Source organism: Variovorax sp. LjRoot130 (assembly GCF_964253755.1).
In the GTDB taxonomy this organism is placed as follows: domain Bacteria; phylum Pseudomonadota; class Gammaproteobacteria; order Burkholderiales; family Burkholderiaceae_C; genus Variovorax.
In genome coordinates this window covers 558625-669937 of sequence record NZ_CAXURM020000002.1, presented here as the reverse complement: position 1 = coordinate 669937, position 111313 = coordinate 558625, and the positions used below count along the sequence as shown (strand labels likewise).

The 111313-nt window shown below is 65.4% G+C and carries 113 protein-coding genes and 5 pseudogenes (2 of these 118 running past the window's edge); 74 read left to right on the top strand and 44 right to left on the bottom strand.

All coding sequences use genetic code 11. From position 1 onward, the window contains the following. From ACSQ86_RS32965 to ACSQ86_RS32910, 12 genes and pseudogenes are all read left to right on the top strand, one after another. Positions 1-991, top strand: partial view of a type II toxin-antitoxin system HipA family toxin gene (locus tag ACSQ86_RS32965; RefSeq protein WP_436306991.1) — the 3' portion only. Its footprint begins 299 nt before the window's first position; only the last 991 of its 1290 coding nucleotides appear in the window; the start codon falls outside the window, past its left edge; its stop codon occupies positions 989-991. Between the two features lie 66 nt (positions 992-1057). Further along, a pseudogene (locus tag ACSQ86_RS32960) lies at positions 1058-1989 on the top strand (site-specific integrase). Between the two features lie 94 nt (positions 1990-2083). After that, positions 2084-2296, top strand: coding sequence for a type II toxin-antitoxin system VapB family antitoxin (locus ACSQ86_RS32955; protein WP_436306992.1), 213 nt, complete (start codon positions 2084-2086; stop codon positions 2294-2296). After that, positions 2296-2679 (top strand): type II toxin-antitoxin system VapC family toxin, encoded by a 384-nt coding sequence (locus ACSQ86_RS32950; protein WP_436306993.1) that lies wholly within the window; start codon positions 2296-2298, stop codon positions 2677-2679. Before ACSQ86_RS32955 ends, ACSQ86_RS32950 begins: the two co-directional genes overlap by 1 nt. A gap of 433 nt (positions 2680-3112) precedes the next feature. Beyond that, positions 3113-3459: pseudogene (locus ACSQ86_RS32945) on the top strand (integrase); the annotation flags it as partial. A gap of 386 nt (positions 3460-3845) precedes the next feature. Then, entirely contained in the window at positions 3846-4100 is a 255-nt protein-coding gene (locus ACSQ86_RS32940) for an AbrB/MazE/SpoVT family DNA-binding domain-containing protein (RefSeq protein ID WP_093110424.1), read from the top strand. Then, positions 4094-4414: a type II toxin-antitoxin system PemK/MazF family toxin gene (locus ACSQ86_RS32935; RefSeq protein ID WP_093110425.1), complete on the top strand. Its 321-nt coding sequence runs from the start codon at positions 4094-4096 to the stop codon at positions 4412-4414. Before ACSQ86_RS32940 ends, ACSQ86_RS32935 begins: the two co-directional genes overlap by 7 nt. 191 nt (positions 4415-4605) lie before the next feature. Further along, positions 4606-5171, top strand: a pseudogene (locus tag ACSQ86_RS32930) (autotransporter domain-containing protein). A gap of 514 nt (positions 5172-5685) precedes the next feature. Next, positions 5686-6147 carry an IS66-like element accessory protein TnpA gene (tnpA, locus tag ACSQ86_RS32925; RefSeq protein ID WP_436306995.1) on the top strand — a complete coding sequence of 154 codons (462 nt, stop codon included), beginning with the start codon at positions 5686-5688 and terminating at the stop codon, positions 6145-6147. Next, a complete protein-coding gene (gene tnpB, locus ACSQ86_RS32920; RefSeq protein WP_436306996.1) occupies positions 6144-6485 on the top strand; it encodes an IS66 family insertion sequence element accessory protein TnpB in 342 nt (113 codons plus the stop codon). The genes tnpA and tnpB overlap by 4 nt, the downstream gene beginning before the upstream one ends. Continuing rightward, on the top strand, positions 6443-6925 hold the full coding sequence (locus tag ACSQ86_RS32915) for an IS66 family transposase (protein WP_436306997.1): 483 nt from the start codon (positions 6443-6445) through the stop codon (positions 6923-6925). Before tnpB ends, ACSQ86_RS32915 begins: the two co-directional genes overlap by 43 nt. Beyond that, positions 6922-7149, top strand: coding sequence for a hypothetical protein (locus tag ACSQ86_RS32910; protein ID WP_436306998.1), 228 nt, complete (start codon positions 6922-6924; stop codon positions 7147-7149). The genes ACSQ86_RS32915 and ACSQ86_RS32910 overlap by 4 nt, the downstream gene beginning before the upstream one ends. Positions 7150-7571: 422 nt before the next feature. On the opposite strand, the gene ACSQ86_RS32905 is transcribed toward ACSQ86_RS32910, so the two are convergent. After that, positions 7572-8729, bottom strand: coding sequence for an ABC transporter substrate-binding protein (locus ACSQ86_RS32905; RefSeq protein ID WP_436310522.1), 1158 nt, complete (start codon positions 8727-8729; stop codon positions 7572-7574). 176 nt (positions 8730-8905) lie between these two features. Here ACSQ86_RS32905 and ACSQ86_RS32900 point away from each other — a divergent pair, with 176 nt between their 5' ends. Beyond that, complete coding sequence (locus ACSQ86_RS32900) at positions 8906-9091, top strand: type II toxin-antitoxin system VapB family antitoxin (protein WP_436307000.1); 186 nt, start codon at positions 8906-8908, stop codon at positions 9089-9091. A 919-nt stretch (positions 9092-10010) separates the two neighbouring features. Here ACSQ86_RS32900 and ACSQ86_RS32895 read toward each other — a convergent pair. The 5 genes and pseudogenes from ACSQ86_RS32895 to ACSQ86_RS32875 form a co-directional block, all read right to left on the bottom strand. Continuing rightward, the gene (locus ACSQ86_RS32895; protein WP_436307001.1) at positions 10011-10322 is read right to left on the bottom strand and encodes a type II toxin-antitoxin system RelE/ParE family toxin; all 312 of its coding nucleotides are present in this window, start codon (positions 10320-10322) and stop codon (positions 10011-10013) included. Beyond that, positions 10319-10603: a CopG family ribbon-helix-helix protein gene (locus ACSQ86_RS32890; protein WP_436307002.1), complete on the bottom strand. Its 285-nt coding sequence runs from the start codon at positions 10601-10603 to the stop codon at positions 10319-10321. The genes ACSQ86_RS32895 and ACSQ86_RS32890 overlap by 4 nt, the downstream gene beginning before the upstream one ends. A gap of 882 nt (positions 10604-11485) precedes the next feature. Beyond that, positions 11486-11752: pseudogene (locus ACSQ86_RS32885) on the bottom strand (IS30 family transposase); the annotation flags it as partial. A 423-nt stretch (positions 11753-12175) separates the two neighbouring features. Continuing rightward, positions 12176-12514 carry an endoribonuclease MazF gene (gene mazF, locus ACSQ86_RS32880; RefSeq protein ID WP_436307003.1) on the bottom strand — a complete coding sequence of 113 codons (339 nt, stop codon included), beginning with the start codon at positions 12512-12514 and terminating at the stop codon, positions 12176-12178. Beyond that, positions 12514-12756: an AbrB/MazE/SpoVT family DNA-binding domain-containing protein gene (locus ACSQ86_RS32875; protein ID WP_436307004.1), complete on the bottom strand. Its 243-nt coding sequence runs from the start codon at positions 12754-12756 to the stop codon at positions 12514-12516. The genes mazF and ACSQ86_RS32875 overlap by 1 nt, the downstream gene beginning before the upstream one ends. Positions 12757-13231: 475 nt before the next feature. Here ACSQ86_RS32875 and ACSQ86_RS32870 point away from each other — a divergent pair, with 475 nt between their 5' ends. Then, on the top strand, positions 13232-13648 hold the full coding sequence (locus tag ACSQ86_RS32870; RefSeq protein ID WP_436307005.1) for a hypothetical protein: 417 nt from the start codon (positions 13232-13234) through the stop codon (positions 13646-13648). A gap of 327 nt (positions 13649-13975) precedes the next feature. On the opposite strand, the gene ACSQ86_RS32865 is transcribed toward ACSQ86_RS32870, so the two are convergent. Beyond that, complete coding sequence (locus tag ACSQ86_RS32865) at positions 13976-14317, bottom strand: hypothetical protein (RefSeq protein WP_436307006.1); 342 nt, start codon at positions 14315-14317, stop codon at positions 13976-13978. A 69-nt stretch (positions 14318-14386) separates the two neighbouring features. On the opposite strand from ACSQ86_RS32865, the gene ACSQ86_RS32860 reads away from it, so the two are divergent. Further along, the gene (locus ACSQ86_RS32860) at positions 14387-17263 is read left to right on the top strand and encodes an AMP-binding protein (RefSeq protein WP_436310890.1); all 2877 of its coding nucleotides are present in this window, start codon (positions 14387-14389) and stop codon (positions 17261-17263) included. A 510-nt stretch (positions 17264-17773) separates the two neighbouring features. Then, positions 17774-17995, top strand: a complete 222-nt coding sequence (locus ACSQ86_RS32855; protein ID WP_436307008.1) for a hypothetical protein — start codon at positions 17774-17776, stop codon at positions 17993-17995. Positions 17996-18569: 574 nt separating this feature from the next. Here the strand turns inward: ACSQ86_RS32855 and ACSQ86_RS32850 are convergent. Further along, positions 18570-20213: a Fic family protein gene (locus tag ACSQ86_RS32850; RefSeq protein ID WP_436307009.1), complete on the bottom strand. Its 1644-nt coding sequence runs from the start codon at positions 20211-20213 to the stop codon at positions 18570-18572. A 234-nt stretch (positions 20214-20447) separates the two neighbouring features. Here ACSQ86_RS32850 and ACSQ86_RS32845 point away from each other — a divergent pair, with 234 nt between their 5' ends. Then, positions 20448-20828 (top strand): hypothetical protein, encoded by a 381-nt coding sequence (locus ACSQ86_RS32845; protein WP_436307010.1) that lies wholly within the window; start codon positions 20448-20450, stop codon positions 20826-20828. A gap of 31 nt (positions 20829-20859) precedes the next feature. Here the strand turns inward: ACSQ86_RS32845 and ACSQ86_RS32840 are convergent, their stop codons facing one another. The 4 genes from ACSQ86_RS32840 to ACSQ86_RS32825 all read right to left on the bottom strand — a co-directional run bounded on the left by ACSQ86_RS32840 (position 20860) and on the right by ACSQ86_RS32825 (position 23930). Further along, entirely contained in the window at positions 20860-21294 is a 435-nt protein-coding gene (locus tag ACSQ86_RS32840) for a hypothetical protein (RefSeq protein WP_436310521.1), read from the bottom strand. 67 nt (positions 21295-21361) lie between these two features. Then, positions 21362-21574, bottom strand: coding sequence for a hypothetical protein (locus ACSQ86_RS32835; RefSeq protein ID WP_436310520.1), 213 nt, complete (start codon positions 21572-21574; stop codon positions 21362-21364). A 1529-nt stretch (positions 21575-23103) separates the two neighbouring features. After that, positions 23104-23367, bottom strand: coding sequence for a hypothetical protein (locus ACSQ86_RS32830; protein WP_436307013.1), 264 nt, complete (start codon positions 23365-23367; stop codon positions 23104-23106). Next, positions 23364-23930 carry an IS66 family transposase gene (locus tag ACSQ86_RS32825; RefSeq protein ID WP_436307014.1) on the bottom strand — a complete coding sequence of 189 codons (567 nt, stop codon included), beginning with the start codon at positions 23928-23930 and terminating at the stop codon, positions 23364-23366. The genes ACSQ86_RS32830 and ACSQ86_RS32825 overlap by 4 nt, the downstream gene beginning before the upstream one ends. A 26-nt stretch (positions 23931-23956) precedes the next feature. Between ACSQ86_RS32825 and ACSQ86_RS32820 the strand changes: the two genes are divergently transcribed. The 33 genes and pseudogenes from ACSQ86_RS32820 (at position 23957) to acs (ending at position 56149) form a co-directional block, all read left to right on the top strand. Continuing rightward, complete coding sequence (locus ACSQ86_RS32820; RefSeq protein ID WP_436310519.1) at positions 23957-24328, top strand: hypothetical protein; 372 nt, start codon at positions 23957-23959, stop codon at positions 24326-24328. A 20-nt stretch (positions 24329-24348) separates the two neighbouring features. After that, on the top strand, positions 24349-25425 hold the full coding sequence (locus ACSQ86_RS32815) for a hypothetical protein (protein WP_436310518.1): 1077 nt from the start codon (positions 24349-24351) through the stop codon (positions 25423-25425). Positions 25426-25532: 107 nt separating this feature from the next. Next, on the top strand, positions 25533-26663 hold the full coding sequence (locus tag ACSQ86_RS32810; RefSeq protein WP_436305038.1) for an IS110 family transposase: 1131 nt from the start codon (positions 25533-25535) through the stop codon (positions 26661-26663). A gap of 444 nt (positions 26664-27107) precedes the next feature. After that, a complete protein-coding gene (locus ACSQ86_RS32805) occupies positions 27108-29555 on the top strand; it encodes a TOTE conflict system archaeo-eukaryotic primase domain-containing protein (RefSeq protein ID WP_436310517.1) in 2448 nt (815 codons plus the stop codon). Further along, positions 29552-29848, top strand: coding sequence for a hypothetical protein (locus ACSQ86_RS32800; protein ID WP_436307018.1), 297 nt, complete (start codon positions 29552-29554; stop codon positions 29846-29848). Before ACSQ86_RS32805 ends, ACSQ86_RS32800 begins: the two co-directional genes overlap by 4 nt. Positions 29849-29883: 35 nt before the next feature. Further along, complete coding sequence (locus tag ACSQ86_RS32795) at positions 29884-30114, top strand: antitoxin (protein ID WP_436307019.1); 231 nt, start codon at positions 29884-29886, stop codon at positions 30112-30114. Continuing rightward, complete coding sequence (gene vapC / locus ACSQ86_RS32790; RefSeq protein ID WP_436307020.1) at positions 30115-30519, top strand: type II toxin-antitoxin system tRNA(fMet)-specific endonuclease VapC; 405 nt, start codon at positions 30115-30117, stop codon at positions 30517-30519. A gap of 161 nt (positions 30520-30680) precedes the next feature. After that, positions 30681-31172: a helix-turn-helix domain-containing protein gene (locus tag ACSQ86_RS32785; protein ID WP_436307021.1), complete on the top strand. Its 492-nt coding sequence runs from the start codon at positions 30681-30683 to the stop codon at positions 31170-31172. Then, positions 31172-31409, top strand: a pseudogene (locus ACSQ86_RS32780) (nucleotidyl transferase AbiEii/AbiGii toxin family protein); the annotation flags it as partial. The gene ACSQ86_RS32785 and the pseudogene ACSQ86_RS32780, both read left to right, overlap by 1 nt. Before the next feature lie 145 nt (positions 31410-31554). Next, on the top strand, positions 31555-33291 hold the full coding sequence (locus ACSQ86_RS32775; protein ID WP_436310516.1) for an IS1634 family transposase: 1737 nt from the start codon (positions 31555-31557) through the stop codon (positions 33289-33291). 114 nt (positions 33292-33405) lie between these two features. Continuing rightward, positions 33406-33795, top strand: coding sequence for a nucleotidyl transferase AbiEii/AbiGii toxin family protein (locus tag ACSQ86_RS32770; protein WP_436310515.1), 390 nt, complete (start codon positions 33406-33408; stop codon positions 33793-33795). A gap of 557 nt (positions 33796-34352) precedes the next feature. Continuing rightward, positions 34353-34595 (top strand): CopG family ribbon-helix-helix protein, encoded by a 243-nt coding sequence (locus ACSQ86_RS32765; protein WP_436307023.1) that lies wholly within the window; start codon positions 34353-34355, stop codon positions 34593-34595. After that, a complete protein-coding gene (locus ACSQ86_RS32760; RefSeq protein WP_436307024.1) occupies positions 34585-34869 on the top strand; it encodes a type II toxin-antitoxin system RelE/ParE family toxin in 285 nt (94 codons plus the stop codon). The genes ACSQ86_RS32765 and ACSQ86_RS32760 overlap by 11 nt, the downstream gene beginning before the upstream one ends. A gap of 428 nt (positions 34870-35297) precedes the next feature. Further along, on the top strand, positions 35298-36209 hold the full coding sequence (locus ACSQ86_RS32755) for a LysR family transcriptional regulator (protein ID WP_436307025.1): 912 nt from the start codon (positions 35298-35300) through the stop codon (positions 36207-36209). 129 nt (positions 36210-36338) lie between these two features. Then, the gene (locus ACSQ86_RS32750) at positions 36339-37349 is read left to right on the top strand and encodes a Bug family tripartite tricarboxylate transporter substrate binding protein (protein ID WP_093110439.1); all 1011 of its coding nucleotides are present in this window, start codon (positions 36339-36341) and stop codon (positions 37347-37349) included. 27 nt (positions 37350-37376) lie between these two features. Then, entirely contained in the window at positions 37377-38264 is an 888-nt protein-coding gene (locus ACSQ86_RS32745; protein ID WP_436307027.1) for an amidohydrolase family protein, read from the top strand. An 18-nt stretch (positions 38265-38282) separates the two neighbouring features. Beyond that, complete coding sequence (locus ACSQ86_RS32740; RefSeq protein ID WP_436310514.1) at positions 38283-39269, top strand: Bug family tripartite tricarboxylate transporter substrate binding protein; 987 nt, start codon at positions 38283-38285, stop codon at positions 39267-39269. Between the two features lie 38 nt (positions 39270-39307). After that, a complete protein-coding gene (locus tag ACSQ86_RS32735) occupies positions 39308-39997 on the top strand; it encodes an RraA family protein (protein ID WP_436307029.1) in 690 nt (229 codons plus the stop codon). After that, on the top strand, positions 39994-40920 hold the full coding sequence (locus ACSQ86_RS32730; RefSeq protein ID WP_436310513.1) for an NAD(P)-dependent oxidoreductase: 927 nt from the start codon (positions 39994-39996) through the stop codon (positions 40918-40920). Before ACSQ86_RS32735 ends, ACSQ86_RS32730 begins: the two co-directional genes overlap by 4 nt. Before the next feature lie 64 nt (positions 40921-40984). Further along, a complete protein-coding gene (locus ACSQ86_RS32725; RefSeq protein ID WP_436307747.1) occupies positions 40985-41932 on the top strand; it encodes a Bug family tripartite tricarboxylate transporter substrate binding protein in 948 nt (315 codons plus the stop codon). Between the two features lie 50 nt (positions 41933-41982). After that, the gene (locus ACSQ86_RS32720) at positions 41983-42939 is read left to right on the top strand and encodes a Bug family tripartite tricarboxylate transporter substrate binding protein (RefSeq protein WP_093110445.1); all 957 of its coding nucleotides are present in this window, start codon (positions 41983-41985) and stop codon (positions 42937-42939) included. 7 nt (positions 42940-42946) lie between these two features. After that, positions 42947-43834, top strand: a complete 888-nt coding sequence (locus tag ACSQ86_RS32715; protein ID WP_436310512.1) for an amidohydrolase family protein — start codon at positions 42947-42949, stop codon at positions 43832-43834. A 62-nt stretch (positions 43835-43896) separates the two neighbouring features. Then, the gene (locus ACSQ86_RS32710) at positions 43897-44832 is read left to right on the top strand and encodes an SMP-30/gluconolactonase/LRE family protein (RefSeq protein ID WP_436310511.1); all 936 of its coding nucleotides are present in this window, start codon (positions 43897-43899) and stop codon (positions 44830-44832) included. Positions 44833-45544: 712 nt separating this feature from the next. Next, entirely contained in the window at positions 45545-46459 is a 915-nt protein-coding gene (locus tag ACSQ86_RS32705; RefSeq protein ID WP_436310889.1) for a LysR family transcriptional regulator, read from the top strand. 161 nt (positions 46460-46620) lie between these two features. Further along, the gene (locus ACSQ86_RS32700) at positions 46621-47994 is read left to right on the top strand and encodes an SLC13 family permease (RefSeq protein WP_436310510.1); all 1374 of its coding nucleotides are present in this window, start codon (positions 46621-46623) and stop codon (positions 47992-47994) included. A gap of 51 nt (positions 47995-48045) precedes the next feature. After that, positions 48046-49728, top strand: a complete 1683-nt coding sequence (gene mdcA / locus ACSQ86_RS32695; RefSeq protein ID WP_436310509.1) for a malonate decarboxylase subunit alpha — start codon at positions 48046-48048, stop codon at positions 49726-49728. A gap of 14 nt (positions 49729-49742) precedes the next feature. Further along, a complete protein-coding gene (gene mdcC, locus ACSQ86_RS32690) occupies positions 49743-50075 on the top strand; it encodes a malonate decarboxylase acyl carrier protein (protein WP_436310508.1) in 333 nt (110 codons plus the stop codon). Then, positions 50072-50950, top strand: a complete 879-nt coding sequence (locus ACSQ86_RS32685) for a biotin-independent malonate decarboxylase subunit beta (protein ID WP_436310507.1) — start codon at positions 50072-50074, stop codon at positions 50948-50950. The genes mdcC and ACSQ86_RS32685 overlap by 4 nt, the downstream gene beginning before the upstream one ends. A 14-nt stretch (positions 50951-50964) precedes the next feature. Further along, complete coding sequence (gene mdcE, locus ACSQ86_RS32680) at positions 50965-51666, top strand: biotin-independent malonate decarboxylase subunit gamma (RefSeq protein ID WP_436310506.1); 702 nt, start codon at positions 50965-50967, stop codon at positions 51664-51666. 14 nt (positions 51667-51680) lie between these two features. Further along, complete coding sequence (gene mdcG, locus ACSQ86_RS32675; protein WP_436307035.1) at positions 51681-52364, top strand: malonate decarboxylase holo-[acyl-carrier-protein] synthase; 684 nt, start codon at positions 51681-51683, stop codon at positions 52362-52364. Continuing rightward, positions 52361-53224, top strand: coding sequence for a triphosphoribosyl-dephospho-CoA synthase MdcB (gene mdcB / locus ACSQ86_RS32670; protein ID WP_436307036.1), 864 nt, complete (start codon positions 52361-52363; stop codon positions 53222-53224). The genes mdcG and mdcB overlap by 4 nt, the downstream gene beginning before the upstream one ends. Further along, complete coding sequence (locus ACSQ86_RS32665; protein WP_436307037.1) at positions 53221-54129, top strand: acyltransferase domain-containing protein; 909 nt, start codon at positions 53221-53223, stop codon at positions 54127-54129. Before mdcB ends, ACSQ86_RS32665 begins: the two co-directional genes overlap by 4 nt. Positions 54130-54226: 97 nt before the next feature. Next, positions 54227-56149: an acetate--CoA ligase gene (gene acs, locus ACSQ86_RS32660; protein WP_436310505.1), complete on the top strand. Its 1923-nt coding sequence runs from the start codon at positions 54227-54229 to the stop codon at positions 56147-56149. A gap of 96 nt (positions 56150-56245) precedes the next feature. Here the strand turns inward: acs and ACSQ86_RS32655 are convergent, their stop codons facing one another. From ACSQ86_RS32655 to ACSQ86_RS32620, 8 genes are all read right to left on the bottom strand, one after another. Then, a complete protein-coding gene (locus tag ACSQ86_RS32655; protein WP_436307038.1) occupies positions 56246-57073 on the bottom strand; it encodes an enoyl-CoA hydratase in 828 nt (275 codons plus the stop codon). 1 nt (position 57074) lies between these two features. Further along, entirely contained in the window at positions 57075-57869 is a 795-nt protein-coding gene (locus ACSQ86_RS32650) for an enoyl-CoA hydratase/isomerase family protein (RefSeq protein ID WP_436307039.1), read from the bottom strand. Positions 57870-57894: 25 nt separating this feature from the next. Then, positions 57895-58398, bottom strand: coding sequence for a hypothetical protein (locus ACSQ86_RS32645; protein WP_436307040.1), 504 nt, complete (start codon positions 58396-58398; stop codon positions 57895-57897). Beyond that, complete coding sequence (locus ACSQ86_RS32640) at positions 58395-59429, bottom strand: phosphotransferase family protein (RefSeq protein WP_436307041.1); 1035 nt, start codon at positions 59427-59429, stop codon at positions 58395-58397. Before ACSQ86_RS32640 ends, ACSQ86_RS32645 begins: the two co-directional genes overlap by 4 nt. Continuing rightward, complete coding sequence (locus ACSQ86_RS32635) at positions 59426-60307, bottom strand: SDR family oxidoreductase (protein WP_436310504.1); 882 nt, start codon at positions 60305-60307, stop codon at positions 59426-59428. Before ACSQ86_RS32635 ends, ACSQ86_RS32640 begins: the two co-directional genes overlap by 4 nt. Before the next feature lie 14 nt (positions 60308-60321). Then, positions 60322-61470 (bottom strand): acyl-CoA dehydrogenase family protein, encoded by a 1149-nt coding sequence (locus ACSQ86_RS32630; RefSeq protein WP_436310503.1) that lies wholly within the window; start codon positions 61468-61470, stop codon positions 60322-60324. Between the two features lie 19 nt (positions 61471-61489). Then, positions 61490-63088, bottom strand: a complete 1599-nt coding sequence (locus ACSQ86_RS32625) for an AMP-binding protein (RefSeq protein ID WP_436307044.1) — start codon at positions 63086-63088, stop codon at positions 61490-61492. A gap of 130 nt (positions 63089-63218) precedes the next feature. Next, positions 63219-64124, bottom strand: a complete 906-nt coding sequence (locus tag ACSQ86_RS32620; RefSeq protein WP_436307750.1) for an SDR family NAD(P)-dependent oxidoreductase — start codon at positions 64122-64124, stop codon at positions 63219-63221. 182 nt (positions 64125-64306) lie between these two features. Between ACSQ86_RS32620 and ACSQ86_RS32615 the strand changes: the two genes are divergently transcribed. From ACSQ86_RS32615 to ACSQ86_RS32575, 9 genes are read left to right on the top strand one after another with little or no spacing between them, the layout of a single operon-like run. Then, positions 64307-65770, top strand: a complete 1464-nt coding sequence (locus ACSQ86_RS32615; protein WP_436310502.1) for a 3-oxoacyl-[acyl-carrier-protein] synthase III C-terminal domain-containing protein — start codon at positions 64307-64309, stop codon at positions 65768-65770. After that, positions 65763-66968: an acetyl-CoA acetyltransferase gene (locus ACSQ86_RS32610; RefSeq protein WP_436307046.1), complete on the top strand. Its 1206-nt coding sequence runs from the start codon at positions 65763-65765 to the stop codon at positions 66966-66968. The genes ACSQ86_RS32615 and ACSQ86_RS32610 overlap by 8 nt, the downstream gene beginning before the upstream one ends. Before the next feature lie 48 nt (positions 66969-67016). Beyond that, positions 67017-67787: an SDR family oxidoreductase gene (locus ACSQ86_RS32605; protein ID WP_436307047.1), complete on the top strand. Its 771-nt coding sequence runs from the start codon at positions 67017-67019 to the stop codon at positions 67785-67787. A 12-nt stretch (positions 67788-67799) separates the two neighbouring features. Continuing rightward, positions 67800-68597, top strand: a complete 798-nt coding sequence (locus ACSQ86_RS32600; RefSeq protein ID WP_436307048.1) for an enoyl-CoA hydratase-related protein — start codon at positions 67800-67802, stop codon at positions 68595-68597. Positions 68598-68616: 19 nt separating this feature from the next. Next, the gene (locus ACSQ86_RS32595; RefSeq protein ID WP_436307049.1) at positions 68617-70173 is read left to right on the top strand and encodes an enoyl-CoA hydratase/isomerase family protein; all 1557 of its coding nucleotides are present in this window, start codon (positions 68617-68619) and stop codon (positions 70171-70173) included. Then, the gene (locus ACSQ86_RS32590) at positions 70170-70634 is read left to right on the top strand and encodes an FAS1-like dehydratase domain-containing protein (RefSeq protein WP_436307050.1); all 465 of its coding nucleotides are present in this window, start codon (positions 70170-70172) and stop codon (positions 70632-70634) included. The genes ACSQ86_RS32595 and ACSQ86_RS32590 overlap by 4 nt, the downstream gene beginning before the upstream one ends. Beyond that, entirely contained in the window at positions 70631-71029 is a 399-nt protein-coding gene (locus ACSQ86_RS32585; RefSeq protein ID WP_436307051.1) for a MaoC family dehydratase, read from the top strand. The genes ACSQ86_RS32590 and ACSQ86_RS32585 overlap by 4 nt, the downstream gene beginning before the upstream one ends. Further along, positions 71026-72267: an acetyl-CoA hydrolase/transferase family protein gene (locus ACSQ86_RS32580; protein ID WP_436310501.1), complete on the top strand. Its 1242-nt coding sequence runs from the start codon at positions 71026-71028 to the stop codon at positions 72265-72267. Before ACSQ86_RS32585 ends, ACSQ86_RS32580 begins: the two co-directional genes overlap by 4 nt. Positions 72268-72275: 8 nt before the next feature. Then, complete coding sequence (locus ACSQ86_RS32575) at positions 72276-72752, top strand: PaaI family thioesterase (RefSeq protein ID WP_436307053.1); 477 nt, start codon at positions 72276-72278, stop codon at positions 72750-72752. Here ACSQ86_RS32575 and ACSQ86_RS32570 read toward each other — a convergent pair. From ACSQ86_RS32570 to ACSQ86_RS32540, 7 genes are read right to left on the bottom strand one after another with little or no spacing between them, the layout of a single operon-like run. Beyond that, the gene (locus tag ACSQ86_RS32570; RefSeq protein ID WP_436310500.1) at positions 72733-74274 is read right to left on the bottom strand and encodes an AMP-binding protein; all 1542 of its coding nucleotides are present in this window, start codon (positions 74272-74274) and stop codon (positions 72733-72735) included. The two genes, ACSQ86_RS32575 and ACSQ86_RS32570, sit on opposite strands and share 20 nt — an antisense overlap. 6 nt (positions 74275-74280) lie before the next feature. Further along, entirely contained in the window at positions 74281-75246 is a 966-nt protein-coding gene (locus tag ACSQ86_RS32565; RefSeq protein WP_436307055.1) for a Bug family tripartite tricarboxylate transporter substrate binding protein, read from the bottom strand. Then, positions 75243-76175, bottom strand: a complete 933-nt coding sequence (locus ACSQ86_RS32560; RefSeq protein WP_436307056.1) for an SDR family oxidoreductase — start codon at positions 76173-76175, stop codon at positions 75243-75245. Before ACSQ86_RS32560 ends, ACSQ86_RS32565 begins: the two co-directional genes overlap by 4 nt. Positions 76176-76183: 8 nt before the next feature. Then, positions 76184-77380, bottom strand: coding sequence for an acyl-CoA dehydrogenase family protein (locus ACSQ86_RS32555; RefSeq protein WP_436307057.1), 1197 nt, complete (start codon positions 77378-77380; stop codon positions 76184-76186). Positions 77381-77402: 22 nt separating this feature from the next. Next, positions 77403-78569 (bottom strand): acyl-CoA dehydrogenase family protein, encoded by a 1167-nt coding sequence (locus tag ACSQ86_RS32550; protein WP_436307058.1) that lies wholly within the window; start codon positions 78567-78569, stop codon positions 77403-77405. A gap of 20 nt (positions 78570-78589) precedes the next feature. Continuing rightward, positions 78590-79459 (bottom strand): HpcH/HpaI aldolase/citrate lyase family protein, encoded by an 870-nt coding sequence (locus ACSQ86_RS32545; protein ID WP_436310499.1) that lies wholly within the window; start codon positions 79457-79459, stop codon positions 78590-78592. Next, positions 79456-79911 carry a MaoC family dehydratase gene (locus ACSQ86_RS32540; RefSeq protein WP_436307060.1) on the bottom strand — a complete coding sequence of 152 codons (456 nt, stop codon included), beginning with the start codon at positions 79909-79911 and terminating at the stop codon, positions 79456-79458. Before ACSQ86_RS32540 ends, ACSQ86_RS32545 begins: the two co-directional genes overlap by 4 nt. A gap of 118 nt (positions 79912-80029) precedes the next feature. Here ACSQ86_RS32540 and ACSQ86_RS32535 point away from each other — a divergent pair, with 118 nt between their 5' ends. The 9 genes from ACSQ86_RS32535 (at position 80030) to ACSQ86_RS32495 (ending at position 89137) form a co-directional block, all read left to right on the top strand. Further along, positions 80030-81049, top strand: coding sequence for an NADP-dependent oxidoreductase (locus ACSQ86_RS32535; RefSeq protein WP_436307061.1), 1020 nt, complete (start codon positions 80030-80032; stop codon positions 81047-81049). Between the two features lie 66 nt (positions 81050-81115). Beyond that, positions 81116-81586 (top strand): MarR family winged helix-turn-helix transcriptional regulator, encoded by a 471-nt coding sequence (locus tag ACSQ86_RS32530; protein WP_436307062.1) that lies wholly within the window; start codon positions 81116-81118, stop codon positions 81584-81586. 106 nt (positions 81587-81692) lie between these two features. After that, a complete protein-coding gene (locus tag ACSQ86_RS32525; RefSeq protein ID WP_436307063.1) occupies positions 81693-82529 on the top strand; it encodes an ABC transporter ATP-binding protein in 837 nt (278 codons plus the stop codon). Further along, positions 82526-83413 carry a branched-chain amino acid ABC transporter permease gene (locus ACSQ86_RS32520; protein ID WP_436310498.1) on the top strand — a complete coding sequence of 296 codons (888 nt, stop codon included), beginning with the start codon at positions 82526-82528 and terminating at the stop codon, positions 83411-83413. The genes ACSQ86_RS32525 and ACSQ86_RS32520 overlap by 4 nt, the downstream gene beginning before the upstream one ends. A 2-nt stretch (positions 83414-83415) precedes the next feature. Next, a complete protein-coding gene (locus ACSQ86_RS32515) occupies positions 83416-84453 on the top strand; it encodes a branched-chain amino acid ABC transporter permease (RefSeq protein WP_436307065.1) in 1038 nt (345 codons plus the stop codon). Positions 84454-84492: 39 nt separating this feature from the next. After that, complete coding sequence (locus ACSQ86_RS32510) at positions 84493-85698, top strand: ABC transporter substrate-binding protein (protein ID WP_436307066.1); 1206 nt, start codon at positions 84493-84495, stop codon at positions 85696-85698. Then, on the top strand, positions 85683-86513 hold the full coding sequence (locus tag ACSQ86_RS32505; RefSeq protein WP_436307067.1) for an ABC transporter ATP-binding protein: 831 nt from the start codon (positions 85683-85685) through the stop codon (positions 86511-86513). Before ACSQ86_RS32510 ends, ACSQ86_RS32505 begins: the two co-directional genes overlap by 16 nt. A gap of 10 nt (positions 86514-86523) precedes the next feature. Continuing rightward, entirely contained in the window at positions 86524-88350 is a 1827-nt protein-coding gene (locus ACSQ86_RS32500; RefSeq protein ID WP_436310497.1) for an AMP-dependent synthetase/ligase, read from the top strand. Continuing rightward, the gene (locus tag ACSQ86_RS32495; protein WP_436307069.1) at positions 88343-89137 is read left to right on the top strand and encodes an enoyl-CoA hydratase/isomerase family protein; all 795 of its coding nucleotides are present in this window, start codon (positions 88343-88345) and stop codon (positions 89135-89137) included. Before ACSQ86_RS32500 ends, ACSQ86_RS32495 begins: the two co-directional genes overlap by 8 nt. Here ACSQ86_RS32495 and ACSQ86_RS32490 read toward each other — a convergent pair. Further along, positions 89134-90249 (bottom strand): hypothetical protein, encoded by a 1116-nt coding sequence (locus ACSQ86_RS32490; protein ID WP_436307070.1) that lies wholly within the window; start codon positions 90247-90249, stop codon positions 89134-89136. The genes ACSQ86_RS32495 and ACSQ86_RS32490 overlap by 4 nt on opposite strands. 83 nt (positions 90250-90332) lie before the next feature. Between ACSQ86_RS32490 and ACSQ86_RS32485 the strand changes: the two genes are divergently transcribed. The 4 genes from ACSQ86_RS32485 (at position 90333) to ACSQ86_RS32470 (ending at position 93484) form a co-directional block, all read left to right on the top strand. Beyond that, on the top strand, positions 90333-91265 hold the full coding sequence (locus ACSQ86_RS32485) for a 3-keto-5-aminohexanoate cleavage protein (RefSeq protein WP_436307071.1): 933 nt from the start codon (positions 90333-90335) through the stop codon (positions 91263-91265). 508 nt (positions 91266-91773) lie between these two features. Further along, complete coding sequence (locus tag ACSQ86_RS32480; RefSeq protein ID WP_436310496.1) at positions 91774-92385, top strand: helix-turn-helix domain-containing protein; 612 nt, start codon at positions 91774-91776, stop codon at positions 92383-92385. A gap of 1 nt (position 92386) precedes the next feature. Continuing rightward, complete coding sequence (locus ACSQ86_RS32475) at positions 92387-92920, top strand: DUF6036 family nucleotidyltransferase (protein ID WP_436307073.1); 534 nt, start codon at positions 92387-92389, stop codon at positions 92918-92920. A 168-nt stretch (positions 92921-93088) separates the two neighbouring features. Continuing rightward, the gene (locus tag ACSQ86_RS32470; protein WP_436307074.1) at positions 93089-93484 is read left to right on the top strand and encodes an avidin/streptavidin family protein; all 396 of its coding nucleotides are present in this window, start codon (positions 93089-93091) and stop codon (positions 93482-93484) included. 4 nt (positions 93485-93488) lie between these two features. Here the strand turns inward: ACSQ86_RS32470 and ACSQ86_RS32465 are convergent, their stop codons facing one another. Continuing rightward, the gene (locus ACSQ86_RS32465; protein WP_436307075.1) at positions 93489-94292 is read right to left on the bottom strand and encodes a BPL-N domain-containing protein; all 804 of its coding nucleotides are present in this window, start codon (positions 94290-94292) and stop codon (positions 93489-93491) included. 246 nt (positions 94293-94538) lie between these two features. Next, positions 94539-96170, bottom strand: coding sequence for a long-chain fatty acid--CoA ligase (locus ACSQ86_RS32460; RefSeq protein ID WP_436307076.1), 1632 nt, complete (start codon positions 96168-96170; stop codon positions 94539-94541). Positions 96171-96324: 154 nt separating this feature from the next. Between ACSQ86_RS32460 and ACSQ86_RS32455 the strand changes: the two genes are divergently transcribed. Continuing rightward, positions 96325-97149, top strand: coding sequence for an SDR family oxidoreductase (locus ACSQ86_RS32455; protein WP_436307077.1), 825 nt, complete (start codon positions 96325-96327; stop codon positions 97147-97149). Continuing rightward, positions 97149-98663, top strand: coding sequence for an AMP-binding protein (locus tag ACSQ86_RS32450; protein ID WP_436307078.1), 1515 nt, complete (start codon positions 97149-97151; stop codon positions 98661-98663). The genes ACSQ86_RS32455 and ACSQ86_RS32450 overlap by 1 nt, the downstream gene beginning before the upstream one ends. 41 nt (positions 98664-98704) lie before the next feature. Here ACSQ86_RS32450 and ACSQ86_RS32445 read toward each other — a convergent pair whose 3' ends face one another. The 14 genes in view from ACSQ86_RS32445 to ACSQ86_RS32380 are tightly spaced (at most 59 nt apart) and all read right to left on the bottom strand, a layout consistent with a single transcriptional unit that may run on beyond the window. Further along, positions 98705-99484: an enoyl-CoA hydratase/isomerase family protein gene (locus ACSQ86_RS32445; RefSeq protein ID WP_436307079.1), complete on the bottom strand. Its 780-nt coding sequence runs from the start codon at positions 99482-99484 to the stop codon at positions 98705-98707. A gap of 31 nt (positions 99485-99515) precedes the next feature. Further along, entirely contained in the window at positions 99516-100370 is an 855-nt protein-coding gene (locus ACSQ86_RS32440; RefSeq protein WP_436307751.1) for an ABC transporter ATP-binding protein, read from the bottom strand. A gap of 5 nt (positions 100371-100375) precedes the next feature. Then, positions 100376-101611 (bottom strand): ABC transporter substrate-binding protein, encoded by a 1236-nt coding sequence (locus ACSQ86_RS32435; protein ID WP_436307080.1) that lies wholly within the window; start codon positions 101609-101611, stop codon positions 100376-100378. A gap of 59 nt (positions 101612-101670) precedes the next feature. After that, positions 101671-102723, bottom strand: coding sequence for a branched-chain amino acid ABC transporter permease (locus tag ACSQ86_RS32430; protein WP_436307081.1), 1053 nt, complete (start codon positions 102721-102723; stop codon positions 101671-101673). A 1-nt stretch (position 102724) separates the two neighbouring features. Continuing rightward, complete coding sequence (locus ACSQ86_RS32425) at positions 102725-103609, bottom strand: branched-chain amino acid ABC transporter permease (RefSeq protein WP_436310495.1); 885 nt, start codon at positions 103607-103609, stop codon at positions 102725-102727. Further along, a complete protein-coding gene (locus ACSQ86_RS32420) occupies positions 103606-105594 on the bottom strand; it encodes an AMP-dependent synthetase/ligase (protein ID WP_436310494.1) in 1989 nt (662 codons plus the stop codon). Before ACSQ86_RS32420 ends, ACSQ86_RS32425 begins: the two co-directional genes overlap by 4 nt. Continuing rightward, a complete protein-coding gene (locus ACSQ86_RS32415; RefSeq protein WP_436307084.1) occupies positions 105591-106379 on the bottom strand; it encodes an ABC transporter ATP-binding protein in 789 nt (262 codons plus the stop codon). Before ACSQ86_RS32415 ends, ACSQ86_RS32420 begins: the two co-directional genes overlap by 4 nt. Positions 106380-106389: 10 nt before the next feature. Next, on the bottom strand, positions 106390-107226 hold the full coding sequence (locus ACSQ86_RS32410) for an SDR family NAD(P)-dependent oxidoreductase (protein ID WP_436307085.1): 837 nt from the start codon (positions 107224-107226) through the stop codon (positions 106390-106392). Next, positions 107223-107654, bottom strand: coding sequence for a MaoC/PaaZ C-terminal domain-containing protein (locus ACSQ86_RS32405; protein ID WP_436307086.1), 432 nt, complete (start codon positions 107652-107654; stop codon positions 107223-107225). Before ACSQ86_RS32405 ends, ACSQ86_RS32410 begins: the two co-directional genes overlap by 4 nt. Before the next feature lies 1 nt (position 107655). Further along, the gene (locus ACSQ86_RS32400; protein WP_436307087.1) at positions 107656-108105 is read right to left on the bottom strand and encodes a MaoC family dehydratase N-terminal domain-containing protein; all 450 of its coding nucleotides are present in this window, start codon (positions 108103-108105) and stop codon (positions 107656-107658) included. 9 nt (positions 108106-108114) lie between these two features. After that, the gene (locus ACSQ86_RS32395; RefSeq protein ID WP_436307088.1) at positions 108115-109296 is read right to left on the bottom strand and encodes a lipid-transfer protein; all 1182 of its coding nucleotides are present in this window, start codon (positions 109294-109296) and stop codon (positions 108115-108117) included. Between the two features lie 8 nt (positions 109297-109304). Continuing rightward, positions 109305-110234, bottom strand: coding sequence for a 3-keto-5-aminohexanoate cleavage protein (locus ACSQ86_RS32390; RefSeq protein ID WP_436307089.1), 930 nt, complete (start codon positions 110232-110234; stop codon positions 109305-109307). Further along, positions 110227-111141, bottom strand: a complete 915-nt coding sequence (locus ACSQ86_RS32385) for an SDR family oxidoreductase (RefSeq protein WP_436307090.1) — start codon at positions 111139-111141, stop codon at positions 110227-110229. The genes ACSQ86_RS32390 and ACSQ86_RS32385 overlap by 8 nt, the downstream gene beginning before the upstream one ends. A 5-nt stretch (positions 111142-111146) precedes the next feature. Further along, positions 111147-111313, bottom strand: partial view of an acyl-CoA dehydrogenase family protein gene (locus ACSQ86_RS32380; RefSeq protein WP_436307091.1) — the 3' portion only. It continues 1045 nt past the right edge of the window; 167 of the gene's 1212 nt are visible here — the last part of the coding sequence; its start codon lies off the right edge, out of view — the gene reads right to left on this strand; the stop codon is at positions 111147-111149.

The following is a 111313-nucleotide window of genomic DNA, read 5'->3' as shown; positions in this document are numbered from 1 at the left end:
GCTTACGGGCGCCAACACGATCGGCCGCCAGCAGATCGTCCCTTCGGGCTTCGCACGCGACTGGAACAAGCCACTTCGAGTAGACGTCAGGGCGATGATGGCCGACAGCCAGGCAGGGGTCCTCTTTGCGGAGCTATTGGACGAGTTCATTGGCTTTGGTGTCTCCGGTGCGCTTCCGAAGGTGCTGGTGCAGGAGCGCGCAACGATTCACGATACCCAGTGGATCCTGAAGGTCGGAGACAACTCACTTCCTTCGCTCGCCGTCAACGAGTACTTCACGATGCGCGCGGCTTCACTCGCCGGCCTCCATACACCGGAGTTCACGCTCTCCGAGGAGGGCACTGTGTTCGGCGTCAAGCGCTTCGACTATGACACCAGCGGCAACTCACTCGGGTTCGAGGACTTTTGTGCACTGCTCGCACTTCCGCCAGAGAGAAAGTACAGCGGCACGATGGAGCGGGTCTTCAAGGCCATTGACGCCTTCACGGTTGGACCCGAGCGCTTGAAGGCGAAGGAGGGAATGATCGCCGCGCAGCTATTCTCGATGGCGGCGCGAAACACCGACGCGCACCTGAAGAACTTCGGACTCCTGTATTCCAGCATCGCGGATGTCCGCTTGGCGCCGATGTTTGATATGGTGACGACGAAGGTCTATCCGCAGTACAGGAACGACATCCCCTCGATCTCGATCGCCGGCAAGAAGCTCGATGTGGCCGACAAGACCTTCGTGCGGTTCGCCCAGGAACGAGGTGGCATGACCACGCCCGGCCTTCGCGATATCGCCATCCGGATCGCCAGCGGCCTGGAAGAGGCGGCAGCTGAGCTGACCGTCTACGGCCGAGCCTATCCGGCCCATCAGGCGGTCTGCGACGGCATTGTCGAGCAATGGAAGTCCGGCGTGCAGATGCTCGACCAGTTGGTTCAAGGCATGGGCGCTCGCCGAAGGAGCGAGTCGGAAGACTTCGAGCTGGCTCCGCAACCAAAGGGTTGAGTAACCGGTCCCGCTTATCCGTCGTCACATCAAGTGCGGAAGATCCACATTTGCTTTTTTCTACGTATGGCCAGGCGCTGCGAATGCCAGTTGCGGGTGCCGGTCGCCATCCAGTTCATCGTCGATCACGCCGCGCGCAAGGCGGATGCGGCTTCCAAGGCCGGCCTGGTGAGCGAGCTGCCGCCGGACATCGACCAGGCGCTGGTGGCCAACGGCTACAAGGCGCGGCTCGGCGCGCCCGCGCTCAACACGCTCGTGCACCGCATCGCGGTGCTGTCCAAGGCGCACCAGCTGGCCAAGGCGGCGAATCCTTGCGCCGACCCGCTCGTGCGCGAGCTCCTGGCCCAGACGCGCCGCGCCTACGCCAAGCGCGGCGCGCGCCCGCGCAAGCAGCGCGCGCTCACCAAGGATCCGCTGCAAGCGGTGCTGGCAACCTGCGACGACACCCTGCACGGAAGACGCGATCGCGCCCTCCTCCTGTTCGCATGGGCCACCGGCGGGCGACGGCGCTCCGAGGTCGCCTCGGCCACGCTCGAGAACCTTCAGCGCGTTGGCGGGGATGGCGCCCGCTCCTATCTCCACACGCTCGCGCACTCCAAGACCAACCAGGCCGGCGCCGAGCGCCCGGAGGATGTCAAGCCCCTGGGGGGCAGTGCAGCGCAGGCCATGCAGGAGTGGCTCGCCGTGCTAACGGAAAGAGGCATCCAGCAAGGCCCCCTCTTTCGCCGCATTCGCAAGGGGGGCATCTAGGCGAGCCACTCGCGCCGGCGGCGGTGCGCGACATCGTCAAGGAGCGATGTGCGATGGCGGGGGTTGAAGGGAAGTTCTCTGCGCACTCGCTCAGGGCCGGGTTCGTGACGGAAGCCGGCCGGCAGAACATGTCGCTGCCCGAGACGATGGCCATGACCGGTCATCACAGCGTCGCGACCGTGATGGGCTACTTCCGCGCCGAAAGCGCGCTCGGCAGCAAGGTCAGCCGGATGCTGGATGAACCGTGAAGACGTTCTACCGCATTCTGTAGCCGAGAAGCTCCGGTAGCCTACCCACTCGCATCCAGATTGATGCACAATTGCATCATTTCAGGCGGCTGACATGCGAACGACTGTGACAATCGACGATGCGCTGTACGCAAAAGCCCTGGATGTGGCAGATCCCGGGATGGATAAAGCCGAGCTGTTTCGCGAGGCCATAGAAACCTTTGTTCGCGTCCGGGCTGCTAAGCGCCTCGCCGCGCTGGGTTCGGCTGCACCTGACATGCGAAGTGTTCCTCGCCGGCGCCCTCGCCGCCCAGCAACGCACTCCTGATGGGGCCCGTTCTTGTCGACACCTCCGTGTGGGTGAGTCACTTTCGCCACCGGAACAACGCTCTGATCGCGCTATTGCAGGCAGATCTGGTTCTGACGCATCCGATGATCGTTGCAGAGCTAGCATGCGGGACCCCGCCGGAACCGCGACTGCGAACGTTGGGCGATCTGGACCTTATGGAGAAAGTTCAGCAGGCGACTCTCACCGAGGTCAGGGATTTGATCGAACGAGAACGTCTCTATGGGCTCGGTTGTGGTCTGGTGGATCTCTCATTGCTCGCATCCACGATGCTCATGCGGCCCGCCAAACTCTGGACGCTCGACAAAAGCCTTGGCGCCCTTGCCATGCGTTTTGGCGTCATGCATCGGCCAGCACTGCACTGAGCTCGCGCGATCCGCCGTAGTTTCGACTAGGTACGACTGGCGGCCACGGGTTCGAAGCCCAGGACTGCCTTCGTCTCGAAATGCGCCGCCAGTGTCATAGTGCTCGACGAGCGGCGCAGCGCGGGCGGCCAGATCTACCCCTCCGTCACCGACGCGTTGTCACGCTGGTCGACGAGCGCGGGCCGGACTACGCCGACGGCCGCCAGCTCGCCGAGGCCTTCGCCGCGAGCGGCGGTAGCCGATGAACTGCGGTGAGACGCGCGCGATGACATTGCTCGCTAACCGTCGACGCAGTGATTGCCATGTGGCTCCCAGTGCAAGCACACCCTTCTCGCCGTCGCCCTGTGGGAGCAGGTCTTGCGCCGAGCACCGGCGCGCCCGACGATCTCACCCCGCACTCGCGAGGTCGCTGCGTGAACATGCCGTCGTCACGACGGGGAATGCTGAGCTACGTCTCGCCGAGAGCGGCATCAAGGAAGGCGCCCTCCTCCGCCGCATTCGCAAGGGGGCGCATCTAGGGGAGCTACTCGCGCCAGCGGCCCTGCGCGACATCGTGAAGGAGCGATATGCCATGGCCGGGTGGCCGGGTGGCGGGGTGGCGGGAAGTTTTAGCGCGCACTCGCTGAGGGCCGGGTTCGTGACGGAAGCCGGCCCACAGAACATGTCGCTGCCGAGACGATGGCCATGACCGGGCATCACAGCGTCGCGACCGTGATGGGCTATTTCCGCTCTGAAAGCTCACTCAACAGCAGGACCAGCCGGATGCTCGATGAGGAGTGAGGCGTTCCTGGTATCCGCGCTCGGCTTCATCGACGCCGCAAGCCATGGCCGTGCCGATCGACGGAGTTCACGTGCCGCCGCGGTCGCTCAGGGCGTCGCAGGCCGACAAGCCTCAGACTCTGGGAATCCCGTCGCTGCCGCTGCCGCACAGCACAAGTGGTGATCTTCGGCTGCGTCTGCGCCAGCAAGAGCCGCAGATGTCCGCTCGCGCGGGTCTTGCCGATGCGCGACAGTGCGCCAGAGCTTCGCGATCGAGCCTCTGCGCAAGACGCGCATGACCACCGAGGACAGCGGAGGCACAGGACAAGGCGTTACCACAAAATAATAACAACCCGCTTGACGGGTAGCGATGCACGGAATAACATTGTTGTCACTGGAGTAAGCCAATGCAAGTCACCATTCGACCATTCGGAAACAGCAAGGGCGTTGTCCTTCCCAAGCCACTTCTGGCGCAGGCGGGACTGGGCGATGAGGAAGCTGCTGAGATGACCGTCGAGAAGGGGGCCATCGTCTTGCGCAAAGCGGCGCGTCCGGCGCGAGCCGGCTGGGCCGAGGCCGCTATGGCGCTGGCCGCCAACGGCGGCGACGAGTTGGTCATGGGTGAATTCAGCAACGAAGCCGATGCGGAGTTGGCTTGGTGAGGCGTGGGGAGATCTGGCTTGTGAACCTGGACCCCACGGTCGGTAGCGAGATCAAGAAATCCCGCCCTTGCGTGGTAGTGTCCCCGGCTGAGCTGAACGACCATCTGCGCACCGTGATTGTGGCGCCGATGACCTCCAAGGGGTTCGCAGCGCCGTTTCGGGTAGCGCTGACGCACGGCGGCACCAAGGGTTTGATCCTGCTGGATCAGGTGCGCACGGTCGACAAAGCTCGCTTGGCCAAAAAACTTGGCGCGGTATCAGCGAAGACACTGGCGGCGACATTGGCGACGCTGCAAGAAGTCTTTGCAGCCTGAACAAGGGCCGCGGGGACCATCGACACGGGCGAGGGAGTGGCCAAATTCAGGGGGCGCTTCCAGTAACTGACCTCAACAGCTGGATCCGGCGCGCCTGACGGCGGGGGTGGAGGGAAAGTTTTCCGCGCACTCGCTCAGGGCGGGGTTCGTGACGGAAGCGGGCCGGCTACCTCGGCGGCTACGCCACCTGGATGGACGCGAGCGGCCTGTACGCCGATGCCGTGCTGCAGGCCGGTCGCCACCGCACCACCGTGCGCCCCGACGGCAACCCGAACGCCTCGGGCAAGGCCGAGAGCCTCACGGCCTCGATCGAAGCCGGCAAGTCCTTCCCCTTGGCCGCAACTGGCGCATCGAACCGCAGGCGCAGCTGATCTACCAGCGCAGCCGCTTCGACGATGTGCTGATCAGCGGCGCGAACGTGCGGCAGGACGCCGACGGCGGCTGGATCGGCCGCCTGGGCGTGCGCATCCAGGGCGACATCGCCACCGGCGCCGGGCGGCTGCAGCCCTATGCGCGCGCGAACCTGTACCGCGCGAGCGGCGGCGCGGACGTGGCCGAGTTCATCGGCCCGGCGGCCACGACGCGCATCGCCAGCGGCGTCGGCTACAGCTCGGGCGAAGTGGCGGGCGGCTTCACGCTGGCCGTGACACCGGCCAGCAGCCTCTACGGCGAGGTGGGGCGCGTCTTCGCCATCGGCGGCGAGGCCCGGGTGAAGTCCTCGGTGCAAGGCTCGGTGGGCATGAAGGTGCACTGGTAGTCCAGACTCGGCGCCAACTTGCAGCACTGAACGAAGGTCACATACAGGCATCGCACCACGCTCTCGACAGTTGCCGAAAGTCATGTCTTGCCCACACCTTTGTTGCTCGGAAACCAACTGAGTGGTCTGTCGCGCCAGACGCTTGTCGGGCTGGAGAATGGGACGTTGAGCGACCTGGGCTTCCAGCGAGTCGCCCAAGTGCTTTCGGTATTGGGCTGGACGTATCCGGGCCGACAACAGCTGCGAGTGAGAAGAAGCGCGGCCTTTGGATGGCGGCCGAAACGGCCAGCGTCAGCTATTCCAGCGAACTGGCGCCTGAAACTCTAGGCACGCACTGGCGAGCGGCGATGTTGCCGAACCCTTCATGGCACACCTGACTCACCTGTTGGATGAAGCGCCATTGCCGATCATCGTGATGGCAGTCGAAGAAGCGTGAGCGTCTGGCGATCCCATCTTGCTGCTCGGTGACGGGGCCGTGAGGATGGTGCCCACCTATTGATTTGGTGGGCACCTTATGAATCCCAATTCACGGAAGCTTCGGCGCCGGCATGACCCGGAGTTCAAGGCGACGGTCATGGCCGAGTGCCAGCAGCCCGGTGCCTCGGTCGCGGCGGTGTCGCTCGCGCACGGGCTCAACGTCAACCTGGTTCGCAAGTGGCTCGTCGGCAAGGGGCTGAAGCGCACGGGCTTGTCGGCGCCACGCACGGTCACGCCGCGACCGCATGTCGAGCCGACGACACCCGCCACTTCGACATCGCCGCCAGCGCTGCACTTCGTGCCGGTGGAGCTGGCCTCAGCCGGCGCAGAGGTCGCTCATGCGGTTGATCGCTCTGACGCCGACCGCGCGCCCGTCGAGGCCGACATCCACATAGAACTGCAATGCGGCGAGACTCGCTTGACGGTGCAATGGCCCGGCTCGCAGGCGGCGCACTGCGCGGCCTGGCTGGGCGAGGTGGCTGCGGCGGCGCTGAAGTGATCCGCATCGACAAGGTATGGCTGTGCGCGCAGCCGTTGGACATGCGCGCGGGCGCCGAGCGGCTGCTGGCCGCGGTCGTCTCGACACTTGGTGCCGCGCATGCCCATCACGGCTACCTCTTCGCCAACGCGCGCGCCACGCGCATCAAGCTCATCGTGCACGACGGCTTCGGCGTGTGGTGCGCTGCGCGGCGATTGAACGCCGGGCGCTTCGTATGGCTGTCGGCGACCGCGGCTGCGCCAGTGTCGCTGGAACTCACAAGGGCGCAGTTCGACGCCCTGGTGCTGGGCCTGCCATGGCAACGATTGCCCGAGATGAACGTCATAACCCGTATGTGACTGGCTCGGCGGCGCGCTCGCGCCGGTTGACAGCGCTTGCGCCAATGGTGCGAGGCAGAACGCTCTGGCACCATGCTGCGCATGCTTGGCACGCAAGGTCCTCTCCCCATAGACCCGACTACAGCCTCAACCACTGGGCACAGCTCACCCGTCATCTCGACGACGGCAACGTCCCGCTGGACAACAACTTCCTGGAGCGGCAGATCAAGCCTTGGCAGATGGGCCGCAAAAACTGGCTGTTTGCCGGAAGCGCACTCGCCGGCCAGCGCGCGGCCGTGGTGATGAGCCTGGTTCAGTCGGCCAAGCTCCACGGGCACGACCCTTGGCAATACTTGCGCGACGTCCTCGCGAGGCTGCCGACCCACCTGAACAGCCGGATCGAGGAGTTGCTGCCGCACCGCTGGCGCGTCCGCGCACTCAGCGAGCCGACGTCCACATGAAGAACCTCGAGGAACTGATCAACGATGGCGGCGAGATCACGGTCGGTGCGATCGGATCGATCGAGTGCGCCGCCACTGCCGCCGATGGCCACAACGCGCTGGCCATGCTCGTGAGGCGCAAAGGTGAGACTCTCAACGCGCTGCTCAAGCGGCTGGACAAGGCCATCGCCAAGTTCTACGAAGATGGCGTGGTCATCGACGAGATCAACGGTCCCGAAGATTGACCCGCGCTGCCGTCAAGGTGGGACGGCAAGACGCTCACGAAGAAGCGGCTTCTCATGAACACGTACTGCCGCGACAAGTCTGGCGCAACGTGGCGAAGCTCGCGAAGTCGCTGGCGGTGCACCGCAAAGGGCTGCCGGGGTGATGATGAAGAGCCTTCCTCGAGGTCCATGGAAAGCACTGTTCCCATGGGGTTGGCGCTCATTGAAAACATTCAAAAGCATTAGTCCAAATGTTCCGATACGAGCATCGTCTCAGCAAGGACATCAACATTTTCGTTCCCGCGCCCAGAATCGCCGACAGCCTGCATGTTCGTCTGCGGGAGCAAGAGCGAATGGCCGCAGCGTTGGGCTCGCTGGCTGCAGGCAGCGTGCTGCCGGCCGGCCGGAGGCTGAATGAGCGTCAGCTCTCCAACCGAAAAGGCTCAGCGAAGGTAACGCCCGTCAGCCTTGAGCATCGACAGTTCGGAGAATGTCAGGCCGCGGTGCTCGCCCGGCCGGTACGACACCGCAATGCCGCCGATGTCGAGCGTCTTGAACGACTCGAGGCCCTTTTGCAGCGACTCCGCCGTTGGTTTCGGTCCGGCCCGCTTCAGCCCCTCGACCATGACCTTGGCCGCTACATAGCCCTCGAGGCTGGCATAGCTGAACTCGATCGCGCCGATCTTCTTCATGGCCGCCTGGTACTCGGCAATCACCGGCATCGCGCTGTTCCATGGGGAAGGCACGACCTGGGAGATGACCACGCCGGCCACGTCCTTCTGGATGTCCTGATACAGCTTCTGCCCGTTCAGGAACGAGAACGAATAGAAGGCCGTCTGGCCGCCAGCCGCGCGGTAGGCCGTGATGAACTTCGCCGCCACTTCGTTGGTCGCCGCCAGCACCACCGCCTTGGGCTTGAGCTTGGCCAACTCCACCGCGCGCTCGGCGGCGTCGGAGCCATCGTTCTTGATTGCCACGCTGCCGGCCATTTTCTCGCCACGCTCGGCAATGAACTTTTCCGTACTGTCCCGCGCCGAGCGGGCGCCCGGGTTGTCGTTGTGCGCGAAGGCGATGCTTGAGATGCCGATCGTGAACAGGTGGTTCACGATGCGGCTGTATTCCTCGTCGAAGCTGATGCGCACCGGGAAACCGTATTCGGAGAACTTCGCGACCGGGCCCGCGCCGGTGTAAGGGCCGATGACGGGAACCCTAAGTTCGTTGGCCGCCTTCAGGGCGCCGACCGTCGACGATGTGCCAATGGGCATGAGGATGCCGACGGCGCCATCTCTGACCAAGGTCTTGACGTTCTGGGAGCCCTTGGCGGGGTCGTAGGCGTCGTCGAGCTGGCGCAGCTCGACCGGCCGGCCGTTGATGCCGCCATTCGCATTCAGCGTCGTGAACATGGCACGGATGCCGACCAGGGGCTCGGTCGACAAAGACGCCAGGGGGCCGGTCTGCACGTAGGTTTGCCCGATCACGAGCGGCTGGGTCTGTGCCTGTGCCTGTGCCTGTGCCTGTGCCTGTGCCTGTGCCGCCGGCGAAAATCCCACTACGAAGGCGGCCAGGGCCAAAGCCAGCAGATGAATCTTTTTGTGTCTCATGGTAACAACCTGTTTGTCACTTCATCTTAAAGCGCGAGCCCTCCAGGTAAGGGGAGCAACTGTGAAGAAATGCACGTATCCTGCATTTGGCTTCTTTCCTCGGCGCCTTCCGCGCTGTAGGCCGTTTCGTCTGACACCCCCGTGAACTCCGCTGAGCCGACGCACAGAGCGTCGTCATGACGGAACTGCTGCAAAGTGCGAAAGCCGCCAAGCTGACCGGTGCCCTGGACCGTACGGCGATGGTGCGCGAAGGGTTGAAGGCCCTCATCGAACGTGAGAGTGCCAGGCGTCTTGCGCGGCTGGGCGGAACGCAGCCCAACTTGAAGGCGGCACCGCGTAGGCGCGACGAGACCGCAGCTTGATACTGGTTGACACCTCCGTTTGGGTCGACCACTTTCGCAAGCCGGGGCGCCGCCGCTCGGAGGTGGCCGATGCGATCGCCTTGCGCTGAATCAGGCGCGACGGCAGTCGCCGCTCAAAAGGCCAGCGAGTGGAACTGGCGGGCCGCAGACGTGGTTCGTCCAACATCGCGCCCGACAAGGGCGCGGTCTTCCGCGAAGCCACACGCCTGCTGAGGCCGGGCGGCCGGCTGACGCTGCGAACTAGGCAGAATGGCTTGAGCCGTTGAGGTGGCCGTCTCCGGGACTACCGTGGGTTGCGCACCGGGGGTTCGCCGAGCCACAACGCTGCACCCCGAGGGGCGGACAGCGTGCAACGAGCAAGGCGCCGGAATCGAACCGGCGCACCTTTCGGTGGGGATTTTGAATCCGCTGGCTGATCCAGTGTGACCTCAACCTTCGGCGGTCACTCTTGCGCCCGTTGCGGCGCGAAGCCGAGCACTCATGGCAAGTGCGGGGTTGGCGCGGCCAAAATTGCTGGTGCCTTAGTCATCTTGGACTGCGTTGCGAAACGCGCCCCTCGCGACCTCCGCAGGGTCGCGCTCGTTCTGTACAGGCCACAGCCCTAAACCCCAGTCCAACATGTCGTTGTACATTGCGCGCCCTTCCGTAAGACGCAGCATCTCAGCAGCAAATTTCTCAGCCCACTCAACCATCGCTCCCTCCCCAATTCAGCGAAATGATGCCCGAGCGCGCCTTGCGCTGCGCGCGCGAGGTTATTCAGGTTATTGGGGTTATTCACGCCCTGCCGTCTTTGCAAGTGGGCGTCGCTGGTGTCTCTATGGCCGCCATCAAGAGGATGAGGAGCAGGCCAACAACCCACACTGCGGGATTGCATCGCCATCCGACGGCGCAGAACATCCGACCGGCGTGGACACAGACTTCAGCGCCGGCGTTTGAAACCCCGCTCGCGCTGGCAACGTATGGCCAGAATGAAGACGATGTCGAGATCTGCCAGAAAGCGGTATAGCGCGACGTACCCGCGCGATCCGTGCCCGATGACCAATTCGCGCTTGCCACCTTTCACAGGCCGGCCAATAAGAGGGCTGAGAGTCAAGATTTGCAGGGACTGAACGATCTGCTCAATCCGCCCTGGCCCATCGGTTCCCTCGAACTTGGCCATGTGATCAAAGAACCGATCAAAGTCGTCAAAGACCTCCGGCGCAAGCTCAAGCCGAACTCCTCGACCGCTCACCGAACGAGCCTGCGGGCTGCCGGCCTCCTCGGCCGCTCTCCCTTCAAGCGAGCCTCAAGGTATGCCTTGGCATCATCCCAGGGAACGGTCTTGCCAGTCGAAAGCACTTTGGCCCAGCGCGCGTCGGCGACGCGATGAAGCTCCTCCTCTATCTCGACTTGTTCGACAGTCTGAGCGATCGCGTCGACGATGAAGGCGTGAGCAGTTTTCCCGGCTCGCTCCGCAGCTGCGGCGACCCGCGCCTTCAAGTCATCCTCAATGCGAATGGTGGTCGTGGACATCGGTGATTCCTGTCCCACCTATTGTAGCACACTAGTGCTACTTTACCGCCATTGGAGCCACCTACCCGCGGTAGAGGAGAATCTTTGAAGGGTCACAAGCCACAGAAAGCTAGCTTTAGCAGCCCTCCTGAAGCGCTCACGATGGCTTGTTCCAGCAAAGGCCGGGCACCGCATGGGGTGGACGGTCACTACGCGATGCGCGTCCAACACGTCAGACGTCTCTGTCGGTGGGTTCCAACATGGCCTTGTTGCTCAAACCACCTTGTGCGTTCGAAAGTGAATTCCTGCGGCTCCTGCTGCAGCGGCGAGCGTTCGCGCACGCGAAGTGAGTCTAGCGCCGTTGCCTGCCTATGCCCATGAGGAGTTCGTGGTTTGCGCGCGGGTTTACGCGTTTAAAGCCACCACCTCGTAGCATCGAAAGAACCTCTGATCACGCCTTCACGACAGAACATCGCAGCGTCACGAAAGCGTTCGATCACGGCGACGGTTGCGGCCATTGGCACGGCCCTGACTGACAGCTCTGTGCGAGTACCTACCAAGTCGAGGTCGCCATGCGTGAAAAACCGGTCTCGTACGAGGTTGCCAGACGTCACCTCCTCGATGCGTTGAGTGGGGCGCCCAGAAAGCCCGCCAAGCGCGCCACACGGTCTTCGACGAGTGTGGCTAAGCCCTCAGGCGCAGCGAAATCAATCATCAAGCGCGCAGCCACAGCGCCGACACGCAGGGTTGCGAGATAGCCGTGAGTTCGAGTTCGCCCGCCGAACGTCGCAGTCGCGAACGTTGAGTCCATAGAGAGGTCGGCCAAGTTGGTCCAAGCCGATGGGCGCCACCGCCCTCTCCTTTCAGTTGGCGGTTTCAAGTCTGAAGTGCAACAGGGTTGAGTCAGTGGATTGACGCTGGCGGTTGATGGGACGATGCGAGTGTTCGTGCGAACACCTCCAGAGGCGTGTGCCACGCGTGCGTGGCGCGAGGCCGGTTGTTCATGCTGTCGGCGATCCCATCGAGCTCGTCCTGGCTGAACAAGCTCAGGTCCGTACCCTTGGGCATGTACTGACGAAGCAGGCCGTTTGTGTTCTCGCAAGTGCCGCGCTGCCAAGGGCTGTGCGGGTCGCAGAAGTACACCTTCACGCCGGTCTGTGCCGTCAGATCAAGCCCGAGTGAGAGTGAACTTCGGCGCGGGCGAGCACAGTGGCCGACGGGGCCGCCCGCGTCGACCGGCTGGCCGGGTGCGGCTCGCGAGAGCGGCTTCGGCAGGCACCAGATGGACGAGGTGGGGATGTGCTGGCCGTACAGCACGGTCTTCGCCACCAGATGTTTCTTGTTCGTCCAACCCTGCCGAAAACAGCGAAAACATTCGGCGACAGCTGCCGGACGATTCACGACTCCCGTTCCACCGAGCTACGGGGGCCTTCAGGTTTCGAGCGGCGTCGCGCTTGCCGCCGAGGCACTGCCGGCACGCATCCAGGGCAGCGTCGCCAAGCTCATCATGCCCGGCCGGCGCGCGACAGCAGAGCCAGCCCTTGGAGTTGGCCGCCTGAAGAAAACAATGCGCGAATCTCAGAAAAGGAAATACTAAGGCTGGCCGATGAGCGCGATTGCCTTTGCCCTGACTTCGGCCAACTCTGCAGAAGAAGCCCTGCCCTTGCGGCTCGCTTTGCGGACCACCCAATCAAGGCTCTTCACTTGATCGGCCAGGGCCGTGCCTGCTCGGGCTCCAGCAATCTCGACCTCGAACGGATAGCCCTTTACTTGCGTCGTCAAAGGGCAGCAAAGCATCAAGCCGGTCTTTCCGTTGTACGCCGACGGGCTGAGCACCAACGCGGGCCTATGCCCGGCCTGCTCGTGCCCGGCTTGCGGGTCAAAATGCAGCCACACAATGTCCCCGGCCTCGGGCACATAGCGGCGAACCATCAGAACGCCTCTTTGCCCACAGCCGGACCGAAGCTGACTTCGCCGTGCAAATTTTCGGGGGTGATCCGGGCCAGCAACCTTGTGAGTTCGAATTCGCCCGGCCGTACAGGTTCGATCACGATACGCCCTTCCTCCTCACGCACGTCTACGGTTTCGTCCAAATGCAGCCGAGCTGCCTCCATCACCGCCGCAGGAATGCGCACCGACGCGCTGTTGCCCCATTTCTTCACCATTACATGCATGTGGCCTCCGTTGTATCGTCAATGTCGATACCTTACCGCATTTTTGCGAACGTAGCAACATTGTCGATACAGGCTGGTTTTGCCGGCGTTGGGTGCGCGAAGTTGGCGAGGCGCATGGGCTAGTCGCATCAAGCAACCTTGCTGCGTGGACCTCCGATGCGGAACATGCCGCCGGCTGCGCGCAGGTGAACACGCGCCTTATGGAGCCTGGTCGTCCCTCGCCGTCAAATGGGGTGAAGTTCACAGGTGGCTCGCTTGGGTTGGCAGGCCTTGGCATATAGGTCACCTTGAATGTTGTCCACCGAATCGGTACATGATAGGTGGCGAAAGAGCGCATGGAACTGGCGCGCCTTGCTTTACGTCGGTGCGAGGCTCGCAAGTCGTTGCCGCGCAAAGTGTTTTTGCCCCAAAGCGCACCAATTTCCGTGAAAGGTACGATCACCCCTAAAGAGGCTTGAGCACGAAGGAGCTTCACATGAAACGGTTTCGTCGTTGGTCGGCAGTCGCTCTTCTGACACTGACATGTCTCCAGAGTGCGTGGGCCGACGAAGAGGCGGTGCGGACGTTGGCGATCTCTGCGCAGAAGACGCTCAACAACCTCTCAACCCAGGTCACAGATCTTCAAGCAATGGGCGATCGCAAAACCTTCGACGCTGTCAAGACAACGCTCGATCGTCAGGCGGCGCGGTGGCCCGAGGAGACGGATTCCACGGAAAAGTATCGCCCATGCAAGAACGCATTGGAGCGGGCGAGCTATGTGGCGTTTCTTACGCGCATGAAGGCGACAAGTTCTTTGGACGACAAGGTCTGGATACTCGAGCGTGGAAAGATGACGGATCGTCGTGCAGCGTGCGAGCGTGCAATGCGCCGCCCCTTCACCAAGACGTCCTGATCATGCTGGAATTTGGTTCGGCGCAAGTTCACATATCCATGCGGGCGCCGTTATCGCTGCCAATCATCGCGCAGCACCTACTACTACCGTTCGACCGTGCAGCCTGAGCAGATTGCCGATGGACGTCTGGTCGAACTCATCGGTGACATCCAGGACGAGCTGCCTGGCTACGGCTATCGCGTGACGCGTGAGCTGCACGCGGGCACCCGGTGAACCAATAAACGGGTTGCTCGCGTGATGAGGGCCAACGGACAGGGAATCGGAGTGATCGTACTTTTTGCGCAAACTGATACGGCCAGCGGCGATATTCCGTTGGAGATCAAGGCTTTACGGCGACCGACGGTCACGACATGACCCGAGCTCGCAAGTCGTTGCCGCGCAAGGTGTTTTTGCCCCAAAGCGCCCCAGTTTCCGTGAAAAGTACGAGCATCCCAAGTGGGGCTCCGGTGCAAACTTTTTAGCGTGGCCGAGTAACTTGCCAAAGCGCCGCGCGGGTCGGGCCGAAAGCACGGCGTTCCAGATCGTGGGCGCAGCTTGGCCTCGAACGCGCAGCCGGGCGAGATCGAACTGGCCCTTGCGGATGCGATGCAGCAACTCCACGCCAGCGATCGTCACCGCCGCGTGATTGAGGACCTTGAAGTCGAGCATGGGGTTGATGCGCGACTTCACGCCCTGATGGCTTTCTTGCCGGGGCGTCGAGAACGGCGCAGGATGGTTTCGCCTATGGAAAGAACCTTGATGGCACCTCAACCCAAGGCCCCCCAATGCAGGAGCGGTAATCAGCCAATGAACGTAGACTCGCCTTCTCGCGCAGTGTCGGACGAGGCTGTACTGCAGATCGTGCGGGAGGTCTTGACCGAACTTCACCCAGGTCGCGCGGACATGGGCCCGGTTACGCTGGACAGCGCGCTCGAGGAAGACCTTGGCTTGGACAGCCTGGCGCGCGTGGAGCTGTTGATGCGCCTCGAGCGCGCGTTTGGCGTCCGCCCGCCGGAGCATATGCTGAGCACGGCCGAAGCGCCTCGGGACCTGCTGTGTGCGCTGCTGGCCGCACGTGGTCCACGCCAGACGCAAGTGCTGCAGGCACAGCGGCTTCCGGTGCCCGAACGCGTCTCGCAAGCGCCGCACGCGGCGGCGACTCTGCAGCAGGTGCTCGACTGGCATGTGCGGGCTCATCCGCAGCGCGAGCACGTCGTGATCGACAACGGCGGCGACGACGGACTGACGCGCCTGTGCTATGCCGATTTGCAGCAGGGCGCCGCTTGTGTCGCTGCGGGGCTGCTGGATCGGGGCTTTCAGCCGGGTCAGCCCGTGGCGCTCATGCTGCCGACCAGCCGTGAGTACTTCTTCAGCTTCGCCGGCGTTCTGCTCGCCGGAGGCATCCCGGTACCGATCTACCCGCCGGCGCGGGCGGCGCAGATCGAAGAGCACCTGCGGCGTCACGTCGGCATCCTCACCAATGCGCTGGCCACGGTGCTGATCACCGTACCGCAGGCCAAGGCGCTGGCGACGCTGCTCAAGTCGCAGGTGCCGTCGCTGCGCGTTGTCTGCACCGTTGAAGAACTGTCCTCGTGCACTGCCTCCTTGGAACGCGTCACTGCCCATGCAAGCGATATCGCCTTGCTGCAGTACACCTCCGGCAGTACCAGCAGTCCCAAGGGAGTGGTCCTGACGCACGCCAACCTGCTCGCCAACCTGCGGGCCATGGGGCAGGTCCTGCAAGTCAGTTCCGAAGACGTCTTCGTCTCTTGGCTGCCGCTGTACCACGACATGGGGCTGATCGGGGCGTGGCTGGGCAGCCTGTACTACGCGTATCCGCTGGTGGCGATGTCGCCGCTGAGGTTTCTCGCGCGACCGGAACGCTGGCTGTGGGCCGTGCACCGGCACTCCGGCACGCTTTCGGGTGGGCCCAACTTCGGCTACGAGTTGTGCCTGCGCAGGCTGGACGAGGCCACGCTGGACGGGCTCGACCTTTCCAGTTGGCGATTTGCGTTCAACGGCGCTGAACCGGTCAGCGCGACGACCATGCTGGAATTTCAGCAACGCTTTGCCCGCTACGGGCTGCGGCCGCAAGCGCTGGCACCAGTGTACGGATTGGCGGAGACTTCGCTGGGCCTGACCTTCCCGCCGCCAGGGCGGGGTCTGATAGTGGACCGCATCGACCGCCAAGCGTTCTCGCGCTCGGGCCGCGCGCTGTCCGCGGCGACCGGCGCGTCTGACGTGCAGCTGGTCGTGGCATGCGGCCAGCCGCTGCCGGGCCATGAGGTCCGCCTGGTCGACTCGACGGGACGTGAGGTGGCGGAACGCCAGGAAGGGCGTCTGCTGTTCAAGGGACCGTCGGCCACCAGCGGCTACTTCCGCAACTCGAAGGAGACGCGCCGACTGTTCGATGGCGAGTGGCTGGACTCGGGCGACTACGCCTACATGGCACAAGGCGACGTCTACATCACCGGGCGGGCGAAGGACGTGATCATTCGGGGCGGCCGTCAGGTGTACCCGTATGACCTGGAGGAGGTCATCGGCGCGATTCCCTCTATCCGCAAGGGCTGCGTCGCCGTGTTCGGCAGCCCGGACCCTCGGACCCGCAGCGAACGGATCGTCGTCATGGCGGAAACCCGCAGTATGCCCCCCGAGGCGCAAGCGCAACTGCGCCGCCAGATCAACACCGCCGCGGTCAGCGTCCTCGGTGCGCCGCCGGACGACGTGGTCCTGGTGCCGCCGTACACGGTCTTGAAGACATCAAGCGGCAAGCTTCGTCGCGCGGCCAGCCGCGAACTGTACGAGAACGGTGGCGCTTCGGCCGAGCAGCCGGCGCCGTGGCGGCAGATCGCGCGGTTTGCATGGCAGGCAATACTGCCGCAACTACGGCGTGCCTGGCGCGTCGGTGCGGAGGTGGCCTACGCTGGATATGTCTGGCTGGTGTTCTGGATGCTCGCGCCCATCACGTGGGCGCTGGCCGCAGTGCTGCCCAAGTCGTCCTGGAGCTGGGCGCTAAGCCACCATGCGGCCCGGCTCTTCTTACGTCTGTCCGGGCTCCCGTTGGCAGTCGAGGGACTCGAGAATTTGCCGCGAGAGGCGACCTGTGTGGTCGTGGCGAACCACGCGAGCTATCTGGATGGAATCATTCTGGTCGCCGCACTGCCGCGCCATGTCCGCTTTGTCGCCAAGCGAGCGCTCCAGGAACAGTTCATCCCACGGTTGTACTTGCGAGGTCTCGGCGCCATTTTTGTAGACCGCGACGACGCGCAGCGCGGGGCGGAGGACGTCGCGCGGGTGACGCGCAGCGTTTGCGCCGGCACAGCCATGCTGTTCTTTCCGGAAGGCACGTTCCGGCGCGTGCCAGGCTTGCTGCCGTTCCATGCGGGCGCGTTCTCCGCGGCAGCGCAGGCCGGAGTGCCCGTAGTGCCGGTGACGATCCGCGGCACGCGCTCCGTGCTGCGCGACGGCCAGTGGTTCCCACGCCGCGTGCCGATCAGCGTGATGGTCAGTGCCCCGGTCCGACCGGATGGTGACGATTGGTCAGCGTCGATCCGGCTGCGCGACGCCGTGCGCGCGGAGATCCTGAACCGGTGCGCAGAGCCGGACGCCGACGACGGAGGCTGCCTGCATTCGTAAAGTCGCGTGGTCCTGGGAGAAACTGAAGAAACTGGGGTCAGATTTTCATTGCCGCAGATGCTGTACTTGGAACCTATCATCCCGTTCTTTCCTCTGGGGATCAATCGAACCGTTCGATGGCAGACGAATGGGACCGAGCTTGGTCTACACGTTGCGAACGCATACCCGCATCCGCAGTGCATCGCATCCGCAAGGGCCGGTTCAATCTCGGCCGTCTGCGCCAGAGCGGCCAAGCTGCGACCGCGATCTGGAACGCAGTGCTGTCGATCTGACCGGCGCAACGCATTCGCGAGCGTCGTTCGCCGGGGCAGGCTTCCTCGATCTCGGCAATGGAAAGCGGCAGCCTGCGCCTCAGCGCTGCGATCACGGCCGGCGCACCCATACAATGCTGCGCCGCAGCATGTGTCCATGGCGACACCGGTTCCCGGCCCTGTCCTCGCCAGCAGGTCCGGGCCTTGACAACCGGCGCGCGCGGCTGCGCCCGCGCGGCTGGCCGACCTGGAGCAATCAATGAACCACCCGCAAGCCCCCTCTTGCGACGACAACATCAAGCCCTCGCTGCTGCGCCGCATTCCACTGGCGCTCGGCGCCTTGCACCATCGGCAGCATGCCAAGGCCGGGATGACTCGCGCGATGGGTGCAGGCATCGCGAGTCCGATGACGGACCTCGATGCGAAGGCGCGCCAGGAGCGGATGGACCAGGCTTACGCGTTTGGGTTCGCCCGCCCATAGGTCCTTGCACCTTACCGAGCACATGAGATAGCAATTTGGAATCGTGGTTTTAAACAGAGTAACGCCAGACTTAAACAAGCTGCAGGTTGGTCTAAATGTTGGTCCGGAAGTTGCAAAACGCATGATTGACAAATTGAGATGGCGTTTTTATGGAACGACATCCGTAGGTGTCTGGGCAATGCCCAGGGCCAGCTCATCTCCCGAATGGGCGTTTCGCGATTACTTCATCAAGGAGCCGACCTTAGATTGGCCAAGCGGGTACACGACGATTACGTATCTTGCACCTGTCCTAGTGAGGAAAATCGAGCTCCTTAACATGGAGACCAAGGAAGTCTTTGGCGAAATTCCGCTTATGTCACCTTGAGACGTCGCCAGCACGTTTTTTGAATCTCTCTGTGCGCCTTGTCTGGAACCACTTGCGGGCCCTTGCAGCGGGGCGCCCCATTGCGCCACGGCCTGGTTCGAATGCTCTCGCCCGCTTGCACCCGATGGGAGCTGCCAATCTCGAACGCGCACTCAGAACTCGGCGCACCTTGCCGCGCGCGAGGTCCTTCCGACAGGGTCCGTGTGGCGCTCAGCCGCGCGGGCGTTGGGGATCGTCTTCGTCAATGTTGGCGTCTGAGGCGCCATCGTTGCGGCGCGTGTTGGCCTGCGCCTCCCTCGCTGCGGCCAGGCTCTGGGCGACGAACGTCGCAAACGGCCTGATGTCGCTCTGGCCGCTTGCCGCGTTGAACGCCGCCATGTACCGGTCGCGTTCTTCAAGACGCAGCACCGTCCATGGGAACCCGCCGGAGGCCAGCATCGCGTTCATGACGAATCGCCCAAGACGACCGTTGCCGTCCATGTACGGATGAATGAAGACGAACATGAAGTGGCCCAAGACCGCGCGCACTCCTGCCGATGGCTCGTCGCGTAGCAGCTCGAAAAGCACGGGCATCATGACCCGCACCGCTTCACGCGGCGGTGGTACGTGCTGGGCGTTGCGAATGTAGACCTGATGGCCTCGGTAGCCCGCGAGGTCGCTTGGCGCGAGGAGTCCGGCTGTGACGCTCGGCGAGAACATTGCTCGGAACCAAGCGCCATGATCGCTTTTGAGGACGTCGCCAGCGTTCGCACCCGCGAAGATCTTTTGAATGGAGGCCTTGACTTCGTTGTGCGCTAGCCAGTAGCCGTGTGCCGCCATCCCATCTCTCGACTGCCGGTCCTGCTCATGGATGTCCTCGTTCCAGTCTCCGGCTGCCACGCGACGGATCAGTTCAGGCGTGACTCGATAGCCCTCGATGGACAGAGAGTGGTAGGCATCGGTGACGTAGACGTCTTCGATCGCCTTCATGAACGCGGGAACGTCCCTCGGAAGGTCCTGCTCCTCGCGCGGGAAGGTGTTGGCCACGTCGTCGCGCATGGACGCCCACATGAGCCGCAATCTGGAGACGTAGGGGGACTCGATGCGGTCGCCTGGCACGATTCGCGGCGGGGTCTCGAACGGGTTGGATTCGGTGACCTGGTTGCCCAAGGTGCGCATGAATCCGACGATATCGTCCGCAATCGCGTCTCGGCCCACAGCGCGGAAGGCGCCCGCGAGGCGGCCGGCAATTGTGCGGTGGTTTCCTTCTGCGAGCAGACGGCTGAGCTCCGACGCGTCGCTGATTGACAGCAATGCAACTTGCGCGTCCTGGGCGGAGGCTCTAAAGAAGTTCTCTGGCGCCTTCAGGAGTGCCTGTGCCAGCGTCATCGTGCGAATATTGCCGACGCTGTCGCGCCGGTCCGAGCCCGGAAAGTCTTTGGCCTGGTAGTCCATGAGGGAGAACCCGTTCGGCAAGGCAACCACGCTGTTCTTGCCCAGTGGCGCGTGAACGACGACCTGATTGGGCAGCAGGGTCGTGCCGGCGTGAAGTTTCAGCGAATAGTCCGCGGCAACGCACCAGTCCGCGCCGAACCTGGCGTTGCAATAGGCGGCGATAAAGTCCTTCATGCCCGCAATCCATGGCGTGGTGTCGCCGGCCTTCGCCGAAGGGTTGGCGGACATGTACCAGCCCTGGATCACTGGTTGGATATACCCGGCATGGAGCAACGCCTCACGGTCCGCGCGCGAGAATTGATTCGTGCTGAAGACGCTTAAGCCCTGTTGCTGCAAGGCGTGCAACGCCTCGAGGCCGGCGGCGAGTCGCCTCTGAGCAGGGGTGGCTGTTCGGCTGGCGGTCGCCTGATTCGTTGCCATGCTTCGCCCTCGTTACTTGGGTCCAGATCCAAAAGTCACCGGTGGCTAGGTTTCTCCGACAACCGGCAGCTAGGGTTTATTGTAACCAATAGCTAGGTTTCATTGTCTTCCGAGCGCTAGGTTTTTATGTAGCCGACAGCTAGGTTTTGTTGTTCACTCCATGCGATTCCGGCTCGACGGCTCTCGGCTGGCTGATCGATGCAGAGATCTCGGTTGAACGGTACGAGGCACCGTTTGCGCGGCGAGCAGGCGCAGAAGAATCATCCCGACGGCTTCTTCTTGCTTTGTCGGAAGGCTTACTTCGTAGAGTCGGCGGGGAATGCTTACACGACGATCTTGCAGCTCCCCGGCCGGGAGCTGTACCTGGCATCGCTGTGGTACGGCGCCACCCCTGACCGATTGGTACAGCAATGCACCGACGGCGTCCAATTCGGCGACCCAGAGTTTGGCGAGGACAATTGCATGATCTCCATCGCAGTGAACGCATTGGATGAGGGATTGATTGTTTCGGAGGACGCCAGTCCGCACATGCGCTATGTCGAAGTTGGATCGGGTTTGCGGATGCCCTTCGTGAAGGAAGAGAACCTGTTCGACCTTGGAATCGTCCTGGCTTGAAGTTGAAGAGCATGCGACTGGCTCAACTCCGCTAAGCGACGCGCGTGATAGTGACGTTTATCTCGCCGCGATTGTTCCAGTACGCAAACCAGGCATCGTTGGCGAATAGGTGCAGCTCTTCATCGCGGCTGCCGCCCTGCCCTTCATAGGTCCACTGAAGGTGCTTCCCAACTGGGAAAAGGTGTTCACCGGATCGTCCCACCGAACCGATCAGCTGGAACCACCTTCCCGACTCACAGCGCAAGGCCCAACTCACCATTGACTGCACGAAAGTGGGTCTATCCCGCCCATCGGCATCAGTGTCGAGCTTCCAGTCCTGCCAGTGGCTCTTGTCAGCGACGATCACGTATTTCGCACCACGCTTGAGGACCACGCCGGTCGGAACGTAGCGGGAGGCGCTCGGCACGCACACGCTAGTGGACTGACCGATGGCTAGCTGCGCAGCGTGGTGCTTGCGTGCGCTCAACGCGTGCCCCCCATGCCTTGCACGCCGGTGGCGCGTTGAGCATCCAAACAAGCCAAGTCCACGGCGCTCATTGATCCGGTGCGTTGAAGTAGCAAGTCAGACCGTCCTCGTCACCCTTGATTCCGTAGATCTTCCGGTCAATCTGTCCGGCCTCCAGATCGCGTCGAGAGCGAAGGGTGCGACCGAACACGTTCAACATCTTCTTGGGCATCTTGTCTTGGACAAAGTACCCATGGCCACCGCCACCATCCCTTGTATTGGTGCAGCTGATGTAGCGCATGTACGGAACTCGAAGCCGATCGGGTGTAAGGTCTGTCCCGAGCTTCAACTGTGTGTCACCCGTCAGACCGTTGTCTGCGATGCTCGCTCCGGCCAAGACCGAGTCGCCGTCGTTGAATGTCACGAAGAGCTGGCTGTTGGGCCGGATCTTGGCGAGCCATTCGCGATGACCGACCGCCCGAACACACGGCGCCAGGAGTGCGACGTTCTGTGCTGTAGCGATCGACTCGGCCGCCCCCGATTCGTGAAGATCAACATAGTCCCCTCCGGTCGTTGGACGCAGATTCTCGGCGTCGTCTCCACCCCGGAGACCGCGGAGAACGTGGATTGACGAGATGGCCGACTGGGCTTAGGTCCACGGCATCTCCAGCGCGGTGGCCGAGCAACGCAAAGCGAGGCGTCAACCAGCAGATCCCATCAGATGGCCAAAAGCCACGACCAAAGTCCGGATGTACGGGAGCAATCTTTACCCGAGCACGCTGGAGCGATGACCGGCGAGTTGCTGGCGCGCATCGGACGCGGTCCGTCGGGACCCTCGCCCTAGGCGCCTGCTTCAGGGCCGCTCGCCTGCTGGCTGCTCTCGGTGCTCGGCGTGTCGGCGAGTAACTCTCGTGGTGTAAGGAGCGCACCTGCGGCGAAGATAGGCTGGATGTCTGCGCCTCTCACCGCTTCTTGGTTGTTCCTCCTCGCTTCCTTATCTGCTCCCTCGTGGTCGCAAGCCGTGAATCGAGGCCAGCTTGAAGCATCCGCGTCGATCCTGCTGCGTGACGTCGCTGCCGAGCTGTGCGGCAAGAGCGCCCGGCCCGCGGATGCTGACCTGGCTCAGCCGTCGCCGACGTCTCGAAGCCGCTTGAACGACGCAGAGTTGGTGTTCAAAAGCCTTGGCTATGGGCAGGCATCGATCAACGGGTTCGACACGCGCCTGCAAGGTCTGCCGGCCGGTCCGGAATGCCGCGCGCACGCGATCTCGGCGCTATGGCAACACTTCACCGCGTTGGGCCGCCCGAAGGCTGCTTCGGGCAGCGAGAGTGCTGGAGGTCCCGAGATGGTCGACTTGCCTGCAGTCGCCGAGCTTCCGCAGCTCCCCACAGCCACGGAACGGCAGAGGGCGTCTTCCACGCCGAGCAGGCCTCGGCGGCAAGGCTCCCAGCAACTGCCGAGCCTGAGCGTCGCGCCCCTTGTTGGACCCGAGGTAAGCAGGCCATCGGATGCTGCGCCGCCGCCGGCGCCGGCGCCCATGGCGGAGAGCGCGCCCGCCAGCGGACCAGTTGCCGCAGAAGGCGCGAGCGGCGGTGGAACTACGTCTGCACAGGTCCTAGCGGCGACCTCGGGCGCCCGGTTGCCGTTCGCTACGAGGCACCTGGGATGGGTCGCCGTGGGTCTGATGATGGTAATCGCCGCGCTCGGAGGCTGGTGGCTCCGGCGGGGGAGGAAGGTCACGAGTGCCGAGCTGGCGCGCCGGCGTCTGCGACCCACCTGAGCATCCAGGTACGACCTCAGGCGGAATGCGCGAGTGCGCGGCCACGCCGGTCACTTCTTCGGACGCGGCTTGATCGCCTTTGGCCTATCGCCTCCAAAGTCCTGGGCCTCCATCGGCAGGCCGGCGCGCGCGATTCGCATCGGCTCGGGCTCGCCAGAGATCGTGACGACAACCCTGGTCCAGCCGTCGGTCGCTCTCCCGAAGACTGCCGTCCCCTCGACGCCAGGGGTGCGCACCGCGCGCAGGATCCGCGCGTCGTTGACTTCGAAGTCCTCGGGGGCGTAGACGAAGGGGATGGTTTCGGTAGCGCTCATGGGGACCCTACAACCAGCCGGTGTTGAGACCATCTGTACGATTTTCCGGGCTCCATGTGACGCATGCTATGCGAAGTTCCCGGGCGCGGAATGTGGACGAATTCCGCCTCTAGCGCCGACGGGAAAAACATGGCAAGTTGGGGTGATCGTACTTTTCGTGATTGGTACGGTTTCACCGTTTTGATGAGGAGTGCCGGCCCCTTGCGATTGCGCGCGACGGGGCCTTGCTTCGCTGCTTCTTGCTCGGGTCTCAGCTCCTTGATCTCTCGTTCGATGCCGTACAACTGCCCGCTGAAGTCGATGGCCGTGGCGGCGATCGTGCTCTTGTTAGCGGCGTGCAGCTCCATGAATTCGCGGCGCGCGTGCGCCTTATGCGGAGCACAACACGCCCGCCGCAAGTTCATCCAGTCCTGCAGCGTGTGCAGATCCGTACTGGACATCTTCTTGTCGGCCGCCTCGAAGGGGTAGCAAAAAAGCTGCCCGAGGCCGGAACTGCTTGGACCCATTTCGGCTTCGCCGAGTCGACCAATGAAAGCAGCCCATGGATCGTCGTCGCGGTTCAAGTCGCCAAGGTGAGGACGGTGCCAAGATGACGATCATGAAGCAGAACCCCTTTTCCGGTTCTTGGCGCATCGTCTGGATGTCCGGCTGGGACCAGAACTACGTGGACATAGAAGTGCCCGGCCACATCATCTTCAGCGCAGACCGGTCCGGCAGCTTCCAGTTCGGACTGGTACAAGCACAGATGGACTGCAAGATCGACAAGCGGCAGGGCCAACGCATCGAGTTCACCTGGCACGGCTTCGACGAGGGCGATGAACTGACTGGGCGCGGGCATGCTGAGATCGTTGACGGCGAGTTGCACGGTCACCTCTACATCCACCTCGGCGACGATTCCGCGTTCCGCGCGGTCGGGGAAACGATCGCCAAGCGCAAGTCCGCCCGCAAGCGAACGGGCTGAGCCTACGCTGATGCAATCACATGAGCGAGTACCAATACTACGAATTCGCGGCCATCGACCGGCCGCTGACCCGCACCGAGATGGCCGAACTGCGCGCCGTCTCCACACGCGCGGAGATCACGCCTTCGGGCTTCGTCAACCACTACGAGTGGGGAGACCTGAAGGCCGATCCAGCCGAATGGATGCGTCGCTACTTCGATGCCTTCGTCTACACCGCCAACTGGTGCAGTTGCCGGCTGGCCTTGCGCGTGCCGCTGGCCACGTTCCGCAAAGCCGAACTGGCGCCCTTCTCTTCCCGGCATGCGCTGACAATCGAGACCAGCGACACGCACTGGATCATCGACTGGTCGCTCGACGAGAGCGAAAACTACGATCGCTTCGGCATGGAAGACGGAAGCGGCTGGATGCGGCGCCTGGCGCCGCTGCGCGATGAACTATTGCGCGGCGACCTGCGGCCGCTCTACCTCGGGTGGCTGGCCGGAGCCGCTGGCGGCGAACTCGCGGACGGCGCGCTGGAACCGGAAGTGCCGCCCAGCCTGTCGGCGTTGTCACCTCCTCAGCAGGCCTTGGTCGAATTCCTGGAAGTCGATCCCGACATGCTCGCGGCGGCGATGGCAGGCAGTGGATGCGCTTCTGAGGCTGATTCAGCGCAAGGCGATCGCATCGATGCGTGGCTGAGTGAATGGTCGCATGACGAGATGGCAAACATGTTGAAGCTGATCGCACAGGGCCGTGGGCACGAAGCGGAGCGCCAGGTCAGATCCCGCCACGCAGCTTGGCTGAAGGCACGACGCCCTTCGTCCGCATCTTCCGCATCGCGGCGCAGCGTGGGCCAACTGCGTGCACTCGCCCAATCGGCCTCTGGCGCTCGCTTGGAGCGCGAGACAAAGGAACGCGCGAAGCAGGAGACGAAGCACCGGCAGCAACGCGAAGCGGCCCTTCAGTTGTTGATGACCGATGTGGACAAGCGCTGGGCTGCCATCGACGCACAGGCACGGCGTGGTTCGGCATCGGGTTACGAGCATGCGGTGCGGACATTGGTCGACTTGGCGGAGGGCTATGCACTCACGTCTAGACAGAATGGCTTGAGCCGTTGAGGTGGCCCGTCTCCAGGACTACCGTGGGTTGCGCACCGTGGGTGCGCCGAGCCACAACGCTGCACCCCGAGGGGCGGACAGCGTGTCAACGAGCAAGGAGACGGGCCATGAGTCAATCTACCACCACTGCGGCCACCGTTTACGTTGGCCTAGACGTCCACAAGGACAGTATCGACATCGCCCTGGCCGAGGCCGGCCGTGACGGCGAAGTGCGCCATTTGGGCGCGGTCGCCGGCGGCGTCGGTGCCGTCACCAAGGCCCTGCGCCGCCTGGTCAGCCGGGGCCATTGCCTACATGTCGTCTACGAAGCGGGCCCCTGCGGCTTCGTGCTGCAGCGCCACCTCGCCGCACTGGGCTACCACTGCGAGGTGGTGGCGCCCTCGTCCATCCCCAAGCGCTCGGGTGATCGGGTGAAGACCGACCGCCGCGACGCCTTGATGCTGGCGCGCCTGGCACGCGCAGGTGAACTCAGTGCCGTGCGCGTGCCGGACGCCGTGGACGAGGCGCTGCGCGATCTGGTGCGCGCCCGCGAGGACGCGGTGCGGGAACAGCGCAACGCGCGCCACCGCCTGAAGGCGCTGCTGTTGCGCAGCGGCGTGGTGTACGCGGGCAAGAGCGCCTGGACGGCGGCGCATCTGCGCTGGCTGGCCAGCATGGCGCTGCCGCACGCCGCGCAGCAGATCGCCTTCCAGGAGTACCTGCACGCGGTGAGCGAGTCGGGGGCGCGCATCGCACGCCTGGAGCAGTCGCTGCGCGATGCGCTGGCGGGCTGGTCGCTGGCGCCGGTGGTGGCCGCGCTGCAGGCGCTGCGCGGTGTGCAGCTCATCGCCGCGATCACGCTGGTGGCCGAGATCCAGGACTTCCACCGCTTCGCCAACCCGCGCCTGTTGATGGCCTACCTGGGCCTGGTGCCCAGCGAGAGTTCCAGCGGCCAGCGCCGCCGACAGGGTGCCATCACCAAGGCCGGCAACTCGGCGGCGCGGCGCATGCTGGTGGAAGTGGCGCACCAGTACCGCTACCCGGCGCGGGTCAGTGCGGTCATCGCCAGGCGCCAGTCGGAGTTGCCCAAGGCCGTGACCGACATCGCCTGGACGGCGCAGTTGCGGCTGTGCGCGCGCTTCAAGCGGCTGGCCGCGCGGCGCATGCCGCACAACAAGATCGTGGTGGCCATCGCGCGCGAACTCTCGGGCTTCGTGTGGGCCATTGCGCGCGAGGTGACGCCGCCTGCCTCGACGTGAACCCGCGATGACATGGCAAGCAACGCGAAGGAGGCGCCTATCGAACAACCTCTTTGAGGCCGGATCGGGAACGCGGCGCAGCCACGGCCACAGGGGAATCCTCGGCGCGGCTATTGCGCAGCCACGCAAGTGACCAACCGCAGACCCTAGAAAGCAGGCAGCCCCGCGACGAATACATGAACTGTCGGTAGCCAATCCACGCATATCAGCATGATCAACCGTCGCTCACGCACCCGGCTCCGTCGCGTTCCCCATCCGGCATTCGCGAACGAATTCTGCAATCCGGAACCCGGAGAGATGGGCTTGCGCTCTTGACAGGATCAAGCCATATCAGCCGCAAGGAGTTCGACCGCGCGCTGCGGCGCTTTCTGGTTCGTCATGCAACGCGTGGCGCATTGTTGCGCCGTCTGACCGAAGCAGGTCTGTGGTCAGGATGAATTCGTCATGACTGCACACAGCGGCGACGAACTCGCGCGGTTGCGCGCCGAGAACGCTCGGCTGGCCGGGCTGCTCGAGGCCCATGGCATAGCCTGGCGCGTGCCCGAAGCCGCGGCCGCGCCGGCTGCGATGATGCCGCTGACGATAGACGAGAAAGTCGCGCTCTTTCGCCGGCTGTTCCGAGGACGCACCGATGTCTATCCCGTGCGCTGGGAGAGCAAGGCGGGTAAGACAGGCTACTCGCCAGCGTGCGTCAATGAATGGCGTGTGGGCGTATGCGAGAAGCCCCGCATCAAATGCTCGGATTGCGGCCATCGACTGCTGATGCCTTTGGTCGACCAGACCATCTACGACCACCTCGCCGGTCGTCATACCGTCGGCGTTTATCCGCTACTGGCAGACGACGACTGCCACTTCCTTGCCGTGGACTTCGACGATGCCGATTGGCGCAGCGATGCCCAGGCCTTCATTCAATCCTGCCGTGAATTGGGCGTGCCGGCCGCGCTGGAAATCTCGCGCTCCGGCAACGGCGCCCATGCGTGGGTGTTCTTCTCATCGAAGGTCGCGGCGCGGGATGCACGACGGCTTGGAACCTCCCTCATCAGCCATACCTGTGCCCGCACCCGGCAACTGAAGCTCTCGTCCTATGACCGCCTGTTCCCGAACCAGGACACGATGCCGAAGGGTGGATTCGGCAACCTGATTGCCCTGCCTTTGCAGAAGGCATCTCGCGAGCGCGGTGGCAGCGTGTTCGTGGACGATACGCTGCAGCCCCACGTGGACCAATGGGCCTTCCTCGCATCGGTGCAGCCGATGGCACCGCACGACATCGAGCCAACGATCCTGCGCGCCACCGGAGGCTCGCATCCGCTCGACCTCACCTTCATCACCGAGGAAGAACAACACGAGCCGTGGACGCGCAAAGGACCTGCCAAGCAGCGCCTGCCCGGCGCCATGCCTGCATCTCTGACCGTGACTCTGGCCAACCTGCTGTATTTCGGCAAGGCATCCCTGCCTCAAGCGCTTGCGAACCGCCTGATCCGCTTGGCCGCGTTCCAGAACCCAGAGTTCTACAAGGCGCAGGCGATGCGCCTGTCGGTATGGAATGAGCCGCGCGTGATCGGCTGCGCCGAGAATTTCCCGAACCACATCGCCCTGCCGCGAGGCTGCCTGGATGCCGTCCGGGGGCTTTTGCGCGAGAACGGCATTCGCTGCGAGTTGCAGGATGAGCGATTCAGCGGTGAACCGCTGGAGGTGAGCTTCGCCGGCACGCTACGGTCGGACCAAGAGGAAGCAGTCGCGGCGATGCTTCGTCACGACACCGGCATCCTGTGCGCGCCAACAGCGTTTGGCAAGACGGTCACAGCGGCGGCGTTGATCGCACGGCGGGGCGTGAACACGCTGGTGCTGGTGCACCGTACCGAACTCCTCAAGCAATGGCAGGAGCGGCTTCAGGCTTTCCTGGGCGTTGGCAAAGGCGTGATCGGCACCATCGGAGGCGGTAAGGCCAAGCCTACGGGCCGGATCGACATCGCGTTGATGCAGTCATTGTCTCGGCAGGGGGAAACCAACGAGATTGTCGAGAACTACGGCCAGGTCATTGCCGACGAATGCCACCACCTGTCGGCGTTTTCGTTCGAAGCCATCATGAAGCGAACGCGGGCGAGGTACGTGCTCGGGCTCACCGCTACGCCGATCCGACGCGACGGGCGACAGCCGATCATCTTCATGCAGTGTGGCCCCACGCGACACACAGCTGCACGCCCGACGGGAGCCCCGCAAACCCTGGAGGCAATCCCCCGCTATTTGTCAGCGCACATCGAACTTGCCGCCGACGCCGGCATACAGGACGTGTTCCGGCACGTTGCCAACGACGCCAGCCGTACCGAAGCCATCGCAGATGAGATCGCGAGCGCTTTCGAGCAGGGGCACAAGGTGCTGGTACTGACCGAACGGACCGACCACCTCGACGCCATCGGCACTACCTTGGCAGGCCGCGTGCCAACGCTGTTCACGCTGCACGGCCGCATGTCAAAGAAACAGCGCGTTGCACTGATCGGTGCACTGGATGCTCTGCCGCCTGATGCGCCGCGCGTGCTGCTGTCCACCGGCAAACTGGTCGGCGAAGGCTTTGACCATCCACCGTTGGACACGCTGGTGCTGGCCATGCCCATCTCGTGGAAAGGTACGTTGCAGCAGTACGCCGGACGCCTACACCGCGAACATGCTGAGAAGTCCCGCGTGCGCATCATCGACTTCATCGATGCCGGACACCCGGCCTTGCTGCGCATGTGGGACAAGCGCCAGCGCGGCTACCAAACCATGGGTTATCGGATCCCCTCAGCAGGCGTCGACGCCCAACTGGCCTTTGACGAGCAGCAGCGGGATGGTGTTCAAGACTCTCCCCACGCCAGTGCGGTGTCATCGCTTGCAGGCAAGACAATATCGGCATGAAGCAGCAGGAGCTTGGCCTCAATCTGAGCACGCGGCGCACACGCAGGCTCCGTCGCAACAAGCCGCCGAAGGCGTGGGAAGGCGCGACGGCAGTCGCCGCTCAAAAGGCCAGCGAGTGGAACTGCTGGCCGCAGACGTGGTTGGTCCCCAACCTCGCGCCCGACAAGGGCGCGGTCTTCCGCGAAGCCGCACGCCTGCTGAGGGCCGGGCGCCGGCTGACGCTGGCCGACATCGTGACCGATGTGCATATCCCTGAGGGAATCCCCTGCACCCCGTTGACGCGGTCAGCGTGAATGTATATACTGTTTGTATATACGCAGGAGACCCGATGACTTACGCCCGTGTTTTCCAGTCCGGCAACAGCCAGGCTGTGCGCTTGCCGAAGGAGTTTCGATTCACAGCCGAGCAGGTGGAGATCTTCCGCCAAGGCAACGACATCGTTTTGCGTGAGCGGCCCGCCAGTGCAGCCGCCATCTTTGACGCCCTCGTCGGCATGCCTGCCGACTTCATGACCGATGGCCGCAGCGACAGCCCTCCCCAGGAGCGGGAGTTGTTCTGAATGGCCATTGGCTATCTTCTCGACACCAACATCTGCATCTACATCGCGAAGCACAATCCGGCCACCGTTCGAGCGCGCTTTGAGCAACTGAGCGCCGACGTCCTGGCCATGTCGGTCATTACGCTGGGCGAACTGCAACACGGCGCGGAAAAAAGCCAAGCCCGTTCCAAGGCCCTGGCTGCGCTGCAGCAGCTGCAGAGCGCCATCCAGGTCGAACCACTCACACAGGCGGTGGGCCAGCACTACGGCCAGATCCGCAGCGTCCTTGAGCGCAAAGGCCAGTCCATCGGCAACAACGACCTTTGGATCGCCGCCCACGCCCGTGCCGAAGGCTGGGTGCTGGTCACCAACAACGAGCGTGAGTTCAGCCGAGTCGACGACCTGGCTGTTGAGAACTGGGTTTGATGAGCCATCGAAATCAGCCGAAGATTTCGACAATCTTATGTCCAATATTTTGGACATTACAGGCGCTACGAGAGACGGAAACCGAACTGATGTGTCAAAGATGGAAGGGTGCGAACCCATGATCTGTAAAATGTCCAAAATAACAGACACTTGTCGCGCTTATGAATCTCACTCAGATAGGCCATGCCGTGCGAGCTCGCCGCGAGGCGTTGGGGCTCACGCAGGCGCAGCTCGCGCAACTGAGCGGACTGTCGCGCCAGACGCTGGTCGGGCTGGAGAATGGGACGTTGAGCGACTTAGGCTTTCAGCGAGTCGCCCAAGTGCTTTCGGTACTGGGCTTGGACGTATCCGGGCCGACAACAGCGGCGCGCGAGAAGAAACGCGGCCTTTGGATGGCTGCCAAAACGGCCAGCGTCAGCTATTCCAGCGAACTGGCGCCTGAAACCTTGGGCCACGCACTGGCTAGCGGCGATGTTCCCGAACCCTACGTGGCACACCTGACTCACCTGTTGGATGAAGCGCCATTGCCGATCATCGTGATGGCAGTCGAAGAAGCGGCTTCTCGTGAACACGTACTGCCGCGACAAGTCTGGCGCAACGTGGCGAAGCTCGCGAAGTCGCTGGCGGTGCACCGCCAGGGGCTGCCGGCGTGATGACGAAGAGCCTTCCTCGAGGTCCGTGGGAGGTACCCACGGGCGTTGGCGCTCATCGACGACATTCAAAAGCATGGTGGGCTCGCTGACCCGTTTTGGACGCTTGGCGGTGGCACGGTCCTGATGTTCCGATACGAGCATCGTCTCAGCAAGGACATCGACATTTTTGTTCCCGACCCGCAGTACCTCGGTTTCGTGACGCCTCGCCTGAGCGACACGGCCGCTGAACTAACCCGAAGTTCCCCACCTCTGTAGTCACTCCAACGGCGACAAGTGCTTGTCGCTGCTGATGAATCCTCCTTCTGGGAGGATTTTTTTGGATGCTACATGTAGTCACTAAATATACTTGACAACTGATGGTGCTTGGGCTAGATTTCTGCCCATGGCAGCCCGCACAGGTACCGCTCACGTCGTCACTACGACGCGCACCTACAAGGACCAGGTCTATCGCACCCATCTGCTGCGCCGCAGCTACCGCGAGGACGGCAAGGTCAAGAACGAGACCCTGGGCAATCTCTCGCACCTGCCCGATGAGCTCATCGAGATCATCCGGCGCTCGCTGCAGGGCGAGACCTTCGTGCCCGTGGCTTCCGCGTTCCAGATCACGCGCTCGCGTCCCCACGGCCATGTGCAGGCGGCAGGCGCCACGATGGCCAGCCTGGAGATGGCCTCGCTGCTCGCCTCCAGGCCCTGCCGCGAGCGCGACCTGGTGCTGGCGATGGTGGCCGCGCGCATCGTCGCCCCGCACACGAAGCTCGCCACCACGCGCTGGTGGCACACCACGACACTGGCCGAGGACTTCGGCGTCGCCGACGCCGACGAGGACGACCTGTATGCGGCGATGGACTGGCTGCTCGAGCGCCAGGATCGCATCCAGAAGAAGCTCGCCTCGCGCCATCTGAGCCCCGGTGGCCTGGTGCTGTACGACCAGTCCTCCAGCTACTTCGAGGGCAGCTGCTGTCCGCTGGCCAAGCTCGGCTACAGCCGCGACGGCAAGAAGGGCCTGCTGCAGGTCAACTACGGCTTGCTCACCGATGCGCGCGGCTGCCCGCTGGCGGTGTCGGTGCACGAGGGCAACGTCGCCGACAGCCAGACCTTGCTGCCCGAGGTCCAGCGGCTGCGCGAAGACTTCGGCGTCGAACAACTCGTGATGGTGGGCGACCGCGGCATGATCTCCAACAAGGCGATCCAGGAGCTGCGCGAGACCGAAGGCGTGGGCTGGATCAGCGCGCTGAAGAGCGTCTCGATCCGCGCGCTGGTCGAGCAGGGCCATCTGCAACTGGGCTTGTTCGACGAGCGCAACCTGCTCGAACTGAGCTCGCCGGACTATCCGGGCGAGCGCCTGGTGGCATGCCGCAATCCGGAACTCGCCAAGCTGCGCACGCACAAGCGCGAGGAGTTACTGGCGGCCACCGAGGCCAACCTCCAGAAGATCAAGGCCCGCGTGGACGCGCTCAAGCTCGCCGGCAAGGATGAGATCGGCTTGCGCGTGGGCAAGGTCATCAACCAGTACAAGATGGCCAAGCACTTCGAGCTGGCCATCGGCGAGAACGCCTTCACCTTCGCGCGCAAGACAGACGCCATCGCCGCCGAGGCGGCGCTGGACGGCCTCTACATCATCCGCACCTCGGTGAGCGCCGCACAGATGGATGCGCCCGACTGCGTGCGCCACTACAAGTCGCTGGCCAACGTCGAGCGCGCGTTCCGCTCGCTCAAGACCATCGACCTGAAGGTGCGTCCGATCCACCATCGCACCGCCGATCGGGTGCGCGCGCACATCTTCCTGTGCATGCTGGCCTACTACGTCGAGTGGCACATGCGCGAGGCCTGGCGCGAGTTGATGTTCGCCGACACCGAGCAGCTCGCCAAGGCCACGCGTGACCCCGTGGCACCGGCTACGCGCTCCAAGGCGGCGCTGGCCAAGGCGGCGCGCCACGCCTTGGACGACGGCACCCCCGTGCACAGCTTCTCCACCCTGATGGCCGAGCTCGCCACCATCGCGCGCAATACCTGCCGAACCCCTCAGGCCGGCCCCGAGGCGCCCACCTTCGAGCTCCTCACCAACGCGCAGCCGCTGCACCTGCGCGCCCTCGCGCTCGTGCAAAACATCAAACCGTAGACAGAAAACTTCCTCGCCAACTCAAGCAAGTGCTTGAGTCACAAGGGAATCTCGTCCGCCGCTTCGGGGAACTTCGGACTAACGAACGACTACACGGAGCTGCCTGGCTCGTTTGTGAAGCTCCAGTTCGAGGAGGGCGAAATCGACTTCGTCGCCGCACCGAATCTTCTCGACCAGGCCTGGGAAATCTGGGAGATTGCAGGACGCAGCATAAGGGTTGAAACGGCAGCAGAAATCATCGCAAAGAAGATATATCACCGGGGTAACCGTGCCACTGCGCGCGACCTTTTCGATCTTTCGTTGGTGATCGAACGAGAGCCGCAACAGTTGAGGCGAGCGGCCACGTTCCTTCTGCGCCACCGGCAAACCTTCCTTGACCAACTTGAGCAGCCCCGGCCCGGCTTGATTGCAGGTTTCGAGGCAATTGCCGCGCTCTCATACCGCCCGACATTTGACCACTGCGTCTCGGTGGCGCGTGAGTTTTTGACGAGCCTTCGGGATTGAGACCCTCACCGGCAAAGTCATGGGAAGAACAGACAGCCGACAGGCCGAGCTCATGCCAGCCGCAGCCTCGATCGCGTGAAGTTGGGCGGCCATCGAGCGGTCATAGAAGAACATACAAAAACAATATGCCTTATGTGAAATGACGGCGGATGGCTGAAGGCGGGCCGCTTCATGGCAAATTACCCAACGCCTTGTGCCTCAACTCTGCAACGACCTCGCGCGTCATGACGCGCCCCTGGCCCGAGCTCAACCCCTCTTCGATTCGCTCGCGAAAGCGCCTCTTTGCCTGCTCCTCCTGATCCCTGCGGATCAACTCACGGCGGTACTGATTTGTTTGCATAGTGACCCAGGAGAACACGCTGAGCACCGCTCGTTCGTGACTTACACGAGCACCCTGACGCGTGAGGCGCTTGAGGATCTGCTGCGTCCCGAAGACTTTCTCGTCGAGTCCGCTCTGCAGCGTGCTCTGAGGCAGCTATGGTAGGCGCATGCATGCGATATTGTAGTAGGATGTGTACATCCGACCACTCTTCTCGTGCCACCGCTCCAGATCTCCCATGTCTACCACCATGACTGTTCGACTTGACGACGAAGTCAAGGATCGTCTCGACCATCTGGCCGAAGCGACGCAGCGCAGCAAATCGTTCTTGGCAGCCGAAGCGATTCGTGCCTATGTTGAAAACAACGAATGGCAGATCGGCGAAGTCCAGGCTGCGCTGAAGGAAGCTGACGCTGGCGATTTCGCCAGCGACAAGGAGGTCGCGGCCTTCGCAAGAAAATGGAAGGTGAATGCGGGTTAGGTGGCTGCGTAAGGCGCTGCTCAATTTGGACGAAGAGGCCGCGTACATCGCCACCGACGATGCGGCTGCGGCGCGACTGGTCGTCGGGCGCATTCTCGACTCTGTGGCCCAGCTCGCTCATCAGCCTGGCCTTGGCCGCCCTGGGCGTATGCCCGGGACCCGTGAATTGATCGTGCCAAAAACGCGTTACATCGTGCCCTATCGCGTGGGCGGAGACGCGGTCGAGATTCTGCGCGTCTTTCATACATCTCGCCGTCTGCCACAGCGTTGGTAGATAGCGCGGCACGGAGTCTGATCTCTGGCACGCCGTAAAAAAACGGAATCGAGCGCTCGCGCCGTACCCCAGACCCAGGAACTGGGACGGCAGACTTTGCGACATTTCTAGTTAGCCAAAACGCGACATTACTATTCAGCCGCTACATTCGGAGCCTTGGCAAGATTGATTGTGTTAAATGACGCCATCTGCTCGCAGCAGAGGCCGGTGTCAAGGTGAACTGCAGCGCCCCCTTCGCCTTCAGGTGATCCACCAACGCGTCGTGCATGCCTGCAAGCGCCATGCCCACCTCCATCAATAGAAGCCACGAGTATGAGCATTCGCCAGCACATTGAGCGTCCGCTTCGAGCTGCGGACTACCGCTACTAGGCCGCCAGTGGCACCACGCTGTTGCCCTAAAGTCTTGGATCAGTGCTTTAAACAAACTTGTGGAGTTCATCCTGGATCTGCGCGATCTCCAGTACTTTGAAGTTATTGCCGAGCTCGAGCACATGGGGCGCGCGGCCGAACGGCTGCACCGGACGCAACCCGCGTTGACAAGCTGCGTACGGCGGCTGGAAGAGGCGTGCGGCGCCCTGCTCTTCGAGAAAACAGGCCGCGGCATCCGCCTGACCAGTGCGGGGAAGGCGCTTCTCAAGTGGGCCCAGCGCACACGCTTCGACGTGGAAAGCGCGCGCCGCGAGATCGGCGACATCGGCAGAGGCCTGACTGGAAACATCAAGATCGGCATCGTGCCGACGGCCGCGCAGTTCCTTTTGCCGCCAGCCGCGCGCGACCTGATGCGCGAGGCACCCGAAGTCACTTTGCGGACCACCGTGGCGCTGGTTGACATCCTGAAGCCGCTGCTGCGCGCCGGTGATATCGATCTGATGGTCGGCACCGAGGGCTCTACTGAACCGGGGTTCGCTTCGCAGAACCTGGCCGAGGACGTGATCGTGGTCGCCGCCGCCGACACGCACGCGATCTTCGACAAGCCGAAGCCGGCCCTGAAGGACCTGGCGGGCTATCGATGGGTGCTTCAGCCCCCTGGGGCACCGACGCGGGACTGGCTCGACCAGACCTTCGATCGCCATCGAGTTCCCCGGCCCGTGGTGCAGGTCGAAAGCACGATGCTGCTGATGCTGCCGACGCTGATCGGTGAGACCGGCCTGCTGAGCTTCATCTCGCGTCTTCACCTGCAGGCCGGGCGTTCCGGCGCGGCGTTGCGCGAAGTGAAGCTGCCGGCCACGACCATGCGCCGGCGCATGGTCGTGACCTATCGCGACAGCGGCTACATCTCCCCGGCAGCACAACGGCTGATCCTTCTGTTGGCGAAATATGCCGATTCGCCACCGAGGTAATACCCAAAGTCAAATCTATCGATCTTCAAAAAGTATCGATTGGACTGAATAAGCCCCACGCCGAATACTTGCCTCCACTGAACGCACCGCCCGCAATCGAGCAGGGTGGGCTAAACAGGAGACAAGTTCATGCAACATCGTGCCCTCGCCGCCGCGGCTTCGCGCCGCCTCATCGGCGTCGCCGCCACCACGCTCGTTGCCGGTGCGACGCTCATGGCCCACGCAACGGCGTCCGCACAGGCCTATCCATCGCGCCCGATCAAGCTGATCGTTCCCTTTCCGGCCGGCGGCGGCACCGACCTGATTGCGCGTGAAGTTGCCAACAAGGTGGCCGTCGCCAACGGATGGTCGATCGTCATCGACAACAAGCCCGGCTCCGGCGGCAACTTGGGAGTGGATGCCACGGCCAAGGCTCCGGCCGACGGCTACACACTGGTGCTGGGCCAGACCAGCAACCTGGCCATCAACCCCACGCTTTACGCCAAGCTGCCTTACAACCCCGAGAAGGACCTGACTCCGATTGTCGAGGTTGCAAGTGCGCCGCTCGTCCTCGTGGTGGCGGCGGACTCGCCGTACAAGACGCTCGCCGATGTCGTGACCGCTGCCAAGGCCAAGCCCGACTCGCTGAACTACGCCAGTTCCGGCAGCGGCACGGTGGCGCATCTCGCGACCGAGTTGTTCCAGAAGACGGCAGCAGTCAAGTTCACGCACGTTCCGTACAAGGGCGCTGCGCAAGGTTCGACCGACCTGATTGGCGGCCAGATCCAGATGTATATGTCGTCGGTGCCTACGCTGATCGGTTACGTCAAAAACGGGAAGATGCGCGCCATCGCCGTGACCTCGCCCAAGCGCACTGCCGACCTGCCGTCGGTGCCCACCATTGCGGAATCCGGCTTCAAGGGTTTTGAAGCCGTCACCTGGTTCGGCGTTGCCGGGCCGGCGGGCTTGTCGAAGGACGTGGTCGCCAAGCTGAACGGCGCATTCAACAAGGCGCTACAGGATCCGGAAGTCAAGAAGAAGCTAGCCAGCCAGGGCGCCGATGCGCTCGGTGGAACTCCTGAGCAGTTCGCCAAGCTGATCCACGACGACATCGGCCGCTGGGGCAAGATCGTCAAAGAGTCCGGAGCCAAGGTCGACTGACGCATTCAGCAGCAGAGCGAGCGAGCGATGCAGACGTTGGACAAGGAGAAGGCGGTCGCGCCTTTCTCTTCGGGGCAGGGCCGCACGAACGTCGAGGTGCCGGCGGGCGCCTGCGATTGCCATGTGCATGTGTACGACGCCCGCTTTGCGCCCGTGCCGGGCGCGCGCCTCCTGCCGCCTGATGCGAGCGTCGACGATTACCGGCAACTGCAGCAGCGCACCGGGACCGACCGCGTGGTGTTCGTCACGCCATCGACCTACGGCACCGACAACCGGCCGATGTGCGAGGCGCTTGTTGCCTACGGCGAGGGCGCGCGGGGAATCGCCGTTGTCGACGAGCAGATACGCGATGCCGAACTTGAAGCGTTGCATGCCAAAGGCGTACGTGGCGTCCGCCTCAATCTCTCGCTGGGTGTCACGAACTCAGCGCAGCAGATCGACGTGTTGGCCGCGCGTGTCGCGCCCTACGGATGGCATCTGCAATTGCTGGCAGCTCCGGACACGCTCGCTGCCCTCGAGGCCCGCCTTCTGCAACTCCCGGTTCCTGTGGTCTTCGATCACATGGGCCGCATCGCACCATCGCTGGCGCAACGACATGCAGCCCACCGATTGATTCTTCGCCTGATCGACTCAGGTCGCGCCTGGGTCAAGTTGTCGGGCGGCTACATCGTGAGCGAAGAAGGCCCGCCGGCCTACACCGACATCGCGCTGCTGGCGCGGGGCTACCTGCTGGCCGCACCCGAACGCGTGGTGTGGGGAAGTGACTGGCCCCATGCGTCTGCCACTGCGGGTCACCAGCCCCTGCCCGACGACGCGCAGCAAATGGACCTGCTCGCGCAATGGGCTGGCGATTCGACCGCCCTGCGGCGCGTGCTGGTCGACAACCCGGCCGCGCTCTACGACTACCAAACCTGATTCTTGACAAGGACAGCCATGACCAAGCTTGACCGGCGCACCGCCCTGACGATAGCCATTTCGCTTCTTGGGCTTGCTGCCATGCCCTCCACGGCGCAGGTCACCTGGCCGACCGGGAAACCCATCACCTGGGTCGTGCCCTACCCCCCGGGTGGCACCACCGACATTCTGGGCCGCGCCATTGCACTGCGGTTGGGCAACTCGCTCGGCGCCACGGTGATCGTCGACAACAAGGCTGGTGCCACCGGCACGATCGGCTCAGCGTCCGTCGCCAAGGCGGCACCGGACGGCTACACCTTGCTAGGCACATCGATTGGCCCTCAGGCCATCGTGCCGAGCCTCATGCCGAAGATGCAGTACGACCCGGTCAAAGCATTCGAGCCAGTTGTTCTGATCGGCACGATCCCCCATGTCCTCATCGTCGGCGCGGCCCAGCCCTTTCGCACGGTGGCCGAACTCGCCGCGGAGGCGAAGGCCCATCCGGAAGCGGTTTCGTTCGCCTCCGGTGGCAAAGGCACGATCCTCCAGATGCAGGGCGAACTGCTGCGCTTGCAAACCGGCACCCGAATGACTCATGTGCCCTACAAGGGCGATACCCCGGCCATCCAGGACGTGCTGGCCGGCCATGCGACCTTCATGTTTGCGCCGGTGGCTGCGGCGCTGCCGCACATCCAGAGCGGCCGGCTGCACGCTCTGGCCGTGACCTCTGCGGCCCGGCTGAAATCCATGCCCGAGGTGCCCACGATGGGTCAGGCCGGCTTCAAGGATTTCGTGGTGGAGCAGTGGCAGGCAGCCTACGCGCCGGCCGGCACGCCTTCGGCCGTGGTGCAGCGGCTGAACCAGGAGATCGTGCGCATCCTCAAGGACGCCGAGGTCGTCGCCATGGCGGACAAGCTCGGCGTCACGCTTGTGGGCAGCACGCCGCAGCAACTGGCAGAAACCCAGAAAGCAGACCTTGCCAAGTGGGCCAAGGTCATCAAGGACGCTGACCTCAGGGCCGACTGACCCACTTCCATTCCTCCTCTTACATCCGAAAGAATCCCATGCCTTCCAATCTTCCCGACATCATTCGCGACTTCGAACGCGTGCCTGCGCACATCGTGGCGCAGGCCGCTGAATTGCAGCCGGCCATCCTGGCCGATGTGGCCGGCCGCCGCGGCGCCGTGGATGGCCGCATCAAGGCTCTTCGTCCGCGCATGAAGCTCGCCGGCACCGCTTTGACCGTCGAAGTGCGGCCGGGTGACAACCTGATGATTCACGCCGCCATTGCAATGGCCAAGCCAGGCGACGTTCTCGTCATCGACGGCAAGGGTGACCAGACCTCGGCGCTGATGGGCACCATCATGATGACGGCCTGCAAGCAACTGGGCATCGCCGGCGTGGTGATGGATGGCGCCTGTCGCGACAGCATCGAGATCGACGAAATGGACTACCCGGTGTTCAGCGTCGGCACCAACCCGAACGGTCCTACCAAGAACATCGGCGGCCGCATTGGCCATCCGATTTCCATCGGCGGTGTGACCGTGCACGCCGGCGACTTCGTGATCGCCGATGGCGATGGCGTCGTGGTGGTCGAGCGCGAGAAGATCGAAGGGCTGTTGCCGCTCGCGGCCAAAAAGGTGAAGGATGAAGCCGCACGCATCTGCGCCATCAAAACTGGCGATACCGCTGCGAAATGGCTGAACGCTGCTCTCCGAACAGCCGGTGTGCTCAAGGAAGGGGAGGCGCTGTGAGCACGATCCTCGTCACGGGTGCTGACCTCGCGCCGCAGGCGCTCGCGCTGCTAGTGGGTCACGATGTCATCTATGCCGGCAAGACGCCGACCGAAGACGACCTGGTGGCACTTTGCCGTGCGCATGATCCGATGGCCATCATCGTGCGCTACGGCAAGGTCGGCAGCGTCGTGATGGACGCAGCGCCGTCGCTGCGCGTGATCTCCAAGCACGGCAGCGGCACCGATACCATCGACAAGGTGGCGGCGCAGGCCCGCGGCATCGACGTGGTCGCGGCAGCCGGTGCCAATGCCGCTGCAGTGGCCGAGCAGGCACTGGCCCTCTTGCTGGCGTGCGCCAAGTCGGTGGTGGCCCTGGATGCACGCATGCACGCCGGTCATTGGGACAAAGCCACGCACAAGAGCCTCGAGCTCGGTGGCCGCACCATCGGTCTGGTCGGCTTGGGCGCGATCGGACTGCGCTTTGCGCGCATGGCCGATGCCCTCGGGATGCGCGTGATCGGGTTCGATCCATTTGCGAAAGACTTGCCAGCGTACGTGGAATGCGTCGACTTGCCGACGATCTGGCGCGAGTCCGATGCGATCTCGCTGCACTGCCCTCTGACAGAAGACAACCGCGGCCTGCTCAATGCCACCACGCTGGCCCAGTGCAAGCGCGGCGTCGTCCTGGTCAACACGGCGCGCGGCGGGTTGATCGACGAGGCCGCGCTGCTGAGCGCAGTACGTTCCGGTCAGGTTGCAATGGCCGGTCTCGACAGCTTCGCGGTAGAGCCGATGACTGCCGGCCATCCGTTCCAGGGTGAAAAGAACTTCGTACTGAGTCCCCACATTGGTGGCGTGACCAGCGATGCCTACGTGAACATGGGCGTCGGCGCCGCCAGGAATGTGTTGCAGGTGCTGACACGCCAGCCAGCCACGACCTGATGGCCCAGTGATGCAGAACAAGAAGGAGACATCCGTGAAACGATACTTCGCCATCGCATGGCTGATGGGAACGACTGGTCTGTTCGTCACGCTGTCCGCCCAGGCGCAGTCGACCTGGCCAGCCAAGCCAGTGCACGTCCTCGTCGGTTTCTCGGCGGGTGGGCCGACCGATGTCGTCGCGCGTGTATTCGCCGACTATGCCTCTCGCACGCTGGGCCAGCCTTTCGTGGTGGACAACAAGCCCGGCGCCAATACCATCCTGGCGGCCGAGGCGGTGGCGTCTGCGCCAGCGGACGGCTACACGCTCCTGCTCGGTGCAACCAACCACACGATGATTCCCGCGCTTTACAGCCAGCGGGTGAAGTTCGACGCTGTGCGCTCTTTTGCGCCGGTGTGCTCGCTGGCCGTCAGCCCGATGGTGCTGGTCGTCGGCCCATCGATGCCGGTCAAGACGCTTGGAGACTTCCTGAAGGAGGTCAAGGCCGCCCCCGGCAAGCGCACCTACGGCACGCCGGGCAGCGGCAGTTCCGGCCATTTTGCAAGTGAGCAGTTCACGCGGCTGACCGGAACCTCGATGAATCACATCCCCTACAAGGGCGCGGCCCAAGCCACGACCGACATGATCGGCGGGCAGGTGGACAGCTCTTTTGCCACGCTGGGGTCGGTGCTGCCTCAGGTGCAGGCAGGCAAGCTGAACGCGCTGGCCGTCGCCGCGCCCAAACGTTCTGCGCTGCTGCCGAACGTGCCGACTTTCGAGGAGGCCGGCGTGAAAGGGTATTCCGCCGATGCGTGGTATGGCCTGCTCGCGCCCGCGAACACGCCGGCAGCGACCTTGGCGGTGCTGCGTCGGGTTGCGACCGAGTTCGCCCAGTCACCTGCCACGGCAGAGAAGTTCAGGCTCCTGGGTATGGAAGCGCAGAGTACCTGCGCTGAAGCCTTCGGCACGCAACTGACGCGCGAGGTGAAGGCTTACGGTGAGCTGGCCCGTGCGCTTGACCTCAAACCTGAATGAGCGCTCGCCGTTCGCCAGATTCCCGTCCGACATTCTTCGAGAACCAACCCATGAAAACCTTGATCCGTCGCGTGCTCGCTGCATGCCTCTTTGTCGCCGCTTCCGCACAGGCGGCGTTTCCGGACCGACCAATCACGCTAGTCGTGCCCTACGCACCCGGAGGCTCGGCTGATGCGCTGGCGCGCGTGCTCGCGGTGCGCATGGGCGCGAAGCTCGGCACCAGCGTGATTGTTGACAACCGCCCCGGGGCGAGTGGCACCATCGGCGCAAGCTATGCCGCCAAGGCGCCGGCCGATGGGTACACCATGCTCTACGACGCCACGCCCTATTCGATCAATCCGCACCTGTTTCCGCGCATGCCCTTCGCGAGCAACGCTCTGCAGCCGCTGTCGCTCGTCTCGCTGGCGCCGAACATCATCATCGTCAAGGCCGAGTCGCCGATCAAGGATGTGAAGGACCTGGTGGCCAAGGCCAAGGCGACACCCGGCAAGCTGAACTACGCCTCCGGCGGTAGCGGCACGGTGCAACGTCTGGCGGCAGAACTGCTGCGCCAGAAGCTCGATCTCGACATGGTGCATGTTGGCTACAAGAGCGGGGGTCCTGCCATCGTCGACGTGACCGGCGGTCAGGTCGACTTCATGTTCAGCACCATCGCGGCGTCATACCCGCTGGTCTCATCGGGCAAGCTGCGCGCGCTGGCCGTGTCGTCGCCCGAGCGTTCGAAGCGCCTGCCCGACGTGCCGACGGTGGCCGAATCGCTGGTGCCTGGCTATGAGGCATTCGAGTGGAATGGTTTGCTGCTGCCGGCCGGCACGCCCGAGCCGGTCGCTGCGAAGTTGCACAAGGCCCTGGTCGACGTGCTGAAGGAAGACGAGGTGAAGCAGCGTTTCACCGACGTCGGCGTGCAAGCCGTCGGGTCCACGCCAGCCGAGTTCGCCACTTTCCTGAAGAAGGAAGACGCGAAGTGGGCCGAAGTGATCCGCAAGGGCAACATCAAGCTCGACTGAATTGCCGATGGCTGCCCTCCCGCCCACGCGTCCCGTCCCGCATTCGGTTGGTCTTGAACGACCGTCGCGCGCGCTGCCCGCCGGTGCGTGCGACAGCCACATGCATATCTTCGATCCGCGGTTCACGCCGTCGCCGCACTGGAAGCGCCAGCCGCCCTGCGCAGAGGTGGCCGCCTACCGCCAGCTCCAGCAACGGCTCGGGACGTCGCGAACGGTGGTCGTCAACCCGTCGACCTACGGCACCGACAACGCCTGCATGCTCGACGCACTTGAGCAGCTTGGTGATGAAGCGCGTGGTGTTGCGGTGGTAGGCGTCGACGTGGATGACGCCGAACTCGAGCGACTCAACGCGCGCCGCGTATGTGGACTGCGCGTCAACTTCGTGACGGCGCAATCGTGGGGCACCACCACGGCGGAAATGCTGCGGACGCTTGCGCGCAGGGTCGCCCGCCTTGGCTGGCACATCCAGGTCTTCGTGCACCCCGAACAACTGGTTGAACTCACGCCGGTGCTCGAGGCGTTGCCAACCCCACTCGTGGTTGACCACATGGCCCGCATCGATCCCGCCGAAGGTCTGGACAGCGTCGCCTTCACCACGTTGCGTCGGCTGCTCGACCGGGGCAACACATGGGTGAAGCTGTCCGGTGTCTACATGCGCTCGCGCGAAGGCGCTCCCGCATACCGCGACGCCCAAGCGCTCGGGTGTGCATTGGTGCAGGCCGCACCGCAGCGCATGGTGTGGGGCAGCGACTGGCCGCATACCACCGAGGCATCAGGCTCCGTTGACGACGCAGACCTGGTCAATGTGCTGCGCGGCTGGTGTGGCGACGACGGGGTGATGGACCGTATCCTCATCGACAACCCGGCACGACTCTACGGCTTCGGCGGCGCCTGACCACACGCGGTCAAGCCTGCCTTCACTACTGCGCGGCATCGAAGCCGCGACGGAGATCCACGGTGTTCTTTCTGCAAGCTCCCCAAGTTCACGAGCTCGAGGTGTTCTCGCGAATGCCCGAAATCTTCCGGCGGCGCAAGACAAGCGCGTGGGCCGACGCCAACCGTGGCGGCCAGGTCACGGACTCGTTTCTCGAAGGACCGGTTTTCGATGACGCCGGAAACCTTTACGTAGCCGATATTCCCTTTGGGCGCATCTTCCGCATCGACCCCGCTGGTGCATGGACACAGGTGACCGAGTACGACGGCGAGCCCAACGGGATGAAGTTTCTGGATGCGCACACCCTGCTCGTCACCGACTACAAGAACGGTCTTATGCGCATTGACGTGCGGGATGGCGCCGTCACACCGTATCTGCAGCGGCGCAATAGCGAAGGCTTCAAAGGCGTCAACGACTTGGTGCTCGACGAACGGGGGAACATCTACTTCACTGACCAGGGCCAGACCGGGTTGCACGACCCGACCGGGCGTCTTTACCGGTTGCGACCGGACGGCCAACTCGACCTGTTGCTGGCCAACGTGCCCAGCCCGAACGGCGTAGCACTGTCACCGGATGGCAAGCTGCTCTACCTCGCCGTAACACGCGGCAACTGTGTGTGGCGCGTGCCGCTTCTGACCGACGGGAGTGTGGCGAAGGTAAGTCAGTTCTTCACGTCGTACGGTCCGAGCGGCCCGGACGGCCTTGCCGTGGACGCACAGGGGCGCCTGCTGGTTGCGAACCCTGGGCTTGGCTATGTCTGGGTGCTCAATGCGCGTGGCGAACCCGTGATCGTGTTTCGCGGCCCGACAGGCGCTTCGACGACGAATCTGGCCTTTGGCGGCAGTGGAAGGTCGACTCTTTTCATCACCGATTCGACGCATGGTCAGGTGCTTATGGCCGCGCTCGATTCCGCAGGGCTTGTATTGCATCGCGGTCGCAACACCGATGGCTTTGCTTGATTCCTGGGCGATTTGATCAAGGCGCAGAGCCTGAGACGCGTTAGCTTCGCCCTGGCGCAGCACATCTTCAGTAGACAAGTTCTCCACCGTGCCGGTGGACAAGGCTGTGGAAAACGACGTGCACATCGCGCCAGACTGTTGTCACGCGGGCGTCACCATGCTCTGCCTGCAAAAGCGGCATCGCGCCCCCTGAAATTGAGACAACCGCCGGCATCGAGGATGCCGCCCAATCTGGGCGGGTGCCGAAGCGACCTCTACCAGCGCCGGCCGACTGTCAGTCTGAAGCATGACGCATTCGTATGACGCCGGGATTAAGTGACGGTTCCAATGCACAACGGCAGCGCACTGCCGTGCTCGATCAGCGGCGAGGCTGCAATGGAGCCGCTGGTGCTGCTCGCCGAGATCGTGCCGGCGGCGCAGTCCCTGACGCTCGGCTTGGTCCAAGAGGTCGTGGACGACGCCGGCCTGGGCGCGCGGGTGGCAGCGATCGGCGCGCATGCGTCGCAGTGGTCGCCGACCTCTGTAGCGGTCACCAAGCGTGGTGGAAGGAGATGGGCGACGAGCTGTTCGCCAGGGCCGCCACTGCCGGCGGCTACCTGGGCGCCAGGAAGTTCACCAAGCGTAAGCCAGCAGCCGTACCCTGATGGCGCACGCGGACGGCGTGCAACCATCCTGGCTGCGGCTACGATTCGATTTTGATCCACAGGCTGCCATGCTTCCCCGCGTTGACGAAGAAGTCACATTCCGCAAGCTGGAGATTCTTCTGGCCTTCATGGAGGCCGGCAATCTCGCCCGCGCGGCCGAAAAGCTCGAGATCAGCGCCGTCAGCGTGCACCGCGCCTTGCATTCGCTGGAAACTGGGCTGCGCTGCGCGCTGTTCCGGCACGAAGGCCGCAACCTGCACCCGACTGAAGCCGCTCATGCGCTGGCGGAGGTGGCACGCGAGGTGCTTCGCACGATGTCCGCGGGCATCCGCGCTACGCGAGAAGTCGCCGGCTACTCGGCCGATCGGATCCGCATCGGCTCTCTTTATTCTCTGACGAGTCGCACGGTGCCGCAGCTGATCATGGGAATGAAACTGCGCAAGCCGGAACTGCACACCGAGCTCGTCCTCGGGTCCAATGCCGACCTGCTGCAGAAGCTTCGGGAAGGCGCGATCGATGCCGCCCTCATGGCGATCCCCGAAGATGCTTCCGACGTCGAATCGGAGCCGCTGTTCCAGGACGACATCCAGTTCGCCGCACCAGTGGACTCTCCTTATTCAGCGCAGAAGGAGATCGACCTGAGCGCCTGCGCCGGCGAGCGCTTCGTGAGCCTGAGCGAAGGCTTCGTCACCTACAGCGGTTTTATGGAGTCGTTTCGTGTGGCCGGCTTCACACCGAACGTGGTGATGAAGACGGGCGACATCTTCTCCCTGATGAACCTGGTAAGCGGGGGCGTCGGCTACACGCTGTTGCCGGGCCGTGTGCGCGGCGCCATGCCTCAGAAGGTGCAGTTGATCCCGTTGCAGCCCAAGTACCTGATGCGCCAGACCATCGCGCTCAACTTTCTGCGCACTCGCGAACGCGATCCCAACCTGCTCGCGTTGCTGTCAGTGTGCCGCCTGGCGAAGGCGGAACTCGGCTGAACGGGAGCCATCGACTGGGCTCGGGTTAACCCTCGATCGTTTCAATTCGCGTAAGGATCGACGCGACAGCTTCATTGATCGTCCTGGAGGGGGTGCGTACCTTACGCACCCAGATGCACAGCCCGATGCGTCGAACCCCAAAACCCCCCGGAGACGCATTGATGACTTCTCATTGGATCTCGATCTACGCACTGGTGGGCATGTTCGTGCTCGCCACGGTGCTGCCGATCAACATGGGCGTGATCGCCTTCGTCGGTGCATTCCTGGTCGGCACGCTGGTGGCCGGCATGAACGCCAAGGCGATCATGGGCGGCTTCCCCGCCGACCTGTTCCTCACCCTGGTCGGCATCACCTACCTGTTCGCGCTGGCGCAGAACAACGGCACCATCGATTGGCTCGTCAAGCTGGCGGTGCGCGCGGTGCGCGGGCGCATCGCCGCGATTCCTTGGATCATGTTCTTCATCGCCGCGCTGCTCACTTCGGTGGGTGCGGTCAGCCCCGCGGCGGTGGCCATCATCGCGCCGATCGCGCTCGGCTTTGCCGCCAAGTACGGCATCAATCCGCTGCTCATGGGGCTCATGGTCGTGCACGGCGCGCAAGGCGGCGGCTTCTCGCCGATCAGCATCTACGGCGGCATCACCAACAAGATCGTCGCCAAGGCCGGCCTGCCGCTCAACGAGATCGCGACGATGCTGGCAAGCCTCGGCGTCAACCTGTCCGTGTCGCTGCTGCTGTTCTTCCTCATGGGCGGCATGAAGCTGCTGCGCCAGAAGGCCGACGTGACCGGCGCAGTGCCGGCAACGCGCCGCACGGCGCATGCACAGGGCGGAGCGCAGGTGTTCGGCGATGCGGAGGCCGAATCGTTCGCGGAAGAGCGCCGCGTCGCGACTGCGGCTGGCGAGTCGCTCATGGACGCGGCGCCGGCGGTCCCGGCCGACCAGGGTTCGCGCCTCTACCAGATTGTCACCGTGCTAGGCCTGCTGGCGCTGGCCGTGCTGACGCTGTTCTTCAAGCAGGACATCGGCTTCGTCTCGATCACCATCGGCCTCTTGCTGACGCTGATGGCGCCCAATCTCCAGAAGCGCGCCCTGGGCCAGGTGTCGTGGCCCGAGATCATGCTGATCGTGGGTGTCAGCACCTACGTGGGCGTGATGGACAAGATGGGCACCATCGATTTCGTGGGCCACAGCGTGGCCGGTCTCACCTCGCCCATGGTGGCCGCGTTGCTGTTGTGCTTCGTCGGTGCCGTGGTCTCGGCCTTCGCCTCGTCGACCGCGGTGCTCGGCTCGCTGATCCCGCTGGCGGTGCCGTTCCTGCAGGGCGATGCCGGCGTCAGCGCGGTCGGCTTCATCGCGGCGATGGCCGTGTCCTCGACCATCGTCGACGTCAGTCCGTTCTCCACCAATGGCGCCCTGGTGCTCGCCAATGCCAAGGGCGTGGACCGCGACGTGTTCTTCCGGCAGCTGATGGTGTACGGCGCCATCGTGACCCTGGTGGCCCCCGTGGTGGTGTGGCTGCTCTTCGTGGTGCTGTGAGGCGCCGCCTTTTCGACTGAACTTCATCCCCTTCATCCTCCTCAACCTCCCATGAATTCCAGTTCCTGGACCTCCAAGGCCGACGACCGCGCCGCGCGACTCGCGCGCGCAGCCAACGCCCTCGGGAATCGGCTCGCCGGCAAGCGCGTCGATACCGAGGCCATCGCCACCCTGCTCGAGTCGGTGCTCTCGCCCGGGGACCGTGTCTGCCTCGAGGGCAACAACCAGAAGCAGGCCGACTTCCTGGCGCAGGCGCTGGTGCAGGTCGATCCGCAGCGGGTCCATGACCTGCACATGGTGCAGTCGGTGCTGGCGCTGCCCGAGCACCTGGACATCTTCGAGAACGGCGTGGCCGCCCGACTGGACTTCAGCTTCTCGGGGCCGCAGGGCGCGCGCCTGGCCAAGCTGGTGTCGGCCGGGCGCATCGAGATCGGCGCGATCCACACCTACCTCGAGTTGTTCGCGCGCTACTTCGTCGACCTGACGCCCAAGGTCGCGCTGGTCGCGGCGCAGGCGGCCGACGCCGAAGGCAATCTCTACACCGGCCCCAACACCGAAGACACGCCGGCCATCGTCGAGGCCACGGCGTTCTCCGGCGGCATCGTGATCGCGCAGGTGAACGAACTGGTCGACGGCAAGACCACGACGCTGCCGCGCATCGACATCCCGGCCGGCTGGGTGAGCTTCGTCGTGAAGGCGCCGCGCCCGAACTTCATCGAGCCGCTCTTCACGCGCGACCCGGCGCAGATCAGCGAGGTCCAGGTGCTGATGGCGATGATGGCGATCAAGGGCATCTATGCCGAGTACGGCGTGCAGCGCCTGAACCACGGCATCGGCTTCGACACCGCGGCCATCGAGTTGCTGCTGCCGACCTATGCCGAGTCGCTGGGCCTCAAGGGCAAGATCGGCAAGCACTGGGCGTTGAACCCGCACCCGGCATTGATCCCGGCGATCGAGGCGGGATGGGTCGAATCGGTGCACTCCTTCGGCTCCGAGCTCGGCATGGAGGACTACATCCGCGCGCGCTCCGACGTGTTTTTCACCGGCCCCGACGGCAGCCTGCGCAGCAACCGGGCGTTCTGCCAGGCGGCCGGCCACTACGCCTGCGACATGTTCATCGGCTCGACCTTGCAGATCGACCTCGACGGCAACAGCTCCACCGCGACACTGGGCCGCATCGCCGGTTTCGGCGGTGCGCCCAACATGGGCGCCGACGCGCGCGGCCGGCGCCATGCCAGCCCGGCCTGGCTCAAGGCCGGGCGCGAGGCGCGTGCCGGGCGCAGCGGCGCGGCCGGCACGCCGCGCGGCCAGAAGCTGGTCGTGCAGATGGTCGAGACCTTCCGCGAGCACATGCAGCCGGCCTTCGTTGAAAAGCTCGACGCCTGGACGCTGCAGGAGCAGGCCGGCATGGACCTGCCGCCGATCATGATCTACGGCGACGACGTCTCGCACATCCTCACCGAAGAAGGCATCGCCAACCTGCTGCTGTGCCGCAGCGACGCGGAGCGCGAGCAGGCGATCCGCGGCGTGGCCGGCTACACCGCGGTCGGTTTGGCGCGCGACAGGCGCGCAGTGGAGAACCTGCGCGACCGCGGCGTCATCCGCCGGCCGCAGGACCTGGGGATCGACCCACGCCAGGCCACGCGCAACCTGCTGGCCGCCCGCAGCATGCGCGACCTGGTGCGCGCCTCGGGCGGGTTGTACCAGCCACCCAAGCGCTTCAGAAACTGGTAACAGGAGATTCGACCATGAGCGACGTTCCCGCAGGGCTCGAAACCCTGGACTTTTTCTTCTCCGGCGGCCGGCCGGCCGGCGCCTTTGCGCCAGTGCTGGTCGGCGTCGTCGGCTCCGGCAACCTCGAAGTGATGCTCGAGCCGGCCGACGGCAATGACTGCGCAGTGCGCGTCGAGACCTCGGCGCGCGGCTTCGGCCCGATCTGGCAGGCCGTGATGAACGACTTCCACGCGCGCCATCCGCTGGCCGGCGTGCGCGTCTCGATCAACGACATGGGCGCCACGCCCGCGGTGGTGAGCCTGCGGCTCGACCAGGCCGTAGCCGAGATCACCGGAGGCAAGCCATGATCAGCTATGCCGAATGCTCGGCGCGCGAGCGGCTGGCGCTGCTGCTCGATCCCGGCAGTTTTCACGAGTGGCTGCCACCGAGCGAACGGGTCACCAGCCCGCACCTGGCGCAGCTCGGCGTGCCATCGGCCTTCGACGACGGCGTGGCGATCGGCCGCGCGACGCTCGACGGCCACGAGGTCTTCGTGGCCGCGCAGGAAGGCGCGTTCATGGGCGGCGGCGTCGGCGAGGTCCACGGCGCCAAACTGGTCGGACTGCTGCAGCGCGCCCTGCGCGACCGGCCGGCGGCGGTGCTGTTGCTGGCCGAATCAGGCGGCGTGCGATTGCACGAGGCCAATGCCGGATTGATCGCGGTGTCGGAAGTGATGCGCGCACTGCTTGACGTGCGTGCCGCCGGAATCCCGGTGATCGTGCTGATCGGTGGCGCCAACGGCTGCTTCGGCGGCATGGGCATCGTGGCGCGCTGTGCCGACCACATCGTGATGAGCGATGCGGGGCGCCTGGCGATGTCGGGGCCCGAGGTGATCGAGGCATCCCACGGCGTGGAGGAATTCGATTCGCGCGACCGTGCGCTGGTCTGGCGCACGACCGGCGGCAAGCACCGCTGGCTGACCGGTGACTGCGACGCGCTGGTCGAGGATGACGTCGCGGAATTCCGCGCGGCGGCTGTCGCGGCGATCGATGCGTCGAAGCCATTGACCCTCGCGGCGCTGGAGGAGGAGCACGCGTTGCTCACGGCGCGCCTGCACGCACTGCCCTCTGACACGGTCGGCCGCGATGAAGCGACGCTGCTCTGGAGCGCACTCGGCATCGCCGACGCGCAGCGGGTCCCGGAGCTTCCGGTGGAAGCCATGCGCGCGCTGCGCGCTTACTAACCGAGGCGCATCACATGCAATGGAATTCCCTTGTCACCCAGCTCTTCGGCTCATACCACGGCATGCGCGCGGACGGCGACTTTCTACAGGGCGAGGTGATGTTCGAAGGCGAGCCGCTTACGGTGATCGGCACCACGAATCACGCGCCGATCGGGGTCCGGCTCGCGCTGGCCCAGGCCCGTGTGGTGCTCGACACCATCAAGCAGCACCCAGGTCGGCCTATCCTGCTGCTGATCGACACGCAGGGCCAGCAGCTGCGCCGACGCGATGAATTGCTCGGCATCAACCGTGCGATGGCGCACCTCGGCGCGAGCATCGACCTGGCGCGGCGCCGCGGCCACCGCGTGATCGGCCTGGTGTACGACCAAGCCCTCTCCGGCGGCTTCATCACCTCGGGGTTGATTGCCGACGCCTGCTACGCGCTGCCGGATGCCGAGATCCGGGTGATGCGTATTCCCGCCATGGCGCGCGTGACCAAGCTGCCAGAGGACAAGCTCACGGCGTTGTCGAAGTCCAACCCGGTATTCGCACCGGGCGTGCGGAACTACGTGGCGATGGGGGGCGTGCGTGCGCTGTGGGAGGGAGACTTGCAGGCCGCGCTGCACGATGCGCTGGCCCATACGCCGACGCAAGATCGGCGCGCGCAGGACGGCGCCGAGCGCGGTGGACGCCAGCTTGCCGCCGCCGTCGTGCAGCGGGTGCTGGACGCCGCCTGACCGTCGCAAGCGCCATGGTCTTCCTGCGCCGCCACCAACTCGCCCGGCTCTCGGAGGCTGGGTGGTCCGCCGTCCTCGCCCGGCCCTGGGACAGGCATGCGCGCGACTGCCTGACGCATTGGGCGACGCATCGACTGCCGCTGGTGGTGACACGTCAGTCAATCGACGCCGCCGCCAACGGATGGATCGCACTGGGTCTGCCGTCGCCTGAGCGTTGGGAAAAGCGTCGGCTGGCGCTGCAGGTGTCGCGCGCTGCGGTGCTTGGCCTTGACGAGTTCCCGCGCCTTGCCGAAATCCAAGGGCTGCTGCCGCCGTCGGCGCGACGCGCGGTGAGCGATCTTGGTGACGAGCTCGACGCGTGCCATGCGGCAGCGCGCGTCTTCGGAAGCTACGGCTGGCAAGCGATCAGCGGTCTCGATCACGTGCGGCCGGACTCCGATCTCGACATGTGTTTGGCGGTCGACGGAGCGGCGCACGGGGATGCTGTGACGCGTGCGCTCCAGTCCTTCAGCACCACACGGCCCCGGCTGGACGGCGAGCTCGTGTTCGGCGACGGCGCGGCAGTGGCGTGGCGCGAATGGGCCGCATGGCGCGCCGGACGCACGCGGGCGGTGATGGTCAAGCGAATGGACGGCGTGACCCTGCAGCGCGACACCGCATGGTGCCAACGTGTCGCATTGCCGGAGTTGGACGAATGACGACCGTTGCGCTTTCATTGCAACCGGATCCGCGGCTCACGCCCGCGGCGATCGGGCGCGCGGCCACGCTTGCGCTGTATGACGAGCTGTCGCTGACACCCAAGCCCGGACTGGTGACATTGATCGACTGCGGCAGCCACGAAGACATGGACGCGCACACCTTCATGCGCAGCCTGTTCGCGCTGCGCCGCTACTTCGCCCAGATCGCCGAAGGCGGCTTCGGCGGCGCAGATTTCGCCCTGCTGGAGCGGTACGGTATTGCCGCGGAAGCACGCATGCTCGCCGCCACCGGTGGCATCAACACGCATCGCGGCGCGATCTTCATGCTCGGCCTGCTGTGCGCCGCGGCGGGCGCCGCCCTGCGTGAGCACGGCGGCGCATTGCATCCACTTCAACTGCGTGATGCGTTGCGCCGGGACTGGGGCGATGCCCTGGCCACGCGCAGCCGACGCCCACCCACCCTGCCCGGGGGCATCGCCGCACGCCGTCACGGCCTGCGCAGCGCGTCCGAAGAGGCGGCGCTGGCGTTCCCGGTGCTGTTCGAGACGGCGCTACCCGCGCTGAGGGCCGCGCTGGCCCGCGGCCTGACGTCGCAACAGGCTCGGCTCGACACCTTGTTCCACATCATGGCGGTCCTGGACGACAGCAATCTCGCGCACCGCGGCGGCCTCGACGGCCTGCGCCACGCCCAGCGTGCTGCGCGCGGCTTTCTGGATCGAGGGGGCATTGCGCGGCCGGACGGCATTCAGGAGGCGAGAGCCATTGCAAAAGCCTTTGTCGCGAGGCGACTGTCGCCCGGTGGCGCGGCAGACACGCTCGCCGCGGCCTGCTGGATCACTCGCGTGTGTTCAAGCCAATGAGCTTTGCTCTGGTTTTTTCCGGCCAGGGAACCCAGCATCCTGCGATGCTGCCCTGGTTGGCGGACGATGAACACGTGCGCGACACGTGCGCGCGCCTCGGCGTCGACGACTGGCGGCGCGCCCTCGCGGAACCTGTCTGGGCAGAGCGCAACGACAACGCGCAGACGCTGCTGACGGGCCTCGCCTTGGCGGCCTGGGGTCAATTGGCGCCACTCATTTCGTCGCCGGCGGCAGTGGCCGGTTACAGCGTCGGCGAGTTGGCGGCCTTCAGTGCGGCCGGCGTGATCGAGCCCGCCACGGCTGCGGCCCTGGCGCCCCTGCGGGCCGAGGCCATGGATCGGTGCGCTGCTTGCGTGCCCGGCGGGCTCCTCGCCGTCAGCGGTATTTCCGAGCCGGAGCTCGAGCGGCTGCGCGTCGAGGCCGGCCTTGAGCTCGCCATCCGCAATGGCGGCCCGAACGTGATCCTCGGCGGCCCGCTGGTCGCGTTGGAAAACGCCGAACGCATGGCCCTGGCCGCCGGCGCGCAGTGCACGCGCTTGCGGGTCAATGTGGCATCGCACACGTCCTGGATGCGCGACGCGGCAGAGAGTTTCTCGCGCACGCTGGCGGATGTGCCCTTCCGCGCGCCGCAAGTCGCGTTGTTCAGCAACGCGGCGGACCGCATCCGGGATGCAAGTTCGGCCAGGGCTGCGCTGGCCGCCCAGATCGCTCGAACGGTTCGTTGGGACGAATGCATGGAGAACGTTATGGCCAGGCAGGTGCGTTGCGTGCTGGAAATAGGTGCGGGCCAGGCGCTGTCGCGCATGTGGAATCAGCGCTGGCCCACCGTCCCGGCTCGCGCCTGCGACGACTTTCGCAGTGCTGCAGCGGTTGCAGCCTGGCTGAACAGCCATGCGGACCGATGAATCGACCCCGTCCGTTGGACGTCTTAGCTCAAGGTTACACAGGAGATCTACCGTGAACGAGAAAGAAACAAGGACCCATCCGATTCCAGTCCCAGATATGAATGACGCCCATGTGCCCGGCATAGCGGCCTACGACAAGCTGGTGGCCGAGGCCGATGCCGATCACAGCGCCTACTGGTCGCGCCTCGCGCGCGAGTTCCTGATCTGGAAGACGCCGTTCACGAAGGGGCTCGACGACAGCCGGGCGCCGTTCTTTGAATGGTTCGAGGATGGCACGCTGAACGTCTCGTACAACTGCCTCGATCGTCAGGTCGAGCGCGGCCTGGGCGACAAGACGGCGATCATCTTCGAGGCCGACGACGGGCAGGTGACGCGCGTCAGCTACCGCGAGCTGCTGGCGCGCACCTGCCGCATGGCCAATGCGCTGAAGGCGCGCGGCGTCAAGAAGGGCGACCGCGTGGTCATTTACATGTCGATGAGCATCGAGGGAGTGGTCGCGATGCAGGCCTGCGCGCGCATCGGGGCCACGCATTCGGTGGTCTTCGGCGGCTTCTCGGCGCAGAGCCTGCGCGACCGCATCCAGGATGTCGGCGCAGTGATGGTCATCACCGCCGACGAGCAGCTGCGCGGCGGCAAACAACTGCCGCTCAAGGCGATCGTCGACGACGCCATCGCCCTGGGTGGCTGCGAGAGCGTGAAGGATGTCCTCGTCTACCAGCGCACCGGCGGCCCGATCGGCTGGAACCCCGCGCGCGACCGCTGGCTGCACGAGGAAATGAAAGACCGGGCCGAGACCTGCGAACCCGAATGGGTGGGTGCCGAGCATCCCCTGTTCGTGCTGTACACCTCAGGCTCGACCGGCAAGCCCAAGGGCGTGCAGCATTCCAGCGGCGGGTACCTGCTGCACGCGGCGTTGACCACGAAGTGGACCTTCGACCTGAAGGACGACGATGTGTTCTGGTGCACCGCCGACATCGGCTGGGTCACTGGCCACACCTACATCGCCTACGGCCCGCTCGCGCTGGGCGCAACCGAGGTCGTGTTCGAGGGCGTGCCCACCTATCCCGACGCAGGCCGCTTCTGGAAGATGATCCAGGACCACAAGGTCAGCGTGTTCTACACCGCGCCCACTGCCATCCGCTCGCTGATCAAGGCAGCTGAGGCTGACGAGGCGGTGCATCCGAAGCGCTACGACCTGTCGAGCCTGCGCATCCTGGGCTCGGTCGGTGAGCCGATCAATCCCGCTGCCTGGGAGTGGTTCCACCAGCACATCGGCGGCGGCCGCTGCCCGATCGTCGACACGTTCTGGCAGACCGAGACCGGCGGCCACATGATCACGCCGCTGCCGGGCGCGACGCCGCTGGTCCCGGGCTCCTGCACCCTGCCCTTCCCGGGCATTGCCGCGGCAATCGTCGACGAGACGAGCACCGACGTGCCCAACGGCCAGGGAGGCATCCTGGTGGTCAAGAAGCCCTGGCCAAGCATGATCCGCACGATCTGGGGCGACCCGGAGCGCTTCAAGGCGAGCTACTACCCGCCGGAGCTCAAGGGCTACTACCTCGCTGGCGATGGCGCCATCCGCGATGCAACGACGGGTTACTTCACGATCACCGGCCGCATCGACGATGTGCTCAACGTCTCGGGGCATCGGATGGGCACGATGGAGATCGAATCTGCGCTGGTGTCTTGCACCGATCTGGTGGCGGAAGCCGCGGTGGTCGGCCGCCCCGACGAAACCACGGGCGAGGCGATCTGTGCCTTTGTCGTGCTGAAGGGTCCCCGCCCGAGCGGCGAGGAGGCGAAGAAAATCGCCAATGAACTGCGCAACTGGGTCGCCAGGGAGATCGGCCCGATCGCCAAGCCCAAGGACATCCGCTTCGGCGACAACCTGCCGAAGACGCGCAGCGGCAAGATCATGCGCAGGCTGCTGCGCTCCGTCGCCAAGGGCGAAACCATCACGCAGGACACGTCGACGCTAGAGAACCCGGCGATTCTGGAGCAGTTGGCCCAGAGGAACTGAGACGGTCGACCAGGCCTTCGGCCCGACCGATGAACCTCTCGACAAAATGCCCGCGAGTTCACCTCGATCCTGCGTGGAAGTTCGCCGACCCATCAATCAACAACCCATGCCCTTCGACAAAGTCTCCCCTGGCAAAGACGCTCCTGAAGCCTTCAACGTCATCATTGAAATCTTCCGCATCGCCAAGCGGCGCTCCTCGATTTGCGCACGCGTCACACCCGTGTTGTTGGAAACAGAGGCCTCGCGCTCCAGGATCAACGCGTCCGGCAGCGAGCGCTCGTCCTCCTGCTCCAGCAGGCGCTTGTAAAGCTTGAGAGTCTCAGGCACGCCGCTGAGCATCAGGGTGGCCAGCGTCACCGCGGTCGGCAGCAACTGCGCGGCCGGTACAACCTGGTTCACCATTCCCCAGCTGTATGCTTCGTTCGCATCGAAGAAGCGCCCCGAGAAGGCGAGCTCCTTCGCCCGGTGCAGTCCCACGCGGCGCGCGAGCCGGACCGAGCCTCCCCAGCCCGGCAGCAGTCCGACCTGCACGTGCGTATCGGCGAAGCACGCTTCGCTCGAGGCGATCAAAACATCGCATGCGAGTGCGATCTCCAGCCCGCCGGTGATCGCGAAGCCGTTGACCGCACCAATGACCGGGCCGCTGAAGCGCGCCAGCGCAGTCACCGCATCGGCTTCATACGCGCCCGCCGCCGCGGGCAGACCGTCGGCACCCCATTCATCGAGGTCGAGTCCGCAGCTGAACGCGCGACCAGTCCCCGTGAGCACCAGCACCCGGACATCGGCGTCGGCCTCCAGCATATCGACTGCCTCCAGCAATTCAGCCCGCAGCGCGAGCGACAAGGCATTGAGCTTGTCAGGCCGATTGAAGCGCAGGATCGCGACGCCGGCGATCGGATGTTCCACGAGCAGGTTCTGATGCATGTCAGCGTCCCCGAAAGGACGCCTTGCGCCGCTCGAACATCGCCGCCACGCCCTCCTGGGCATCCTCCGTGGCCGAGATACGCGCCAGCGTCAGCGCCTCGTCCTCCAGCTGTGCCTCCAGCTGCGCATGACCCGCACGCAGGAAGAGCCGCTTGATTTCGCCATAGGCCAGGGTCGGCCCAGTGGCCAGGCGCACAGCGATCTCACGGGCCGAATCCGTGAGCTGCGCATCGGGCACGACCTGGTCGGCCAAGCCCGCAGCCAACGCTTCAGCGCTGGACAGGACCTCTCCCATGAGCACGAAGCGTCGTGCGCGCGCCGCTCCCATACGAAACGTCAGCGTGACGCTGGAGCCGGAGTCACAGCTGAAGCCGAGGTGGGAGAACGCCGAGCCGAAGCGCGCCGACTCGGCCGCCACCACCACGTCGCACCCGGCCAGCAAACCCACCGCGCCGCCCATGGCCCAGCCCTGCACCTCGGCCACGATCGGCACCGGCAGCTGCCAGGCGCGCGAGAGTCCCACATGAAAATCGCTGGTCAGCCGCCGCACCATTGCAGGCAGCGCATGGCGAACCGGATGAAAGGTCTTGAGATCGCCGCCGAAGCTGAAATTCGAGCCCTCCGCGCGCAACAGCACAGCGCGCAGGCCCTGCGTGTCCCAGAGTTCGAGAAAGACTTCCTTGAAGTCTCGCGTGAAATCGCCGTCGATCGGGTTGCCGCGCGCGGGCTGGGTTAGCGTCACCGTCGCGAGGCCGTTTTCGATGTCGAGTCGCAGCGAAGAGAGATTCGTTGTCATTCGGGTTCTCCAGGTTCGGAATCGCTCATGGCTTTGCCTGCACCTCTACGCCGCTGGACATCTCCGCAAACATCGGCCTCGGCGAATACTTGAGCTCGAGATCGAGTTCGGTGCGCATGCAAGCGCGGGCTAGTTGCTCGACGTCGGCCACGAGCGTCGGTTCCAGGCTCTCACGCTCGGCGGCGAGCCATGCCAGCAGTTCCACGATTGCGCGATTCCCGCCATCGCGAAGGGATGCGAGCTCGGTGGGTGTGATCGGTTGCGGGACTTCGTCGATCGGCAACGTCGGCGCGGTCACCGTGCCGCTCTCTTGCAGCAACGCGCCGATCCGGGCGAAGGTGTGACGCTGCGCATCGACCTGAGCCCACAGGAAGTTCGTCGACCAGTCCGCGCGAACCTTGAAGGTGTTGAGCAGGTTGATGACGCCGAAGACCTGCCCGCGCGCGAAGTCGTCATCCAGCCGGGTCAGCACTTCGCCGCGCAAGGTCGCGCACATGCCATCGATCAGGCGTACGAAGGAGTTGTTCATGAAGCGGCCTCGATCGTCTTTTCCATCTGGCGCAAGCAGGTAGCGATCTGGCTGCCCATCGCCGGCATGCGCATGTCGTTGAAGCGCCCTTCCTCGAAGCAGCGCGCAGCCGCCATGTGCGTGGCGGCGAGCTTGAGCAGCGACAGCGCCTGGTAGTAGCGCACCGACGCCATCGAGACATCGAAGCCGGCCTTCTCGCCGTAGCGCGCATAGAACCAGTCGGGCTCGGCCAGCCGGCTGATCAGCTTGCTGCCGCCCATGTACATCGGCAGGCTGGCCCAGCCCAGGTCTTCATGTGGGTCGCCCAGATGCACGAGTTCCCAGTCGAGGATCGAGGTGATGCGCCCGTTCTGTTCGAGAAAGTTTCCGGTCCGGTAGTCGCCGTGCACGATCGCCACATGCGGCGCCACCGGGCAGTGCGCCTTCAGCCAGCGGATGCCCCAATCGACCAGCGGATAAGGGCGCATCGCCCAGCGGTCGATCTGTGTTTCCCAGTACTCGACGTTCACCCGGGCAGCAGTTGCGGGCGTGATGCCCCGCGCCGTCGCAGCGATCGGCTTGTCCTGCCATGGCACGCGGTGCAGGGCGGCCAGCACATCGATGAACTGCTCTGCCAATTGCCTGCGATAGCCCTCCTCCAGTCCGGGTTGACCGGCGGAAACCCACGGCACCACGGTCTCCCCCGCCACCTTCTCGCAGAACAGGAACGGCGCCCCGAGAATGGCCGGATCGTCGCTGCTCCAGTAGGCGCGCGGCAACGGCACGGCGCTGCCCTCCAGCGAGCGCATGGCCTGCACCTGCGGCCCAGCGCTGTAGGGGGCGAAGAGGCCGTAGTCCGGTCCGAGCCGCAGGATCAGCTCTTGCGTGTCTTCATGGTCGGGAAGACCGGTCACGGGAACCGAGAAAGTCAGCCACGAGAAGCCGACCGGAAATCGCCGGACCGTCCCCACTTGAACGGCAGATCCCACCTGCTGCGCGAGGTAGTGCGCGATCCGTTCTGCGAGCGCGGATTCGTCGCCGATCGTGCTCATGGTTCCGTCTCTTTCTGCGCTTGCAGCATTTCCGGCATCCGGGCCCGGTGGAAGCCTTCGAAGGGCTGGCTGTTCTGGTGCGCCTGCAGCTTCCAGGTCCCGCGTGCGTTGGGTGTTCCGCCGTCCACACGGACGCAGGAGCCTGTGATGTATGCCGCCGCGGGCGAAAGAAGAAAGACGATGGCGGCCGACAGCTCGGCTTCGGTGCCGTAGCGCTGCAGCGGCACGGTGGGCGGGTACTCGCGGATCTTCGCCTTGGCTTCGGGCGTGTAGGTGTCGAAGCCGCTGGATGCGATGCCGCCAGGCGCCACCGTGTTCACGCGCACGCCCGACGCGGCCCACTCGCAGGCCGCCGTTTCGCTGAGCGTGAGCATGCCGCCGCGCGCCGCGCCCGAGTGCGCGTAGTCGGGCCAACCGTGCCAGATGTCGGCGATGATGTTGACGATCGCGCCGCCGTGCGCCTTCATCCAGCGCAGGTAGGCCTCGCGCATCACGATGAAACCGCCGGTCAGGTTGATTCGCACCACAGCTTCGAAGCCTTTGGTCGAAAGGGTCTCCATCGGCGCCCGGTACTGCCCGCCTGCGTTGTTCACCAGGCCATCGATGCGGCCATGCTGCGCCAGCACGGCGTCGATGGAAGCTATGACCTGGGTTTCATCCCGGATGTCGCAGACGTGCGTACTGCACCGGCCCCCGTCCGCCTCGATTTCCCCTCGCACGGCCTCGAGCTTCTCCGCCGTGCGGCCCCAGATGGCAACCGTTGCACCCAGCGATGCGAGCTCGTGCGCGGTGCAGCGGCCAATACCGCTGCCGCCGCCGGTCACGATGACGATCCGGCCGGCAAACAAGCCGGCGCGAAACACGGACTGATAGGGCATGTCGATCCTCCGCTTCAATATTGGACGGCCGCGCGCCCGATGCGCTCGCGGGCAATGATGAGCTTCATGATGCCGGCGGTGCCGTCGCCGATCTCCAGGCCCATCACGTCGCGCATGCGCTGCTGATGCGGCAGGTCCTTGCTCCAGCCATAGTGACCGAAGGTCAGCAGGCATTGGTGGATGACGTCGAAGGCATTGCGCGGCCCCATCCATTTGCACATCGCCGCCTCCGAGGTGTGCGGCTGGCCCGCGTCGCGCAGCGCCAGCGCGTGGTAGCACAGCTGGCGCACCGCAGCGATCTGCGACTCGCCTTCCGCGAGCGGGAAACTGACCCCCTGGAACTGGCCGATCGGCCGGCCGAAGGCCTCGCGTTCCTTCGCATAGGCCCAAGCCTCGTCGAGCGAGGCCTGCGCGGCGCCACAGCACTGCAATCCGATCAGCGCCCGGCTGTAGTCGAAGCCTTGCATCACCTGCGTGAAGCCCTTCCCCTCGTTGCCGAGCATGTGACTTGCAGGCACGCGCACATCGTCGAAGAACACGGATCCGCGGCCGATGATGATGCTGCCGACGTCATCGAAGCGGGTGCGCGAGATGCCTTTCGCGCTGGCAGGAACGAAGAAGGCCGTGACCCCCTTGGCGCCCTCTTCCGGCCGACCGGTGCGGGCGAAGATCAGATAGGCATCGGCGCAGTCGGCAAAGGTGATCGAGGTCTTCTCGCCGTTGAGGACATAGTGGTCGCCGTCGCGCCGCGCCTTCAGTTGCAGGTTGCTGGCGTCGGAACCGCCGCGCGGCTCGGTTAGGCAGATCGCCACCACCGCCTCGCCGCGCGTCATGCGCGGCACCCACTCCTGAACGAGCTCGGGCTGCGCATGGCGCATCAGGATCGCAGCATTGAGCGAAATGCCCACGGGCACGGCACTGACATTGAAGTCGCCATACGCCAGTTCTTCGGCGATCAGGCCGGTGGTGACCGCGTCGGCGCCAAGCCCACCGAGCTCTTCAGGCAGATCGGCGCCGAGAAGGCCCAGGCGGCCCATTTCGGCGATCAGGTCGCGATCGAGCACGCCGATCTTCTCGCGCTTCTGATAATCCGGAAGCAGACGCTGGCGCGCGAAGCGCCGGGCAGTCTCCTGCAAGGCCTTTTGATCGTCGGTCAGGACCATGGGAAGTGTCTCCTCGGGTTCAATGAACCGCCGCAACGCCATCGACGGAAGCCGCCAGCTCGCGCAGCTTGAACTTCTGCACCTTGCCGGTGGCGGTCCTGGGCAACTCTCCGCACAGCACCACCTTCTCCGGCCAGTACTGCTTGGCCGTCTGCGACGACGCCATGTAGCGGGTCAATTCGTTCATGTCGAAAACCTGGCCCGGCTTGGTCACGACGAACGCGCACGCCCGTTCCCCGAGGCGCTCGTCCGGGTAGCCGACGATGGCTGCAGCCGCAATGGCCGGATGGCGAAGCAGGAGGCCTTCGATCTCGACCACGGGGACGTTCTCGCCGCCGCGGATGATGATGTCCTTGCTGCGGCCGTTGATCCGGATGTAGCCCTCGTCGTTCAGCAGGTAGGCCAGGTCACCCGTGTCGAACCAGCCTTCGGCGTCGAGCGCGTTCAGATCCGGCCGTTTGAGATGGCCCACGAACAGTGAACTGCCCCGGAAGAGCAGGCGGCCGGTCACGCCAATTGCTGCAGGCGCGCCACTCTCGTCGACCACCTTGGTCTCGTTGCCGCGCACTGCCCGGCCATCGGCTAGCGCCGACAGTTCGCGCGAGCGCTCGACCTCGGTCAAGGTACCGGCCACGACTTCCGTCATGCCCCAGATCGAGCACACCGTCAGGTTCATGGCCTTGGCGGCGCGCTCGATCAGCACCGGCGGTACCGGCGCACCGGCGCAGCCGAAAAGGCGAAAGCTGGTCGCACCCGGATCGCCGGCCTCCACGGCAACCACGAGATCGTTCAGGAACGGCGTCGCGGCAGAGCTGTAGCTCACCTGCTCGCTGCGCGTCAACTCCAGCGCCGCGAGCGGCTCCCACACGTCCATCAGCACGATGGTGGCGCCCAGCATGAGCGGCATCATCGTGAGGTAGGCATAGCCCATCAGGTGGCCGACCGGCGATGCAGCCAGCACCACGTCGTTCGGCGTCAGATGCAGATCCTCGATGGAAGTCAGCAAGGTGGAGAGCAAGGTGTTGGAGGTGTGCATCACGCCTTTGGGCGCGCCGGTCGTCCCCGAACTGAACATGAGCAGCGTCACATCGTCGGGTTGCAAGGGGCTGGCCTCCGGAGCCGGCGTACCGCTGCCTAGCAATACCGTGTCGAACCCATCGGCGCCGCTCTCTCCCACCACCACCAGTCGCTTCAGATGGGAAAGCTGCGGCACAAGGCCGCGTGCCATGGCCGCATGGTCATGCCCTCGATAGCGTGCCGGCACGATCAGGACCTTCGCTTCGCAGAAGTCGAGCATGTAGCCCAGCTCGCGCTCCCGCAGGATCGGCATCAGGGGGTTCACCACCGAGCCAATGCGCGACGCGGCAAGCGCAACGACAACGAACTCCCAGACATTCGGGAGCTGCATAGAGACGACGTCCCCCGGCCCGATTCCGATCGAACGCAACGAACCCGCCGCCCTCGCCGCGAGATCGTCCAGCTCGCGATAGCTGATGCGACGCGCAGCTCCGGCGCCCTGAACGTGGGCCACAAGCGCAACCTTGTCCGGAAAAGCCTGGACCGCGTCCCTGAAACAGTCGTTGATGGTCTTGTCCGTCCACCAACCATGCGCCCGCATGGCGGCGGCTCGAGAAGGTGTGAGCGTTGTCTCGAATCGCATGATCTAGTCCCCCGGAATAACTAGTACAGTAGCGTACGATCTATATGAGTACCTACTGGGATTACCCTGATTTCGCGCCGCACACAGCTCAGACGGGGTCCCAGGTGAATACATCCCCTGAGCGGTCCAGTGGAAAGAAGCCCGCGCGCAGCATCGGCAACGCCGTTTCGATCACGCTTTCCGGCGTCCAGCCCTCTGAGCGATGCGCATTGCGCACCGGCCGCGGCTGGCTGAAAAGATAGATCTCGTTATTGCGCACGCCGAAGATCTGGCCCGTGACATCGCTCGCCGCATCGGCACACAGGCCCACCACGAAAGGCGCGACGCGTTCGGGGACCAGTTTCTTGAGTGAATCGACCCGCTTCTTCTGCTCGGGCGTCTCGTCGGGAATCGAATCGATCATGCGTGTCCACGCGAAGGGCGCCACCGCGTTCGAACGCACGCCGAACTTCTGCATGTCCATGGCGATCGATTTCGACAGCGCTGCGATGCCCAGCTTGGCGGCGCTGTAGTTGGCCTGACCGAAGTTGCCGATCAGGCCCGAAGTGGAGGTCATGTGCACGAAGCTGCCGCTGCCCTGCGCTTTGAAATGAGTCGCTGCTGCACGGCTCACGTTGAAGCAGCCCTTCAGGTGCACGGCGATCACGTCGTCGAACTCCTGCTCGCTCATGCGGTGGAAGATCGCGTCGCGCAGGATGCCGGCGTTGTTGATCACGATGTCGATACGGCCGAAAGTATCGACCGCCGCCTTCACCATGTTGTGGGCGGCATTCCAATCGGCGACGGAGCCCCCGTCCGCGATGGCCTTCCCGCCCACCGCCTGGATGGCGGACACAACCTCCAGCGCCGGCTGTTCCGCCTCCGGCCTGCCGTCGAGCCCCGCGCCGAGATCGTTCACCACCACGCTCGCACCCGCCTCGGCCAATGCCAGCGCAATGCCGCGTCCCACGCCACGGCCACCGCCTGTCACCAATGCCACCTTGCCCTCGAGCAACCTGGTCATTCGCTTGCTCCCGAATTGAATCGCATCATCTGTCTCCTCTTGGAAAACGCCACCTGCGCGCCCCGGGGAAAACCCGGATCACCTACGCCAGAATTGGCTTGCCCGAATATCGTTCGCTAGCGTATCATCAATCACATCACGATATTTCGCAAGACCAGCCAGGCAACGTTTTCATGGTCCCTCCGACGAACGAATTCGGCGTGCTCGCCACTACCCGCTACCTGCCGCGGCTGCGGCTCGATCGGGCCGAGCTTTTCGCCCAGCACCGCTGGATGGCCGCCGGTCTGAAGGCGCATGCGCGGGGGCATCGCGCCATGGCCTCGTGGGATGAGGACAGCATCACCATGAGCGTCGAGGCGGCGCGCCAGTTGCTGGCCTCGCTGCCTTCGCAGCCACCGTCCCAACTGACGCTGGTCTCCACCACCCTGCCTTTTGCCGACCGCCTGAACGCCGGCGTGGTAGCGACCGCACTCGGGCTGCCGAGCGACGTGGTCCTGCGCGACCTGGCCTCCAGCCCGCGCGCGGCGACGACCGAACTGGCCTCGGCATTGGCCGAAGGGCTTCCCGCCACGCGCTTGCTGCTGGCCGCCGAGCGCCGCACACCGCGGCCCGCGAGCGCGCAGGAGATGATCTTCGGCGACGGCTCCGCCGGCGTGCTGGTTGGCCATGGACCCGCGATCGCGACCTTCGTCGCCCACCATGGCGCGCATGCCGATCTGGTCGATCACTTCCGGGAGGCCGGCAACGACCACGACTACGGATGGGAAGAGCGGTGGGTGCGTGACGAGGGCTACATGAAGATCGCCGTCGACGCGATCCGCCAGTGCCTGACGAAGGCCGGCACCACGGCCGCCGAGATCGCACGCTTCGTGCTCCCCGCACCCCTGCCCCGCATCAACGAAGCCGTCGCCAAGCGCGTCGGCATCCGGCCCGAGGCGCTGGTGACGACCCATGCCGAATCCGCCGGCGACCTCGGCGGCGCGCAGCCGCTCGCGATGCTCGACACCGCGCTGCGCGCGGCCGCGCCAGGCGAGCTGATCCTGGCCGTCGCCTTCGGCAGCGGCTGCGATGCGCTGCTGCTGCGACGCACGGCCTTGCCCTGCCCCGGCGCTGAGCCCGACGAGGGCCGGTCCGAGACCAGCTACATGAAGTACCTCTCGTTCACCGGCCAGATCGCGCTCGAATGGGGCATGCGCGCGGAGATGGACAACAAATCGGTTCTGACCGCGGCCTGGCGCGAAGGCGCACACATCGCCCACTTCGAGGGCGGCAAGTGTTCGGCCTGCGGCACCGTGCAGTTCCCGTTCTCGCGCCTGTGCGTCAACCCGGCTTGCCGTGCGCAGGACACGCAAGAAGCCACGAGCCTGGCCGACACCGTCGCCCGCGTGCTCTCGCACACCAGCGACTGGCTGGCCTATACGCCGGCGCCGCCATTCCAGTTCGGCCACGTCGACTTCGATGGCGGTGGCCGCGTGCTGATGGAGTTCGCGGACACCGACGCCGACGAACTGAGCGTCGGCCTCCCGCTGCGCATGGTGTTCCGCGTGAAGGATTTCGACGCCAAGCGCGGTTTCCGGCGCTACTTCTGGAAGGCGACGCCGGTTCGCCAAGCCGCACAAGGAGCACCCCATGGCTGAAGGCATCCGCGACAAGGTCGCCATCCTGGGCATGGGCTGCTCGCGCTTCGGCGAGCGCTGGGACAGCGGCCCCGAAGACCTGATGCTCGAAGCCTTCAACGAGGCGATGGCCGATGCGGGCATCGAGGTCGCTCAGATCGAAGCCGCATGGCTCGGCGTGTGTCTCGAGGAGAACAACGTCGGCAAGACCGCCGGCCCGCTGGCCCAGGCGCTTCGCCTGCCGCGCATCGCCGCCACCCGCGTCGAGAATGCCTGCGCCACCGGCACCGAAGCGCTGCGCGGCGCGGCCTATGCGGTGGCCGCCGGCGCCTATGACATCGTGCTCGCGCTCGGCGTCGAGAAACTCAAGGACACCGGCTACGGCGGCCTGCCGGTACGCACGCGCGGCGTCAGCAACGACCTGTGGCTGCCCAACGCCACCGCGCCGGGTGCCTTCGCCCAGCTGGCGGCGGCTTATGCGGCCAAGCACGGCGTCAACAAGCGCGAGCTCAAGCGCGCGATGGCGCACATCTCGGTCAAGAGCCACGCCAACGGCGCGCTCAATCCGAAGGCGCACCTGCGCAATCGCATCACCGAGGACGACGTGCTCAAGGCGCCGATGATCGCCGAGCCGCTCGGCCTCTTCGACTGCTGCGGCGTCAGCGACGGCGCGGCCTGCGCCATCCTCACCACGCCGGAGATCGCGCGGCGCCTCAGGCCCGATGCGGAAGTCGTGAGCATCAAGGCGGTGGAGATCTCGGTCAGCAACGGCGAGGAGTCGGCATTCAACAACTGGGACGGCGCGCACATCGCGACCGCACGCACGGCCGGCGAGCGCGCCTACCGCAGCGCCGGCATCACCGCGCCGCGCGAGCAGATCCACCTGGCGGAGGTGCACGACTGCTTCTCCATCACCGAGGCGGTGCTGATGGAAGACCTGGGCTTCAGCGCACCGGGCCGCGTGATCCACGACGTGCTGGACGGCGTGTTCGACTTGAACGGAAAACTGCCGGTGCAGGCCGATGGCGGGCTCAAGTGCTTCGGTCATCCGGTCGGGGCGTCGGGGCTGCGGATGGTCTATGAGATCTACCAGCAGATCCACGGACGGGCGGGCGAACGCCAGCTGAAACGCGTCGACCTGGGACTCACGCAGAACCTCGGCGGCCATCCCCACCAGAACGTGAGCGCCGTGGCCATCGTGGGGCGCTGCGGCGCCTGAGGCAGCTCACTCCAACTTCACCATCCACATCTCTAGGAGACAACGCGCATGAGAGGACTCAAGGGAAAGACCGCCATCGTGACCGGCGCCGGCAGCGGCATCGGCCGCGCCATCGCACTGCGGCTGGCGGCCGAGGGCGTCACGGTCGGCGTGTTTGACGTCAGCGAGAAGGGCGCGGGCGAAACCGTCGCCGCGATCGAGGCCGCCGGCGGCAAGGCCGTCGTCGCCGTGGCCGACATCACCGACTACGCGGCCGTGGTCGCCGCGGTCCAGGCCTTCGAGGCATCGACGGGCGCGGGCACCGACATCCTGGTGAACAACGCCGGCTGGGACACGCCGATGCCCTTCCTCAAGACCGACGAGGCTTTCTGGAAGAAGGTGGTCGCGATCAACTGGTTCGGCCCGCTGCACGTGACGCATGCGGTGGCGCAGGGCATGGCAGCACGAAAGTCCGGCCGTATCGTCAACATCGCCTCCGACGCGGGCCGCGTCGGCTCCAGCGGCGAGGTCGTCTATTCCGGCTGCAAGGGCGCAACCATCGCCTTCGCCAAGGCGCTGGCGCGCGAGCTGGCGCGCAGCAACGTCACCATCAACAACGTCTGCCCCGGCCCGACCGACACCCCGGCCATGGAAGCATTCGTCGGCACCGGCGAGCAGGGTCAGAAGATCCGCGACGCCATGGTGCGCGGCGTTCCGCTGGGCCGCATCGGCGTGCCCGAGGACTACCCCGGCCTCGTCGCCTTCCTCGCGAGCGACGATGCGGCTTTCATGACCGGCCAGACCATCAGCGTCTCGGGCGGTCTCACCATGCACGGCTAAGGAGACCAGGCGATGAACAAGGAATACAAGGACATCCTCTACGAGCTTCGCGACGGCGTGGTGCGCATCACCATCAACCGACCCGAGGTCTATAACGCTTTCCGGCTGCAGACGCTGGAAGAGCTGATCGACGCCTTCCAGCGCGGCGGTGAAGAGAAAACTGCAAATGTGATCGTCTTCGCCGGCGCAGGCGACAAGGCCTTTTGCACCGGTGGCGACCAGAAGGTTCACCTGAGCGAGGACGGCCTCTACGGGCCGCGCGGCACCGTGGGCATGCCGATCGAGGAATTTCAGACCGCGCTGCGCGACGTGCGCAAGGTCACCGTCGCCAAGGTGCAGGGCTTCGCCATCGGCGGCGGCAACGTCTTCGCCACCATGTGCGATCTGACCATCGCTTCCGAGAAGGCCACATTCGGCCAAGTCGGCCCCAAGGTCGGTTCGGTCGACCCGGGCTGGGGCACCGCTTACCTCTCGCGCATCGTCGGAGAGAAGAAGGCGCGCGAGATCTGGTTCCTGTGCCGCCGCTACACGGCGCAGGAGGCCTGCGACATGGGCCTGGTCAACAAGGTCGTGCCGCATGAGCAGCTCGACGCCGAGGTCGACCAGTGGTGCAGGGAGATCAACGAGATGAGCCCGACGGCGCTGACCATCGCCAAGCGCTCCTTCAACGCCGACAGCGAGAACATCCGCGGCATCGGCTTCCTCGGCATCCAGGCTGTCAAACACTACTACCAGAGCGAGGAATCCAGGGAGGGCGTGCGCGCATTCAACGAGAAGCGCAAGCCCGACTTCAAGAAGTACGCCGGCTGACCGGCCGCGGAGGTTGCCGATGCTGATTCGCAGCGAGTTGGGCGACGACGGGGTTCTGCTGGCCACGATCGACATGCCCGAGCGGACGATGAACGTGTTTTCGTTCGCGTTGATGGATGCGCTCGAGGCGCTCATCGACGACGTGAACGCGACGCCCAACGTGCGCAGCGTCGTGATCACCTCGGGCAAGTCGTCCTTTCTGGCTGGGGCCGACCTCGTGATGGTGCGCGGCTTCACCGAGCCCGGGCCGGACGACACGCCGGACGTGATGTTCGAGCGCTGCGGACGGCTCGGGCGCCTGTTCCTTCGGGTCGAGGAATCGGCCAAGCCGTGGGTGGCGGCCGTCAACGGCACGGCGCTCGGCGGCGGCCTCGAACTGGCCATGGCCTGCCGGGCGCGGCTCGTGGCCGACGACCCGCGCGCCCTCATCGGCCTGCCCGAGGTGCGCTGGGGCTTGCTGCCGGGCGCGGGCGGGACGCAACGGCTGCCGCGCTTCGTCGGCTTCGAGGAAGGCATGTCGATGCTGCTGACCGGCCGCGCCGTCTCGCCGAGGCGTGCGGCCGAAATGAAGATCTTCGACGGCGTGGTGGCACCGCAAGACCTGCTGGCCGAGGCGCGCTTGCTCGCGCTCGGCCTGCTGGGTCGGGCGCCCGACAACGCGTCCAAGTTCCCCGATCACGCCCAGACCGACGTGCCTGCGCATTCACAGGAAGAGACGCGTCGTGTCGCCCGCGCGCACGGCGTGTCGGATGCCGATTTCGACCGCTACCCAGCCCACGGCGCGATCATCGACAGCGTCCTGCTCGGCGCGCGCAAGCCACTTGCCGAGGCCACCAACATCGAGATGCGGCAGTTCCTGCGGCTGATGTTCGATCCGGTCGCCGGCAACATGGTGCGCACGCTGTTCCTGAACCGCCAGCGAGCGGACCGCGAAATGGCTGCGCCACGCGAGCTTCGCATCGAGCGCATTCTGCTCGGGCCGCTGTCCGCCACACGCCGGGCGTGGCAAGAGGCAGTCGGCGCGTCGAAGCTCGTGCAAGCGAGCGATGCGACGCTGCCCCCCGACACCGCGTCCATCACCGACACCCAGGGTTGCAACCACCGCGTCGCCTTGCGCACGCTCGACGACGCCAAGGCCGCACAGCCCTTTGACGAAGCCGCCGCAGTGCTCTCGCCAACCGGCCCTTACGGTCGCGTGCTCGAGATCGTGGCGAAAGACGATGCCACGGCGCAAGCGCTCGCCGCCGTCGCCGCGCGCCTGGGCGCCCTTCCCTGCCGCAGCCGTGGCAACAAGAGCGCCCTGCTCCAACTCGCGGCGGCGGGCGATGCACGCACCGGCGGCCCTGCGCTGGATGCGCAGTCGCTGGCTGCGATGCAACTCTTCGCCGACGGCGATGTGACAGATCCCGAGCTCTTGGATGTTGCGGCCTGCACCGCCGGCATCGCACCCGCATTCAGCGGCGGCCCGTTCACGCACCTCTGGCAGCAGCGGAGCCGCCTGACGGCGTGCCTGAGCGGCCCGGCTGCAGACGCGTGGCCGGCCCTTGAACAGAAGCTCGCAAAGGCCTATCCGTGATAGACCGCAAGCACATCGGCTTCAGCACCCCGCCGAGCTCGGTCACCATCGATGTCTGGCGCGTCAGGCTCTTTTGCCAGGCCATCGGCGAACGAGACGCCGTGTACTGGGATGCGGAAGTCGCAGCCAAGGCCGGATACAAGGCCTGCCCGGTGCCGCCCACCTTTCTCAAGGCGATCGAGACAGAGCACTTCAGCAGCGCCATCCTGATGGAGCGGCTCGGCGTGCCGCTGCGCACCGTGCTGCATGCGGCGCAAAGCTTCGACTACCATCTGCCGCTGCATGTGGGCGAGCGGATCGAGATCAGCCGCCGGATCCGCGACACCTACGACAAGCGCGACGGTGCGCTGAGCTTCATCGTGATCGACACGCAGTACCGGCGCGACGGCATCACGGTCGCCAGCAGTTGCCAGACGATCGTGACGCGCAACGGGCTCGCGTCGACGGAGCAGGCAGCATGAACGGTTCCGCAGCCCAGCCACCCGAACAGATCCGCCTCGAATGCGGGCCGATCACCGCAGTGGACCTGGCGCTGTATGCCGCGGCATCGTCGGACCACAACCCGCTGCACCTGGACGAGGACACGGCACGCGCCGCGGGCTTCGATCGCCCGGTGGTTCATGGCATGCTGACCATGGCGATGGCCGCCCGCCTGATGACGAGCCATTTCGGGCCGAACGCGCTTCGTTCGCTCGAAAGCCGCTTCCTCAACATCGCGCTGCGCGGCCAGCGCATCGTGCTGACCGGCACCCTCCAGGGCGCGAAAGACGGCGTCGCCAGCTATGCGCTCGATGCGCGCAACGACGAGGGCCGCCAGTTGATCACGGGAAGCGCATCGGTGCGCGTCGCCCCATGAAGCGCCTCGCCGACCACCTGCAGCCCGGTGCCCGGGTCTTCGTCCCGGGGCTGTGCGGCGAGCCCACGCTGCTGCTGCGCGAACTGGCACAAGATCCCGAGCGCGCGCGCGGCGTCCGATTTGTCGGCGTGCAGTTTCCCGGCATCGGCAGCGCGGACTACCTGGGCCTCCACCCCGAGGCGCAGCAGACGGCCTTCTTCATGTCGCCCTCCGTTCGGCAAGGGTTGCGTGAACGCCGCGCAGAGCTGCTGAGCCTGGACTACCCCGGCATCGCACGGCACCTGCAGCAGTGCCCGCCCTTCGATCTCGCCATCGGCCACTTCAGCCCGCCCGACGCGGAGGGCTGGTGCAGCGCCGGCGTGTGCAGCGATTTCCTGCCCATCGCCTGGGCGCGCGCGAAGCGGCGCGTGGCTCAGCTCAATTCCTCGATGCCTCGCACCGGCAGCGCATTCCGCGTTCATCTGTCTGAACTCGATGCCGCGATCGAGGCCGACATCCCGTTGACCACCTTCTCGGAGGCCGCGGGCGGCAGCGAGACAGAGCTGCGGATCGGCCGCCTGGCCGCCGAGCTGGTGCGCGACGGCGACACATTGCAGTTCGGCATCGGCTCCGTCCCCCTGGCGCTGGCCGGCTCGCTCACCTCGCACCGCAGGCTCGGGCTGCATACGGGCATGGTGTCGCAGGCGGCGCGCGCGCTCGACGAAGCGGGGGCGCTCGATCCCGATGCGCCGATCACGACCGGCGTTGCGCTCGGCAACGCCTCACTCTACGAATGGGCCGGCCGCCATCCGAACATCCGCTTCGCCGACGTGCGAAGCACGCACGATCCGACAGGCCTCGCGGCGCTTCCGCGCTTCGTCGCCATCAACTCGGCGGTGGAGGTCGACCTGTTCGGCCAGGTCAACGCCGAGCGCAACGATGGTGCGCTCCAGGCCGGATCCGGCGGCCTTCCCGTGTTCGCCCAGGGCGCGTTGCGCTCGCCCGGCGGCCGCCTGCTGATCTGCATGGCGGCCACCGCGAAGCGCGGCACGCTGTCGCGCATCGTGCCCTCGCTCGGCGCGCAGGGCCTGTGCACCCTGCCGCGCCACATGGCCGATGTCTTCGTCACCGAGCATGGCGTGGCGCAGGTGCGCGAGCTCGGGCTGGACGACCGCGCCGAAGCCCTGATCGCCATCGCGGCACCGGAACATCGTGCCGGGCTGGAAGAAGCCTGGCGCGCGATTCGCAACCGACTTTGAAGAAGAACATGGACGAGCTCCCCGAAGGCTTCGAACCCGTGAGCATCGGCGGCCACTTCGCCAGCCGAAACGGCCCCCTGCACGCGCGCTGGCACGGCGGCCATCTGCTCGTCGGCTTTCGCGTCGGCCCACCCCACGTCAATCCGATGAATGCCTGTCACGGCGGCATGTTGGCGACAGTGGCCGACATCCTGCTATCGACCGCCGCCCAGTACCAGACCCCGCTCGGCCGCCGCTTCCTGCCGACCATCAGCCTGCAGATCGACTATCTGGCGGGCGCGAAGCTCGGCGACTGGGTCGAGGGACGCGCCGACATCCTGCGCACCACGCGCAACCTGCTGTTCTCCCAAGGCCTGCTCACGGTCGACGGCACGCCGGTACTGCGCGCCAGCGGCGTGTTCAAGATCGGGCCGCCCACACCGCTCGACAAGGACGATGCCGGGCTCCAGCTGCCGGGAATGCCGCTCAGCGTGCAGGCGGAGTAGAAAGCCCGTCGCGCAGCACCCGTCGCAAAAGCTTGCCGGTGGGCGAGCGCGGCAGCTGCTCGACGATGCGGATTTCGGACGGCTGCTTGAACTTGCCCAGGCATTCGCGGTTGTGCGCCTCGACCTCCGCCACCAGCCCTTTCGGGTCAGCCAAACGGCTGCGGTCGGGAACGACAAAGGCGATCGGACGCTCGCCGAAGCGCTCGTCGCTCATCCCGACCACCGCGCACTCCCACACGCCAGGGACCTCGAGGATGGCTTGCTCGATCTCCTGCGGGTAGATGTTCACGCCGCCCGAAATGATCATGTCGTCCTGGCGGTCGGTGAGATAGAGGTAGCCATCGGCATCGACATGGCCGACGTCGCCGAAGGTCTGCCAACCCTGCGGGCTGGTTCGCGCCGCAGTCTTCGCAGCTTCATTGAAGTACGCGAAGGGCGTGGTCCCGGAGAAATGGATGACGCCGGTCTCGCCGGCCGGGAGTTCGCGCCCATCGGTGCCGAGCACATGGATCTCGCCCTTGTGGCATCGCCCCACCGAACCCGGCTTGCGCAACGACTCCTGCGAATCGATCAGCGTGAGCCCCACGCCTTCGCTGCCCGAGTAGTACTCAAGCAGGATCGGCCCCCACCAAGCGATCATCCGGCGTTTGAGCGCCGCGCTGCAAGGCGCCGCGCCATGCACGGCCACACGATGCGAAGGGCTCGAGAACGCCCGGCGCCGCGAGTCGGGCAACGCCAGCATGCGCTGGAACATGGCGGGCACCCACTGGCTGTGCGTGATGGCCTCGCGCTCGAGCATGTCGAGGGCAAGTGCGGCATCGAAGCGCTCCATCACGTGCACCGTGCCGCCCGCGGCCGTCACCGCCAGCGCGAAGCGCAGCGGCGCAGCGTGGTAGAGCGGCGCGGTCGAGAGGTAGCGCACGCCCGGCTCGCCCAGGCCGAACAGCTTCAGCAGGTCGGCGGCGAAGGCCGGTGTGCCCTGGAAGTCCTCCGGCGGCAGCGGCCGCCACACCCCCTTGGGCGCGCCCGTGGTGCCGGAGGTGTAGACCATCAATGCGCCGGGCGGCTCGTGGTCTCGCGCTGTGGGCGGCTGCGCCTCGGCCAACGATTCGAGGGATTGGCAATTCGCGATCGCGCCGCCGATCGAAAGCCATTCGACATCGCCCGCCACCGTATCGGCCAGCCGTGCGGCCGGTTCGCCGAGGCTCGCATCCAAGACCACGAGCCGGGCTTCGGCATTCCGGACCATGTACGCCGCCTCGCCCACGGCCAGCGTTGTCGGCATCGGTGTGAGATAAAGACCGCAGCGGTACGCGCCCCAGGCCAGGGCCAGCGCCTCCAGCCGGTTGCCAATCAGGCTGGCGACGTGATCGCCGCGACGCAGACCCTTATCCGCAAGCACACGTGCATACCGGTTCGCCATCGCCTCCAGCTCGGCATAGGAAAGCCGTGCATCACCGCACACCACGGCCGGGTGATCGGGCGCACGCGTCGCGCATCGACGCAAGTCCGTCGGACCCATGGCCGCTCAGTCCTTGCGCAGCAGGCCGAGGCGTCCGAGCATCTCGCGCTCGGTCGTGACGGTGCGCCGCGCAAAGGCCTCATAGTCCTGCGAGTTCATGTAGATCACCGGCAGCATGTAGCGGTCGAAGGCGGCCAGCACTTTCGGATCTTCCAGCGCGGCCTTGAAGGCATCGTGCAGGATTTTGACCACTGCCGGGTCGGTGCCGCGCGGCACGCCGATGCCGAAGGGCGACTCGTTGACAATGTCCACGCCGGCCTCGCGCAGCGTCGGCACGTCGGGAAAGGCCTTGGCGCGCTGGGCGCCCATCGTGGCCAGCACGCGCAGTTTTCCGGCCTCCACATGCGGTGCGAACTCCGTGGTGCCAGCCATCATCGATACCTGCTTGCCGAGCAGTGCGCCCAAGGCCTCGATCGACCCTTTGTAGGCGACCGCCGTGAGCGGAACGCCGGACTTCGCAGCGAGCTCCTCCATCGCCAGATGAGGCGTGGTGCCGATGCCGGAATGGCCGTAGCTCAACGCGCCCGGGTGGCTCTTGCCGTAGGCCAGCAAGTCGCTAAGCGTCCGGTACGGCGCGTCAGCCGGCACCGCCACGCCGAAAACGAAGCCACCCAGCCCGACGACGTACGCGATGTCGCGCAAGGGGTCGAAGCTGGTCTTCTGCATGAAGGCGATGCGAAAGACCGCCAGCGGCATCAACACCGCGGTGTAGCCGTCGGGCTTGGCGGAAGCCAGGGAAACGGTGGCCAACGCGCCGCCGGCGCCGGGCCGGTTCTCCACCACCACCGGCGTTCCGAGCTGGCGCGAGACGGCATCAGCCAGCGCGCGACACACCGCATCGGTGGATCCGCCCGGCGCGGCGGGCGCGAGCAGCGTGATCGGCCGGGAGGGAAACTTCTGCGCAGCAGCCTGCGTGGACAGCGCGAGCCCGATGGCCAACAGGCCGGCCCACCGGAGGATCGCAAAGCTCATGATGCTGCGCCGCCGGTGCTTCGCTGGGCCTTCTCGGCCTCGGCCCGGCCGCGCACCAGCGCCTTGGCCTCGGCCCAGTCTTCCGGCGTGAGCTTGCCAAGCTCCGCAAAGGTGCTGGGCGCGGCCAGGTGATGGCCGCCGTCGATGGCGATGTTCTGCCCGGTGAGGTATTCGCAGCCGTCGGCCTGCAGGAAGGTCAGCAGGTGCTGCAGCTCGCTCATCCTGCCGAAGCGCCCCATCGGCACCTGCTCGGACGATGCGGCGCCCACATTCGCCTTCGGGATCGGCGCCAGCTTCTCCCACGCACTTTCGGTCGGGAACGGCCCCGGCGCCACAGCGTTCACGCGGATGCGGTGGCGCCCCCACTCGACCGCGAGCGACATCGTCATCGCATGCACGGCGGTCTTGGCCATCACCGAAGGGAGCACGTAGGCCGAGCCGGTCCATACCCAGGTCACGAGCATGCTGACCACCGAGCCGGGCAGGCCCTGCGCGATCCAGCGCCGGCCGCAGGCCAGGGTGGAATGGAGCGCGCCGTCCATCACGGTCGAGCGAACGGCCTCGAAGCCGCGCGGACTGATCTCGGTGGACGGCGCAATGAAGTTCGCCGCGGCGTTGTTGACCAGGCCGGTCAGCGCACCGCCCTGCCAGATCCTCTCGACCATGGCGTCGATCTGCGAAGCGTCGCGCACATCGCAGACATGCGATGCGATCGAGCCGCCATGCGCTGCGAAACCGGCGAGCTCGGCCACGGCCTCGTCGAGCACGCCTTGCCGCCTGCCGCACACGTGCACGGCCGCACCGTGTGCGACGAAGGCGCGCGCCAGCTCCTTGCCCAGACCCGTGCCGCCGCCGGTGATGAGGATGCGCTTGCCGCTCAGCACGTCGGGCCGGAAGGGGTCGTTCGAAATGGCGTCCGTCACTTGCATGTCTCCTGTCAGGTCGGATTCACGCCGACCACGCCTTCGCGTTCGCCGTGGCGCGGCCGGAAGCCGGCAAAGAGGTTGCGCCCAATGATGTGTTTCATGATCTCGATCGAGCCGCCGGCAATCTTGACGATACGGGCATCGGCGTAGGCGCGGGCAATCGGGTATTCCCACATATAGCCCCAGCCGCCGAAGAGCTGCAGGCACTCGTCGACCACGCGGCAGTGCAGGTTGCTCAGGAACATCTTGGCCATCGCGGCATCGATGGGGTCGAGCCTGCCTTCCATGAAAAGCTGGATGCACTTGTCGGTGAACTGGCGGCCCACGGCCGTGTCGGTGGCGAGCTCCGCCAGCTTGAACTGGGTGTTCTGGAAGTCGCCGATGGTCCTGCCGAAGGCCTTGCGCTCGCCGGTGTACTGGACCGTGTACTCGATCACCCGCTCGGCCACCGCCGCCGAACGGATCGCCTGGGCAAGCCGTTCCTGCGCGAGCTTGGTCATCATCAGTTCGAAGCCCTTGCCCTCCTCGCCCAGCATCGCGGAGGCCGGCACGCGCAGGTCGTCGAAGAACAGTTCGGAGGTGTCCTGTGCCTTCATGCCCAGCTTGTCGAGGTTCTTGCCGCGGCGGAAGCCCGGCAGGCTGGTGTCGACCAGGAACAGCGTAATGCCCTTGGCGCCGGCCGCCGAATCGGTCTTGGTGGCGAGCACGAGCACATCGCACATCTGGCCGTTGGAAATGAAGACCTTTTGCCCGTTGATCAGGTAGTCGTCGCCGTCGCGAACGGCCTTGGTGCGGATGGCCTTGAGGTCGGAGCCGGCGTGTGGCTCGGTCATGCCCAGTGAGCCGATGGCCTCTCCCGCCACCATCTTCGGCAACCAGTGCTTCTTCTGCGCCTCGGTGCCGAAGGACTTGATGTAGGTGGCGACCAGGTCGCAATGGATCAGGAAGCCTGGGCCGGTGTAACCGGCAGCGCCGATCTCCTCGAACACCACCACGTCGAACAGGTAGTCGGCACCAAGGCCGCCGTACTCCTCGGGAATCGTGCAGCACAAGAGGCCCGCCTCGCCCGCCTTGCGCCACAGCTCGCGCGGCACGACGCCATCTCTTTCCCAGTCGGCGTGGTGCGGTGCGATCTCCTTGTCGATGAAGCGCCGCACGGTGTCGCGGAAGGCCTCGTGTTCCTGCTGGAATAGTTCTCTCTTGATCACGATGAGCTCCGTTTTCAGTGCGTCAATACGACTTGGGCAGGTCCAGCACCTTCTCGGCGATGAAGGACAGGATCAGCTGCTCGGTGATGGGCGCAATGCGTGTCACCACCACCTCGCGCAGCAATCGCTCGACGTGGTACTCCTTGGCGTAGCCGAAGCCGCCGTGCGTGAGCACGGATTGCATCGCCGCCTCGTAGCCTGCACGCGCGCCGAGAAACTTGGCACTGTTGGCCTCGGCGCCGCAGGGAAGGTGCTGGTCGTAGAGCCAGGCGCCTTTCATCACCATGCACCATGCAGCCTCCAGTGCCATCCAGCGCTCGGCCAGCGGATGCTGAATGCCCTGGTTCTGGCCGATGGGACGTCCGAACACCACGCGCTCGCGCGCATAGCGCGTCGCGCGGCGCAGGGCATCCTGGCCGATCGCGATGGCCTCGGCCGCGACCAGCAGCCGCTCGGGATTCAGGCTGTGCAGGATGTAGCCGAAACCCTTGCCCTCCTCCCCGATGCGATCGGAATCGGGGATGAACAGGCCGTCGATGAAGATCGCGTTGGAATCGACGGCCTTGCGTCCCATCTTCGGAATGCGGCGCACCTCGATCTTGCTGCGATCGAGCTCGGTGTAGAAGATGGTGATGCCATCGGTCGGCCGCGCGCAGTCCTCGAGCCTGGTGGTGCGCGTGAGCAGCATGATCTTGTTGGCGACCTGCGCGGTCGAGGTCCACACTTTCTGGCCGTGGACGAGGTAGCCGCCCTCCACCTTTTGTGCAAAGGTCTTGATCGCGGTGGTGTTGAGCCCCGCGTCGGGCTCGGTGAAACCGAAGCAGCACTGGTCGCGTCCCTCGACCAGCGCCGGCAGCCAGCGCGCGCGCTGCTCGGGCGTGCCGAACACCACGATTGGATGCGGCCCGAACAGGTTGATATGCACCGTCGAGGCCGCCGCCATGCCGCCGCCGTGGCTCGCCACCTCGTGCAGCATGATGACGGCCTCGGTGACGCCCAGTCCGGCGCCGCCGTACTCGGGCGGCATGGTGATGCCGAGCCACCCGGCCTTGGCCATCGCCTGATGGAACTCGCGCGGGAACTCGCCGTCGTCGTCGCGCGCGAGCCAGTATTCGTCGTCGAACGAACGCACGACCGCGCCGACGCCGTCGCGGATCGCGCGATGATCCTCGGTGATCGAAAAATCCATGCCGGTTCTCCGTTTCTCGTCTAGTCGCCGAGGCCCAGCGTGCGCCGGGCCTGCTTCAGGTGGGGCATGTCGACCATCACCCCGTCGATGCTGAGCGTTCCAGCATCGGGTTGCGCCGCGAAGGCATCCACCACCCTCTGCGCGGCAGCCAGCTCGGCCTCGGACGGCGTGAAGGCCGCATTGATGATGTCGACCTGGTCGGGATGGATCGCGATCTTTCCGCGAAAGCCGCGGCGACGCGCGGTGGCGCACGAAGCCGCGAGACCCGCCGCGTCGCGGAAGTCGGCGTGCAGCGTGTCGATGGCGGCGACGCCCGCAGCAGCGGCCGCGCAAAGACACAGCGAATTGGCCATCACGTAGAGCGGCGACAGGCCGCCGTCGACCTCGCGGTTCGAGACGGCGCCGATCGCGGCCGACAGGTCTTCGGCACCCCAGGTGATGCCGGCCAGGCGCGGGATGCCGGGCACGAAGGAAGCCATGGTCAGCATCGCCTGCGCGGTCTCCGTTGCCACCGGCACGATGCGCACCTCGCCGCCCGGCATGCCGCAGCGCGCCTCCAGCGCATCGAGGTAGTGGCCCAGGCGCAGCACGTCGGCCGCGCTGAAGGTCTTCGGAAGCATGATGCCGGCCAGGCCCGGCATCACAACGGCCGCGAGATCCTCCAGCGCCAGCCCCGAATCCAGCGGGTTGATGCGGACAAAGAGACGTGACGACAGGCGCCCGGCCTCCTTGGCAATGAAGCTCGACGCCGCGGCGCGCGCCGCCGGCTTCTGCGCCGCGGCGACCGCGTCCTCCAGGTCGAGGATCAGCACGTCGGCCGCGCTGCCCGTCGCCTTGGCGAGCTTTCGCTCGCTGTCGGCCGGCACGAAGAGCATCGAACGCAGCCTCATGCAGGGACCTTTCGCAGCATCAGGGCCTGGCGCTTGCAGGTCGAGACCTCCTGCCCCTTCTGGTTGAAGCCCTGGTGCAGGAAGGTGACGATGCCCGCGTTGGGCCGCGATTTGCTGTCGCGCACTTCCAGCACCGTCGTGGTCGAGCGGATCGTGTCGCCTGCAAACACGGGAGAAGGAAAACGCACGTCGGTCATGCCGAGGTTGGCGACCGTGGTGCCCAGTGTCGTGTCCTGCACCGACAGGCCGATGACCAGCCCGAGCGTGAAGATGCTGTTCATCAGCGGGCGGCCGAACTCGGTGTTCTTGCAGTACTCGGCATCGATGTGGATCGCTGCCGGGTTGTAGGTCGCGCCACAGAACCACACGTTGTCGGCTTCGGTGACGGTGCGGCGTATTTCGTGCGCGAACACCTGCTCGACGCGGAACTCCTCGAACCAAAGACCTGCCATCGGTATTTCCCCTCACAATATGCAGTGGCGTAGCATGCGCATGTACATGGTACGCATGTGTACTATAACAAATCCCTTTGCGTTGCAACTCGGTAGGAACCTTGATCGGAGACAGAAAATGCCCCTCGCTATAAACCGCCAGGTGCGGCTGAAATCAAGACCCCAGGGCGTGCCGCAGGCCGAACACTTCGAGATCGTCGAAGCCGATCTGCCGCCGGTGCACGACGGCCAGGTGCTGGTGCGCAACATCTACCTGTCGGTCGAGCCCGCGATGCGCGGCTGGGTCAATGCCGTCGGCAACTATTCGGAGCCGGTGGCCGTCGGCGCGGTGATGCGTTCTTTCGCCACGGGGCGCGTGGAGGCCTCCCGGCATCCCGGCTTCCAGCCCGGCGAATACGTCACCGGCATGTTCGGCTGGCAGGACTATGCGGCGATCGACGGCGCGGCGATCCAGCGCAAGGTGGAGGACGACGGCCTGCCCTTGTCCACCTCGCTCGGGGTGCTGGGCATCAACGGGGTCACGGCGCACTACGGATTGCTCGAGATCGGCCGGCCAAAGCCCGGCGAGACGGTGGTCGTGTCGACCGCGGCGGGCGCCGTCGGCTCCTGCGTGGGGCAGATCGCGAAGATCAAGGGTTGCCGCAGCGTCGGAATCGCTGGCGGCGCGCAGAAGAGCGCCTTGTGCACCGGGCTGTTCGGCTACGACGCGGCCGTCGACTACAAGGCCGGCGCGCTCGCCCCGCAGCTTGCGGCCGCCTGCCCCGACGGCGTCGACGTCTACTATGACAACACGGCCGGCGCGATCAGCGACGCCGTGATGGAGCGCCTGAACGTCGACGCCCGGGTCGTGATCTGCGGCACCGCCTCGGTGGCGAGCTGGGATCCGCCGCCGCTAGGACCGCGCGTGGAGCGGCACCTGCTCGTCAAACGCGCGTCCATGCGGGGCTTCGTCATCTTCGATCATCCCGAACACGGCGACATCGCGCGCCGCGAGCTGGCGCAATGGCTGCGCGAAGGCCGGCTCCAGTACCAGGAGGAAATCCTGGAAGGCATCGAGCAGGCGCCCGATGCGATCGCGGGGCTCTACCGCGGCGAGAACCTGGGCAAGCGGCTGATCCGGATCGAGGCGCCCGGTTGAGGGCACGCGAGGCGCGGTCATAAAATGTTCGCATGCGTATAGTAATGAATCGTCCAAGGAGAGCACATGGCCGCTGAACCGACAACAAGCACCGACTGGGAGCTCAGGCTCGGGTTTCTGATCCACGACGCGTCGCGCCTGCGGCGCAGCGCTTTCGACCGCTGCCTGAAGCCGCTGAACGTCACCCGATCCCAGTGGTGGGTCCTGGCCTATCTGTCGCGGCAAGACGGCATGACGCAGTCGCAGCTCGCCGAAGAACTCGACCTGGGCAAGGTCGCCATCGGCGGCCTGATCGATCGCCTCCAGAAGTCGGGGCTGGTACGCCGCGACGCCGATGCCAGCGACCGCCGTGTCAACCGCGTCTTTCTCGAGCCCAAGAGCAAGCAGCTCATCAATCGCATGCGCAAGGTCAGCCACCAGCTCAACCAGCAGATCCTGGCGGGCCTTCCCGAAACCCAGCTCGAGACCACGGCCAAGACGCTCGACACGATGAAGCGCAACCTGCTGTCCTATCTGCAGGAGCCGATCGAAGCCTGAGTCCCGGCTCGCCGGCACCGGCACACAGGGAAATTCCTTATGTGCGTATCCTTATTGTGCAGTAGTGTACGAATATTCGCGACACTGCAGCAAGGACACGCACGCCATGAGCTCCGAGCCCCCCGAAGGCCAGCGCCCCTCTGATTGGGGCGGCCTCTCTCTTTCGGTCGAACAGGTCGAACTGCGTTTCGGCGGCATCCGTGCGCTGCGCGGCGTTTCCTTCGCGGCCCGGGCGGGAGAGATCACGGCCGTGATCGGGCCCAACGGCGCCGGCAAGACCAGCGTCTTCAACACCATCTCGGGCTTCTACCGCCCCGCCTCCGGCCGCGTGCTGCTGGGCAGCGACGACATCACCGACACGCCGGTCTACGGCCGCGCCGGCCTCGGGCTGGCGCGCACCTTCCAGAACATCGCGCTGTTCCACGGCCTCAGCGTGCTCGAGAACATCAAGCTGGGCGGCCACCACCTGATGCGCTCGGGCCTGATGTCGAGCCTGCTCTATGCGAGAAGCGCGCAGCAGGAAGAGCTGGCGCTGCGCGCGGAGATCGAACGCCGGGTGATCGACTTCCTCGAGATCGACCACATCCGCCACAAGCCGGTCGACGCTCTCTCCTACGGCCTGCAGAAGCGCGTCGAGCTGGCGCGCGCGCTGGCGATGCGGCCGCGCGTGCTGCTGCTCGACGAGCCCGTCGCGGGCATGAACCGCGAGGAGACGGAAGACATGGCGCGCTTCATCCTCGACGTGCAGGAGGACTGGGGCGTGACAGTGCTGCTGGTGGAACACGACATGGGCATGGTGATGGACATCTCCAGCCACGTGGTGGTACTGAACTTCGGCGAGGTCATCGCCAGCGGGTCGCCCGCCGAGGTGCGCCGGCACCCCGAGGTGATCCGGGCCTACCTCGGCGCCGAAGCCGAAGAGGCCGAAGAGGCGATCGCATGAACGCACCCGCCCTCTACGAGCTGCTGGAATACAGCCTGATCGGCCTGCTGTCGGGCGGCGTGCTGGCGCTGATCGCGCTGAGCTTCGTGCTGGTCTACAAGGGCACCGGTGTCGTCAACTTCGCGGTCGGCGAGGTCATGATGCTGGGGGCCTACCTCTACTACACGGGCAACGTGATCTTCGGCCTCTCGCCGGTGCCGGCCTTCGTGCTGTCGCTGCTCCTGATCGCGCTGCTCGCGGTGCTGATCGAGCGGCTGGTGCTGCGGCCGCTGGCCGGCCAGTCGGCGGTGTCGGTGCTGATGGCCACGATCGGCATGGCCAGCATCATCCACGGCGTGGTCGAGTCCTTCTGGGGCAGCGACACCTACTCCGTGCCGCCGCTGCTTCCGCGCCGCCCGCTGAACTTCAGCGAGGTGATGATCCCGGGCACCGCGATCGGCAACTTCGCGGTCGCCGCGGCGCTGATCATCGCCTTCATCCTCTTCTTCCGCTATTCGAAGACCGGCATCGCGATGCGCGCGACGGCGAGCGACCCCGTCACGGCCTGCACTCTGGGCATCAACATCCGCTTCGCGCAGCGTTTGACCTGGGTGCTGTCGGGCGTGGTCGGCACGGTGGCCGGCGTTCTCATCGCCTCCTCGGCCAATCTCTCGCCCCTGCTGGCCGCAACGGCCCTGAGCGCCTTCGCGGTGATCATCCTCGGCGGGCTGGACAGCATCCTCGGCGCCATCGTCGCCAGCCTGATCATCGGCTGGATCGATGCGGTGACCGCCGGCTACCTCGGCGGCAAGGCGCGCGACGTCGTGCCCTACGTCGTGGTGCTGGCCATCCTGGTCGTGCGTCCCTACGGCATCTTCGGCACCCGCACGATCGAAAGGCTCTGACCATGCGCACCGGCGTCTTTCACGAGAACTTTGCCGCCGAGGAGCAGCTGTGGGACTCCTCCACCGCGCGCCGCTGGATGCTGGCCTTCACGGTGGCGCTGTTCGCGCTGCCTCTCTACGGCAGCGACTACGTGCTGGCGATGAGCTGCATCATCGGCATCCACGTCATCGCCACGCTGGGCCTGAACATCACGACCGGCAGCACGGGCCAGATCTCGCTCGCGCATGCCGCCTTCATGGGCGTGGGCTGCTACACCGTGGCCTGGCTCGCGAAGCACGGCATTCCCTTCTTCGTCGCACTGCCGGCGGCCGGGCTGCTGGCGGCGCTCATCGGCGTGCTCGTGGGGCTGCCGAGCCTGCGCGTCAAGGGGCTCTACCTGGCCATCGCCACGCTGGCCGCACACTTCATCCTGACCTTCATCTTCCGCGAATGGGAGCCGGTGACCGGCGGCGTGCCGGGCACGTCGATCCCGCGCGCGCGCCTCTTCGGCTTCGAATTGGTCGGCGATCGCGCCAACTTCTACCTGATCTTCGGCTGCGCCTTCCTGATGGCGCTGGCGGTGCGCAACCTCTCGCGCACGCACATCGGCCGCGCCTTCATCGCGGTGCGCGACCGCGACATCTCGGCCGAGATCCTCGGCGTGAGCCTGCTGCGCACCAAGCTCCTGGCCTTCGCGCTCGGCGCCTTCTACGCGGGCGTCGCGGGCGGCTTGCTGGGCTACTTCTACGGCTCCATCACGCCCGAGTACTTCGTGCTCACGCTGTCGATCTTCTATCTCGCCGCCATCATCGTCGGCGGCAGCACCGTGCTGGGCAGCATCCTGGGCGCGATGTTCATGACCTTCGTGCCCGAGCTGCTGCGCCTGACATCCCATGTGAGCTCGCAATGGTTCCCGGGCATTGCCGCCCTGCTGCTGCCGATGGGCCAGATCGTCTTCGGCGTGCTGATCATCGTCTTCCTGATCTTCGAGCCGCGTGGGCTCTCGGCCGTGTGGGCGCGGGTGCGCCGCACTTTCCACGTGTGGCCTTTCAAGACCTGAACCATCCGCCGACCCGGCACGTCACAAAAGGAGACCGACATGACAGACATTCGCAGGCGCCAAGTCATCCAATCGCTGGGCGCCGCCACGGCGCTTGGCGCGCTGGGTTTGTCCCCCGCCTGGGCGCAGGCGGCGAAGGGCGATATCGTGATCGGCGCTTCCCAGCCGATCACCGGCATCTTCTCGTTCGCGGGCACCGACATGCACTACGGGCTGAACGACTTCATCGCCTGGAAGAACAGCACCGGTGGTGTCGCCGGCCGCAAGCTGCGCTACGTGTACGAGGACAGCGGCTTCAAGCTCGACCAGGGGGTCGCCATCTTCAAGAAGATCATGGCCGCGGAGAAGCCCTCGTTCTTCTACGGCGACAGCACCCAGTGGGCCAAGGCGGTGGCGCAGGACGCCATCGCCTCCAATTCGATCCTGACCTCCTCCACCTCGCTCGCGAGTTCGATGGCCGATCCGGTGAACATGCCGCAGCACTTCGTGCCGGGCCCGATCTACGGCGCGATGCACGAGATTCTCATGGAGTACATCGCGCGCACGTCGCAGGGCGCCGCCAACAAGCCGAAGATCGCCTACGTCTATGCCGACACCGAGTTCGGACGCGACGGCATTCCTGCCGGCAAGGCACGGGCCGAGAAGCTCGGTCTTCCGATCGTCACCGAGATCGTGACCAAGCAGGCCGGTATCGACGTCGGCCCGGAGGTGGCGAAGCTGCGCCGCGCCCGGCCCGACATCGTGATCTTCCAGGGCTACATCCTGGCGCCGATACCCGAGTTCGTTCGCCAGATGCGCGAAGCGGGTCTGAACAGCCAGGTGATGGGAACTGCATGGGGCTTGAACAAGCCGGCGTACGACGCGCTGGGCGCGATGGGCGAAAGCCTCACCGGCGTTGCACCCTACCGCTATGGCCACGAGACCGATTCGCCGACGATCAACACGATCCGCGAGTTCACCGCCAAGAACCGGCCCGACATGAAGCACATTTCGATGTTCTACGTGAGCGCATGGCTATCGGGCATGGTGTTCGCGGAAGTGGCAGAGCGCTGCATCAAGGCCAACAAGCCGCTGACGCTGCCCAACATGAAGGCCGCATTGGAATCGATGAAAGACTGGGACTCGGGCGGCGTGACGGGGCTTCTTGTCGACCTCAGCAAGCATCAGATTCCCTCGGGCCGCATGTATCGGTACGACCCGGTGAAAAAGACGATGGAGCCTGCGAGCGGATGGATCAGGGCGTGAACTGCGCCGGCAGCGCCGCCTTGACGGTATCCAACGTCGAGGTGGTCTATCACCACAGCATCCAGGCGCTGCGCGGCCTGTCGATCGACGTGCCCGACCGGCAGATCGTCGCCCTGCTCGGCTCCAACGGCGCCGGCAAGACGACGACACTGAAGGCGGCATCCGGCATCCTGCCGCTCGAGAACGGACGCGTCGCGAGCGGCAGCATCCACTTCTTCGGCGAGGACATCGCGCGCTGGGCGCCTCATCAGTTGCCGCGGCGCGGGCTCGCACACGTGCGCGAGGGCCGGCATGTCTTCGGCGAACTCACCGTCGACGAGAACCTGGTCGCCGCGGCCAACGCGCTGACCGGCCGGTCCAACGCGAAGCCCGACACCGAGATGGTGTACGACTACTTCCCGCGCCTGAAGGAGCGCCGCAAGCAGTTGGCGGGCTACCTGTCGGGCGGCGAGCAGCAGATGCTCGCCATCGGCCGCGCGCTGGTCGGCCAGCCAAGGCTGATCCTGCTCGACGAGCCCTCTCTCGGGCTGGCGCCGCTGGTGGTGCAGGACATCTTCGGCATCATCGCGCGCATCAACCGCGAGCAAGGCGTCGCGATGCTGCTGGTGGAGCAGAACGCGCGCGTCGCGCTCGGCGTGGCCGACTACGGCTACATCATGGAAAACGGCCGCATCGTCATCAACGGTGCAAAGGAGGTGCTGCTTGGCGATCCCGATGTACAACGCTTCTACCTGGGAAGCAGCGACGATGGCCAGGAGCGCGTCAGCTTCCGCGAGACCAAACACTACAAGCGGCGAAAACGCTGGCTCTCATGAGGGAGGCGCGATGAGCACGGTCACCGCAGGCATGGAGCAGCTCACCCTGCCCGCTCAGCTGATGCAGTGGGCGCAGCAAAAGCCCGATGCGGTCGCGCTGCGCCAGAAGGAAGGCGGCGTGTGGCAGCCGGTGAGCTGGGCGGCCTTCGCCGACACCGCCAGCCATTTCGGGCTCGGACTGCTCGCGCTCGGATTGCAGCGCGGCGAGAACGTGGCGATCCTCGGCGAGAACTGCCGCGAATGGGTGTTCGCGCAGCTCGGCGTCGCGCTGGTCGGCTGCATCGCGGCCGGCGTCTATCCCACCTCGCCGGCCCCGGAGGTCGAGTACCTGCTGGCACTCTCCGAAGCGCCGGTCATCGTCTGCGAGGACCAGGAGCAGCTCGACAAGGTTCTCTCCATCCGGCACAACCTGACCTTCCTGCGAGCCATCGTCGTGATGGACCCGCGCGGCCTGAGGCACTACGACCGCAACGGCATCCATGATTTCGAGCACGTGCTGGCGCTGGGCCAGCGGCTCCAGAAGGAACAACCTGGGTTGATCGCCGACAGTCTTGCCAAGCTAAAGCTCGACGACATCGGCCTGATCGTCTTCACCTCCGGGTCGACCGGCCGGCCCAAGGCCGCGATGATGAGCTGGCGCGGCCTCGGCTGCGCCGCGCGCGGACTCAACACTGCGCTGCGCTGCCGGCCCGAGGACGCGCTGGTCTCCTACCTTCCGCTGTGCCACGTGGCCGAGCAGATGTTCTCGATCCATGTGCCGATGGCGACCGGCGCCGTGGTGAACTTCGCCGAGAGCCTGCGCACGGTGCAGGAAGACCTGCGCGAGCTGTCCCCGCAGGTGTTTTTCGGCGTGCCGCGCATCTGGGAGAAGTTCCACGCCTCCATCCAGTTCAAGCTTCGGGAGGCCGGCGGCCTGCGGCTCGCGCTCTACGAGCGGGCCATGCGCTCGTTGGCCGGCTTCGGGTCGGCGCCGCGTTCGACGTGGCGCTTCGGCCAGCGCGTGCTCTGGGCGTTCTGGTATGTCGTGATCCTGCGCGCGCTGCTCAACTTCGTCGGGCTGCGCCGTTGCCGCATTGCCATCTCGTCGGGCGCCCCTATCGCGCCGGACATCCTTCAGTTCTTCCGGACGCTGGGCGTGCCGATCCGCGAGGCCTACGGATTGACCGAGGCTTCGGGTGCCACGACGATGCAGACCACCGACGCATCGCCGGTCGGCACGGTCGGCGTGCCCTATCCGGGCGTCGAGGTGAAGCTCGCCGACGACGGCGAGATCCTGATCCGTGGCGACGTCGTCTTTCGCGGCTACTTCCGAAACGACGCCGCCACGCTGGAGGCCGTCGACGCCGAAGGCTGGCTGCATTCGGGCGACGTGGCCCGCTGGGTCGACGGTCCGGCGGGCCAGGAGCTGCGCATCGTCGATCGCAAGAAGGACATCATGATCACCGCCGGCGGCAAGAACATCACACCGTCGGAGATCGAGAACGCGCTGCGCTTCTCGCCCTACATCCGCGAAGCGATCGTGGTGGCGGACCGTCGGCGCTTCGTGTCGGCCCTGATCCAGATCGACTTCGAAGGCGTGGGCAAGTGGGCGGAGGAGAACGGCCTGGCCTACACCACCTTCAGGCATCTGGTCGAACAGGCGCAGGTCCAGGCCCTGATCCAGAAGGAGGTCGACGCCGTCAATGCGCGCATGCCGCAGGTGCAGCAGGTGCGCAAGTTCCATCTGCTGACCAAGGAGCTGGACCACGACGATGGCGAAGTCACCGCCACGATGAAGGTGAGGCGCAAGAGCGTTGGCGAGAAGTATGCGGACGTGATCGAGGCGATCTATGCCTGATGTTCGGCTCGAGACGCTGGCCGACGGCGTCAGCCTTCTGCGGCTCCACCGGCCCGCAAAACTCAATGCGCTCAGCGATGCGATGGTGGCCGACGCAGGCCGGCTGCTCGACTCGGTCGGCGCGGACACCCGCTGCAGGGTGCTCGTGATTAGCGGTTCGGGACGCGGCTTCTGTGCCGGCTTCGATCTGGCGTCGGCCGGCGATGCGCCGGGCAACGGGCCTGAGGAGACCGCGCTCTGGATGCGGCGCCAGGAGGCGTTCGCGGGATTGATCCAGCGCCTGCGCGCCCTGCCCCAACCGGTCATCGCCGCCGTCAACGGCGCTGCCAGCGGCGCCGGTCTGGGCATTGCCCTGGCCTGCGACATCCGGATCGCCGGCTCGTCGGCCCGGTTCAATTCGGCTTTCGTGCGCGTCGGCATGTCGAGTTGCGACATGGGTGTGAGCTGGCTGCTGCCGCGATGCATCGGCCTGTCGCGCGCGTTCGAGATGATGCTGACCGGCCGCATGGTGAAGGCCGAAGAGGCGGACCGCATCGGCTTGGTGAGCGAGGTCGCGGATGACGGGCAGCTGATGGCGCGCGTCTGCGAGATCGCATCGCTCATCGTCGCCAACAGCGCCTTCGGCGTCTGGATGACCAAGCGCGGGATGTGGGCCAACGCCGAGGCGTCGAGCCTGCAGGCCGCGATGGAGCTGGAGAACCGGACGCAGATCCTGTGCCGCAGTACCGGGGAGCTCCAGGCGGCCGCTGGCGCGATGCTGAGCAAGCACCGCGATGCTGCTACCTAGATCGGCGGATGCTTCTGCACAGCCTTGTAGAGCGCGTAGTCCTTGCCGACGCCGTATTCCATGATGCCCCAGCCGACCTCGTCGCCGTCGCGCACCTCGATCACCTGGTCGCCCAGCGTGCGTACCAACTGGCGCGTGGCGGGGTCGCTCAGATCCCACTGATCGGCTTCGGCGTAGGCCTTGCCGCGGTCATCGCCCTGGAACCAGCCGTTGAGCCCGCCGTAGAGTCCGCCCTTGAGGAAGTAGCGCGTGGGCAGGGTACGGATCGTGATCGGCCGCTCTCGACCATCTGCAAAACGCAGATGGAACACGGCGGACTCGACGCTCTGGCCGTGCGGATCGTCGAACCACCGGACCTCGTGACGCACGTCCACCAGCTGGTTGCGCGACGACACCTTGCCGCCCAGCGTGAACACCTCTTCACCGGACAAATAGATCTTCTCGCCGGGCGCGCGCTCCTTGAAGAAGACATGCAGGCCACGGTCCTTGAACTGCGCGGTGGTCCAGGCGTAGAAGAACGGCGGATAGAAGGTCAGCGGAGGATGGCTTTCGTCCGTGCGCATCTCGGCGCGCACCCCCCATGAATGGTCACGCTGCCCGAGCCACTGTGCACCGTCCAGTTCGACGCGCCGCCCGTCGAATTCGATCCAGCCTTCATAGCGCCCGAGCTGCTGCGCACGCGCCATGTTCTCGGTGATGCGTCCGTCGCGGCGGCGCAGGTGCGCCTTCTCCTCGTGCGGGTTCATCGTCCCGATGAACTCCAGCTCGAAGCGAATCCCCGACGCGTTGCTGCCCAGGGTCAGGCGATGCCTGCGCAGGCCTTCGACCACCTGGATCTCCAGCGGACCGACGCGCGTGGTCAGCGGATCGGGTCGCAGGTGGCGCGATGCACGGAAGTTCCATTGCCGCCCCGGCAGGGCGACGCCGGCGAACGCATCCATCACGTTCCGGTTGGGGTGATAGCCGAGGCCGATGTCGAAGATGAGGTCTCCCGCCGGCGAGGGGTGGCCGGTGTACCAGAGCCGCTCCATCCACGCCGGATCGCTGTTGTCGATCTGGTCGAAGGTGGTCGGGAGCTGGTGCCCGATGAGGTCATCTTGCGGTGTCAGCATGCGCTTGTCTCCGAGTTCTCCGGCATTGTCGCCATATCGTACTCTAGCGTATAGTACTTTACAGCAACACAAAGGAGCAATGCATGCACCAGCAAAAGGTCGTCATCATCAGTTGCGCTGTGACGGGCGCGATCCACACGCCTTCGATGTCGCCGCACCTGCCGGTGACGCCGGAGGAGATCGCAGAGTCTTCGATCGCGGCGGCAAAGGCGGGCGCAGCCATCATCCATTTGCACGCGCGCGACCCGGTGACCGGCAAGCCGGACCAGCGCCCCGAGGCCTTCACGCCCTTTCTGGGGCGCATCAAGAGCGAGTGCGACGCGGTGATCAACCTCACCACCGGCGGATCGCCCTACATGCCCGTGCAGGAACGCATTCGCCCCGCCGTCGAACTGCGCCCGGAGGTGGCCTCGATGAACATGGGTTCGATGAACTTCGGCCTGTTCCCGATGCTGGAGCGATTCAAGGAGTTCAAGCACGACTGGGAGCGCCCCTATCTCGAGGGCAGCAAGGACCTGATCTTCCGCAATACCTACGGCGACATCCAGACCGCGCTCTCGGAGCTTTCCGCCAGCGGCACGCGCTACGAGTTCGAGTGCTACGACACCTCGCACCTCTACAACCTCGCTCACTTCATCGATCGCGGGCTCGTCAAGCCGCCCTTCTTCGTCCAGACGGTCTTCGGCATCCTCGGCGGCATCGGTGCGCACCCGGACGACGTCATGCACATGAAGCGCACGGCGGACCGCCTGTTCGGCGACGACTACCGATGGTCGGTGCTTGGAGCGGGCCGCAATCAGATGAAGGTGGCGGCCATGGCTGCGTCCATGGGCGGGAATGTTCGCGTCGGGCTGGAGGACAGCCTGTGGATCGGGCCGGGAAAACTGGCCGAGTCGAATGCCCAACAGGTACACAAGGTGCGGGAGATTCTGGAAGGGCTTGGCCTCCAGATCGCCACACCAGGGCAGGCGCGCGAGATCCTTTCGCTCAAAGGTGCCGAGAACGTCGCATTCTGAGGCGGTTCCCGCGAGCGATAGCTACCGCTAAATGACGACTCCGCTCAGGAGGACTACTCGACCGCATAGAGCGCTGCAATGCGCTTGAGCGCCTGTTCGGCCACAGTGCCTGGCGCGCGCCCCAGGCTCAGGTGGAGATCCCACCACGGCCACCTCCCATGAGCCCAGCATGCAGCTGCGACGATGCACCCCGGTGGTCCAGCTTCAGGGGTTCACTCCAATCTTGGTCAGAGACGGTCGGAATTCAGCATCGAGCCTCTCTTTGATCGGTTCACGCAGTCGCTTCTTTGCTTGATCCTTCTGATCCTTTCGCTGCCACTTTCACGGCTGCAGCATATTCATGGCTACCGCCACTTACTATGGCGGCGCGTGCGCGCGTTGCCACACCGACATTCGCCCGTCAGAGCAACGCTTCAAGCTTGGCCTCTCGAAGTCGGGCTCTCGACCTTCGACCGCGATGGCAAGGAAACGTCCTACATTGTAGACAAAATAGGCCGTTTTGGCTAAAATGCACGACATGCCTGCTCGGTCAACTCTTGAAAGTTCGCTTCAAAACCAGCTGCTGCGCCAGCTCGGTGAGCGCCTGCGCCTGATACGAAAGGCCAAGCGCATATCGGCAGTTGAGCTCGCTCAAGCCGCAGGAATCTCGCGCTCGACGCTCCACGCAGTCGAGTCTGGGGCCGCATCCCCAACGATGGGCACCTATTTGAGAGTGCTCGCTGCCCTGGGGGCGGCTGCTGATTTGGCGTTGGTTGCAACCGATGAGCCGGACCGCAGGCCCGCATCGCCCGCCAGCAATCACATCGCACAGGACTATCAGAGCTGGCTCATGCACCAAGAAGCGGTACGGCGCATCACCAACGACCCTTCGCTCGCGGGGCGCGCTGAAGCCACGCTCGAAAAGTGGATGGCCAAGGGCGATGCGCGGACCATGCCGCTGTGGACGAAGTGGCGCGAAATTCTTGCCGGACGTCGATGGGACCTGGCGTTGGCGACTTCAGAAGAAGCCCGTGAGCTGCGTCAAGCCTCACCGCTGTCGACGGTGCTTCCGCAGGATGTCCGCCTTGACATCATCGCCAAGGTTCGAGGCCTCAAAGAGCTGAGCAGTGCAGAAGGCTGACTTGGAGCACATCATCCGCGCGGCGGCTGATGTCACCAACGAGTACGAGATCATCATCGTCGGAAGCCAGTCCATTCTGGGCTCGATTGCGCACCCGCCTGAGGTCTGCACGATGTCGGCCGAGGCAGACGTGCTGCCGATGAACGATGAGAAGCGGCTATCGGACCTTGTCGATGGCAATCTCGGAGAGGGCTCCCTGTTCCATGAAACGTACGGCTACTACGCCCAGGGTGTCGATTCGAGCACCTCGAAGCTGCCTATCGGGTGGCGCGAGCGCCTCGTGCGCGTTCAGAATCAGAATACGAACGGCAAGGTCGGACTCTGCTTGGACCCCCTTGACCTCTTCTTGGCCAAATGCGTTGCGAACCGAGAGAAAGACCGGAATTTCAATCGTGCGCTGCTTGCGTCGGGCATCGTGAAGTTCGATGAAGCGGTCCAACGGGCTTCGTTGTTGCCGGTCAGCAAGGATGCCCAGGAAAGGGTCGTGGCGCTCATCCATCGGCTCGCAGCGGAGGCCGGTGTCAAGGCGCCCTAGGACTTCAACGGCGCAAAATCATCGTACGCCCGTCGCGGTTACGTCAGGGGCATTGCTCACCTTGGATGGAGGCGACAGATCGGGTATGACGCATGGAACTGCTTGATCGCGACCGGTAAGAAGTATCGGTGCAACGACTTCCGATCCACGCAACGCAAAGGAGACACCATGACAATCCGTATTGGACGATGGCTCGGCCGCAACGGAGGCGGACTCGAGATTCTTTCCATCGGGCCAGATGCCCACTTCACCGGCCGCTACCAGACCAAGGTGGGGAAGCCTAGCCCTGAAGCGTGGTTCGACGCGCACGGAATGACAGACGGCGCTCTCATCGGATTCACGGTGCTCTGGAAGAATCAATCGGAGCAGCATGCCTCGCTGGCAAGCTTTGCCGGTCGCTACCTGGCCCAGGGTGAGCAGGATGGCTTCGGCGACTCATCGAGAGAGCGGATCGAGGCCCAATGGCATCTTGCCCGCCTCTACGACGACGATGATCCCAGCAAGCCGCACGCGATGTGGGAGACCTTTCTCACCAACTCTGCGGTCTGGTATTGGACGCCTTGAACGGTCAGCGCAGCCTGAGCCCGGCGTGAACAAGCAGCTGCCGGAAAACCTCCAATCGCGCCTTTCCGGTCTCTGCAAGCTTGTGGCACACGTGCATGTGTGCAGCCATGTCGCAGTGTCCACACAGTGCGTCCTTGCACTCCCGCTCCGACATCTCCAAGTGGACACCCGTCAGGATCGCGCTCCCGTTGCCCACACGTGAGCTCACGATGGCGGGCGGAGCGCCCTCGATGCCCGTGTACACGGCCAGGATCTGCGCTACATCGCTCGTCGCGTCGCCGAGATCGAAGCGGCAGCCGCCGTGGTAGTGCGCGTAAAGGGTCACTGGGGCGGCAGTCAGTCGATCTGTCGTCCGAATTTCAGCCGCTGCAGCGCTCCTCGGCGTTGCGTCGTAGGAGACACCCCCGGTGAGTTGGGGCAGCGAGCCCACTGCGACGGCATCCACGAACCTCAGTTCGCGTGCGCCGCAGATCGCACCATCGGTTCCGGCATGGAACGCGAGTTCCCTGCAGGCGTAGTACGCGCCTGCGCAGATGCCGAGGTAGACGCCACCTTCCTCGACGAACCGCCGAATGCGCTGGTTGGGGGCACCGTTCAACGCTTCGCAAAAAGGAAGGTCAGCACCGCCCGGCATGACAAACAGAACGGTGTCCTCGAAGAGCGCCGTGTCATGCTTGAGGTCGTCCGCGATGACTGCTCGGATCTCGTATGCGGCGGGAGGAAGCTGCTGTGCGATCGTCCTCATCACACGTGACGTTCCGTCGAAAGTTCCGGCGTCGATATAGGTCAGGATCTTCGGTTTCGGCATGCTGGTTCTCCAGATCGTTTCGATTGCGTGCTGGCAGATCGAGTTCACCTTTGGGCTCGCGACCAGAGATCCTGGGTGCCGCACAAGATTCTGCTCTGGCGGAATGCGATTTGCGAGAGGAACAAATCCGCGGTCGACCGCGATGGCAACACGATCGACTTTCTGCTCTGGGCCAAACTCGATACCCACAGCCGGCCCCAGTGTTCGCGCTGGCGCGACCACTGGGCGTGATCCCCCGAAGCGTCGTCAGCTCGGCGACACCGACACGCGGTCGCGGTACATCTCGCGCATGCGTGTTTTCAGGAATTTGCCCGTCGCGGTCTTGGGAATTGCATCGACCCACTCAAAGTCATCCGGCAGCTGGAAGCGCGCGAGTTTTGGCCTCAGAAAATCGCGCAACGCCGCCGCATCGACCTCCGCTCCCGGGCGCTTCACGACCACCACCAGTGGACGCTCGCCCCACTTCGGATGCTGAATCGCCACCACCGCAGCTTCTGCCACGCCAGGATGGCCCATCACAAGATTTTCGAGGTCGACCGAACTGATCCATTCACCGCCCGACTTGATGAGGTCCTTCCTGCGGTCAACCAGGTGCATGTAGCCATGTGCGTCGATGGTGCCCACGTCGCCGGTGCGCAGCCAGCCGTCGGCGGTGAACTTGCCAGGGTCATTGGGCGTCGCGTGGTAGCTGCCCGTGATCCATGGCCCACGCACTTGCACCTCGCCGGCGGCCTTGCCGTCCCATGGCTGCACACCATCGACTTCATCGACGATGCGCATCTCGACCATGGGCGCAGCCACACCCTGCATCGCGCGGATGGCGTGTTGCTTCTCCTCCGACAGCAAGGCATGCTCCGGCTTCATGATCGGGAAGCTGCCCATCGGCGAGGTCTCGGTCATGCCCCAACCTTGCACGATGTGCATGTCGTATCGCCCAAAGTTGGCGATCATCGACTGCGGCACCGCCGCGCCGCCGATCAGCATGCGCATGCCCTTGACCAGGTTGCGCTGACGGGTTGGCTGCTCGAGCGCCTGGTAAATCATCATCCAGATGGTCGGCACGCCAAGGGCCATGGTGGCCTGCCCTTCTTCCATCAGGTCGAGCAGGTCTTCACCGCCAAGGTGTGGGCCGGGCAGGATCTGGTTCGCACCGACCATCATGGCCGAGAAGGGCACGGCCCATGCGTTGGCATGGAACATGGGCGTGACCATCATCACCCGGTCGCGCGCCGACAGCGAGAACAGGTCGGGAATGCAGCCGGTGATGGCGTGGAGCACCATCGAGCGGTGCGAATACACCACACCCTTGGGCCGCCCGGTGGTGCCCGAGGTGTAGCACATGCCTACGGCTTCGTTCTCGTCCTGCTCCGGGTACTGGTAGCCGGCGGCGTCGCCGGCGATGAAGTCTTCGTAGCTTTCCATGCCCTCGGCCAGCGGCGTACCGCTAAAGGGCACGACGATGGCGCGCGGCGGATCCTTCAGCAAAGGTCGGACACGCTCCCAGATCGGCAGCAACACGTCGTCGATGACGAGCACGCGATCGCCAGCGTCGTCCATGATGTAGGCGATGTCCTCGGGGGACAGCCGCAGGTTGAGCGTGTGCAGCACGGCGCCGGCTGCCGGGATGCCGAAGTAGCACTCCAGGTGCCAGGCATGGTTCCAGCTCATCGTGGCGACAGCCTCGCCCCTCGCGATCCCGGCCTTGTCCCGCAAGGCCTGTGCGAGCTGACGGGCACGCCGGTAGATCTCCGCATAGCTGCGTCGGTAGGTGGACTTGTCGGGCAAGCGGCCGAGCGCACTCTGGTCGCCGAAATAAGTGCCCGCGCGCTCGAGGATCAGATTGGTGCTGAGCTGCACCGGCATCATGGTCGATTTCATGCTGCTCTTGCCCCTTCTTGACTCGATTTCTGACTTGATTTGAGCTACTCTCAATTATCGATTCCAAAGCGCACTAACAATCATAGGGAAAACGACATGGCATAAACTTGAGCTTCACTCAAAATATCAAGCTCGATCCAAGCATGGGGTGTTGATGCGCATCGATCTGCAGTTCAAAGGACGTCATGTCATTGTCTTCGGGGGTACCACCGGGATCAACTTCGGCATTGCCGACGCCTTCGCCCGGCAGGGCGCGGACGTGAGCGTTGTGAGCCGCCGGCGCGAGAACGTCGACCATGCCGTCGCCGCACTGACCGGGCACGGGCATCGCGTGGCGGGCTTTTGCGCTGATGTGCGCGATTTCGAGGCGGTCGGACAAGCCATGGCCGAAGCGGCCGCGAAGTTCGGCGCTGTCGATGTGATGGTGTCGGGTGCCGCAGGCAATTTCTTCGCTCAGGCGCGACATATGTCGGCCAACGGGTTCAAGGCCGTCGTCGACATCGATCTGCTCGGCACGTTTCACGTCATGCGCCAGGCTTACGGGCACCTACGCAAGCCCGGCGCCTCGGTCATCAACATCACGGCGCCCCAATCGACGATCCCGATGCGCTATCAGTCCCACGCTTGTGCCGCGAAGGCCGGGGTCGATCAGCTCACCCGCGTGCTCGCGCTCGAGTGGGGCCTGGACGGCATTCGGATCAACGCCATCTCGCCGGGCCCGATCGATGGCACCGAAGGCGTCAGGCGCCTCATGGCGCAAAGCGACGAGGAACTCGCGCAGGCCACGAGCATGGTTCCGCTGAAGCGGCTCGGAACGCTGGACGACATCGCCAACTTGGCGCTGTTCCTCGCTTCACCCTACGCCAGCTACATCTCGGGCGCCGTGATCCCCTGCGACGGCGGCGGCGCGCTGGAAAGCGTCAAGCCCGTTCTCGAAGCCACGGGTCGGCTGGCCGAGGCCCAGGCAAGGAAGATGTGATGGAGCGCGCGAGCGACTACACGCTGGGCGACATACTGCGCCGCAACGCCACGGTCCATGGCGACGGCATCGCGTTTCGCGAGCAGGACGGCGCGGTCACGCACCGCGCGCATTGGCGGCGCGTCCAGCAATTGGCCGCAGGTTTGCACCGGCTCGGCGTCGCGCAAGGCGATCGCGTCGCCATCCTGTCGAAGAACCGCATCGAGTACGTGGAGTTGCTCGGCGCAGCGGCGCAACTGGGCGCCATCGTGTCCGCGATCAACTGGCGCCTGTCCGCTGCCGAAGTGCTGGCTGTGCTGGAGAACGACACGCCGAAGACGGTTCTGGCCGAGGATGAGTTCTGGCCCTTGCTCGATCTCTCCCTTGCGCGCACCGGCCCGGATCTGGAACCGATCACCATCGGAATTCGCCGCGAGGGCTTCCAATGCCTCGACGACCTGTACATCGACGACGGCCCTCTCCCATCGACGCCCCTGTCTGCCGACGCCCCGCTGCTGCTGATCCATACCGCCTGGACCGACGGCCGCCCCAAAGCGGCCACGATCTCGCACGCCAACCTGATTTCGAACGCCATCCAACTGCAAGGCGCATGGAAGCTGGGAACCGATGACGTCCATCTGTGCTGCCTGCCCCTGTTCCATTCGACGGCCATCTCGCTGGTGCTCGCCGTCCAGTTGGCCGGTGGCGGCAGCGTGCTGACGCGCCAGTACGAACCGCAGGAAGCGGCCTCGCTCGTGGAGCGCCACCGAGCCACCGTGCTCGGCGAATTCGCGCCCATGCTCGACGGCCTGCTCTCCGCGTGCGATGGCGTGCCTTCGCGGCTGCGCAGCCTCCGGCATGTGTGCGGCCTCGACTCGCCCGAGACGATTCGCCGCTTCGAAGCCGCCTGCCCTGACGCCACCTTCTGGGCCGGCTACGGGCAAACCGAGGTGTCGGGGCTGGCGACACTCGGGCGTTTCCGCGATGCGCCCGGTGCCGCCGGATTTCCGTTGGCACTGTGCGCGATTGGCATCGAAGGCGACGACGGCCGGCTTGTGCCGGACGGCGAGGCTGGCGAAATCGTCGTGCGCGGGCCGTCGGCCTGCCTGGGCTACTGGCAGCGCCCAGAGGACAACGCGCGTCTGCTGCGCGGCGGCTGGCTGCACACGGGCGACAGCGGTCGCATCGACGCGAACGGCCGCCTCTGGTATACGGGCCGGCTGGCCGCCAAGGAACTAATCAAGACGGGGGGCGAGAACGTCTACCCCTCCGAAGTCGAGGCCGTGATCCGCCAGCACGCCGGCATTGCAGAGGTCGCTGTGATCGGCGTGCCGGATGCCCAGTGGGGCGAGTCGATCAAGGCGATCTGCGTGCCGGCGCGCACACCGCCACCCGCGCAAGAAGAAGTCGCCGATTTCGTCGCCAGCCGCATCGCGCGCTACAAGCGGCCCCGCTTCGTGGTGTTCGCGGATTCGCTGCCGAAAAAGCCGGACGGATCGGCGGATCGCGAACAAATTCGGAAGCTTCACGGGTAGTGCCGCGGGGCCGCGCGCGCCGCGCCGGCCCGATGATCGGCTCAACGCCCGTTGAACCGGGGCCGCTGCTTCTTCAGGAAGGCCGCGACCGCGCCAGTGAAGTCTTCCGTCCGCGCATTGGCGACGAATTCCTCTTGCTCCAGGTCGAGTTGCGTCGGTAGGTCGTTCTCCAGCGAAGTGCGGATGAGCCGCTTCATGCGACCGATGGCCAGCGTGGGGCCGGCCGCCAGGCGCTGCGCCACCGCGTCCACGCTGGCGTCGAGCTCCGCCAGCGGCACCACCTTGTTGACAAGGCCATAGCGCCAGGCCTCGGCCGCATCGAAGCTTTCGCCGAGCAGCGCGATCGCCATCGCATTGCGCATCCCGGCGACGCGCGGCAGCGACCACGAGGCCGACCCGTCGCAGGTGGCGCCGATGTTCACGTAGGCCAGGTTGAATTTCGTGCCCTCGGCGGCGATCGCCAGGTCGCACGCCATGGCCAGGCTCAGGCTGCCGCCGGCGACCACGCCATGCAGGCGGGCAATGAAGGGCACGTCGAGCATGGCCATCAGCTTGACCGCCTCGTGCACCGGCCCGATGAGCCCCGGCACCGCCGAGGCCGCATCGTCGCCGGCGAGTTCGTTGAGGTCGCCACCGACGCCGAAGACATCGCCCTCCCCACTGAGCACGACGGCGCGGATGTCCGGGGACGCCGCGATCACCTGGCAGCACGCGAGGAAGGCGCGGGCCGTCGGCACGTCCACCGCATTAAGTTGCGCGGGGCGGTTGAAGCGCAGGCGGGCGACGGCGCCCTCGCGCTGCAGGATGACGGGTTCGCTCATGAAAGATCCCTTGAAAGAAGGCCAATGCGCATCAGCCGAGCCAACGCTTGCGGCGCCGGTAGTGTTTGGTCGCGCGATAGTTCTTGCGCTCGCCCGCGACGCTGACCCCGAGATAGAACTCCCGGATGTCCTCGTTCGCGCGCAACTGTTCGGCCGGCGCTTCGAGCACCACGCGACCGCCTTCCATGACGTAGCCATGGTCGGCCAGTCCCAAGGCGGCCTGCGCGTTCTGCTCGACGATGAGCAGCGACAGCCCCTGGGTCTTGAGCTTGGCGAGCAGCGCGAAGATCTCCTCGATCATCTTCGGCGCCAGACCCAGCGATGGCTCGTCGATCAGCATCAGCCGCGGCTTGCCCATCATCGCGCGCCCGATCAAGAGCTGCTGCTGCTCGCCGCCCGAAAGGTAGCCGGAGGTGCGGTCGCGAAGTTCGGCGAGCCGGGGAATCGTCGCGTAGACGAATTCCAGTCGCTCGCGCACGCTCGCCATGCCGGGCAGCAGATGGCCGCCGATGACCAGGTTCTGCTCGACGTTCAAGTGGCGCAGCACCTTGCGCCCCTCGACCACGTGGATCAGCCCGCGCGCCACCGTGTCCAGCGCGGCCAGGCCGGTGATCGCCTGTCCGCCGAAGCGGATGCTGCCGGCCGACACCGCGCCGTCGTCGATCGACAGGATGCCCGAGATGGCCTTGAGCGTCGTGCTCTTGCCGGCGCCGTTCGGCCCCAGCAGGACCGTGCAGCGGCCCTCCTCCACGCGCAGGTTCACGCCCTTGAGCGCGAGAATCACCTTGGCGTAGAGCACCTCGAGGTTCTCGATCGCCAGCAGTTCGCTCCGCGCAGCCTCCTGCGCCACGGTCGCCGCGGGCCGCTCCATCACCGCCGCGTCCATGTCGTTCACCAGAGGTCCATCTTCGGGACCGAATAGCCCAGCACTGCCGGCATCAGCTTGCCGTCTTTGACGACGCCGATGTTCACCTTCGGGTTCTGCACCGGGAACGGCGCGGAAATGTCGTACTTGATATCGCTCGAGTACCCGAACAGGCTGGCGCTCGTGAAGGTGGTCTCCAGCAACGTCTTGTGGATCAGCTCGCCGGTCAGCTTGTCGGACCCGTACTTCTTCGCGCCCGCCTCGACCGCTCGCACCAGCAGCAGCGCTTGCGCGATGCCACCGATCGTGATGCCGTTCCACGGTGCCTTGAGGCCGTACTTCGTCGCCAGCATGTCGTAGAAGCGCTTGACTTCGGTGTCGTCGTCCGTGGCCAGGGCGCCGCCCTGGGTCTCGTAGTCCCCTTCCATCGAGCCGATGCCGCCCATCGGCTTGGCGATGAAGCCCGGCGCGTTGTGCATCGCGAAGGCCACCGGCACCTTCTTGTTGAGCGCCTGCAGCGCACGCTTGATGGCGATCGCCTGCTGGATCGATGCCGGTGCGAGGATGACTTCGGCGCCCGAATTGGTCACGCGCCGCATCTGCAGCGTCAGGTCGGCCGGCTGCGCTTCGGCGAACACCACCTCGACCAACTCGACCACCTTCGGATTCGCCTTCGCGAACGCGGTCACGCCCTTGGCCACATCGACATAGCTCGGCGACGACTCGGAGGTGACCAATGCCACCTTGATCGGGCGCTTGCCTTCCGCCTTGGTCTTCTGGTACCAGTCGATGAAGCCTACGAACTCATGCACGAAGGTGGGCCTCAGCGACAGAATCCACTGGTTGGGCCGCCACGCGAAGCCGTTGCTGGCCGAGGCGCTGAACATCACCACCTTGTCATTGGGCAGGCGCTGCTGCAGCGCCGCGGTGTCGGGCCCCCCGAGCGCGAAGCCGACCAACGGCTTCTCGGCCAGGATGCCGGGCCACAGGCTTGCCGTCTGCGCGGTTTCGAAGCGCGTGTCGTAAGCCTTCATCTGCAGCTTGATGCCCTGCTTGGCGCCGACTTCCGCGTTCCACCAGTTGATGACCGCCTCGCGGCCGCCGCCGATGGAAGGCATGACCGTCGAGAACGGCCCTGAGAAGTCGGACAGCGAGGGCACGACGTAGGTCGTCTGCGCATGGGCCATGCGCGGTGCGATCGAGCAGGCCAGCGCGGCCGTGGCGAGCGCCGCAGCGTGTCGGATGGATGCGGTGAGTCTCATGATGTGTCTCCGGTGTAGTGGGCTAACAGGGGTGCCGTTGCGCAGGGAAAAATCCGCCGTCAATAGGGGAAAGGCCAACGCCGCCAGGCCTGCTTCGTCGTGTTCACACGGTGCATCAATCCCTTGGGCTCGAACAGCAGGAACAGGATCACCACCGTTCCGAGCAGCACGTTCATGCTGGCGAAGACGATGTCCTGCCCGACGATCGGGAAGGTCTGCGACAGCGACGAGCCGAGGCTCGCGACGCCTTCACGCGCCAACTGGATCAGCACGGTGCCGATCAGCGCGCCGACGATGGAGCCGAGGCCGCCGACGATCATCATGGAGATCAGCCAGATCGAGCTGAACAGCGTGAACTGCTCGACCGACACGTGCCTCAGCGCGATTGCCCACAGCCCGCCCGCGATGCCGGCATAGAACGCGCCGACGAGGAAGGCGCGCATCTTCGTCATCATGACGTTGATGCCCATCATCCCGGCCGCGACATCGTCGTCGCGCACGGCCTCGAAAGCGCGGCCGTGGCGGGAGCGCACGATGCCGAAGGCACCGAAGGTCATGATCACCAGCACGATCAGCGCGAAGTAGTAGATCGCCGTGTCGTTGGCCAGATTGATGCCGAAGGCCGTCGCGCCCTCCAGGTGCACGCCGCCCGGCCCGCCGAACCAGTTACGCGGCAGGTTGAGCGCGAAGAAATGGAACAGTGCCTGCGCGGCGATGGTCGTCAAGGCCAGGTAGAAGCCCTTGATGCGCACCGCGGAGAGTCCGAACAGCGAACCGAAGACGGCCGCCGCCACGCCGCCGAAGACGAGCGCCAGCGGCACCGGGAAGGACCAGTGCGCCACTGCGACCGCACAGGCATAGGCGCCAACGCCCATGAAGGCCGACTGCCCGATGTTGATCTGCCCGGCATAGCCGGTGCAGATCTGCAGGCCGATTACCGCCACCGCGGTGATGAAGATCGTGTAGCCCATGCTGATCCAACGCTCGGGCGCTACCCAGGGCAGCACCGCCAGGGCCAACACGAACAATGCAAGAGCCACCCACTGCGGGCGAGTGCGGATCAACGAACGGTCGCCGCCGTAGCTTGTGAAGTAAACACCGGAGGCATCCATTTCAGACCCTTTCGATCGCGCGCCATCCGAACAGGCCGGTCGGCCGTACGAAAAGCATGAACAGCATGAAGACGTAGGGCACGATGGTCGATGCGGAGCCGCCGACCGCCGGGTCCACATAAGCGCTCACCAGCGACTGCAGGATGCCCATCACCGCGCCCGCCAGCAGCAGGCCGAAGATGGATTCGAGGCCCGCGAACAGCGCCACCGGCAGCGCCGCCAGCCCGATCTCGGCGGACACCAGCGTCAGCGAGCGGCCGTTGAGGTAGACGATGGCGCCGAGCGTGGAGATCGCCGCGCCCATCATCCAGGCCAGCGTGGTGGCGCGCTTGACCGAGATGCCCAGCGAGATCGCGGTGGCCGGATCCTCGGCCACCGCCGTGAGCGTGAGACCGAAGCGCGAGTGGTTGAAAAACCACCACAGCCCCGCCGCCAGGACCACGGTCAGCACGGCGCCGATCGTGAGCGAGGTCGGCAGGATCAGGTCGCCGACGATGATGGGCGCTGCCGGCAGCAGCGCCGGGAACTGCCTGTCCATCGGCCCCCAGATCACGAGGATCAACCCGCGGATAAGGATCACGAGGCCGATCGTGACCATCACCATCGAGAACACCGATTCGCCGATCAAGCGCGAGAAGAACAGCCGCTCGATGATGACGCCGTAGGCCAGCGAGGCCACGAAGGCCAACGGCACGGCCACCAACGTCGGCAGCCCGCTGGCCATGGTGAGCGTCCACACGGTGAAGGCGCCCACCAGCATCAACTCACCCTGGGCAAAGTTGAAGACCTTGCTGGCCCGATAGATCACGACGAAGCCGAGCGCCAGCAGCGCATAGAGCTGGCCGATCAGCACGCCGTTGAGCACGTAGTTGAGAAATTCCATCATTGCACCTCTTGGGCCTCGAGGGCCGACAGCACCGGGGAAGGCGCCCGAACGGGGGTGGCTGGCTGCGCCGGCAGGCTGGCGATGCCGAGCCGCATCGCGGCGCGCAGCGTGCCGCTGCGCCCGTCCTGATAGCGCACGGGGATCGCGACGTTGACCTGCGAAATCCCGGCGTACAGCGCCTCGATCACGTCGCGGTAGCGCTCCTCGATGAACTCGCGCTTGAGCTTGCGCGTGCGCGTCAGTTCGCCCTCATCGGCATCGAGCTCCTTGGGGAGGTTCGCGAAGCGCAACACGCGGGCCGCCGGTTCCAGCTTGGCGTTGACGGCGCGGATTTCCGCAGCCACCTGCTCGACGATCTCCGGCCGCTGCGACAGGTCAGTGAAGGTCGTGAAGCCGATGTTGCGCTGCTCGGCCCAGCGGGAGAACACCACCTCGTCGATGTTGACCAGCGCGACCACGAAGTCGTGCTGCGGGCCACCGATGACCAGCACCTCCTTGATGTAGGGCGAGAAGCGCAAACGCACCTCGATGAACTGCTTCGGGTACTTGGCCCTCGAGCGCAGCTCGCTCATGTGCTCGATGCGGTCGTAGTAGATCAGCTCCGAGGCGGGCGAGCGGCCCACCGCGTCACCCGTGCGGTACCAATCGCCGTCGAACTTCTCGGCCGTCTTCTCGGGTCGCTTCCAGTAGCCGGTGAAGCCCGCGCCGCCGCGCAGCTGCAGTTCGCCCGCGTCGGAGATACGCCATTGCAGCGCTTCGCCCCACTCGGTGGGTTCGGTCAGGGGCCGCCCGATCGTTTCGGGGTCGTACTGCGCGCCGGTGTGTGCCGACACGAGGCCGAACTCGCTGCAGGCGTAGATGTTCCGCAGCGCGATCCCCATGCCTGCGAACAGGCGCACCACGTCGGGCGACATCGCCGCACCGCCGGTGATCGCAACCTTGACGCGCTTGAGGCCCAGTTGGTCGCGCAGCCCACGCAGCACGCTCCATTCCGCGACGACGTTGGCCAGCCGTGCCATCGGCGTCGACTCGCGGCCTTCGATGCGCGCCAGGTTCACCTTCTTGCCGGCGGCCAGGGCCCAGTCGACCCACTTCCGCCGCAGCCACCCTGCATCGATCATGCGGCTGAACACGCCCGAGGCCAGGTTCTCCCACTGGCGCGGACCGAGCACAATCACGTCGACGGCCAGCTCGCGGATCGCTTCCTGTACCTGGTCCGGCCGTTCGGCGAAGCTGACCCGCATCGGCAGCGACATGCCCAACGTCACGCCGAACCACTGCTCAGGCACCCACGAGAGCGGGATGTACGACAGGTACTCGCTGTGGGGCAGGATCTCCAGCGCACGCCGCAACCGCTCTGCGCAGTCGAGCAGCGCGCGGTGCGTCGTGACCACCCCTTTGGGGTGGCCGGTCGTGCCCGAGGTGTAGGCGAGCAGCGCGATGTCGTCGGTCTGCCCACGCTCGATCTCCTGCTCGATGCGCTGCGGGAATTCGCGCGCCAGCGACCGGCCGCCTTCGATCACGGCGTCCAGGCTCTGCAGCGCCGGCTGCTGGTAGTCCCACAGGCCACCCGGCTCACAGTAGAAGATCGTGCGCAACCGCGGGCAGTGCGCCAGTGCCGTGAGCGACTTGTCGACCTGCTCCTGGTCCTCGGCGAGGATGGCCACCACCTCCGCATCGTCCGCGACGTAGCGCAATTCGTCCTCGGACGAGTCCGGGTACAGCGTCACGGTCTTCGCGCCGATCGCCATCGCCGCCCATTCGACCCAGTAGATCTCGGGACGGTTCTCGCCGATCACCATCACGGTCTGCCCGCGCTCGATGCCCAGCGCCAGCAGGCCGAACGCCGTGCCTTGCACCTTCTCGTAGATCCGGCGCCAGCTGTACTCGGCCCAGATGCCAAGCTGCTTGTAGCGATGGCCGACGAGCTCGGCGCGCTCCCGGCTGTTGTACAGCAGCCATTGCGGCACGGTCTGCGGCTTCATGCCTTGACTCCCAAGTAGGCGGAGATCACCGCCGGGTCGTTTTGCACCTCGTCGGGTGTGCCCTCGGCGATCTTGCGGCCGAAATTCAGCACCACCACGCGGTCGGCGATGTCCATCACCACGCCCATGTCGTGCTCGACGAGCACCACGGGAATCTTCTTGAATTCGCGCACGTCAAGGATGAAGCGCGCGAGGTCTTCCTTCTCTTCGGCGTTCATGCCGGCCATCGGCTCGTCGAGCAACAGCACCTGCGGCTCGGTCGCGAGTGCCCGGCCAAGGTCGACGCGCTTGCGCATGCCGTAGCCGAGCGTGCCGACCGGCTGGTGGCGGATGTGCTCGATCTCGAGGAAGTCGATGATCTCCTCGGCCTTCTCGCGGTGGCGGACCTCTTCGCGGTGCGCGAACGGAAAGTAGGCGAAGGCCTGCAGCAGGCTGCTGTTCATGTGCGCAAACCGGCCGACCATGATGTTGTCGATCACGCTCATGCGCCCGAGCAGGTGCGTGCCCTGGAAAGTGCGCGCCACACCCGACACCGCGACACGGTGCACCGGCCAGCCGCCGATGTCGGCGCCCTTGTAGCGCACGCTGCCGACCTGCGGCCGGTAGAAGCCCGACAGCACGTTGAGGAAGGAACTCTTCCCGGCGCCGTTCGGACCGATCAGCGCCACGAGCTCGTCGGTGTGCACCTCGATCGAAAGCTTCTCGAGCGCGGTCACACCGCCGAAGCGCAGGGTGACGTCGCGCACGTCGATGACGTTGCCGGCCGCCTGCTGGGTGCTGTTCATCGCGCGTCGCCTACGACAGCGTGAAGCCACCGCCGCAGACGATGGTCTGGCCGGAGATGTAGTTGGACTCGGGCGTGCAGAACAGGTAGACCGCACCGGCCGCCTCCTCGGGCGTGCCGCCACGGCCCAGCGGGATCTGCACTTCCATCGCCTTCATCAGGTCCGGGTTCACGCCGACCTTGATCTCGCGTCCCTCGATGTCGATCTGCGCATTGGCGTCGGCCGTGGCCTCGGTCAGGCGCGTATGGATCAGTCCGAAGGCCACCGTGTTCACGTTCACGCGCAGACGGCCCCACTCCTTGGACAGCGCCTTGGTCAGGCCGGTCACGCCGGCCTTGGCCGCCGCATAGTTGGCCTGGCCGGCATTGCCGCCGAGCCCGGCGATGGACGAGATGTTGACCACCTTGCGGTAGTTCTGCACACCGGCCTCCGCATCGGCCTTGACCAGCGAGCGGATCGCCGGCTGTGCGGCGCGCAGGATGCGGAACGGTGCCGTCAGGTGGCAGTCGAGCATGGCGTACCACTGCTCGTCGGTCATCTTCTGGATCACGTTGTCCCAGGTGTAGCCGGCGTTGTTGACGATGATGTCCAGGCCCTGGTAGGTATCGACCGCTGACTTGATGAAGCGGTCGGCGAAGTCCGGCGCGGTAACGTTGCCCCAGCACGCGACAGCCTCGCCGCCGGCGGCCTTGATTTCCTGCGCCGCCTGCTCGGCTACATCCCGGTCCAGGTCGTTGACGACCAGCCGCGCGCCTTCGGCCGCCAGCTTCAGCGCCAGTGCACGGCCGATGCCGCGGCCCGAGCCGCTGACCAGCGCGACCTTGCCGTTGAGATTTCCCGTTGTCATTGAAGTTCTCCGATCGATACGACGGCTTCGCCAAGCACCTTGGCCTCGCCATACTGGTTGTTCAGGTGGATCTCGACCCGCACGGCGCGCTCGCCGCCGTCCAGGGTGATCTGCTCGACCACGCGGCCGCTGCAGTGGGCCTCGTTGTAGAGCTGGAAGATGCCGACGAAGCGCAGCTCGATGCTGCGGATGCGCTCCTGCTCGACCCAGTTCGTCAGCAGGCGCCCGAGCCAGGCGGCGCTCAGCATGCCGTGACCAAAGACGTCAGGCGCGCCGGCCTTGCGGGCCGCGTCGGTGTCGATGTGCAGCGGCACGTGGTCGCCCGAAGCGCCCGCGTAGAGCGCGAGCGTCGCCCGCGTCAGCGGCGGGACGACGAGTTCCGGCAACGCGGCGCCGACCTCGAAGGAAGGAGTCGATGGACGGCTCATGTCATTTGCCCTTCGCGTAGGCAGGATCACGGTAGATCACGGTCGAGGACAGCGTGGCGATGCGCGCATCGCTCTGGTTGCGGACCTCGGTCTTCTTGAAGATGAACTGCAGCGCCCCGCCCTTCTTCTCCTGGATGTCCTCGATGGAGGCGTCGAAGCTCAGCACATCGCCCGCGAAAGCCGGCGCGTGGTAGTCGAAGCGCTGCTGCCCGTGCAGGATGTGCAGCAGGTTGACGCCCAGGCCCTTCAGCCAGTCGAGCGGATCGGGGTCGTCGATCATTTCCAGGCAGAACAGGTAGGTGGGCGGCACTTGCAGCGCCTGTCCCGCGTCCTTGGCCGCGAACGCCTTGTCCTTGTCGCCAATGACATTGAGAAAGAAGCGCAGTTGCCCGGCCTCCACCGTGCGCGTCACGCGCCGCAGCGAGCGGCCGATGTGTGTGCGATCCAGCATGCGCGACTCCTAGGCCTGGCCGTACATGGTGACCACGGCAGCGCCACCGAGGCCCAGGTTGTGCTGCAGCGCGAAGCGCGCGCGCTCCACCTGCGTGCCTTCGGCCGTGCCGCGCAACTGGCGCGTCAGCTCGTAGCACTGCGCCAGGCCCGTGGCGCCCAGCGGATGGCCCTTGGACAGCAGGCCGCCCGATGGGTTGACGACCACGTCGCCGCCATAGGTGTTGCGCGCCTCGTCGACGAATCGGGCTCCCTCGCCGACCGGGCAGAAGCCCAGCGCCTCGTAGCTGAGCAGCTCGTTCTGCGCGAAGCAGTCGTGCAGCTCGCAGACGTCGACGTCTTTCGGGCCGATGCCGGCTTCGGCGTAGACCTTGGCGGCGGCATCCTCGCTGAGATGGAAGCCGACGAGGTCGATCATCGAGCGCGAGTCGAAGCTGTTCGCGCGGTCCGTCGTCATCGCCTGGCCGAGGATCTGTACGCGCGGCGTCAGCCCCTTGCGCGCCGCGAATTCCTTCGAGACCAGAATGGCCGCAGCCCCGCCGCAGGTCGGCGGGCAGGCCATGAGCCGGGTCAGCACCCCCTCCCACAGCACGGGCGAGGCCAGCACCTCCTCGGGCGTGACCTCCTTTCGGAAGAGCGCGAGCGGATTGCGCCCCGCATGGCGGCTGGCCTTGGCGCGAATCTTCGCGAAGGTCTCGAGCTTCGTGCCGTATTTCGCCATGTGCTCGCGGCCGGCACCGCCGAAGTAGCGCAGCGCCAACGGCAGCTTCACGCCGTCCGTCAGGCTGTCGCACAGCGCATCGAAATTCTCGAAGGCGTTGGGGCGGTCCTGCCAGTGCATGGCCAGGGCGCCGGGCTGCATCTGCTCGAAGCCGACGGCGATCGCGCAATCCACCGCGCCGCCGGCCACCGCCTGGCGGGCCAGGAACAGCGCCGTCGAACCAGTCGAGCAGTTGTTGTTGACGTTGACGACCGGAATGCCGCTCATGCCGACCTCGTACAGCGCACGCTGGCCGCTGGTCGAGTCGCCGTACACGTAGCCGGCATAGGCCTGCTGCACATCGTCGTATTGCAGCCCCGCATCGGCGAGGGCCTGGCGTGCTGCCTGCGCACCCATCTCGTGGTACGGCAGGCTGTCGCCCGGCTTCTTGAACGGGATCATGCCGACCCCTGCGACCAGTACTTGCTTCATCTCAGTCCTCAAAAAGAAACCTTGTCCGCGCCCTTGAGCGCGAGGATCGCGCGCGCCTCGTCCGGCGTCGCGACCTCGAGGCCCAGGCCTTCGACGATGGCGCGCGCCTGGCGCACCTGCTGCGCGTTGGACTCGGCGAGCCGCCCCTTGCCGGCCCACAGCGAGTCCTCCAGGCCAACGCGCACGTTGCCGCCTTGCGCCGCGCCCATCGCCACCAGCGGCATCTGGCTGCGACCGGCGCCGAGCACCGACCAGCGGTAGTTGTCGCCGAACAGCCGGTCGGCCGTACGCTTCATGTGCTGCACGTCCTCGGGATGCGCACCGATGCCGCCCAGCAGCCCGAACACGGTCTGGATGAACAGCGGCGCCTGCACCAGCCCTTCCTGCCAGAAGTGGTGCAGGTTGTAGAGATGGCTGGTGTCGTAGCACTCGAACTCGTAGCGCGTGCCGGTCTCGTTGAGCGTGCGCAGCGCGTAGCCGATGTCCTTGAAGGAGTTGCGGAACACCAGGTCGCGCGAGTTCTCCAGCATCTCCGGCTCCCAGGCGTACTTGAAGTCCTTGAAGCGCTTGAGCATCGGAAACAGGCCGAAATTCATCGAGCCCATGTTCAGGCTCGCTACCTCGGGTTTCCAGACGGCGGCCGGGCGGATGCGCTCCTCCACCGACATGAAGGGCGAGCCGCCGGTCGTGAGGTTGACCACGACGTCGGAGCGGCGCTTGATCTCGCGCAGGAAGGGCTCGAAGGCTTCGGGCGATTGGTCTGGCCGGCCGTCGGCGGGGTTGCGCGCATGCAGGTGCACGATGGCCGCTCCAGCCTCGGCGGCGCCGATGGCGGCCTCGGCGATCTCCTCGGCCGTAACCGGCAGGTGCGGTGACATCGAGGGCGTGTGGATCGAGCCCGTGACGGCACAGGTGATGATGACTTTGCGCTCAGGCATGGAGGCTTCCTTCGGATGGAGGCGATTCGCCGAAGTGGTCGGGGCGACCGGCGGTCCAGAGTTCGCCCCACAGGCGCCCGCCTCCGTCGACGGTCATGACTTCGCCGGTCATGAAGCTGGCAGCCGGACTCGCGAGGAACACGGCCGACTCGGCGATCTCGCGCAGGCTGCCCGGTCGGCGCAGCGGATTGGCGCGATGGAATTCGCGGCGCGCCTCGGGCGGATAGACCTCCAGCCCTTCGCTGGCCGTCAGCCCCGGCGCGAGGCAGTTGACGCGCACGCCCAGCGGCGCCCATTCGACGGCCACCGTGCGCGTGGCGCCGATCACACCGGCACGCGCCGCGATCGAATGCGCGATACCCGGGATGCCGCGCTCGACGACGGCCACCACGTTGACGATCGCGCCGGGCGCCGCGGCGTCGCGCCAGTGGCGCGCGGCCGCCTGCATCATGTGCCAGGTACCGTTGAGGTTGGTGTCGATCACCGCGTTCCAACCCTTGGCCGAGAAGTCGATCGCCGGCTGCGGGTACTGTCCGCCGGCGTTGTTGACCACCGCCGTCAAGGTGCCGCACTCCGAGGCAATGCGCTTGAACAGCGCCTCCACCTGCTGCGGGTCGCGTACATTGGCCGCGATGGGCAGCATGCGCGCACCCTTCTCCTTCGCGAAGGCGGTCACCTGGTCGAGCTTTTCCTGCGTGCGCCCGCAGACGATCACCTGCGCGCCGAGCCGCGCGAACAGCAGCGCGATGGCGCGGCCGATGCCGCTGCCGCCGCCCGACACGAGCACGCTGCGGCCCTCGAACAGGCTCGCGTGATAGACCGTCGGCTCTGCCCAGAGCGATTCAGCCATCGATGCCGCGATCGAGTTCGCGCTTGAAGCCGACGGCGTGGAGATGCTCGCGCTCATGGCCGTCACCCGCGCAGCAGTTCGCCGCTGATGATCAGCTTGCGCACTTCGGTCGTACCGGCGCCGATCTCCAGCAGCTTGATTGACCTATAGAGCCGATTGATCTCGGATTCCCAGATGTAGCCATAGCCGCCATGCACCTGCACGGCTTCGTCGAGCACCGCATTCATGG

Coding starts and splice junctions, on each gene's coding strand:
- ACSQ86_RS32955 (WP_436306992.1), top strand. CDS start 2,084: ATGCGAACGACTGTGACAATCGACGATGCGCTGTACGCAAAAGCCCTG.
- ACSQ86_RS32950 (WP_436306993.1), top strand. CDS start 2,296: ATGGGGCCCGTTCTTGTCGACACCTCCGTGTGGGTGAGTCACTTTCGC.
- ACSQ86_RS32940 (WP_093110424.1), top strand. CDS start 3,846: ATGCAAGTCACCATTCGACCATTCGGAAACAGCAAGGGCGTTGTCCTT.
- tnpA (WP_436306995.1), top strand. CDS start 5,686: ATGAATCCCAATTCACGGAAGCTTCGGCGCCGGCATGACCCGGAGTTC.
- ACSQ86_RS32915 (WP_436306997.1), top strand. CDS start 6,443: ATGGCAACGATTGCCCGAGATGAACGTCATAACCCGTATGTGACTGGC.
- ACSQ86_RS32910 (WP_436306998.1), top strand. CDS start 6,922: ATGAAGAACCTCGAGGAACTGATCAACGATGGCGGCGAGATCACGGTC.
- ACSQ86_RS32905 (WP_436310522.1), bottom strand. CDS start 8,729: ATGAGACACAAAAAGATTCATCTGCTGGCTTTGGCCCTGGCCGCCTTC.
- ACSQ86_RS32900 (WP_436307000.1), top strand. CDS start 8,906: ATGACGGAACTGCTGCAAAGTGCGAAAGCCGCCAAGCTGACCGGTGCC.
- ACSQ86_RS32890 (WP_436307002.1), bottom strand. CDS start 10,603: ATGTCCACGACCACCATTCGCATTGAGGATGACTTGAAGGCGCGGGTC.
- mazF (WP_436307003.1), bottom strand. CDS start 12,514: ATGGTTCGCCGCTATGTGCCCGAGGCCGGGGACATTGTGTGGCTGCAT.
- ACSQ86_RS32875 (WP_436307004.1), bottom strand. CDS start 12,756: ATGCATGTAATGGTGAAGAAATGGGGCAACAGCGCGTCGGTGCGCATT.
- ACSQ86_RS32870 (WP_436307005.1), top strand. CDS start 13,232: ATGAAACGGTTTCGTCGTTGGTCGGCAGTCGCTCTTCTGACACTGACA.
- ACSQ86_RS32860 (WP_436310890.1), top strand. CDS start 14,387: ATGGCACCTCAACCCAAGGCCCCCCAATGCAGGAGCGGTAATCAGCCA.
- ACSQ86_RS32855 (WP_436307008.1), top strand. CDS start 17,774: ATGAACCACCCGCAAGCCCCCTCTTGCGACGACAACATCAAGCCCTCG.
- ACSQ86_RS32850 (WP_436307009.1), bottom strand. CDS start 20,213: ATGGCAACGAATCAGGCGACCGCCAGCCGAACAGCCACCCCTGCTCAG.
- ACSQ86_RS32835 (WP_436310520.1), bottom strand. CDS start 21,574: ATGCGCTACATCAGCTGCACCAATACAAGGGATGGTGGCGGTGGCCAT.
- ACSQ86_RS32830 (WP_436307013.1), bottom strand. CDS start 23,367: ATGAGCGCTACCGAAACCATCCCCTTCGTCTACGCCCCCGAGGACTTC.
- ACSQ86_RS32820 (WP_436310519.1), top strand. CDS start 23,957: ATGACGATCATGAAGCAGAACCCCTTTTCCGGTTCTTGGCGCATCGTC.
- ACSQ86_RS32815 (WP_436310518.1), top strand. CDS start 24,349: ATGAGCGAGTACCAATACTACGAATTCGCGGCCATCGACCGGCCGCTG.
- ACSQ86_RS32810 (WP_436305038.1), top strand. CDS start 25,533: ATGAGTCAATCTACCACCACTGCGGCCACCGTTTACGTTGGCCTAGAC.
- ACSQ86_RS32805 (WP_436310517.1), top strand. CDS start 27,108: ATGACTGCACACAGCGGCGACGAACTCGCGCGGTTGCGCGCCGAGAAC.
- ACSQ86_RS32800 (WP_436307018.1), top strand. CDS start 29,552: ATGAAGCAGCAGGAGCTTGGCCTCAATCTGAGCACGCGGCGCACACGC.
- ACSQ86_RS32795 (WP_436307019.1), top strand. CDS start 29,884: ATGACTTACGCCCGTGTTTTCCAGTCCGGCAACAGCCAGGCTGTGCGC.
- vapC (WP_436307020.1), top strand. CDS start 30,115: ATGGCCATTGGCTATCTTCTCGACACCAACATCTGCATCTACATCGCG.
- ACSQ86_RS32785 (WP_436307021.1), top strand. CDS start 30,681: ATGAATCTCACTCAGATAGGCCATGCCGTGCGAGCTCGCCGCGAGGCG.
- ACSQ86_RS32775 (WP_436310516.1), top strand. CDS start 31,555: ATGGCAGCCCGCACAGGTACCGCTCACGTCGTCACTACGACGCGCACC.
- ACSQ86_RS32765 (WP_436307023.1), top strand. CDS start 34,353: ATGTCTACCACCATGACTGTTCGACTTGACGACGAAGTCAAGGATCGT.
- ACSQ86_RS32760 (WP_436307024.1), top strand. CDS start 34,585: ATGCGGGTTAGGTGGCTGCGTAAGGCGCTGCTCAATTTGGACGAAGAG.
- ACSQ86_RS32750 (WP_093110439.1), top strand. CDS start 36,339: ATGCAACATCGTGCCCTCGCCGCCGCGGCTTCGCGCCGCCTCATCGGC.
- ACSQ86_RS32745 (WP_436307027.1), top strand. CDS start 37,377: ATGCAGACGTTGGACAAGGAGAAGGCGGTCGCGCCTTTCTCTTCGGGG.
- ACSQ86_RS32740 (WP_436310514.1), top strand. CDS start 38,283: ATGACCAAGCTTGACCGGCGCACCGCCCTGACGATAGCCATTTCGCTT.
- ACSQ86_RS32735 (WP_436307029.1), top strand. CDS start 39,308: ATGCCTTCCAATCTTCCCGACATCATTCGCGACTTCGAACGCGTGCCT.
- ACSQ86_RS32725 (WP_436307747.1), top strand. CDS start 40,985: ATGGGAACGACTGGTCTGTTCGTCACGCTGTCCGCCCAGGCGCAGTCG.
- ACSQ86_RS32720 (WP_093110445.1), top strand. CDS start 41,983: ATGAAAACCTTGATCCGTCGCGTGCTCGCTGCATGCCTCTTTGTCGCC.
- ACSQ86_RS32715 (WP_436310512.1), top strand. CDS start 42,947: ATGGCTGCCCTCCCGCCCACGCGTCCCGTCCCGCATTCGGTTGGTCTT.
- ACSQ86_RS32705 (WP_436310889.1), top strand. CDS start 45,545: ATGCTTCCCCGCGTTGACGAAGAAGTCACATTCCGCAAGCTGGAGATT.
- ACSQ86_RS32700 (WP_436310510.1), top strand. CDS start 46,621: ATGACTTCTCATTGGATCTCGATCTACGCACTGGTGGGCATGTTCGTG.
- mdcA (WP_436310509.1), top strand. CDS start 48,046: ATGAATTCCAGTTCCTGGACCTCCAAGGCCGACGACCGCGCCGCGCGA.
- mdcC (WP_436310508.1), top strand. CDS start 49,743: ATGAGCGACGTTCCCGCAGGGCTCGAAACCCTGGACTTTTTCTTCTCC.
- ACSQ86_RS32685 (WP_436310507.1), top strand. CDS start 50,072: ATGATCAGCTATGCCGAATGCTCGGCGCGCGAGCGGCTGGCGCTGCTG.
- mdcE (WP_436310506.1), top strand. CDS start 50,965: ATGCAATGGAATTCCCTTGTCACCCAGCTCTTCGGCTCATACCACGGC.
- mdcG (WP_436307035.1), top strand. CDS start 51,681: ATGGTCTTCCTGCGCCGCCACCAACTCGCCCGGCTCTCGGAGGCTGGG.
- mdcB (WP_436307036.1), top strand. CDS start 52,361: ATGACGACCGTTGCGCTTTCATTGCAACCGGATCCGCGGCTCACGCCC.
- ACSQ86_RS32665 (WP_436307037.1), top strand. CDS start 53,221: ATGAGCTTTGCTCTGGTTTTTTCCGGCCAGGGAACCCAGCATCCTGCG.
- acs (WP_436310505.1), top strand. CDS start 54,227: ATGAATGACGCCCATGTGCCCGGCATAGCGGCCTACGACAAGCTGGTG.
- ACSQ86_RS32655 (WP_436307038.1), bottom strand. CDS start 57,073: ATGCATCAGAACCTGCTCGTGGAACATCCGATCGCCGGCGTCGCGATC.
- ACSQ86_RS32650 (WP_436307039.1), bottom strand. CDS start 57,869: ATGACAACGAATCTCTCTTCGCTGCGACTCGACATCGAAAACGGCCTC.
- ACSQ86_RS32645 (WP_436307040.1), bottom strand. CDS start 58,398: ATGAACAACTCCTTCGTACGCCTGATCGATGGCATGTGCGCGACCTTG.
- ACSQ86_RS32640 (WP_436307041.1), bottom strand. CDS start 59,429: ATGAGCACGATCGGCGACGAATCCGCGCTCGCAGAACGGATCGCGCAC.
- ACSQ86_RS32635 (WP_436310504.1), bottom strand. CDS start 60,307: ATGCCCTATCAGTCCGTGTTTCGCGCCGGCTTGTTTGCCGGCCGGATC.
- ACSQ86_RS32630 (WP_436310503.1), bottom strand. CDS start 61,470: ATGGTCCTGACCGACGATCAAAAGGCCTTGCAGGAGACTGCCCGGCGC.
- ACSQ86_RS32625 (WP_436307044.1), bottom strand. CDS start 63,088: ATGCGGGCGCATGGTTGGTGGACGGACAAGACCATCAACGACTGTTTC.
- ACSQ86_RS32615 (WP_436310502.1), top strand. CDS start 64,307: ATGGTCCCTCCGACGAACGAATTCGGCGTGCTCGCCACTACCCGCTAC.
- ACSQ86_RS32610 (WP_436307046.1), top strand. CDS start 65,763: ATGGCTGAAGGCATCCGCGACAAGGTCGCCATCCTGGGCATGGGCTGC.
- ACSQ86_RS32605 (WP_436307047.1), top strand. CDS start 67,017: ATGAGAGGACTCAAGGGAAAGACCGCCATCGTGACCGGCGCCGGCAGC.
- ACSQ86_RS32600 (WP_436307048.1), top strand. CDS start 67,800: ATGAACAAGGAATACAAGGACATCCTCTACGAGCTTCGCGACGGCGTG.
- ACSQ86_RS32595 (WP_436307049.1), top strand. CDS start 68,617: ATGCTGATTCGCAGCGAGTTGGGCGACGACGGGGTTCTGCTGGCCACG.
- ACSQ86_RS32585 (WP_436307051.1), top strand. CDS start 70,631: ATGAACGGTTCCGCAGCCCAGCCACCCGAACAGATCCGCCTCGAATGC.
- ACSQ86_RS32580 (WP_436310501.1), top strand. CDS start 71,026: ATGAAGCGCCTCGCCGACCACCTGCAGCCCGGTGCCCGGGTCTTCGTC.
- ACSQ86_RS32575 (WP_436307053.1), top strand. CDS start 72,276: ATGGACGAGCTCCCCGAAGGCTTCGAACCCGTGAGCATCGGCGGCCAC.
- ACSQ86_RS32570 (WP_436310500.1), bottom strand. CDS start 74,274: ATGGGTCCGACGGACTTGCGTCGATGCGCGACGCGTGCGCCCGATCAC.
- ACSQ86_RS32565 (WP_436307055.1), bottom strand. CDS start 75,246: ATGAGCTTTGCGATCCTCCGGTGGGCCGGCCTGTTGGCCATCGGGCTC.
- ACSQ86_RS32560 (WP_436307056.1), bottom strand. CDS start 76,175: ATGCAAGTGACGGACGCCATTTCGAACGACCCCTTCCGGCCCGACGTG.
- ACSQ86_RS32550 (WP_436307058.1), bottom strand. CDS start 78,569: ATGGATTTTTCGATCACCGAGGATCATCGCGCGATCCGCGACGGCGTC.
- ACSQ86_RS32545 (WP_436310499.1), bottom strand. CDS start 79,459: ATGAGGCTGCGTTCGATGCTCTTCGTGCCGGCCGACAGCGAGCGAAAG.
- ACSQ86_RS32540 (WP_436307060.1), bottom strand. CDS start 79,911: ATGGCAGGTCTTTGGTTCGAGGAGTTCCGCGTCGAGCAGGTGTTCGCG.
- ACSQ86_RS32535 (WP_436307061.1), top strand. CDS start 80,030: ATGCCCCTCGCTATAAACCGCCAGGTGCGGCTGAAATCAAGACCCCAG.
- ACSQ86_RS32530 (WP_436307062.1), top strand. CDS start 81,116: ATGGCCGCTGAACCGACAACAAGCACCGACTGGGAGCTCAGGCTCGGG.
- ACSQ86_RS32525 (WP_436307063.1), top strand. CDS start 81,693: ATGAGCTCCGAGCCCCCCGAAGGCCAGCGCCCCTCTGATTGGGGCGGC.
- ACSQ86_RS32520 (WP_436310498.1), top strand. CDS start 82,526: ATGAACGCACCCGCCCTCTACGAGCTGCTGGAATACAGCCTGATCGGC.
- ACSQ86_RS32515 (WP_436307065.1), top strand. CDS start 83,416: ATGCGCACCGGCGTCTTTCACGAGAACTTTGCCGCCGAGGAGCAGCTG.
- ACSQ86_RS32510 (WP_436307066.1), top strand. CDS start 84,493: ATGACAGACATTCGCAGGCGCCAAGTCATCCAATCGCTGGGCGCCGCC.
- ACSQ86_RS32505 (WP_436307067.1), top strand. CDS start 85,683: ATGGATCAGGGCGTGAACTGCGCCGGCAGCGCCGCCTTGACGGTATCC.
- ACSQ86_RS32500 (WP_436310497.1), top strand. CDS start 86,524: ATGAGCACGGTCACCGCAGGCATGGAGCAGCTCACCCTGCCCGCTCAG.
- ACSQ86_RS32495 (WP_436307069.1), top strand. CDS start 88,343: ATGCCTGATGTTCGGCTCGAGACGCTGGCCGACGGCGTCAGCCTTCTG.
- ACSQ86_RS32490 (WP_436307070.1), bottom strand. CDS start 90,249: ATGCTGACACCGCAAGATGACCTCATCGGGCACCAGCTCCCGACCACC.
- ACSQ86_RS32485 (WP_436307071.1), top strand. CDS start 90,333: ATGCACCAGCAAAAGGTCGTCATCATCAGTTGCGCTGTGACGGGCGCG.
- ACSQ86_RS32480 (WP_436310496.1), top strand. CDS start 91,774: ATGCACGACATGCCTGCTCGGTCAACTCTTGAAAGTTCGCTTCAAAAC.
- ACSQ86_RS32470 (WP_436307074.1), top strand. CDS start 93,089: ATGACAATCCGTATTGGACGATGGCTCGGCCGCAACGGAGGCGGACTC.
- ACSQ86_RS32465 (WP_436307075.1), bottom strand. CDS start 94,292: ATGCCGAAACCGAAGATCCTGACCTATATCGACGCCGGAACTTTCGAC.
- ACSQ86_RS32460 (WP_436307076.1), bottom strand. CDS start 96,170: ATGAAATCGACCATGATGCCGGTGCAGCTCAGCACCAATCTGATCCTC.
- ACSQ86_RS32455 (WP_436307077.1), top strand. CDS start 96,325: ATGCGCATCGATCTGCAGTTCAAAGGACGTCATGTCATTGTCTTCGGG.
- ACSQ86_RS32450 (WP_436307078.1), top strand. CDS start 97,149: ATGGAGCGCGCGAGCGACTACACGCTGGGCGACATACTGCGCCGCAAC.
- ACSQ86_RS32445 (WP_436307079.1), bottom strand. CDS start 99,484: ATGAGCGAACCCGTCATCCTGCAGCGCGAGGGCGCCGTCGCCCGCCTG.
- ACSQ86_RS32440 (WP_436307751.1), bottom strand. CDS start 100,370: ATGGACGCGGCGGTGATGGAGCGGCCCGCGGCGACCGTGGCGCAGGAG.
- ACSQ86_RS32435 (WP_436307080.1), bottom strand. CDS start 101,611: ATGAGACTCACCGCATCCATCCGACACGCTGCGGCGCTCGCCACGGCC.
- ACSQ86_RS32430 (WP_436307081.1), bottom strand. CDS start 102,723: ATGGATGCCTCCGGTGTTTACTTCACAAGCTACGGCGGCGACCGTTCG.
- ACSQ86_RS32425 (WP_436310495.1), bottom strand. CDS start 103,609: ATGATGGAATTTCTCAACTACGTGCTCAACGGCGTGCTGATCGGCCAG.
- ACSQ86_RS32420 (WP_436310494.1), bottom strand. CDS start 105,594: ATGAAGCCGCAGACCGTGCCGCAATGGCTGCTGTACAACAGCCGGGAG.
- ACSQ86_RS32415 (WP_436307084.1), bottom strand. CDS start 106,379: ATGAACAGCACCCAGCAGGCGGCCGGCAACGTCATCGACGTGCGCGAC.
- ACSQ86_RS32410 (WP_436307085.1), bottom strand. CDS start 107,226: ATGACAACGGGAAATCTCAACGGCAAGGTCGCGCTGGTCAGCGGCTCG.
- ACSQ86_RS32405 (WP_436307086.1), bottom strand. CDS start 107,654: ATGAGCCGTCCATCGACTCCTTCCTTCGAGGTCGGCGCCGCGTTGCCG.
- ACSQ86_RS32400 (WP_436307087.1), bottom strand. CDS start 108,105: ATGCTGGATCGCACACACATCGGCCGCTCGCTGCGGCGCGTGACGCGC.
- ACSQ86_RS32395 (WP_436307088.1), bottom strand. CDS start 109,296: ATGAAGCAAGTACTGGTCGCAGGGGTCGGCATGATCCCGTTCAAGAAG.
- ACSQ86_RS32390 (WP_436307089.1), bottom strand. CDS start 110,234: ATGCCTGAGCGCAAAGTCATCATCACCTGTGCCGTCACGGGCTCGATC.
- ACSQ86_RS32385 (WP_436307090.1), bottom strand. CDS start 111,141: ATGAGCGCGAGCATCTCCACGCCGTCGGCTTCAAGCGCGAACTCGATC.